Source organism: Amycolatopsis sp. lyj-90 (assembly GCF_046549035.1).
In the GTDB taxonomy this organism is placed as follows: Bacteria; Actinomycetota; Actinomycetes; order Mycobacteriales; family Pseudonocardiaceae; genus Amycolatopsis.
The window spans coordinates 689,336-798,945 of the sequence record NZ_JAJPWP010000004.1; the positions used below are offsets into that span (position 1 = coordinate 689,336).

Genomic DNA, 109,610 nt, shown 5'->3' on the forward strand with positions numbered 1-109,610 from the left:
ACGGCATCGTCACCTTGGGCCCGCCGGGAGCCCCCCACCTCACCCGCATGGATACGCACGCTACCGGTCAGGAAGGCTCGGGGACAGAAAGAAATCACCCTTTGTTGCCGACGTGAAGTAAATCCTTGGTCCATTGTGGTGACGCGGGTACGCGGCTACTGACTGTCTGTCACGAGTTGATCGATCGAGGCCGCCTCGCCGATCACGATCTCCTCGGAGAACGCGGTTTCCCCGAGAGCCGCGACGATGACTCCCGTGATTCTGTCGACGTCGCCGCGTTCGGCCTTCGGCAGGGGAGCACCCACCGATTCCCGGGAGGCCGCGGCGGCGCCCAGCAAGCGTGCGGCACGGTGATACGAGCCGGCTGCCGCTTCCGCGCCGGCAAGGCCTTCGAGGCCGAGGGCGATCGCGCGAGGATCGCCGCTGGGGCGGGCGACGGCCAGGCCGTCCAACTGGAGCTTCTTCGCCTTCGCGGCGTCTCCGCGCTGCTCGGCGATGAACCCGAGCTCGGCGAGGATCAGGGTGCTGCCCGCCGCGGACTCCACCCGGCGATGCCAGTCCAAAATGGACAGCAGTCGCCGCTCGGCCTCCTCGAACAGCCCTTGGCGTCGCGCGCCGAGCGCGAGCCCTGTCTCGGCGTAGACCTCGCCGGGGGTGAAGCTGTGTTCGATGGCCAGCGCTTTGGCCCGCTCGTGGAAGTCCTTGGCCTCCTGGAAGTCTCCGGTGAGCAGCGCTGTCCGCCCGAGCCAGGACAGTTTGTAGGCGACCTCCGGCCACAGCTCCAGCTCCTCCGCGCGGCGAAGGCTCTCCCGGTGGACGCGGGCGGCGTGGTCGTAGTCCCCGGCGATCGAGGCCAGCATGCCGAGGACGAACGATGCCTGCAGCCAGCCCCAGCGTTCGCCGAGGCCGTCGAAGATCCCGGCGCTCTGGGCGGCCATGCGGCCGCCGCCGGTGAGATCGCCCCCGGCGATCAGGTGTCCCGCCCTCTCGCTCAGCGCGGCCGCGGCACCCCAGTCGTCGCCGGCGTCACGGGCGGTTTCCAGCGCGCCGAGCGTGAGCTTCTCCGCGCGGCACAGGTCGCCGATCGTGGACCACGCGTAGCCGAGGAACCACAGTGACCGGGCGCGCGCGACGGGATCGGCGATGCCCCACACGGCTTCCTCCGCCGCGCCCTCGGTGCAGGTGCCGTCGAGGACGGCGATGCCGGTGCGCCAGCCGAGTGCCTGCGCGTGGTCGTCGCCGGTGGCGGTCTCCGGGGCGAGCACGAGGTCCAACGAGCGCCGGGCTTCGGTCAGCCTGCCGCGGAGGAACCAGAACCACGTCGTCGCGTTCACCAGCCGCGATGCGAGCCGTTGTTCGCCTTGTCGCAGCAGGGTTTCCAGCGCGCGGCGGGTGTTGGCGCCTTCGGTGTCGAGCCTGTCGAGCCAGCGTCGTTGTTCCTTGCCGCGCAATCCCGCGTCGCCGCGTTCGGCCAGCTCGACGTGGAAACGGGCATGCCGCAAGTACAGGTCGTCGAGTTCGCCCGCCTGCCCGGCATGTTCCAGTGCGTACGCCGAGACCGACTCCAGCAGCCGGAACCGCGGTTCGCCCGACCTGCCCGGCCTGCTGACCACCAGAGACCGGTCTACGAGCCTGGCCAGCAAGTCCAGGACGTCGGCGGAGGCGATCTCTCCGCCCGCGCAAACCGACTCGGCCGCGTCGAGACCGCACCCTTCGGCATGGACTGCGAGCCTGCGCAGCACGATCTGTTCGGGCTCGCTCAGCAGGCTCCAGCTCCAGTCGATCATCGCGCGGAGGGTCTGCTGACGGCGCGGTCCGCCCCGTCTGCCCGAGGACAGCAGGCCGAACCGGTCGTCGAGGCGGGCGAGGAGTTCGTGCACGCCGAGCGTCCGCACCCGGGTGGCGGCGAGTTCGAGCGCCAGCGGGATCCCGTCGAGCGTGCGGCAGATCCGGGCGACCACGGCCGCGTTCTCCGCGTCGAGCGCGAAACCCGGGGCAGCGGCCGTTGCCCGGGCGGAGAACAGCCGGACGGCACTCGATTCCCGCACGGTGGCGAAATCGGCCTGCTCGGGCAGATCGAGCGGCGGGACCGCCCAGACGGTCTCCCCGGGCAGCCCGAGCGGCTCCTGACTGGTCGTGAGCACGCGCAGCCGGGGTGCCGCCGCCAGCAGCCGCTCCACCAGCGCCGCGACCGGTTCGACGACCTGTTCGCAGTTGTCCAGGACGACCAGGATCTCTTTGTCGCGCAACGCATCGGCCAGCGAGTGCGTCAGCGTCTTCGCGGAAGTGGCCTCCTCCCGGACGTCGAGCACGGCCGTCAGGACGACTGCGACCAGGTCTTCCGGCGGGCACGTGGGGCACTCGACGTTGTCCAGGCCCGCCAGTTCCACCAGCCAGGTGCCGTCGGCCATCGCCAGTTTCGACGCGGCCTCGATGGCGAGCCTGGTCTTGCCCACCCCTCCCGGGCCGGTGAGGGTGACCAGCCGTGAGTCGGTGACGAGCGCTCCGACCTCCTTGACCGCCGTCGTGCGGCCGACCAGTTCGGTCAGCGCCTCCGGCAGGTTCCCGCGCACCGGCGCGGGGGCACGGACGGGTTCGAGATCAGGGCTCCGGGTGAGGACGGCCTGGTGCAGGGCCGCGAGCTCCGGCCCCGGTTCGAGGCCGGACTCGTCACGCAGACGGGTGCGCAGCTCGGCGTAGGTTTCGAGCGCCTCACTGTGCCGCCCGGCCGCGTACAACGCGCGCATCAGCAGGCCTCGGAGCCGTTCCCGCAACGGATGCCGTGAGACCAGACCGGCCAGTTCTCCGGTGAGGACCCCGTGCTCGCCGAGAGCCAGCCGGGCTTCGGCTCGCTCCTCCTCGGCGAGCAGCCGTTCCTCCTCCAGCCGCTGGGCCGCGGCCACGGCGAAGGTCTCGTCCTCGAATCCGGCATACGCGGGCCCGCGCCACAACGCCAGCGCGTCCGCCAGCAGCGCGGCCCGGGCACGTGGATCGACGGCCTCACGGGCCCGGGCGGTGAGCATGCGGAACCGGTGGACGTCCAGGTCACCGGGTTCGACGGCGAGGACGTATCCGCCGGGGTGATGCGTCACGATCTCCCGGGCACCCGGCTCGGCTTTGCCAAGGGTGCGGCGCAGCTGGGAGACCTTGGTCTGCAGGGTGTTGCCGGGGTTGCCCGGCGGATGCTCGCCCCAGAGATCGTCGGTCAGCGACGACACCGGCGCCGCCCTGCCCTCCCTGCTCAACAGCCCGGCGAGCAGGAGGCGGACCTTCGCCTCGGGCACGACGACGGGCTCGCCGGCGGTCGTCCACACGGCGAGCGGTCCCAGCACTCCGAAACGCACGAAACCGACGTTAGCGCGGACCACCGACAATCTCGTGCGGGCGGCCGTGCGCGAACCCGCAGCGATCCGTGCGCGGGCGGCGGCACGGTGGTCCCATGACCGAACACGGCAAGACCCCGGTGACGGTACTGGGGCTGGGCGCGATGGGAACCGCGCTCGTAGAGGCACTGCTGGCCGCAGGGCATCCGGTCACCGCGTGGAACCGGACCGCGAGCCGCGCCGAGGGCGTGGCGGCGAAGGGAGCCACTGTCGCTTCGACGGTGTCCGAGGCTCTCGCGGCGAACAAGATCGTGATCGCCTGCCTGCTCGACTACGACTCGGTGCACGAGGTCCTGGACCCGGTCGCGGCCGGACTCGAAGGACGGCAGCTGATCAACCTGACCAACGGCACCCCCGGCCAGGCACGCGAGATGAGCGCGTGGGCCGGGGAACTGGGCGCGGACTACCTGGACGGCGGGATCATGGCCGTCCCGCCGATGATCGGCTCGCCCGCGGCGTTCGTCTTCTACAGCGGATCGGGCACCGTCTTCGGCCGGGCCCGCACCGCGCTCGACACCTTCGGCGGCACCAACTACCTCGGGGCCGATCCCGGACTGGCGCCCCTGTACGACATCGCACTGCTCAGCGGGATGTACGGGCACTTCATCGGCGTCATCCAGGCCTTCGCCCTCGTCGGCTCCACCGGAGCCAAAGCGAGGGAGTTCGCTCCGCTGCTTCGCGGCTGGATGGACGCGATGAGCGGCTTCCTGGAGCGCGCGGCCGAGCAGATCGACGACGGCGACTACGTGACCGACGTCGTGTCGAACCTCGCGATGCAGGCCGCGGCCTTCCCGAACCTGGCGAAGGCCGCCGAAGAACAGGGTGTCAGCGCCGAGTTGCTCGCGCCGCTCCAGCCCCTGATGGACAAACGGGTCGCCGACGGACATGGCGCCGAAGACCTGATCGGCGTCATCGAACTCCTGAAAAAGTAAGGAAAGAACAATGATCACACTGATCGGGCTCGGCCCGATGGGACAGGCCATGGTCCGGGTGTTCCTGGAGAACGGCCACGGAGTGACCGTCTGGAACCGCACCGCCGCCCGCGCGGACGGCGTCGTCGCCGCGGGTGCGGTGCGCGCCGAGACACCGGCGGACGCAGTGTCGGCATCGGAGCTGGTGCTGCTGAGCCTCACCGACTACGCGGCGATGTACGACATCCTCGGCAAGGCGGAGGAAGCGTTGGCGGGCAAGGTGATCGTCAACCTCAGCTCGGACACCCCGGAGAAGACCCGCGAAGCCGCGGACTGGGTCGAGGCCCGCGGCGGGAAGTTCCTCGCGGGTGGCCTGATGGTCCCGGCGCCGTTGGTGGGCAAGGAGGAGGCCTACGTCTTCTACAGCGGCCCGGCCGAGGTGTTCGAGAAGTACCGCGAGACCCTGGCGCTCATCGGGCGAGCGGACTTCCTCGGCGAGGACGTCCGGCTGGCGCAGCTGTTCTACCAGGCACAGCTGGACATCTTCCTGAACTCGCTCTCGGTGTTCATGCACGCGAGCGCGCTGGTGCGTTCGGCCGGGACGTCCGTGGAGAAGTTCGTCCCGTACGCCAAGGACCTGTTCGCGACGATGGACTTCTACCTGGACGCCGCGGCCGAGCAGATCGAGAAGGGCGACCACCCCGGCGACGAGGCCGACGTGACCATGATGGGCGCGACCGCCGACCACATCGTGCAGGCGAGCCGGGACGCGGGAATCGACGTGCTCCTGCCGGAGGCGGTCAAGTCGCACTACGACCGGGCGATCGCCGCGGGACACGGGCGCAGCTCGTGGACCAGCCTGTTCGAGGTCATCAAGGAAGGCTGACCCGGCTGATGGTCCGTAAAGGACTCCTTCCCTACTTTCAGGGTAGGGAAGGAGTCCTTCACGGACCGACGCCCAGCACTTCCAGGAACGCCTTCGCCGCCGGAGTGACCGTGAAGCGGTTCCAGACCAGATGCTCGATCCGCGCGGGCGCGTCCGTCACCGGCACGGTGACCACACCGCTCAGGTTCGGCACGTACTTCGACGGCAGCAACGCCACTCCCAGCCCTTGATGGATGAGCCGCGCCATGAAGTCGGCGGCCGTCACCTCGAAGGCCACCTCACGGGTCACTCCGGCCGCGGCGAACGCCTGATCCGTCTGGGCCCGCCCCGCCGATCCGGCGGGGAAGTCGGCGAACACTTCGGACGAGAGCCGCTTCAAGTCCACTTCGGACTCGTCGGCGAGCGGATGACCGGGTGCCACCACGGCGACCAGGTCGTCACGCCCCAGCTCGCAGGTACCGACGCCTTCCGGCCGATCCGACACCGGAAGCCCGAGGAACGCGACCTCGATCGCGCCGTCCTTGATCTGCTGCACCAGGTGCCCGCTCGCACCGACCCGCAGTCCGATCCGGACATGCGGATACCGCCGGTGGAACGTCTGCAGCGCGGCGGGAACGTCGAGCGCCGCGACGGTCGGGATGACGCCGACGGTCAGCCGTCCGCGAATCTCGCCGACCGCGGCGGCCACCTCCGAGCCCGCCCTCTCGGCGGCTTCGAGACATTGGCGGGCGGCAGGCAGGAACGCCTCACCCGCGGCCGTGAGCCGGACCCGGCGGCTCGTGCGCTCGAACAGCCGCGCGCCGAGTTCCCGTTCCAGCCGCGCGATCTGGTGACTCAACGCCGACTGCACGACGAGGCATCGTTCCGCGGCGCGCGTGAAGCTGTTCGTCTCCGCCACCGCCACGACGTACCGCATCTGCTGAAGCTCCATGGATCTATCTTGAATCAAGATTGATCAGGTGACAAACATGTGTTGGACTCATTGATCGGGAGCGTCGAAGCTGAGAAGCGTGAAAACGCTGACGACCACACCGCGCACCGCCGGGCTCACCGGCACCGCGCTGACCGCCTTCGCCCCGATGGTCTGGGGTACGACCTACGTCGTCACCACCGAACTGCTCCCGCCGGGACATCCCCTGTTCGCCGGGCTCATGCGCGCCCTTCCCGCGGGCCTGATCGCGCTGGCCATCACCCGCACCCTCCCGCGTGGCGGCTGGTGGCTGAAGGCCGCCGTGCTCGGCGTCCTCAACATCGGGATGTTCTTTCCCCTGCTCTTCGTCGCGGCGGAACGGCTGCCCGGCGGAGTCGCGGCCACCCTCGGCGCCGCCCAGCCGCTCCTCGTCGCGATCCTTGCCGTGGCCGTGCTGCGGCAGAGCCCGTCCGCGTGGCGGTTCGCCTGGGGAATCGTCGGGATGGTGGGCGTCGGGCTGGTCGTGATCGGACCGGCGGCCGGTTTCGACGTCATCGGGGTCCTCGCCGGACTCGGCGGCGCCGCGACCATGGCGCTCGGCGTCACCCTCACCAAACGGTGGGGGCGTCCGGCGGACGTCGGACCGACGGCGTTCGCCTCCTGGCAGCTCACCGCGGGCGGACTGTTCCTCGTGCCGGTGACCTTCCTGTTCGAAGGCTCGCCGCCCGCCATCGACCTGAACGCGGCCCTCGGCTACCTCTGGCTCGGCCTGATCGGCGGCCTGCTCGCGTACGTCCTGTGGTTCCGCGGCATCACGTCCCTGCCGGTCACCTCGGTCGCCGTCCTCGGCCTGCTCTCGCCGATGGTCGCCGCGTTGCTCGGCGCCGCGCTGCTCGGCCAGTCGCTCGGCTTCGTCCAGCTCGTCGGTTTCGCACTCGCCCTGGCCTCGATCGTCGCGGGCCAGATCACCCCGAAGACCAAGCAGGAAGGCGTCGTCCGATGAAGATCGCCGTTGTCGGAGCGTCGGGCATGACCGGCTCCCGTGTCGTCACCGAGGCCGTCGCCCGCGGGCATCACGTCACCGCCGTCTTCCGCGGTGACCCGGCTGAGCCCCCGCACCCGGACGTCGACGTCGTGCGAGGCGACGCCACCGACGTCGACCACATGACCGCGGTCCTCGCCGGAGCCGACGCCATCGTGGGCGCCACGAGACCCGCGCCCGGCGCGGAAGACACCGTCGCCGCCACCATCACGGCCTTGCTCGACGCCGCGGCGGGTACGCGCGTCCTGGTGGTCGGCGGTGCCGGACCGCTGCGCTCGCCTTCCGGCGGTCTCGTCATCGACGACCCGGCGTTCGTGCCGGTGGCCTGGCGGACCATCGCCTCGGCGAGCACGACGCAGCTCCAAGCCTGCGAAGCGCACGCGGGGGACTGGGTGTACCTCAGCCCGCCCGCGATGCTGGAACCCGGGATCCGGACCGGGGGCTACCGGCGAGGAGCGACCACCATCCTCACCGCGGCTGACGGCTCGTCCCGGATCTCGGCGGAGGATTTCGCCATCGCGATCGTGGACGAACTCGAGAATCCGGGACGGGATCGGCATTTCACCGTCGGATATTGAACCGGCTGAGCATCTCGGGTGGGTCACCGGGCGACGGCGTCTCAGGACTCCGTTCGGCCTCGATCTGGATCTCGATGTTGGTCTTGTGCGCGATCGGGTCCCAAATCTCCTCGATCGGCGCCAGCAAGGACTGGCTCACGCCGCATCGGCGGGCACGCACGGCGTACCACGCGAACCCGGCCAGGAAGAGCGGAAGGCTGAGAAACGCGGCCACAGGGGCCAGGAACTCCATGCACCGGACGATACAGTAACATCGTGTTTCTAGAAACGTACTGTTACCGAAAGAGAGACGATGACCAGGCTGACGCGGGCCGAGCAGCAGCAACGCACGCACGGACACCTGCTGGAAGCCGGGCGAGAGGTCTTCCTGCGGCGTGGATTCCTGGCGGCGACGGTCGAGGAGATCGCGGCCGACGCCGGTTACACCCGCGGCGCCGTCTACAAGCATTTCGGTGGCAAGGAAGGGTTGTGGCTGGCGATCATCGAAGCCGGTGCCGACGGCCATCTCCGAGGACTGCGGGAAGCTCTCGCCGGCGCCACCACGCGCGACGAGGTGATCGCCGCACTGAACCCCGTCGACGTGGCGGACAAGGACGCGGCGAAATGGAGCGCGGCGGCCGCGGAAGTGCTCGCCGCGACGGCGCAGCAACCGGAAACCGCCGCCCTGATCGCCGCCATCCAGCGGCGTCACGACGAGGAGGTGGTCGCCCTGCTGACCGAGCACTCCCGCCGCCTGCGACTCGAACCCGCGATGCCGCTGGACCAGGCCGTCGTCATGCTCGGTGCACTGGGGATCGGTCTCGCTCTGCGCCAGACCGTCGCCCCGGCCGCCGACCCCGGCGCGATCCTAGCCCACGTGCTGGGCACCTTGTTTCGGTCCGAGGCAACGTGACGGACGGTTCGGACGTACTCCCGGTGACAACCTGGGGAGGGTTCGATGCAGCCGTATCCGTTGCAAGAAGGCGAAGAAGTGCTGTGGGCAGGATCGCCGCGGCGTCCGCGAAAATGGCTTCCCGAGTTCACGCAGATGATCGCGGTCGCCCCGGCACGGAATTCCGCTGGGTCTGGCTGGCGCGTCTCCAGATGCCGCACCAGGTCAAGGTCGATGAGGCAGGCCTCGGCACGATCACCTTCGGAAGCCGATGGAACCGGTGGCAGGCCCGGGAGAACGGACATCGCGGCGCTTGGGCGACGCCGGTGCTGGAACTACGGGCGATCCCGGAAGCCCGGCGTGTGGCGGATCTCATCGTGCAGGCGCGAAACCGGTTGAACGGCACCTACACTCTGTCGCCGTGATCGATTCCTTCACCACCGCCGACCTCGTCGACGAACACGGCGACCGGCTGCGCGTCTGCGACACCCAGTTCCGCCAGTTCGGCGGGCACCGGAAGTTCTCCGGCCCGATCCGGACCGTCTCCTGTCACGAGGACAACGGCCTGGTCAAGAAGCTGCTGAACACCCCAGGCGAGGGCAACGTCCTGGTCGTCGACGGCGGCGGCTCCCTGCACAGCGCGCTCACCGGCGACATGATCGCGAAATCCGCCGTGGACAACGGCTGGGCGGGCGTGGTCGTCAACGGCGCGGTCCGCGACAGCGCCGAACTCGCCGGGCTCCCGCTCGGCGTGAAGGCGCTCGGCACCAACCCGCGCAAGAGTTCCAAGGCGGGAGTCGGCGCCGTCGACGTCCCTATCGGCTTCGGGGGAGTGACCTTCACTCCCGGCGACACGCTTTACTCCGACGACGACGGCGTCGTGATCCTTCCCGCCTGAAACAGGCTCAGATGACGATGACCCGGCGTCCGCGGGTGTGACCGGCATGGCTGTCGACATGCGCGGCCGCGGCGTCGGCGAGCGTGTACGACTTCTGGACCGGGATATGGAGCTTGCCCCGTGAAATGAGGTCCGCGGCCTCGGCGAGCGCGTCCGGCACGCTGCCGGCCACGCCGGAGAACCGGACACCGAACTCCGGTGCACCGAGATCGGCGATGGAGAGCACCTTCAGCGGATCCCCGGTGAGCTCGACGAGTTCGGGGATCACGCCCGATCCCGCCAGGTCGAGAGCCGCGTCGACCCGACCGAGCTCTCGAACCCGCCCTGCCCAGCCCTCGCCGTATGTCGTGGCGATGGCGCCCAGGCCGCGCAAGTAATCCTGGTTCGCGGCCCCGGCCGTGCCGATCACCGTGATGCCGCGTTCACGGGCGATCTGCACTACCGCCGATCCGACCCCGCCGGAAGCGCCGCTGACCAGCAGCGTCTCGCCGGAACGCACCCCCGCTTCGCGGATGAGGCGCAGCGCGGTCTCCACCACAGAGGGATATCCGGCCGCTTCTTCGAAGGTCAGGCCTTCGGGCATCCTCGCCCAGGCCGACATCACGGCGAACTCGGCATAGGTGCTGAAACCCTCGCCGAACACCCGGTCGCCGACCTCGAGGTCCGTGACACCCTCGCCGACCTCGTCCACCACTCCGGCGGCGTCCAGCCCGACCCCGGAGGGCAGCGCTGTCGGATGAGCGCCCAGGACCTGCCCCTCGCGAATCCTCCAGTCGACGGGGTTCACTCCCGCCGCCCGCACCGCGATGCGTACCTGGCCGGGGCCCGCGTGCGGGTCCTCGGCATCGACGAGCTGCAGGACTTCCGGACCACCGAACTCGGTAAAGATCACTTTCTTCATGAGTCGGACCGTAGCACTAACGGGTAGTGTTTTGGAACTGGTGGTGTTTCGTATCTGATAGCTTTGCAGCATGACCGAGGTTCTCGGACGTCGTGAGCGCAAGAAGGCCGCGACCCGACAGAAGATCGCCGACACCGCCCTGCGGCTCTTTCTGGAGCGCGGATACGACGCGGTGGGCATCCGCGAGGTGGCCGCGGAGGCCGACGTCGCCGTCACCACGCTCTTCTCCCACTTCGCCTCGAAGGAGGCATTGGTGTTCGAGCGGGACGCGAATTTCGAGCAGAGTCTCGCGCGGGCGGTGACCGGTCGCGCCCCGCACGAGCCGCTCATTTCCGCGCTGCGCCGGGAGATGCACGCGATGGTGCGGCATTGCACGGCGGACGGTGCCGCGCCGATCTGGCGCATGATCGACGGATCGCCCGCGTTGCGGGAGTACGAGGAGTCGATGAGGCTGCGGCACGCGGAATCACTGGCCGCGGCGATCGCGGCCGATCCCGGTCTCTCGCACTCCGCGACGGCCTGCCGGACGATCGCGCGGTTCGTGGTCGACGCCCACTCGCTCGGCCGTGAGGCGGCGGATCCGGAAGCCGCGGTGGACGAGATCTTCCGCATGATCGAGGCGGCCTGGGAGGTTGTGAGTCCCTCGGGTCAACCGGCGAGCTGAGGTCGCGGTGGTCGTGAGTGGCGATTCGGGTTCCGGTGGACCCGTGTTTGCCCACCCACGGGATGCAGATGCGGGCGACTGGGGAGGATTTGAGACGTTGAGCGTCCGGAACCTTCCCCGCTTGACGGGTGCTAGGTATCCCGGCTTGATCAACGGAGGATCGGGGACGTTGAGTGTCCCCGATCCTCCGTTGATCAAGCTCCGGGATAGGAACGGCCCGCGACGATGAAGGAATCGGGACACTCAACGTCCCGATTCCTTCACGCTCGGCCGTGCCGCCGCTGACACGTCACGATCGCGCTGGTCAGTGCGAGCGGGCAAACGCCGGGCAGTTATTGAGGGGAAGGTCAAACGTAGCGTGTTCGCGGTCGGGTCGCGCCGAGCCTTCAACGTCGCGGATCTGGTTTGCCAACGAGAGCCAACCCCATCCTGACCGTCCACAAAGGGCACCTCTGGGCGAGCAAATGTCTGCTTGATGACTATTTGCACGCTTTGCGAGCGGGGTCGTGAGTGGCAAAGCGCGTTCTAACCCTCTTTACCACTCACGACCCCCTCGAAAACCGCACATATAGCCATTAACCGGACATTCAGCCGCCAGAGAGTGTCCCCTGTGAACACTCGGGGAACGACTCGCGCCCGCCGACCGGTCCAGAACCACGCCACAAAAACCACTCTCAGCCTTGAAGCCAGCGAAGGGGTCCTTCATCGCGCAGGCTCGGTCACGCCACCTTTGACTTACCCCTCAATAGAACCCGAATCCCCACTAGCGACCGAGAAGTTACTGATCCAGACCGGCAAGCGGCCATGCCAGCCGTTCCTGTGTCGCGAAAGCCACTTTCGCGACACAGCCGTTGGGCATCACCGAGTCCGTGAAGGCACCCAGAACCCAGCAGGTATCACCGCGGCTGAACGAGACCGACCGCAGCCCGGATCGCGCCGACGAACCGCTCCGGCCGGTACCGACCGGGGTCGGTGAGCACGAGCCTCGCGGCCATCTCGAACAGCGCGGTGACGGTGTGCGCGACGATTTCCGGATCGAGTTCCGCCGGGGCGTCGACGGCTTCCAGGAGCCATCGCGTCAGCGATTCCGCCCGGTCGAGGGCGATGGCGCGTGCGGCCTCGCGGGCGGCGTGGAACTCGGCGGGCATGTCCGCCATCGGCATGACGACGCAGTACCACCGGTCCGGCGTTTCCTGGACGGCGTTGAGGAAGTCGGCGAGCGTCCGCGCGATGAACTCGGGGGCCTCCTCGGTGAGGAACCGGCCCGGGTCACCCGGCAGTACTTCGAGCAACTGCCGGAGCGCGGCTTCCTGCTCGCGCCGCAAGAGTGCGGCGAGTAGTTCGTTCCGGCTGCGGAACTGGCCGTAGACCACCGGTTTCGTGACTCCGGCCTGCTCGGCGACCGCGTCCATGGTCGTGGCGTTGTGACCTCGGGTGACCACCAGGTGCAGGGCCGCGTCGAGCACCTGCGTGCGGCGCAGTTCGGCAGGCACGCGCGCGGCGTAGACGCGGCGTTTCCGCGGTGTCGTGCTGGTCAACGGCCCTCCTCAAGCGCCCCTCTGGACAAAGCTACTCTAGCGTAGGATATTGCTACGCGTCAGTATTAATTGCGGGAACGGGAGGCCGACGTGGCGACGAAACCGGTGGAACCGATGCTGGACCACGGCTTCTTCGGACCCGGATCGGTCACTTGGAAGGTGTGGGGGCATGTGACGGCCGCCGTCACCGGGCTGCAGCGATCCGTCGTGGTGGAGGAGCTCGACCCGGCGCTGATCGCCGCCGTCGACAAGACCGGGGCGAACTACGCGCGGCCTCGCACTCGCTACGACCGCACGGTCCGCTACTTCGCCATGGTCGCGTTCGCCGACAGCCGGAAGGTTTCCCAGGCCGCGGACGTACTGGTGAAGGTGCATGCCAAGGCGATCGGCGTCGAGCCCGTCAGCGGCAACCACTACGACGCCAACGATCCGCACTCGCAGTTGTGGATCCTGCTCACCGGCTGGCATTCGGTGCTCAAGGCCTACGAGCTGTACGGCGGGGGCCGGCTCACGCCAGCCGAGGAGAACCGGTACTGGGAGGAGTGCGCGATCGCCGCCGAGTTCCAGACCTGCGACCCCGCGGACGTTCCCCGCACCCGCGATGGCGTGCGGGAGTACTTCGAGCGGATGCGTCCCCGGCTCGCGGTCAGTGAAGCGGCCCGGAGGATGATGGACCACCTGTTGACGGCGAAGGTGGTCTTGCCGCCGGCGCCGCGGGTGCTGGCTCCGGCCCTCTGGATCGTGAACTGGTTCCTGCGAGCCGGAACGATCGCGACCATGCCGCGCTGGATGCGGAAGCTGAGCGGGTTCACCCAACCGCGGATCGTCGATCTGCTGGTCCGGCCGGTCCTGCGGCTCGGTTACGGCGTCGTCGATCGCAACCCGCGGCTGAAGCTGGCGGTCGCCCGACTGCTGGCGCCCTCCGCGGTGCCGGTCGTCGCTCCGTACGTTCTCGGCGTCCCGCCGCTGTCCGAAGAGGTCTTGACCCCGGCCGAAGCGCGACGGCGTTACGGCTACGACAGGCCGGCCGACGCCCACCGTGACATCCGGGCGAAGCAGCACCAGCGGGTGTTCGGCGCCGGGCAAGCACCCAGTGAGGACGGTCTCCTCGAGTCCCAGGCCGTTCTGGGCTCGCTGTCTTGAGCCGTCAGTTCCTCGGCATGACGCAGAGTTCCCGGGACGCTCCCGACTTGAAGTCGTAGACGACGGGGTTGCCGTACTCGTAGCCGGGCACCTCCCTGCAGTCCGAGCCGGTACCGGACGCCAGCTGCGCGATCACCGTGTAGTTGGCCGAATCGTCCGTGCAGTGGACCCGGACCGCGCTGGCGCTGAACTTGCCGTTCGTCCCGGCGTCTTCGTCGGCCGAGATGCAGTCTCCGGCCTGTGCGGAGAACGGGTCGGGATCGACCTCGGGGGCGCTGCCGCTGAGGGGAGTGCCACTGATGGAGTTGTCACTGGTCGCGAGCGCCACGGTCACCGCGATTCCTCCGACGGCGACGACGAGAGCGGCTGCCGCGGCTCCGAAGACCAGCCCCGTTTTCGGGGACTTCTTCGTCGGCGGAGCGGGGTACTGCTGCCAGACGGGCGGCTGCTGGGGGTAGGTCACGTCACCAGGATCGACGGCGTCGATGAAATTCCGATGACAGAGTTCACTTGCGAGCGACGAGCCGTTCCACCAGACCGAGCTTGAACCGGTCCCGGTGCTCCACCGTCAGGCCGAGGTCGCCGATCTTGTCGAACGGGCGCCGCAGGAAGTGCTCGCCCGCCATCGGCACGGTGACCTTTTCGGTGAGCCATTGCAGGCCGCGGACGGCACGCGACGAACTCGCGATGTGATCGAGCAGGATGAGCAGGCCGCCGGGCCGCAGGACCCTGGCCATTTCCCGCAACGCCTTGCCGTCGTCCGGGATGGCGCAAAGTCCCAGGGTGCAGACCACGGTGTCGAACGAACCGGCGTCGAACGGCAGGTCGTGCGCGTCGGCACGCCGCAGCGTCACCGGGTGGCCGAGGCGTTCGGCGCGGTCACGGGCAATGGCGAGCATGCCGTCGCTGAGGTCGATGCCGGTGAGCGTGACGTCGCCGGGATAGAGCCGCAGATTCAGGCCGGTCCCGACGGCGACCTCGAGGACGTCGCCGGTCGCCTGGCCGCAGGCCCACGCTCGCGAATCGCCGAAGAGCTTCCGGTCGAAAAACTGCATCTCCCGGTCGTAGTTCCGGGATTTGCCGTCCCAGTAACGGTTCCAGCGCGCGGGCGGGGTCATGGCGTTCCTTTCAGCAGCAGTGCTCACCGCGCCAGGCTTCGCGGCCTTCCTTGATCGCGACGGCGGCGATGACGAGGGCGACCAGCGGATCGGCCCAGTACCAGCCGAAGAGGCTGTTGAGCAGCAACCCGACGAGCAGCACACCGGAAAGATAGGTGCAGAGCAAGGTCTGCTTCGAATCGGCGACGGCGCTCGCGGAGCCGAGTTCGCGCCCGGCCCGGCGCTGGGCGTGGGACAGGAAGGGCATCACGAGCAGCGAGACCGCCGCGAGCACGATCCCGACGGTGGAGTGCTCGGCGGGGTCGGCGCCGAACAGGGTGCGTACGGATTCGACGGTCACATAGGCGGCCAGCGCGAAGAAGGACACCGCGATGACCTTGAGCGCGGTGCGTTCGCGGGCTTCGGGGTCCTTGCCGGAGAACTGCCACGCGACGGCGGTGGCGGAGGCGACTTCGATGACTGAGTCCAGGCCGAAGCCGATCAGCGCGGTCGAGGAGGCGATGGTGCCCGCGGAGAGGGCGATGACCGCTTCGATGACGTTGTAGGTGATCGTCGCGGCGACGAGGAGCCGGACCCGGCGCGACAACACGACGCGGCGATCCTCGTCCACTGTGGATGTCGTGGCGCAGCAGCCGTCCGCGCAGGATCCGCTCTCCACGCTCATCGGAGCACCTCTATACCGGCGTCGTCCACACAGGGCTCCGCGGTGTCGACGGCGAGCACGACCTGCACCAGTTCCCGCAGCGCGCGGGCGAGGTGGGCGTCCGCCAGCGCATAGCGGACCTGCCTGCCTTCGTAAGTCGCCACGACCAGCCCGCATCCTCGCAGGCAGGCGAGGTGGTTGGACACATTGGAGCGGCTCAGGCCGAGTTGCCCGGCCAGCCGGCCGGGATAGCTCACGCCTTCGAGCAGGGCGACCAGGATCCTGCACCGGTTCGGGTCGGCGAGGGCGCGACCGAGCCGGGCGAGCGCGGCGCCCTGGGTTTCACACGTCAGCACGGGGAGAACAGTACAGCGCTCGCTGACATATCAGCAACGGGTGAGCAGGGCCGGGTGGGCAGGGGTGGAACGGCTGCTTGACACGACGGAGTGTCCGGACGCGACCCTCTGTTTCGTCGCTGTCTGTCAAGCCATCGCCGAACACGGGCGCGCGGGTGACCCGAAAGGACTCGGCGCACCCCTCCAACGGCCGCATCGCGCGTACGCCCGGGAGTCCCGGGGCGGCGGCGCATAACACCTCAGAACAATCGCTGGACCGATTGTGTGGGTGCGTTAAAGCGCCGAGTAATGGTGATGGAAGCCTTCTCGCATAATGGGGAAATCGGCATTCGGGTGGCCTTTTCTCACTACCCGAAAGTGCGCTTGTGCGGGCAAAAGGCCTTGCTATGTTGATCCCTGCGGGGGCCGCACCTCGGGGCACAGTCGGCACACCGTGGTTGGTGGATCTTGTTTTCTCACGCGACTATTGAAGGGTGGACCTTGCTGTGACCGTGACCGAATCGGACACTTCCGCCGAAGGTGTCCAGGGGCCGGGAAATCCGCAGCTGAGTTTGGGCCGGGCCGCCGCGCGAAACCTGGCGACAACGACCAAATCCGTTCCGCAGATGCAGGGAATTTCGTCCCGGTGGCTGCTGAAGATGCTCGAATGGGTTCAGGTCAACGGTGGCGCCTACCGGGTCAACCGGCGGCTCAATTACGCGGTCGGCGACGGCCGGGTGACGTTCTCGAAGGCCGGCACCGAAGTGAGCGTGATCCCGGCGGAGCTGGGAGAACTCAAGCCGCTCAAGGGGTACGACGACGAAGAGGTGCTCGACGAACTCGCCCGCCGCTTCGAGCAGCAGGAGGTATCGGCCGGCGACGTGCTCGTCGAGTTCGGGCACCGGGCCGACCGGGTCTACCTCATCGCCCACGGCAAGATCACCAAGACCGGCCCCGGTCACTACGGTGACGAGACCGCGCTCGGTGTGGTCAAGGACGGTGACTACTTCGGTGCGCAGGCCCTCGTCGCCGACGACGGGATCTGGGAGTTCACCGCGAAGGCGGCCACGGCCTGCACCGTGCTGACCCTGACCCGCCAGGCCTTCGAGCGCGTGCTGGAGCAGTCCGAATCGCTGCAGGCGCAGATCGAGCAGGCGTCGCAGGATTCCGGTCGTGCCAACGACTTCGGTGAAGCCGAGATCGACATCTCCTCCGGCCACGACGGCGAGCCGCTGCTGCCGGGCACCTTCGTCGACTACGAAACTTCGCCGCGGGAATACGAACTGAGCGTCGCCCAGACCGTGCTGCGAGTTCACAGCCGCGTCTCCGACCTCTACAACCAGCCGATGGACCAGACCGAGCAGCAGCTCCGTTTGACCATCGAGGCGCTGCGCGAGCGCCAAGAGCACGAAATGATCAACAACGCGGACTTCGGCCTGCTCAACAACGCCGACTTCACCCAGCGCATCCCGACGCGCACCGGTCCGCCCACTCCGGACGACTTCGACGACCTGCTCGCCTTGGTGTGGAAGGACCCCGGCTTCTTCCTCGCGCATCCGCGCACCATCGCCGCATTCAGCCGCGAGTGCAGCAAACGCGGTATCTACCCGACCGGCGCCGACCTCGGCGGACACAAGGTGCCCTCCTGGCGCGGGGTCCCGATCCTGCCGTGCAACAAGATCCCGGTGAGCCAGACCAGCACCAGTTCCGTGCTGCTGATGCGAACCGGAGAGAAGAACCAGGGCGTGATCGGCCTGCGTCAGATCGGCCTGCCCGACGAGTACGAGCCCGGCCTGAACGTCCGCTTCATGGGGATCTCCGAGCAGGCCATCATCTCCTACCTCGTCAGCACGTACTACTCCGCCGCCGTGCTCGTGCCGGACGCGCTCGCCGTGCTCGAAGCCGCCGAACTCGGCCGCGAAGGATGACCGCCACGACGCCGGAGGCCGACCGGCGGCTCAGTCTCGGCCCCGCCGCCGCGCGCAACCTGGCGACGACCACCAAGACGCGGCCGCAGATGCAGAGCATCACGCCGCGCTGGCTGCTGAAGATGCTGCCCTGGGTCGAGGCGTCCGGTGGCACCTTCCGGGTCAACCGGCGCCTGACCTACGCCATCGGCGACGGCCGGGTGAGCTTCACCAACGTCGGCACCGAGATCAGGGTCGTCCCGCAGGAACTCGCGGAACTGGCACTGCTGCGCGGTTTCGACGACGAGGACACGCTCACCGCGCTAGCCGACCGGTTCGTGCAGCACGAGTACCGGCCCGGCGAGACGATCGTCAGCCACGGCACCCCGCTCGACGAGGTCGTGCTGGTTGCGCACGGCAAGGTCGCCAAGGTGGCGCCGGGCGAGTACGGCACCGAAGCCGCCATCGGCAGCATGGCCGACGGCGATCACTTCGGTGACGAAATGCTCGCCGGCATCGATCGCAACTGGCCGTTCACGGTCAAGGCCGTCACCCCGGTGACAGTGCTGACCCTGCGCGCCGACGACTTCGCCGACCTCAACGGACGGTCGGAGGCGATGCGCCGTCACGTGCAGGACATGCTGGCGCACAAGGGAAAGCCGCAGAACGCCAAGGGCGAGTCCGAGATCGGGATGTCGTCGGGGCATGACGGTGAGCCGCTGCTGCCGGGCACCTTCGTCGACTACGAGATTTCGCCGCGCGAGTACGACCTTGCCGTCGCCCAGACGGCGCTGCGGGTGCACACCCGCGTGACCGATCTCTACAACGGGCCGATGAATCAGTTCGACGAGCAGCTCCGGCTGACCGTGGTGGCACTGCGGGAGCGGCAGGAACACGACCTGATCAACAACCGCGAATTCGGGCTGCTGCACAACGCGGACCTCAAATCGCGGTTCCAGACCCGGTCCGGTCCGCCGACGCCCGACGACATGGACGAACTCGTCAGCCGCCGCCGCAAGACGAAGTTCTTCCTCGCCCACCCGCGCGCGATCGCCGCGTTCGGCAGGGAATGCACGCGCCGCAGCCTCTACCCGGAAGGCACCACGGTCGACGGCAAGGTGGTCGCCGCGTGGCGCGGGGTGCCGATCCTGCCCTGCGACAAGATCCCGGTCACCGAGGCGGGCACGTCCTCGATCCTCGCCATGCGGACCGGGTTGGAGGACAACGGCGTGATCGGCCTGCACCAGACCGGTCTGCCCGACGAACACGAGCCGGGCCTGAACGTCCGTTTCGAAGGCATCACCGAGCAGGCTGTCGCCACCTACCTGGTCAGCACCTACTACTCGGCCGCCGTTCTCGTACCCGACGCGCTCGGCGTTCTGGAGAACGTCGAGGTCGCGCGGTGACCACCAGTCCTGTCACGACAACGAACACCAATGCTCCAGAAAGGACCACCCACGTGACCATCGCCCGCACCCCCGTTCCCGCCAAGGTGCTGCGCACCGAATACCAGAAGTCGGTGGCGTCGTACTGGAACAAGGAGAAGGACCCGGTCAACCTGCGGCTGGGTGACGTGGACGGGCTGTACCACCACCACTACGGGGTGGGCGAGGTCGACTGGTCGGTGCTGGAAGGGCCCGAGAGCACCCGCGACGAGCGGATCATCGCCGAAATGCACCGTTTGGAGACCGCGCAGGCGGACGTCCTGCTCGATCACCTCGGCGACGTCAAACCGGAGGACCGGCTCCTCGACGCCGGCTGCGGGCGCGGCGGCTCCAGCATCATGGCGAACGCGCGGTTCGGCTGTCACGTCGACGGGATCTCGATCTCGGAGAAGCAGGTCGAGTTCGCCAATCACCAAGCGGAGATCAGGGGCGTCGCCGACCGGGTGCGCTACCACTTCCGCAACATGCTCGACACCGGCTTCGAAACCGGCTCGCGCAAGGGCATCTGGAACAACGAAAGCACCATGTACGTGGACCTCCACGAGCTCTTCGCCGAGCACGCGCGGCAGCTGGAGTTCGGCGGCCGCTACGTCACCATCACCGGGTGCTACAACGACGTGACCGGTGGCCGGTCCAAGGCCGTCGCGCAGATCGACCAGCACTACACCTGCAACATCCATCCGCGCAGCCAGTACTTCAAGGCGATGACGGCGAACGATCTGGTGCCGATCTCGGTGGTGGACCTGACGGCGGACACGATCCCGTACTGGGAGCTGCGGGCGAAGTCCTCGGTGGCGACCGGGATCGAAGGACCGTTCCTCGACGCCTACCGGGAAGGCAGCTTCCACTACCTGCTCATCGCCGCGGACCGCGTCTGATCCCGCGAGACCACCGGAGTGAAGTGATGACGGAACACGGTGCGCTGGCCACGTTGCTGGCCGGTCCGAGCGGACTGGGCACATCCGCCGCCCGGCTGGCGGCCAGGCTGGCTCGACCGGCCGCGATTTCTCCGGCGGTGGAGGAGGCTCCGCCGCCGGAGGGACCCGGCCTCGATCCGGCGTACGCGTTCCGGCCGTGGGGTGACGGGTCGGCACCGCCGCTGTACTGCCCCGTCACCGAACGGATCAACGAACCGCTCGCCGAAGAGGTCGACCGGCGGCTGGCCTTGTGGGCGGGGGAGTGCGGGTTCGACGAGGAGGAATGCGAGCAGATCGGGACGGCGGGCTTCGGCAGGCTCGTCATGCTCGCCCACCCGGACTGCGAGGATCCCGACAGACTGCTGATCTCGGCGAAGCTCAACGCCGCCTGGTGGGCGGCCGACGACCTCTACGCCGACGACACCTCGCTCGGCGCCGTCCCGGCGGAGCTGCCGCCGAAGCTCGCGCTGGCGATGGCCGCCATGGACCCGGTGCCGTCGTTGGGGGAGTTCAGCCGCGATCTCGACGAAACCCTGCGGAGCGACCGGGTTCTGATCGCGCTGAATTCGGGTATCGAGTATCTGCGGGCGTCCGGGACGGCCGCGCAGGTGCAGCGAGTCTGCTATTCGACGTTCGCGATGTTCGTGAGCTGGACCGCCTACGCGGCTTGGCGCCACAGCGGGAAGTACCCGCCGGCTTGGGAGTATCTCGCGGCCAGGCAGCACGACAGCTTCTACACGTCGATGACGTTGATCGACGTCCTCGGCGGCTATGAACTGACGTCGAACCTCTACTACGACCCGCGGGTCCGTGAGGCGGCCATCCAGGCGGGTACGGCGGCCGTGCTCGTCAACGACGTGCATTCGGTCACCAAGGATCTGGAGGACGAGTCGCCGCCGTGCAACGCGGTCCTGTTGATCGCCGACGACCGGAAGTGCTCGATCGCGGAGGCCACGGCGATCACCGTCGAGCTGCACAACGACGTCGTCCGGGACTTCCAGGCGGCGCACGAAAAGCTGAGCGCGGTGCCTTCTCTCGAACTGCAACGGTTCATGCGCGGGTTGCGGGGGTGGATGGGCGGCGGTTTCGAATGGCACTCGACGAGTCCGCGGTACCGGACGTGATGGCCCCCTTCCTTGCGCTAGACGCAAGGAAGGGGGCCATCACGTACTTCAAGCGACGCTTTCGCGACACTGCTCACGAGATCTACGCCTAGACGACGCCCGCGGCGATCAGCTGCTGCCAGATCACACCCTGGTCCACGACCTCGACTTCGAGCTTCTCGGCCTTGGCGATCTTGCTCGCCCCGACGTCGGCACCGGTGATGAGCATGTCGGTGTTCGCCGAGACCGACGTCGCGGTGGTCGCGCCCGCCTTCTCGCACAACCGCTGGAAGGTCGGGCGCGGCACCTTTTCACCGGAACGGGGGTCGCTGATCGACCCGGTGACCACGACCGTCTTGCCTTCGAGCGGCGCACCGGCCACGACGACCGGCGGGAGGTCCTCCTCGCGCACGTCCAGTGAGACACCGACCTCCCGCAGCCGCTCGAGTTCGGGGCGCAGCCGCGTGAGGTGCTCGATCAGGGACGCGGCGACCTTCGGGCCGATGTCGTCCACGGCGACGAGACCCTCTTCGCCCGCGGCGGCGACGTCCTCCAACGAACCGAACCCCGCCCGGCACAGTCGCGCGGCGGTGCCCTCGGAAGCCATCGGAATCGCCAGCCCGATCAGCGCCCGGCGCAGGCCGACGGCGCGGCTCGCGTCGATCGATTCGATCATGCGGGTGGCGGAGATGTCACCGATACGGTCGAATTCCAGCAGCGTTTCCTTGGTGAGCCGGTAGAAGTCCGACGGGTGTTCGAGAATCCCGGCTTCGGCGAGCCGCTCGATCCAGACCCCGCCGATCGCGTCGATGTCCGCGGCCGCTCGCGAAGCCCAGTGGATCAGACGGCGGACGGTCTGCGCGGGGCAGGCGACGTTGGTGCAGAACAGCTCCCGGCTTTTGCCCTGTTCGGTCAACGGTTCTTCGCACGACGGGCACACCGACGGCGGCACGATTTCGCGTTCCTCACCGGTGCGCTTGGAGGCGTCCAGGACGCCCGCCACGAACGGGATCACGTCACCGGCGCGGCGCACCAGCACGGTGTCGCCGATCTTGATGCCGCGGGCGCGGATGACTTCCTGGTTGGCCAGTGTCGCCCTGGTGACGGTGGTCCCGCCGACGAACACCGGCTCCAGCCACGCCACGGGAGCGATCTTGCCGGTCTTGCCGACATCCCAGACCACATCGGCGAGCACGGTGGTCTTCTCCTCGGCGGCGAACTTGAACGCCAGTGCGCCGCGGGGTGAGCTGGACCGGGTCCCGGCGGCCGCGTACGCGTCGCGATCCGCCAGGCGCAGCACGGCGCCGTCGAGGTCGTAGTCGAGGTCGTTGCGCTGCTCCTCGATGGTCGTGATGACGGCTTGTGCCGCTTCCGCGTCTTCGCAGTGCCGCATGTCGGCGGCGGTGAAGCCGAGCGTCCGCAGCGCGCCGTCCAGATCAGTTTCCGCGCTGTCGGGTTCGGTCGACAGGTCGAACGCGAAGAACCGCAGGCGCCGCTCGGAGACGGTGGCCGCGTCCTTGGCGCGCAGCGTTCCCGCGGCGGCGTTGCGCGGGTTGATCAGCGGCTTGTCCGGATGCACCTTGTTGTACGCGGCGAAGGTGGACCGCAGCATGACGGCCTCGCCGCGCACCTCGACCCGCCCGGGGGCGTCGACCTTCTCCGGGACGCCGTCGGTCAGCGCCCGCACCAGCGGGGTCACGTCGTCACCGGTGGTGCCGTCGCCCCGGGTGATCGCCCGCGCGAGCCGCCCGTTCTCGTAGACCAGGGCCAGCGACAGGCCGTCCAGCTTCGGCATGACGACCACCGATTGACCGGGAAAACGGGTGAAGAACGCCGCGACCTGCTCGGGTTTGGTCGCCTTCTCCAGCGACAACATCGGCCGCGAGTGCCGGATGGGCGCGTGCAGCACGGCGGGCGCGCCGACCTGATCGAGCGGATTCGGATCGGGGGCCAGCTCGGGGTTGGCCTCGATGAGCCCCCGCAGCTCGTCCTCGACCGCGTCGTAGTCGGCATCGGCCACCTTCGGCGAGCCCCGGTAGTAGGCGTCGCGAAGGACGACGATCTGATCGGCGAGTTCTTGGATGCGGTCCCGAGCGTTCACGGGGCAGAGATTACCCGTGACCACCGACAGAACACCGTCCGAAGAGGACTCGCGTCACGGGTTGACGGCGAGGACCAGGAACGAGGCCAGCAGCACCAGGTGCACACCGCCCTGCAGCCGGGTCGCGCGGCCGGGGACGACGGTGAGGACGCTGACCGCGATCGTCAGCGCGAGCAGCACGATGTGGGTCGCGCCGAGGCCCAGCAGCAGCGGCCCGTCCAGCCAGATCGACGCCAGCGCGATGGTCGGGATGGTGAGCCCGATGCTCGCGATCGCCGAACCGTAAGCGAGGTTGAGGCTGGTCTGCATCCGATCGCGCCGGGCGGCCCGCGTCGCGGCCAGGGTTTCCGGCAGCAGCACCAGCAGCGCGATGACGACACCGACGAACGACTGCGGGAAACCGGCCGCGCTGACCCCGGCCTCGATGGCGGGCGACTCGACCTTCGCGAGACCGACGACGGCGACCAGCGCGACCAGCAGCAGTCCGAGGCTGGTCAGCGCGGCCTTGTTGGTCGGCGGCTCGGCGTGCTCTTCCTCCTTGACGGCGCCGTCGGTGTCGACCGGCAGGAAGAAGTCACGGTGGCGCACGGTTTGGGTGAGCACGAAGAGGCCGTAGAGAAGCAGCGACGCGACGGCGGCGAACGTGAGCTGTGTGCTGCTGAAAGCAGGCCCTGGGGTGCTGAAGGTGAACGTCGGCAGCACGAGGGTCACGGCGGCGAGGGTGGCCACGGTGGCGAGGGCGCCGCCACTGCCCTCCGGGTTGAAGTGCGTCTCGCCGTAGCGGCGGGCACCCACCATGACCGAGATGCCGACGATGCCGTTCGTGGTGATCATCACCGCGGCGAACACCGTGTCGCGGGCCAGCGTCCCCGCCTCGGGGCCGCCCGAGGACATCATCGTGACGATCAGCGCGACCTCGATGACCGTGACCGCGATCGCCAGCACCAGTGAACCGAAGGGTTCGCCGACGCGGTGCGCGACCACTTCGGCGTGGTGCACCGCGGCCAGCACCGTCGCGCCCAGGGCGAGCGCGACGATGGCCACCGGCACCGGGCCCAGATCTCGGCCCCAGCTCAGAGCCAAGACGACGATGGCGAGGACCGGTGTGACGGTGGTCCAGGACACGGGGAATCGTCTGCGCGTGGCGGCCATGACGTCACTTTCGCACACCCTGCGTGACGTCGCCGCTCCATGCGGGGCACAGGGTGACGAAGTTCTTAGTGGATGCCGACACCGTCCAGAAAGGTCCCGACGAGAAGGTCGGCGGCGCGCGGGGCGTCCAGGTCCTCGCGGGAGGCGAGATGGAGGAGCTGGATCAGCAGACGGCTCGCCCAACCGTCCGGGACGTCCGCCCGGAGGAACCCCTCGTCGGTGGCGCGCCGGAGGAAGGAGTCCACGTCGGCGGTGAGCCGGCTTCGACGTTCCTGGATGGACGGTTCGGTGCGCATCCGGGTCAGCTCGACCGGCCAGGCGCGGTTGACCTCGATGATGCCTTCGACGTAGCGGTGCAGTGCCACGGGGACCGCCGACTCGGTGAGCCGGGCGCCGCGGACCACCTCTTCGACCGCGGTCAGCCGGGAGTCGTAGATGGCCGCCAAAAGGTCCTCACGGGAGGCGAAGCGCCGATAGACGGTGCGCCGGTCCACGCCGGCTTCTGCGGCGATCGCGCCGATGCTCGCCGATGGGTCGCTCGCCAGCATCCGCGCGCCCGTGGTCAGGACTGCTTCGAGATTGCGCGCCGCATCAGCTCTCACGTTCGGGAATGTATCACACGCCTGTGTCGTTAACTGCCATAAGTGCTACGTTGATGTGACATTTAAGAAAGGCGGAACGGTGATCACGAACGACAAGCTCTTCATCGGAGGCGAATGGACGACGCCGAGCAATCCGGCGTCGCTGGACATCGTGTCCCCGCACGACCAGTCCGTGCTGGGCCGTGTCGTCCAGGCCCTTCCCGCCGACATCGACCGTGCCGTCGCCGCGGCCAGGACCGCTTTCGACGAAGGACCGTGGCCGCGGACCCCGCCGGAAGAACGGATCGCGGTTCTTCAGCGGCTGAACGCCTTGAGGGAGGCCCGCGCGGACGAGATCGCCGAGCTGATCTCGGCCGAGAACGGCTCGGCCCTGTGGTTCACGCGGGCCGGTCAGCCCGGAGTGGGACGGCTGGCCGTCTCGTACCTGAAGGCTGCCGAGGAGTTCGGCTGGGAGGAGACGCTCACGCCGTCGGACCCGTCCGCGCCGTTCCGTTCGATCGTGCGCCGGGAGCCGATCGGCGTGGTGGCCGCGATCATCCCGTGGAACTCACCGTTCTCGGCGTCGATGGCCAAGATCGTCCCGGCGCTGCTCGCGGGGAACGCGGTCGTCCTCAAGGTCTCGCCGGAAAACTCGCTCAGCATGAGCCTGCTCGCGGACCTGCTGGCCGAGGCCGGGCTGCCGTCCGGGGTGATCAGCGTGCTGCCTGCGGACCGGGAGACCAGCGAGTACCTGGTGAAACACCCCGGCGTCGACAAGATCGCGTTCACCGGCTCGACCGCCGCGGGCCGCCGGATCGCCTCGCTGGCGGGTGCGCAACTCAAGCGGGTCAGCCTGGAACTGGGCGGCAAGTCCGCGGCCGTGATCCTGCCCGACGCCGTGCTGGAGGACGCGATCGCCGGACTGAAGTTCGGGTCGCTGCTCAACAACGGCGAGGCGTGCATCGCGCAGACGCGGATCCTCGCGCCCCGTAGCCGGTACGACGAGATCGTCGACGGCCTCAAGGAGATGATGGAGTCCCTCGTCGTCGGCGACCCGGCCGACGAAAAGACCTTCATCGGCCCGATGGTGCGACCCGGTCAGCAGCAACGGGTGCGCGACTACATCGAGATCGGCGTCGCCGAGGGCGCGCGGCTGGTCACCGGAGGTCCCGAGATCCCGGACGGCCTCGAGAAGGGCAACTACGTCACGCCGACGTTGTTCGCCGACGTCGACAGTGCGATGCGGATCGCCCAGGAGGAGATCTTCGGGCCGGTGCTGGTCGTCCTGCCTTACGACGACGAGGACGACGCGATCCGCATCGCGAACGACTCCGAGTACGGGCTTTCCGGCGGTGTCTGGTCGGCCGACGAAGAGCACGCGCTCGCGGTCGCCCGGCGGATGCGCACCGGGACGGTCACCGTCAACGGGGCACCGATCGGCTTCGATGGCCCGTTCGGCGGGTTCAAGGCCAGCGGCGTCGGCCGTGAATACGGTGCCGCCGGCCTTGCCCAGTACGTGGAGCTCAAGACCGTCACCGTGCCGAACTCGTGAGTGGTAAGGACGGTTCTAACCGTCCTTACCACTCACGAGACGCAGGCGCGGGGATCTTGATCGTGATCCGCTGGTCCGACGCCAAGATCCGCTGAAGCCGGAACCGGCAGAGGGTATGGAACATCTCGCCCAGTTCCTCAGGGTCGATGCGGCCCTCGAGGTCGCGCCTGCTCGCGTTGAGCACGCGGCTGATCACGGCAGCGGGCACGCGGCCGCCGAACTCGCCCATCAGCCAGACACCGATTTCGCCGATCTCGTCCGTGATCGTGCGCTGCGCGGTCATCAGCCTTACCCCTCTGCGTCGGAGTGCCGCCGGGTTTGTCCCGGCGACACTCCGACGTGCGATGGGAAACCCCATGACGGCGAATCCGCGAGATTGCTCTACTCGGCGCAATCGGCTGTTCCCCAAGGCTCCGGACGCCCACGTTCTGTGCCCGCTCGATGGCGTCAGCGTGAGCACCGGGCGGTTCGCCTTCGGTTGCACGGAACCGTGCAGCGGCCCCGGGTGATCTCCGGGGAAACCCCGATGCGATCGGCATCTGCGTATGTCAGCCTCGGTAATGACCATTGTGGACAGTCAGAGAGGAGGGCGCACGCGTAGTGGCCCCACCAAGGGATGAAGTAGTCGCGGAGTGGATCGAGGAACTGACGGCCTTCACCGAGCTTTACCGGGCGGCGGAGACCGAGGGGTCGGCTGAGGCGGTGTCACACGCGGGGTGGCACGCCGGGGCCCGGCTCGGGCCGGACACCGCGAGCGGGCGGTTGCTGGCCTACAACGAGTCGGGTGTCGAGGCGGAGTGCGTCTTCCGTGAGGGAGAGCGCACGCTGTTCAACATCATGAGCACCGGGTACGGGAACGACACCACCGAGCGAGGGTTCGCGGTGTGGAGTTCGCGGCCGGGTGTGCTCGGCGCGATCGATGCCGGGGTGACCCGGCTGGAGGTGGCCGACACGGACGGCGTGATCGTCCCGGCCGACATCGTGGCCCACACCTTCGCCGTCGATGTGGACCTGGGGCCGGCACCCCAGACCGTGGACGAGGTGTTCGCGCCGTGGGAGCCGCCGGAACTGACGGTCCGGGTGTACGGCGAGGGCGACACGTTGCGGTACGAAGGTCCGCTGCTGATCAGGTGACCGACCGGGTGTGAATACGTGAAGGCCCCCTTCGCTGCGCTAGACGCAGTGAAGGGGGCCTTCACGTACTTGGAGATCAGCCGTTCGAGGTCGTGATGACCGCGAACTTCGAGCCCTGGCCGGCGATCCGCTCGCTGAGATCGGTGGTGATCGTCTCGATCGGCGCGTAGTTGTTCAGTTCGCCCGCCTGACAGGGGCCGGACCGGGACTGCTGGTTGCCGATCAGGATGCCCAGTGCCGCGTGATCGGCCTGGCTGAACAGCGGTCCGCCGCTGTCGCCCGGCCGGGCGCAGAGGTCGGTGTTGATGCCGACGTCCGTGGAGAGGACACGGCCGCAGCGGGTTCCGACGAGGTAGCCGGCGCCCGCGCCACTGTCGACGGAATCCGGGTAGTTCACCGCACTGGACGCCGTCCCGCTGGCGCAGACGACCCACCCGGCCTTGATCTCGGCGAGCTTGCGGGCACCGGTGATGTACTCGTCCACCGAGGTGGCCTGCGCACCGCACGGGGTGTCACCGTTGCTGTCCATGCCACCGTTGCGGCAGTACTTGAGCACCCGGTTACGGCCGGTCTGGCCCTCGAGCCACTTCGTGGCGGCCGCGTCGTTGACGTACGGCAGAGCCGCGTAGTCGTACGGGTACGAGCTCTTCTCGATGCCGTGCTGCTGCAGCACGGCGTTGCCGTTGTGCTGGGTCGGCGTGTTGTTGGTCTTCGTCCTCATGCAGTGCCCCGCGGTGAGAACCCAGCCCTTGCCGGGGAAACCGCCGCCGGTGGAGCGCAGGTTGAAGCCGCTCGTGCAGCCGCCCCAGGTGCCGTCGTCCCGCTTCATGTCCAACCGGATACCGCCACGCATGGGGCCGTAGTTGGTGCAGTAGAGCGGATGACAGAAACCCAGGTCCACGTTCGGCGTGGCCAGCGCGTTCGGGTTCGCCAGGACGCGGGAAACGACCACGCCGGGTTCCGCCGCCGCGGCCTGGCGGGCGGTGTTCACTTCGGCGGTCACGACGTCGCCGGCGGCACGCATGGCCACCTTCTCCTGAGCCACCCAAGAGCGTTCCCACAGCACGACGCGGTTCTCGGACTCACTCACCGACGGCAGGTAGACCGCTTCCGGTCCCGCGCCGACCTTGGCCGCGACACGTTCCTTCGCCGCCGTGAGCTGCTGCAACGAGTGCTGGACCCGCTGTGTGCGGACATCGGCCCTGGCGGGCATCGCCTTGAGATACGGCTCGGCCCTGGCGGGTTCGGTCATGGCCACGACCAGCTGGCCCTTGCCCTGGTCGAGCCACATGCCCCCGTATTCGGCGCCGCGATCACGTCGCAACAACTCGTCCAGTTTGACGCCGTCGGTCTGCAACTCCAGACGGCGCAACGCCTCCTGCTCGTTCACCTGGTAGGTCTCGACCAGGTAGCGCACCGACTCCCGCACCGTGGCGGGGTCGAGCGAGGTGTGGAACGACTGCACGGTGTCGGCCAACGCCGGGCTGCCCAGTGCCGTGGTCGCTGCCAGCACCGAAACGGCCAGGGCCCCCAGTCTTCTAGCTCTCCGCACGAGATCTCCTCACATGTCAGGGACTTCGCGATCATTTAACCGGAGGACGCCGGGCAGGCGGGGAGATTTTCCAACAATGCGGCGGAATCACAGGTTTTGTGCGAGCTGCGCCGGGCCCCGTGCCGACAATCCGGCCGACACGGGGCGAATCGGGCTACAGACTCGGTTCCCGGCGCTGCTTACCTTGGCGGGCTTTGACAATCCAGGCGCCGAAGAGAGTCAGGAGACCGACACAGGTACCTGCCGACGCACCGATCTCCGGTGTGCTGATCTTGACGAGTCCGACGACGATTCCGCCGCCGATCGTCAGGAGGAGACACATCCTCAGTGTCGGAGCCCAGCCGGCGAGGACCGCCATCGCCAGGCAGAGCCAGTTGTCGCGGGTCTGCACTTTGCGGTGGCGCCCCGGGCTCTTCAGGAGAGGTCGCGCCGCGCGGATCATTTCCGCCGAGGTGGCGATCCGAGGCGGCGGCTTTTCGATGTGCTCTATGACAACTTTGACCCGTTGGGGCGGGTCGCTGTCTGGTGCCTTCGCGTTATCAGGCTGTAGGGTCACGGCTGTCCTGTCCTTGTTCTAGCGAGCGGGCGATTTGGACATCCGCGTGGCCTCCTGTGACAGCAGGGGGCCACGCGCGCGTTACCGGGTCTTCACTCGGTGCAGCTGAAGACATCTTGTCGAAAGCAGTCTGTGACCGTTCAGTAGTACAGCGTGTGTCGCGCTGAACGGTATGCACGCGTCGCTCAGCGGTCCGAGTGACTCTTGAAGCTACTCAAAGTAGTCGGCGGCATCGAATGGACCAGAGGCGTCAACCGGACTCGGCGGCCCGGCGGTCTGCCTTCCCGGCGCCGTGCCTGGTCACCGCGACTTGCGCCGACGCAGTGATCTCCGCAGGTGGGGAACCATGCCGACGACGTTGCGCGCATCGGTTCCGCAAGCATGAAAGATGCTGATCGCAACTGGCGGGTACGGCCAACTTCGGCCAAAACCGACGGGATTCGAGCATTCGCGCTCACGGTGAGTTCACTCGAACAGGTAGCTGGCCGCCTTTGTCGCCTCGCCTGGCTCACGAACAGCGAGTGACTGCTCTGATCGGGTGGTCACACTCCGGACAGGTCGTCGTCGGTAGTCCTTGCGCGGCGTTCCGTGGCGTGAAGGCTGCTCAGCAGCGCGAGAGCCCGGGCGCTGGGGGTGGCGGGTTCGGCGTGGTAGATGATCAATTGCTGGCCGGGAACACTGCGGACGTCGAAAGCCTGGTAGGTGAGGGTCAGCGGGCCGACGTCGGGGTGCACGAGATGTTTGGGTTCGCGTGTTTTGCCGCGCACCTGATGGGTCTCCCACAATTCGCGGAAGAGCGCGCTGCGTTCGGCGAGTTCGGCCACCAGATCTCGCAGACCGGAGTCCTGCGCGTCGAAGCCCGCTGCCACCCGCAGGTTCGCCACGGTGGCCTGCGCGGTCCAGTCCCACCGCGCGTAGAACCGTCGTGCCGCGGGGTCGAGGAAGGTCATCCTGGCGAGGTTGTCCACCGCGCGGAACGGTGAGAACAGCGCGTCGGCGAGGGTGTTGGTGGCCAGGACGTCCAGGACGCGGTCGAGCACGAAGGCGGGGGTGTTCGAGTAGCCGTCCATGAGCTGCCGCAGCTCGGGGCTGACGGTCCGACGCACCGGCGCGGGTACGCCGTCCGGTGTCGCCCCGGCCAGCCGGTAGAGATGCTCGCGGGAGTCGGGGTCGAGATCCAAGGCTCGGCAAGAGCATCGAGCACTTGCGGCGACGGACGGGTTTCACGGCCCTGCTCGAGGCGGGTGTAGTAGTCGGCGTTCACCCCGGCGAGCACGGCGACTTCTTCGCGGCGCAGTCCGGGCACCCGGCGCCTGCCGGAATAGCGCACGCCCGCGTCTTCGGGGGTCCGCCCCGCGCGGCGTGCACGCAGGAACGTTCCCAGTTCGCCAGTGCCCATGGGGCCAGGGTAGGTCGCCGCTTGTCGTGGTGCCTGGGTGTGGCACACCCAGGCACCACGTGTCCTGCCATCGGCTTTCGCCGTCGTCGACGTTGATCGGTATGACTAGCGATACTGACGTGGTCGGCATGTGGGTCACCGCGGACGGGCACATCCGGCAAGAGCTGCGTGCCGACGGGCGCTACGACGAAGCGCGCGGAGACCGGCGCAGCGCCTACACCGGGCGCTACACGGTGACCGGCAACCATCTCGACTACGTGGACGACACCGGCTTCACCGCGACGGGCGACATCCGCGACGGCGTGCTCTATCACGAGCATCTCGTCCTTTATCGAGAGTCCGCCGGAAGAGAAGACCCGCCTGGACGGCTGGACGGCAAGGTCGCGTTGATCACCGGCGCGACCGGCGGTATCGGACAAGCCACCGCTGAACTGTTCGCCCGCGAAGGCGCCCGTCTGATCGTCACCGACCTCGTCAAGGACGCCACGGAAGAGCTTGCCGAACGCCTGATCGCGGAAGGCGCGGAGGTGCTGGTGGCCTGTTTGGACGTCTCGTCGCCCGAGAACTGGAGCGAGGTCGTCCAGCTGACCGGACAGCGTTTCGGCAGGCTCGACATCCTGGTCAACCTCGCCGGCGTCGTGGACTGGCCCGGCATCGAGGACACCACGCAGGATTCCTGGGAACGGGTGATCGCGGTCAACCAGACCGGCACCTGGCTCGGGATGAAGACCGCCATGCCGCTGCTGCGCGCTTCCGGCAACGCCTCGATCATCAACACCTCCTCGGTGCTCGGGCTGGTGGGCAGCGGCGCCGCCGCCGCGTACCAGGCGTCTAAAGGAGCGGTGCGGCTGCTGAGCAAGACCGCCGCCGTCGAATACGCGACCCGTGGCGTCCGGATCAACTCGGTGCACCCCGGGGTCATCGCCACCCCGATGATCCAGGACCTCCTCGACGAGCAGGGCGACCGGCAACCGGACATCGTGCGCACACCCATGCGCCGCGCGGGTTTCCCCGCCGAGGTCGCTTCCGTGATGCTCTTCCTGGCCGGTGACGAATCCTCGTTCGTCACCGGGACCGAGCTCGTCGTCGACGGCGGTCTCACCGCCTACTGAACGCCTCGGGATCCTCGATCTGCTCGCGCAGGATGTCGCCGTGCCCGGCGTGGCGCGCGAAGTCCTCGATCAAGAGCAGGTAGATGAACCGCAAGCTGACGTCGCCGGCGCGGGGATGCGTCTTGACGACGTCGAGGTCGAAATCGGCGGCGATCGCCCGGGAGCGCTCACTGGCGCGCTCGAACTCGGTGATCACCTCGTCCAGTGTCTCGTTGTCGGCGACGACGAAACTGGCGTCGCCCGGCGTCGTGCCGCCGTCGCATTCGTCCTCGGGCAGGCCGGCGAGGACGTGCTGGAACCAGATTCGTTCGGCGACCGCGGCGTGTTTGAGCAAGCCGATCGGCGTGGTCATGGAGGTGACGAGACGGCGGCGGGCGTCGGCTTCGGACAGGCCTCGCACCACGCCGACGACCTCGGCCCGGTTGCGGTCGAGCATGTACTCGAGCAGACGACGTTCGGCGCCGGTGGTGGTTTTCGCCATCGACCAGGTCATTGTCGGCTCGATTCGCTCAGCTGAGCAGGAGAAGTGCGTAGTAGGCAAGGAAGTGCTCGACCATGTACGACCCGCCGGTGGTCTGCGGGAGCGACGCCTGTGTGTGGTCGCGTGCGGCGTCCACCATGGCGGTGATCCTGGCGTCGCCGTCGGGCAGGGCCTGGGCGAGGCGGTGCCAGCACCAGGCGCGATGCAGGTTGAGGCCGTGCAGGTGGGCGATCTGCCCGTCAGAGGGATCGGACACGGTCGCCGGGGTGAAGAGCGTCGCGGGTACCCGGTCGGCGAGGCCGGGAAGGAAACCGTGCAGCCACCCGGCGAACTCGGGCGCGGGGAGCAGACGGGAGAGGAGTTCGGCTTCGGCCAGGGCGGGAGACAGGAAGTCGGCTCCGGACGGTTCCCAGGCGCCGGGATAGTCGCGGTCGGATCCGAACCACCGCCAGGCGGTCTCGGTGATGGCCTGGTGCAGCCGGGAGTCACCGTCGTCCGCGAGATGGCGGGCGTAAGGCAGGGCGCGGGACAGCCCGAACGCACCGTTTTCGTGAATGCCGTACCGGATGGGATAGGCGGCTCGCGGCAACCAGTCGAGGTAGCGGGTGACGAAAACCTCGCTCAACTCTTTCAGGGCTGTCGACCAGCGTGTGGCATCCGGGTCTTCCCAGGTGGCGATCTCGAAGGTGAGTTCCAGCAGCGCGGACCAGCCGTACGGGCGCTGGGTGGTGCGGTGTTCCTCGGGGGAGAAGAAGGCGACCTCGCCGGCGAGTGCCTGGGTGGTCAGATGCTCGTCGAGCGTGGCGCGGATCTCCGCGGCCGGTACGAGCTCGGGGTGATGACGCAGCAGGCGAACCAGCACCCAGAACATCTCCACACAGGAATGCCAGTCGAAACTGCCGTAGAAACACGGGTGCGACAGTCGCGGGGCAGGGATGGTCACGCCTTCGAAGTGCCAGTGACTTTCGTGGTGCGGATACTCGCGTACGACGTTCGTCAACGCCGTCCTGGCCAGATCGCCGGCATTCGCCCTCAGCAAGCGGTCTCTTTCGGTGTCCCACCCGGTCATCCGCTGCCCCCTGGATTCGCCTTGGCTCCCGGAACAACCCTAGCGATCTATGATGAGAGGCGTGGACGAACGGCCGATCACCACTGCGCAGCGCAACTACCGGCGAGTCGCCGAAGAGCTCGAAAGCATGGAGAACCAGGACCGCTTCACCTACATCTTCCGATCCAGGCTGTGGAGTTCCGGCTCGGTCTCCGGACCTGGTTCCGAGGAGGTTCAGACCAGGGAGCTGCGCGATCGGCTACCGGGCCTGCTCGACCGGTTCGGAGTGCGCACGATGCTCGATCTGCCGTGCGGAGACTTCGGCTGGCTCAGTGAGGTGGGTCTCGATCTCGAGCGCTACATCGGTGCCGACATCGTCGCGGAACTGGTCGAGCTGAACGCCGCGCGGTTCCGGGACGATCCGGTGCGGGAGTTCCGGGTGCTCGATCTGACCGGTGATCCGCTGCCCTCGACGGATCTGGTGCTGTGCCGGGATTGTCTGGTCCACCTGAGTTTCGCCGACATCGAGCGCGCACTGCGCAACCTTCGGCGGAGCGGCTCCCGGTACCTCCTCACCACTACTTTCACCGAACTGGGCACCAACACCGACATCGCGACCGGCGACTGGCGGCCGTTGAACCTGTGCCGGGAACCGTTCGGATTCCCCGAGCCGCTGGCGGTGCTGGTCGAGGGATGCACCGAGGAGAACGGCGCCTACGCCGACAAGTCCTTGGGGTTGTGGGAGATCGCCGCGATCGTGGACTGAGCGCACCGGACGGTCGCGCTCCCAGCATGCGGAACCCCTACTGCGTCTGCCGCACCCTGCCTTAAGTTCCCCGGCATGTCCTCGTCGCGCCGGGCCGCCGCGCTCACCAGGCCCGCTCTGGCGCTCGCCGCCATCGTCGTCCTGGTGGTGCTCTGGCAGCTGGTCACCCTCGCCAAGCTGTGGCCGGAACAGATCGTCCCCGCCCCGGCACGGGTCTGGGATCAGCTTCTGTCCACTTCGGACTCCGCGAACGGTCAGGGCGGCTATGCCGGTTCCACGCTGTGGGAGCGGCTCGGCGTCAGCCTGCGGCGCGTCGGCTACGGGGCGGGGTACGGAATCCTGATCGGCATCGGGCTCGGGCTGGTGATGGGGCTGGTACCGGTCATCCGCGTGACGCTCGAGCCACTGGTCACCTTCCTGCGCGCCCTTCCGCCGCTGGCGTACCTGAGCCTGCTGGTCATCTGGCTCGGCATCGACGAGGAACCGAAGGTGTACCTGCTGATGGTCGCGGCGTTCCCGCCGGTGGCGGTGGCGACCGCCGCGGCCGTCCTCGGGGTCAACCGGCAGTACGTCGAAGCGGCGCAAGCACTGGGCGCCCGGCGGGCACACGTGCTCGCTTCGGTGATCCTGCCCGCGTCCGCCCCCGAGATCCTGACCGGGATCCGGCTCGCCGTCGGTGTCGCCTACAGCTCCGTCGTCGCCGCGGAGACGGTCAACGGTGCCGACGGTATCGGCGGGATGGTGCTCAACGCCCAGCGCTACAACCAGACGGCGGTCGTCATCCTCGGCCTGTTCGTCATCGGGATCACCGGTCTGCTCATCGACTCGGTGATCGTCGCCCTCGCCCGCCTGCTGTCCCCGTGGCGGGGACGGGTCTGAAACCAGGAGAAACCCTTGCCTCAGTTCACCCGGCGATCCGCGCTGTCCTTGTTCGGCGGGCTCGCCGCCGGCCCGCTGCTCGCGTCCTGCGGAGTCGGCGGGTCCTCGCCGAGCGCCGACGGGAAGACCGTCCGCATCGCCTACCAGAAGTTCGCCGACAGCACCCTGCTGGTGAAAGACCAGGGAACACTGGAAAAAGCCTTGCCGGGCTACCGGATCCAGTGGACCGCCTTCGATTCCGGCGCCAGTATCAACACCGCGTTCCTGGGCCGCTCGCTCGATCTCGCGGTGATCGGCAGCAGTCCCACCGCGCAGGCGTTGTGCCCGCCGCTGGCCATCCCGTACCGGATCATCGAGCTGCTGAACGTGATCGGCGACAGCGAGGCTTTGGTGGCGCGCAAGGAAATCACCAAGGTCGCCGACCTCGTGGGCCGCAAGGTCGCCGCTCCGTTCAGCTCGACCGCGCACTACAGCCTGCTCGCCGCCTTGCAGCAGGCCGGGGTCGATCCCGCGAAGGTCACCATCGTCGATCTGGAACCGCAGAACATCCTCGCGGCCTGGCAGCGCGGTGACATCGACGCGGCCTACGTGTGGACGCCGACGCTGTCCAGCATCCAGAAGGACGGCACGACCCTCATCGACAGCGCCCAGCTGGCCAAGGCGGGCAAGCCGACGTTGACCTTCACCGTCGCCAGTAACGAGTTCATCGACGCGAATCCGCAGGTGATCACCGAGTGGCTGAAGGCGACCAACGCGGCACTCGGGCAGATCGCCAAGGACCCGGGCACGGTCGCCGACGCGGTCGCCCGTCAGATCGGCAGCACCCGTGAAGACGCGCTCGCGCAACTGAAACAGAACATCTATCTCGACCACGCCCAGCAGCGCGCGCCCGAGTACTTCGGCTCGGCGTCGGCGCCGGGCGCGCTCGCCGATCGGCTGCGCGACACCGCCGAATTCCTGCGAGCACAGAAGAAGGTCGACGCCGTCCCGGCGCTCGAGACCTTCCGATCCGCTCTCCGTGTCCCGGAGACGGCATGAGCCCGCTCCTGGACATCGACGAGGTCGAGCACCGCTACCGCGACGTCGTCGCACTGGGCCCGGTGGACCTCCAGGTCGACGCGGGGGAGTTCCTGGTCATCGTCGGTCCGTCCGGATCGGGCAAGAGCACGCTGTTGCGGCTCGTCGCCGGGTTCGAGCGGCCGACGACGGGGTCGGTGACGCTCGCCGGGCGGCCGCCCCGGCCGGGACGCGACGTCGGCCTGGTCTTCCAGCAGCCGCGGTTGTTCCCCTGGCACACGGTGAACGGCAACATCACCGCGGCGCTGAGGTGGGCGGGTGTCCCGCGTGCCGAGCGCCCCGCCGCCGCAGCGTCGTTGCTGGCGAAAGTGGGGCTCGGGGACCTCGGCAAGCGGCGGGTGTGGGAGATCTCCGGCGGACAGCAGCAGCGGGTGGCGATCGCCCGCGCGCTGGCCGCCCGGCCGCGGCTGCTCCTGCTGGACGAACCGTTCGCCGCGCTCGACGCCCTCACCAGGGAGCGGTTGCAGGAGGACGTGCGAGGGCTGACCGACACGGAGGGGCAGGCCGCGGTGTTCGTGACGCACAGCGTCGACGAGGCGGTCTTCCTCGCCACCCGGATCATCGTGCTCAGTGACAGGCCGGGTCGGATCCTCCTGGACCTGCCCGTCGACCTGCCGCGAACCGGTGTCCCAGCGGCCGAACTGCGGGGTTGGGCGGAGTACGCGGCTCTTCGCGGCGAGGTCGCCACCGCGGTCCGGGCGATCCAGCCGAGCTGACCTACCGGAGCGGGAACTCGGCCCCGTGCTCGTCCGCGGGCCGGGGACCGTGGATGCGCCGCTCGCCGAGAGAAATGGCGACGTCGTTGATGCTCGCCTCGCGACGGCTCATGAGACCGCGCTCGTCGAACTCCCACAGTTCGTTGCCGTAGCTGCGCCACCCTTGCCCGGACTGGTCGTGCCACTCGTACTGGAAGCGAACGGCGATCCGGTTGTCGTGGAACGTCCAGAGGTTTTTGCGCAGCGCGTAGTCCAGTTCGCGCTCCCACTTCCGGGTCAGGAAGGTGAAGATCTCCTCGCGGCCCTGGACGAAGGTGTCCCGGTTACGCCACACCGAATCCGGCGTGTACGCCGATGCCACCCGGCGGGGATCACGGGTGTTCCAGGCGTCCTCGGCGGCTTGGACCTTCCGCAGGGCCGTTTCCTGGGTGAACGGCGGGAAGGGCGGGCGATCTTCGGACATTGTCGGCCTCCTCTGGTTGAGAACGTGCGTTCTCCACGTCTGACGCCTAGAGTAGGGAACGACCGTTCTCAACGTCAAGGAGTTTCGATGCCGGCCGCTGTCACCGACGAGCAGAACCGTTTGGACCGCGAAGCCCTCCTCGACGCGGCCGAGAAGCTGTTCTACGAAAACGGCATCCAGGCTGTCGGCATGGATCAGGTCCGCGCGGCGTCCGGCCTTTCGTTGAAGCGGATCTACCGGTTCTTCGAAGCCAAGGAGGACCTGGTGGTGGCGATGCTCAAACGGCGTGATCAGCGGTGGAGGGGCAGCCTGGCCGCCCATGTCGAGGAAGTCGAGGATCCCCGGGAGCGGGTGCTCTCGATCTTCGACTGGCTCGCCGAATGGTTCGCCGAACCCGGCTTCCGCGGCTGCGCCTGGATCAACGCACACGGCGAAGTCGGCCCCTCGTCGACGGCGGTGCTGGCCGAGGTGCGAGCGCACAAGCGGGCGTTCCACGAGCAGGTCGAGACCTGGGTGCTGGCTACGGGACTCGCGGTGGCGGAGCCGGTGTTCCTGCTCGCCGAAGGAGCCATCGTGACGGCCGGAATCAGCGGGGATCCGGCTCCGGCCCGTCAGGCGCGCGAGGCCGTCGCTGCGCTGTTCGGCGCCCCGTGACCTCGTGAGTGGTAAGGACGGTTAGAACCGTCCTTACCACTCACGAGGTGATCAGCGGCGGATGAGACCGAGGTCGGTCGCGGTGGCGACGGCGGCGGTCCGCGAGTCGACGCCGAGTTTGGTGTAGCTGCGCGCCAGATGGGACTTCACGGTGCCTTCGGTCAGGTGGAGCCGTTCGGCGATCGCCCGGTTGGACAGACCGTCGGCGACCAGGCCCAGGACCTCGATCTCGCGCAGGGTCAAGGCGATGGTGGGCATCCGCATGCGGTTCATCAGCCTGTCGGCGACCGTCGGGGCCAGGGTGGTGCGCCCGGCCGCGGCGGTGCGGACGGCGGCGGCCAGGTCTTCGGGCGGGGCGTCTTTGAGGAGGTAGCCGGTGGCGCCCGCTTCGATGGCGGGCAAGGTGTCGGCGTCGGTGTCATAGGTGGTCACGATCAGGACGCGGGGTGCGCCAGGCCGTGCGGTGATCGCGGCGGTGGCTTCGGCACCGGTCATTCCGGCGCCGAAGCGCAGGTCCATCAGCACGACGTCGACGTTGCCCTCGGCGGCGCGGGCGACCGCGGCCTCCGCGGTCGCGGCTTCGGCGACCACGACCAGACCGGGTTCGGTTTCGAGCACGGCACGGAGTCCCGCCCGGACGATGGGGTGGTCGTCGGCCAGGAGGAGGCGGATCGGAGCGTCGGTCACGAGCGGTCCTCCGGTTCGACGGGCAACCGCACGGATAAGGTCGTGCCGTGGCCGGGGGAGGACTCGACGGCGAAGGTTCCGCCCAGCGTCTCGATTCGGGTCCGCATCGCGGTCAAACCGAAGCCACTGGCGCCGGGGTCGAAGCCGATGCCGTCATCGACGACGTCGAGAGTGACCTGCTCGCCCAGGTAGCTCAGGGTGACGTCGGCGGTGGCCGCGTCGGCGTGCCGGACGGTGTTCGCGAGGGCGGCCTGGCCGATGCGCAGCAACGCGACCTCGTGCGTGGTCGGCAGCGGAACGGGGGCGCCGGTGAGGTGGAAGCGCGTGGTGATCCCGTGCCGGGCGCCGGTGGTGGCGCACAACCGTTCCAGCGCGTCGGCCAGCGTGGTGCCGTCGAGCGCGGGAGGGCTCAGCGCGACGACGAAGCGGCGAGCCTCGGCGAGATTGTCCGCGGCCGCTTGGCGCGCTTGTTCGACGTAGCGGGCCGCGTTCCCGGCGGTGCCGGGCAGCGTCCTTTCGGCCGCACGCAACAGAAGTTGAATACTCGACAGCCCCTGGGCGAGAGTGTCGTGGATCTCGTGGGCCAGCCGCTCCCGCTCGGCGAGCATTCCGGCCGTGTGCTGGGCCTCGGCGAGGTCGGCGCGGGTGGCGGTGAGTTCCTCGATCAGGCTCCGGCGGCTCTCGCTCTCGCGGTAAAGCGCCTGATATCCCCAAACGACGGCGACCGCGACGGCCGCACCGAGTGCCGGGCCGATCGCCGCAGCCGGGGTGAAGGAGCCCTGATGGGCGGCGAACGCGGTGATCGCGGCCACCGCTGTCACGATCACCGCGAGCAGGCCTTGGCGGCGCGGCAGCAGGTGCAATTGCAGGAAGTACAGCGGGAAGGCGACCCACACGCCGTCGGCGGTCAGCACCAGCAGTGCCAGCCACACGACGCCCACCGCGGTCAGCCACCACGTGGCGGCTCGTCGTGACGTCCGGACGCGGGGCAGGAGCGGTCCGGCCGCGTACACCACGGCGCAGAGCACCACCGTCACGGCGACCGCTCCCGCCCGGGGAGAGTCGTCGGCCACCGCCCGCGCGGCCGCCAGAGCGAGCAGGGCGAGGAGCAGCAGGTGCAGACACCAGGTCAGCACCCGGCTGGTCGGGGTCAGGACGGGCGCGGCGTTCACAGTATGTCCAGGTTACGGAGCCGGATCGGCAATCGCCTCTATCGAAAGGTGGAAGCGGCGCGCCGCCTTCCGGCCGGTGAAGTGCCATCTCCGGCGAGATGTCCATTCGGGACTCGACGGCGATCGTGGAGAGGTACCCAGCCCACCCGCCGGAAAGGACAGCCCGGAGCCGTGTTCGTCGCCTGGAGAGACCTGAGATTCGCCAAAGGGCGGTTCGCCCTGATGGGCGCCGTCGTCGTGCTCATCACCCTGCTGGTCGGTCTGTTGTCGGGGCTCACCGCCGGGCTGGGGGAGCAGAACGTCTCCGCCGTCACCGGCCTGCCCGCAGACAAGATCGTCTTCGCCGCTCCTGGTGACGGACAGAGCCTCTCCTTCGCCAACTCCGCGGTCAGCGAGACACAGCTGCGGCAGTGGACCGCGACACCGGGCGTCACCGGAGCCGAGCCGCTGGGCGTCGCCACCACCAAGGCCACCGCGGGGAACCGCAGCGCCGGGATCTCCGTGTTCGGAGTCCGTCCCGGCTCCGCGCTCGCCCCGGACAGCGGAGCGCTCACCGGCGACTCGGTGACACTTTCGTCCTCCGCCGCCGAAGACCTGGGCGTCCGGAGCGGGGACACCATCTCCGTGGCCGGGCGTCCGCTGACGGTCGCCGCCGTGTCGGGCGACGCCTGGTTCAGCCACACCCCGGTGGTGTGGGCGGGCCTCGACGTCTGGGCGAGGACGGCGCCGCCCACCGGCGGTGAGCCGAGCGCGACCGTGCTCGCGTTGACCACTGCCGGCGACGTCGATTCCGCGGCCGTCGACCGTGCCACGGGAACGAAGACGGTGTCGAAGGACGAATCGTTGTCCGCCATCGGCTCCTACACCTCGGAAAACGGTTCCCTGCAACTGATGCGAGGCTTTCTGTTCGCCATCTCCGCACTCGTGATCGGCGCCTTCTTCACCGTCTGGACCATCCAGCGCAGCGGGGACATCGCCGTTCTCAAGGCATTGGGGGCCAGCACGGCCTTCCTGCTGAAGGACGCGCTCGGCCAGGCCGTCGTGCTTCTCGTCGGCGGCACCGCCGCCGGAACCGGACTGGCCGCCTTGCTCGGCGCCGTCGTCGCGGGCTCCGCCGTGCCGTTCCTGCTGACTCCGGCCACAGTGCTCGTTCCCGCCGCCGTGATGATCCTGCTCGGTGCACTGGGGGCCGCGCTGTCCGTCCGCCGCATCACCTCCGTCGACCCGCTGACCGCATTGGGGAGTGCCCGATGAGCCTGAACCTGACCGGTGTCACCCTCACCTATCCCGACGGCGACTCCCGCCTCACCGCCCTCGACGACGTCACGCTGGACGTTCCGCCGGGTTCGCTCACCGCCGTCGCCGGACCCTCCGGTTCCGGCAAGTCAAGCCTGCTCGCCGTCGCCGCCACCCTCATTAGCCCGGACGACGGGATCGTCACCGTCGACGGCGTCGTGACCACCGGCCTGAACCGCGGCGAACTCACCGAACTGCGCCGCCGGAAGATCGGGATCGTCTTCCAGCAGCCCAATCTGCTCCCGTCCCTCACCGCCGCCGAGCAGCTCCAGGTCATGGCACGGATCGACGGCCGCTCCCCGGCGAAAGCCCGTGGCGCGGCGATGGAACTGCTCGACGCCGTCGGGCTCGCGCCCCTGGCGGGTCGCCGACCGCATCAGCTCTCCGGCGGCCAACGGCAGCGGGTGAACATCGCCCGCGCGCTGATGAACGAGCCCACCGTGCTGCTGATCGACGAACCGACGAGCGCACTGGACCACGAGCGCGGCGCCGCGGTCATCGAGCTGATCACCCGGCTCACCCACGAACGCGGCACCGCCACGGTTCTGGTCACCCACGACCGCGTCCACCTCGCCGCCGTGGACCGGATCACGGAAGTCCACGATGGCAGGCTGAGCACTCCCTCACCGGTGGGCTAGGGACGCGCGCCTTGTCCGGCGGTACCGGAGGGCGGATAGTGATGTCATGGCGTGTCTCGATGCGGCCGGGACCAGGCTGCCGGTGGACACCGACAGCCTGCTGACGCGACTACGCGACCGCGCGACGCTGGAGCACGCCGCCGGTGTGCTGATGGCGAGGTACGGCCTCTCCGACGCCACGGCCGCGATGCGCGCGCTGGGAACCGCCGCTCGCCGTCACCACGTCGCCCCGGACACGCTGGCCAGGGCGTTGCTCGTCGCACCTCGGCCCTGGCGGAACGGGCGCTGGTTCTCGCCTCGTGTCTGGCGGAGCGCGCCCGAGCTCGATTTCCTGCCGGCCTCGCCCGCGATCCGGCCGTCGGGGCTCCTGCGGGCGACCCTGGACACCGTGACCGATCGTGCTCAGACCGCCCAAGGTGACATCCAAACGGTGACGACGGGCAATACCGGCCTGAAACTGGAACGGGCCGAGGGATTCTCCTCGGAGTTCTTCCAGCACTTCGCCCACGTCGAGGGGGACGCCACCGCGTGCGGCATCGCCCTGAGGGTACGTGAACCGGTCACCGTCGCCGACGTCACCACGTGCGGCATCTTCGACCGACCTGCGCTCGAAGCCCTTGTCGCCGAAGAAGTCCGGGCCGTGCACAGCATCCCGATCTCCGGTCCGAACGGGTGCGCCGGCGTCGTTTCCGTGCACTATCGCCGTTCCAGCCACACCCCGTCGGAAGCCACCCGCACCGAGCTGACCAGAATCGCTTCCCAGGCGGCGGATTGGCTGCACTGGTATCGCCGGACGGCCACCCTCGACGCTCTCGAAGATCTCCACCAGCACAGCGCCCGATTCTCCTGCTGAATCGCGGTGGTTCCGGGCTTCTCTGCGATGCCGGTGAATGGGATTCTCGGAATTCCATTCACCGGGTCGCAATTGCTTTGATGTCGCGATCGCCGATTTCCGGCAAGCCCTGTCTCGTCGCGTTCGGGCCTGACCAGGCCACCCGCCCGTTCCGGTCCTCTGAGGACGCGGCGTGGCGTCCACCAGGGCATTTTTATGATCGAGTCGCTGTTGTTGCCGGAATGATATAAACACTCCGTCGATGACTCGGCTTGTCGAATTCGCCCAAGTGGCGGTTACTTCCGACTTGTGCGTGAGGGCATTGTGATCCGCGGACGACGAGGCGTCGCCTCGCGTCGAAACTGGGTGAGGGGTCATTCGGGGGATACGCGCGAATCGCTTTGTGTCGCGAATTCGATACACGGTCAGTGGGACACTCGCCGTCACCGCAGGGGGTGATCGGTGAAGCGTCGTGTTGCCCGATGCCCGTCACCCGCTACTGGATCAGGATGGGGAGTCATCATGATGGGGATTCGTATGGCCGGTGGCCGAAGACCGCTGTGGTCGCTGACGGCGGCTCTTGTCGTGTTCACCTGCGCGATGGCCGGGACGGCGCAGGCCACCCAGGCCGGGCCGGTCGACCTCGGTACGTTGCCCGGCGACGACGCCAGCACCGTTCTGGCGGTCAATGACGCGGGGGTGATGGTCGGACTGTCGTTCGCGGGACCCGCGCGGCGCAGCCTTCCGGTTCGCTGGAACGCCGATGGCCAGATCATGGCCCTGCCCACGCCAGGCGGCACCGAGGGGCAGGTTCGTGACATCAACAACCAGGGGGTTTCCGCAGGCTATGTGCTGACCCCGACCGCCGCCGTGCCGACCCGATGGGACGCCGACGGCGTGCCGACCACGTTGCAGGTCCCACCCGGCTATCGCAACGGCACGGCCGCGGCGATCAGCGACACCGGTGTCGTCGTCGGGAACTGGACGACACCGGACAACCAGTATCACGCCGTCCGCTGGGATCCGAACGGCCAGGCCACCGATCTGGGCGCGCTGCCCGGTGAGACCTGGAGCATGGCCGACGGCATCTCCGCGGACGGCAGCATCATCGTGGGCAGCGGTTTCCGCACGGGGGCGAACCAAGCCGTGCGGTGGGTGAACGGCGGTCCGATCACCGAGCTGGAGCCCCTGGGCTACAGCAGCGGAGCCAGCAGGATCAGCAAACCCGGGGTGGCCGCCGGGGTACTGAGCGAGACCAAGACCGGGCCCCGGATCCCGGCGACCTGGGATCAAAACGGCACGAGGCACAACCTGGACTGGCCCAGCCCGCACTCGGTCTGGGTCTACCAGATCAGCCCCACCGGTTACGCGGTCGGTACCGGCTACGCCTACCCGCCCAAGCGGCAGGCGGTGCTCTGGAATCCCGCCGGCGACCTCACCATCCTGCCTGACGACGGCCTCGGCGCCGACGTCGAAGCGGTCGACTCGGTCGGAACCGCGGTGGGTACCTTCAAGAATCAGGCGACCGCCTGGTTCCGGAACGGGGAGCGCAGGCAGCTGGGGTTGCTCCCCGGTGGTAACCGCAGCCAGGCCTACCGGATCACCGACAGCGGCCGCGTCGTGGGAACCGCCACCGTCGGCAACGGAAAAGATCACGCGGTGTACTGGACACTCGGCTAGCGTCTCGAGGTAGGACACGTGTGCGCTGGTCGAGCTGCTGCTCGACCAGCGCATGCTCTATTCAGCCAGGGAAATCCCGTGTTCTCGCCGGACATCCGGCCCGAAATCCTCGGGCCAGATCGTCCTGCGAAGATCGACACGGGACAGGTAGAGCCGGGGCGCGTCGCGTGAATGCGGTCTTCGAGCGAGGATGATCATCGCGGCCTGGATGTCCGGGGAATGGATCCGCAGCCATGGCCGGTTTTCGTCGACGACAGGAGTGGGATACTCCGGGCCGTCGGGTGCTCCGGCCTGCCACGGTGCCCGATTGCGGACGTAGCTGCTGATGACCACCTGAATCGTCCTGCGGTCCTCGGGTGAGTTGTGGGCGATGCGTTCCAACGCGTAGATGCCGCCGACCCGGACGTCGACGTTCTCGCTGCCGAGCTGCTCGACGCCGCGGGTGAACCGGTCGGCGAACTGCCCGTCGCGGTTGACTCTGACCTGGCGCCAGGTCGCGGCGCCGCCGACGACCAGCAGCCCGGCGAAGGCCTGCAGCAAGGTGGAGCGGGCGCGTCATGACCCACGACCTTCCTTCACCCGGCCAGGCCGGACAGCGTCCCACGCGGAGTCCCGGCCGATGTCCGGAAATCGTCGGTGGGACCCGCTACCGTGCCTCGCGTCGTCGAAGTGGGAGGGCTGGGGTGGAGAAGTACACGGAGGTACCGGCGAGGCTGGCGGGGGAGGAACTGCTGGAGCACGCGAGGCAGGCGGCCCTTGAGTGCTGAGGACGGCTCGGCCCGCCCAGCCTCGATTCACCTTCTGGTCGGCGTCGCGGGCGTCGTTTCCGGCGCGTTCGCGGCCGTCGCCTACTACACGGACCTGCGGGTGTTGGCGCACAGTTTCGTCATCTGGATCGTCTTGGTGAGCCTCGTGACCACACGGCGCTCGTCTCGGCAGGCAGTGGTGCGGGCGATCATCGCGCTCCTGTCCGCCGTGCTCGCCTTCTATCTGGGCAAGAATGTCGTGTACGGCATCAAGTACCCCGATGCTCCGCCTTATGGGATCGATCTGCCGACCGTCGGCACCTGGTGTGTTCTCGCCGTCGTCGCGGGTGTCTTACTGGGAATGGGTTTCCGTCACATCGGGGACCCCGGCTGGCCGGGAGCGCTCGCCACGGCAGGCGCTGCCGGACTGGTGCTCGCCGATGCCTACCGCAAGGGTGGCTTCGTCGTCTGGGACAGGCCGCTCTTGCCGGTCGTGAGTGCGCTCGCTGCCGCGGGCCTCCTGCTTCTCGGCGGCAGGACTCGCCGTCAACTCGGCAAAGCACTGGCACTGCTCGTTCCGCTGACCTTGCTCGGCTTCGGCATCGTTTCCGCACCGGACCTGATCGAAGAGATCCTGCTGTAAGTGACCGTCGTCACTGTCGACCAAGTCGTGGCAACCTCCGGTACTTCGGAACGCCTTCATGCTCAGGAAGGACCGATTCCGAAAACTGGGGAACACATGAAGAGATTTTCCGTAATCCTGACCGCGATGCTGGCGGTGGTCGCGTTGACCTCCGCCGCACCCGCCGGCGCGACCACCCGCTTCGACAGGGAGCTCCAGACGCGCATCGCCAAGGCCCAGGCCTATGCCGACAGCAGGCCCGGTGACACCGGGATCGTCCTCCGGGACCGGTGGACCGGCGCCGTCTATCGGAGCGCGGCCGCCGGGACCCTGATCTGGGCCTGTTCCACGCCGAAGCTCGCCATGGTCGTCGATCTGTTGCTGCGCAACGACTCCGGGGCAGTCCAGCTGACCCCCGAAGACCGGGACCTGATGCACCGGATGCTCAACTCCAGCGATGACGCCGCCGCGCACACGCTGTGGACCCGGTACGGCGGGGAGGCCGAGTTCGCGAAGCGGTTCCCGTCCTACGGCATGACCGACATGCGGTTCACCGACCAGCATCCGCATCACTGGGGCTGGATCCTCACCACCGCGAACGACCTCGACAGGCTGGTCAACTACGTCCTGACGAAGCTGCCCCGGCAGCACCGCGACTACATCGTCCGCGAGATGCGCACCGTCGATGTCAACCAGCAGTGGGGAGTCTGGGGTGCGGGCCCGGCCGCGCGGCCGGGGAACAAGGACGGTTGGTCCGACGACAACGACGACGGCTCCTGGATCATGAACTCGGTCGGCTTCGTCGGACCGCACGAGCGATACACCCTCGCCCTGATGAACAACACCAAGGTCATCCAGAACGGCTTCGAAACCGGCATGGAGACCACCACCAAGATCAGCGAGATCCTGTTCAAGGGGTACTTCAGGAACTGATCGCGTCCACGCCGGACCCGGACCGTGCTCAGCGGTCCGGGTCCGCGCGATCGGCCGGACTCACATCTCGCCGGGCTGTGTCGTCGGTTGGGCAGAACACCACCACGACACAAGGAGATCGCCATGAACGCCCGGCTCGACTACTTCGGCAACCCCGTCGGCGGAAAGTTCCTGAAGGGCATCATCTCGGCCGGAAAGGGACTGCTCGACTCGTCTCTGCCGGTCACCCTCCAAGAGCTGGTCCGGATGCGTGCGAGCCAGATCAACGGTTGCGCCGTCTGCCTGGACATGCACACCAAGGAGGCCGCCGCCGCGGGCGAATCGGCCGTGCGGATCAACCTGGTCGCGGCGTGGCGGGAGGCGACGGTCTTCACCGACGCCGAGCGCGCCGCGCTGGAGCTGACCGAGCAGGCCTGCCGGATGGCCGACGGCGGCGAGGTCACCGACGAGGCGTGGGCGAACGTCGCCAAGCACTTCGACGATGACCAGCTCGCCGCGCTGGTGGGGGTGATCGCGCTGATCAACGCCTTCAACAGGGTGAACGCGATCGTGCGGAACCCCGCGGGTGACTACCGGGCCGGACAGTTCGCCTGACCGGACGAGAGCCTGGGGAGACACCATGACCATCACCGAGACAGCACGCAATCGGGCGGCGTTCGCGCGCTTGCACGATGCGACCGGCAGCGGTCGCCTCGAGGCCATCGAGGCGGCGATCGACGAGGTCGTCGAGCCGGACGTGGTGTTCCACGCGCCGGTGCCGATGGAAACGACGGGAGCGCAGGCGCTCAAGCAAGTGTGGGCGGTGCTGCTTCGCGCGTTCCCGGATCTGCGGGTCACGCTCGAGGATGTCCTCGAGGACGGGGACAAGCTCGTCTGCCGGAACACCGTGACCGGTACCCATCAAGGCGAGTACAGGGGCCTTCCGGCCACCGGAAAAACGGTCTCCTACAACGAGATCTTCATCTTCCGGTTCGCCGGAGGGCGGATCGCCGAGATCTGGGGAGTCGTCGACGTCCTCACCCAGCTGCGGCAACTCGGCGCCCTCGCGGCGTAGCGGTCACTCGCCGGTCCACGACCGGAGTTTCTCGGGGTTCCGCACACCCCAGATGTGCCGGATGCGGTCGCCGTCGATCTGGAACGCGAACACCGCGACGGTCAGCTCGGCCTGAAGCAACACAAGGCCGGGCTGACCGTTGACGGTCCGCTCCACGAGTTCGAGGCCGGACGCCCGGCGCGCCACTTCCATGATGTAGGTGGCGACCTGGTCGCGGCCTTCGAAGGGGTGCAGTGCGGCGCTCACGAGGCCGCCGCCGTCGCCGACGGCCTTGACGTTCGGGTCGAGAAGGCCGATGAGCGTCTCGATGTCCTTGGCCTCCCAAGCTTTCTTGAATTCCTTGACGATGTCGGCCTGCCGGGCGATCGGGGCCGGTGAGGCCTGTGCCTCACGGATGCGGCGACGTGCGGAGGAGGCCAGCTGACGGCAGGCCGCCGGAGTTCGGCCGACGATCTCCGCCACCTCGGCGAAGGCGTAGCGGAAGACGTCGTGCAGGACGAACGCGACACGCTCGGCCGGGGTCAACGACTCCAGTACGACGAGGAACGCCATGGTGATCGACTCGTCGAGGGTGATCCGGTCGGCGGGGTCGACGGCGGGCGGCCGTCCGGTGGTCCACGCGAACGGCAGCGGTTCGGGAATCCATTCGCCGACGTAGCGTTCCCGCCTCGCGCGTGCCGAGCCGAGGAGGTCGAGGCAGATTCGGCCGGCGACCGTCGTCAGCCAGGCGCCGGGGGAGTCGATCGCTTCCCGCTGGGCGGGGGACAAGGCGTACCAGCGGGTGTAGGTCTCCTGCACCACGTCCTCGGCCTCGGAGAGGGAACCGATCAGGCGATACGCGAGCCCGATCAGCTGGCGCCGCTCGCTCACGATCGCGCTCAGGCCCGGGTCGAGTGTCTCGTTCATCGGATTTCGCCTCCTGGTCGCGAGTGTTTGTCCCGGGTACGACGAGAGACCGCCGCCGAATGTGAGGTCCCCTTTGGCTCTCTTGAACTCTACCTAGCCCTAGGTAGAGTTAGAGTATGGCTGGAAATCGGTCCGGGCCCCGGATGACACTCCCGACGCAGTTGGTGCTCCGCGTGCTGCTGGACGACCCGTCGCAGGAGCGTTACGGCCTGGAGATCTCGTCGGCGGCAGGCCTGGCGAGCGGGACGATCCATCCGATTCTGGCGCGGCTGGAAAGCCTCGGCTGGCTGGAGAGCCGCTGGGAAGAGGTCGATCCGAAGACGGAAGGACGACCGCGTCGCCGGTATTACCGGCTCAGTCCTGACGGTGTCGCGCTCGCGGGGGCCGCGCTCGCCAGGACTTCGGCGACCGCGCTCGGCCGCCTCCGGCCCGGCCTGGCGGGAGGTGCTTCATGACCTCCGCCAGTCGATCCGCCCGGCGCGTCGCCAACGCGCTCTTGAAGCTGAAGAACCAGTACCCGTGGTGGTACCCGGAGCGCGACTACCTTCGAGAGAACCTGGTTTCTCAAGCCAACTCGATCAGCCGGTATGGCTTCGCCGCCGACATCGAGCGCGCCGATGCGCTGATGTTCACCGAAGCGGCGACCTCATACCTCGACAGCGAGATCGAGACGATGTCCGGCAGAGAGGTCTTTTCGGACTGCATACGGGCCCTTCACCGGGTCCGGACCCTCGTGCAAGATCTGGAGGCCGCGCTGGGGCGTGCCCCGACGCTCGACTACCGGACCTGGTCCGCCGGAGAACTCACGGCCAAGCACGTGGCCAGCGGCGGCGCCGAAGTGGCGATGGTCAGCGCGGAACTCTCCGGCGACCGGCCGAGTCCCCTTGCCTGGCGCGCCGATCCCGCGGCCGCCGGCCCGACATGCCAGCGGCTGGTGGCGTTGGCCGCGCGCATACTGCCGGAAAGCCATCGCCTGCGGTACGCCGAGGAGTTCCGTGCCGATCTCCGGGAGGTGCCTCGCCGCGAGAGGCTCGGCCACGCGCTTCGCCTTGTCGCCTGCGCCTGGGAACTGCGACGAAGCCTCACTCTCTCCGGCGCGCGGGCCGAGGAGCGCCGATGAGCGGAAAACGTCCGCCCGAGCCCGCCACTCCGGGAACGGCGCTGCTCCGGCACATCGTGGACGACGGCGAACGCACTCGCAGAATGGCGATCCTGCTCATCGTCGGCGCCGTCGCCTTGGCCATGAGCATCGGTGCCCTCGCCCTGATGATCTGGTTCGCGGGAATGCCGGCGACCGTCGCCATGGGCGCGGCCGCGCTGGTGGGCGGTTCGGTCAGACGACTGCGATCCGGCGGCGAGGCCAAGCGTTCAGCGGAACAGCGCGATGAGGCCAATCCCACCTGAGACACCGAGTTCGTCGTAAGCGGCGCCGGAAAACCTTTGCTTTGGTGCGAAACCGGTTCCCGGTAAGCTCGAATTCGGGTGGTACGGGTTCGCTGCGCCTTATCCCTCGATAAGTCCCATTGACGCCATTTGTTATCGCCGGACCGAATTTCGTCATGGTTTGCGAGACGCTGACCGGGCGGCCGGGAACAAAATTGCGGCCCGGTTCGGCGGCGTTCACGGGTGGAACGCCGGTGGCGAGCGCAACTCGACCCGCATTATGGGATTCTGCGGCCTGGCTGGCGATGTGAGCTGGTCGGCGAGATCGGCCGCCCAGCGGACAACGGTCACCTTGACAGATTCTTCTCGCTCGACGGAAGCCTGGTGGATCTCGTACGTTCCGGCGGGTGGTGAAATCAGTTTCGTCCTGTCGATCTGCCGTTCACCCGAATTTCGAAGTCGGTCGGACTGCTTCATTCATTTGACCTAACTCCATCGAACTGGGCTGTTTGTAGGCATGTCCTTGCACAATGTCGGCACGTTATGTCCTGCGAACGGGGAAATTCGACCTTTCGTACGGATGGAGGTACCCGGCGAAAGTTTCTCGCACTACTTTCCAAACCTGTCATCCCGGCCCGCGGTGCTGAATCCTGGACTTCGGGGAGTGTCGTCCGGCAGGTACTTCTGCGGCAGTCGTTGCAGTACCCCCACTTCGGATACCTGTATTCGTGGTGGGCTGGTCCGGTCACCGCGAGTCGTCCGAATGCAAGTCGCTGTCACAGTGACGATCCATTAAAGGAAAATGGTGAATTCTTCCCAAGATCTCGACGTTGGCTTGACCCCACCGTTACCGCAGGCGCGAAGCGAGGGACTGGTCGTCCGAAAATACGGTGGCTCGTCGCTGGCCACACCCGGAATGGTGAGCGAGGTGGCCGCCGAGGTGGCCGCACTCGTCGAAGAGGGGGATCGGGTGGTCCTGGTCGTGTCGGCCATGGGAGACACCACCGACCGGCTGATCGCCTTGGCCGGGGAGTTCGCGGAGCCACCGGCTCCACGGGAACTCGACCAGCTGATGGCGACAGGCGAACAGGTCTCCGCGGCGGTGCTCGCCTTGGCGCTGGCCGAACGCGGGGTCGAGGCCGTGTCGCTGTCCGGTGACCAGGCGGGGATCGAGGTGAGCGGCGAACCGGGAGCGGGAACGATCGTGCGGGTCGATCCCGGCAAGATCACCGCACGGCTGCGGGACGCGCAGGTCGTCGTGGTCGCCGGCTTCCAGGGACGTGACGAGAACGGGGAGCTGCTGACTCTCGGCAGAGGCGGTTCCGACACCACCGCGGTCGCGCTCGCGGCCGCGCTCGGCGGTTCCGAATGCGAGATCTGCACCGATGTCCACGGTGTCCGCACGGCCGACCCCCGGATCGTGCCGGACACCCGGCCGGTCAGGACGATCTCCTACGACGCCATGGTCGAACTCGCCGGAGTCGGTGCCCGGGTGCTGCATCCCAGATCCGTCGAGCTCGCACGCCGGCACGGGGTGGCGGTGCGCGTGACGCATTCTTCGGATCCCGGCCCCTCGACCGTGGTCACGGCGGGGGAATCGTCGCTGGAAGGCACTCCCCGGGTCATCGGCATCGCGCACGAGCGCGACGTGCGGCTGGTCCGGGTCCAGGTTTCGGCCTCCAGCCCGGACCACTACGCCAGGGTGCTCTCGATGCTCGCCCGGTGCGGGGTGAAACCGGACAACCTGAGCTGGCCCGATCCGGGGGAGCTGCGGTTCACCGTCCGGGGGACGGAGCCGCTCGGACCGCCGATCACCGAACTCGCGATGGAGCTCGACGCCCGTTCCACGGTCTTCGAGGAACTCGGCTCGGTTTCCGTGGTCGGCACGGCGCTGCTGGACCCACCCGGCTGTCTGCCCGAACTGCTGCGGGTCCTCGCCGACCACCGTGTCACCGTCCCGGCGATGACGACCTCGCAATCGCGGCTCACCGCCGTGATCCCCGCCGACGCCGTCGACGCGACCGTCCGCGCTCTGCACGACTCGTTCGGCCTCGCGGAGGACCGGACATGAGCCCGTACGGACAGCCGTCGGGTCTGTTCACGACCGACGGCCTGGTCCTGACGTGCGACGGCCACGAGCAGCACGTCCGCTGGCGCGCGGGCGAGCGGCTCGAGCAGTTGTACGAGGGACTCTGCGACCGGTTGCACGCCGACGGACTCGGTGATCGCCTGGCGGTGGACGCCGGAAGTACGAAGCTCACCTTCGCCGGGTTGGACGAGCGGGCCAACCGTCTCGCCCGCCATCTGCGAGCGCGGGGGGTGCGGCCCGGCGACCGGATCGGGCTCCTGTTCGACGAACCGGTCCATCCTTACGTCGCGATGCTGGCCGTGCTCAAGATCAACGCGGCGTATGTGCCACTGGACGTGGGGTTTCCGGACGACCGGCTGGCCTACATCGTCCGGGACGCCGATGTCCGGCTGGTGTTGTCGATCTCCGGGCTGCGTAGCCGCTTCGAGCCGGACAACGTCGATCTGCTCTGCCTCGACGAGGACTCGGACCGGATCGCCGCACTGCCGGGTGACCGGCTCAGCGCGGAGGAGAAGGGCGTTCCGACGGACGAACTCTGTTACGTCGTCTACACGTCCGGCTCGACAGGGCGCCCCAAAGGCGTGACGATCGACCACGCCGCGATCTGCAACTTCGTCCGCGTCGCCGCCGACGTCTACGGCATCCAGGGCACCGATCGGGTGTACCAGGGCATGACGATCGCGTTCGACTTCTCGGTCGAGGAGATCTGGGTGCCGTTGCTGTGCGGCGCGACGCTCGTGCCGAAGCCCGGCGGCACCGGCCTCGTCGGCCACGAACTCCACGAATTCCTGCGGGACAACGAGGTCACCGCGCTGTGCTGTGTCCCGACGCTGCTGGCAAGCCTCGACGAAGACCTGCCGCGGCTGCGTTTTCTCCTCGTTTCCGGTGAGGCCTGTCCCGAAGACCTCGTCCGCCGCTGGTACCGCCCGGACCGGCGGTTCCTCAACGTCTACGGTCCGACCGAGGCCACGGTCACCGCGACCTGGGCGGTGCTGCGACCGGACCGGCCGGTGACCATCGGGGTGCCCCTGCCGACCTACTCGGTCGTCATCCTCGACCCGGACGAGCCGGAGGCGCTGGCGGCGGGCGAACTGGGCGAGATCGGTATCGCCGGGATCGGCCTCGCCGGCGGTTACCTGAACCGCCCCGACCTGACCGAACGCGCGTTCATCCCGGACTTCCTCGGCATCGGGCACAACCCGTCCGGCCGCATCTACCGCACCGGCGACCTGGGCCGGGTCACCCCGGAAGGAGAGATCGAGTACCACGGCCGCGCCGACACGCAGGTGAAGATCCGCGGCTACCGCGTCGAGCTCACGGAGATCGAATCGGTTCTGCTGCAGATCCCCGGAATCGCCCAGGCGGTGGTCGAGACCCACCATCCGGAAGCCGGCAGGACCGAACTGGTCGCCTACTACAGCCTGCGACGCGACAGAGCGGACGTGGACGCCGGAGAGCTGCGTCGGCGGCTGGGGGAACTGCTGCCGGGGTACATGGTGCCCGCCTATCTCGAACGGCTCGACCACATTCCCCTGACCCCGGCGGGGAAGGCCGACCGCAAGAACCTCCCGGCACCGAGCAACCCGCGGAGCGCACCGAGCGCCGCGGACTACGTGGCACCGGCAACCGAGACCGAACAGCATCTGGCGGAGGCCTTGGGCCGGGTCCTCGGCGTGGAGCGGATCTCGGTGACGGGGCACTTCTTCGACGACTATGGCGCGGATTCGCTGTTGTTGGCCAAGTTCTGCGCGCTGATCCGGGAACGGGGTGACGTCGCGCCGTTGTCGGCGAGGGACGTGTACCTGAACCCCACTGTCCGCGGCCTCGCGGAGTTGGTTCCCTCTTCGGTCCGGACCACGGTCGCCCACGCCGAGGAGCCGCGCCGGGCGTCGACCGGGGCCTATGTCCTTTGCGGACTCTTTCAGCTGGTGGCCTTCCTCGCCTACGCCGCCGGTTCGGGCTGGATCCTGGACACGGGATTCGGCTGGGTCAGCGCGGCGACCGGGCTCGTCGACGCGTACACGCGCGCGGTCGGGCTCGGGCTCGTCGTGTTCACCGTCCTCTCCGTGGTGCCGATCCTGGCGAAATGGGCGATCGTCGGCCGCTGGAAGCAGGGGGAGATCCCGCTGTGGAGCCCCGGCTATCTGCGTTTCTGGACAGTGAAGACACTGGTCCGGTTCAGCCCGCTGATGCTGTTCACCGGCACGCCGTTGTATTCGTGGTACCTGCGGGCGCTCGGCGCGGACATCGGCAAAGGCGCCGTGATCCTGTCCCGGAATCCGCCGGTCTGCACCGATCTGCTCAGCATCGGCGCCGGGGCCGTCATCCGGAAAGACGCCTTCTTCTCGTGCTACCGAGCGAGGGCGGGCTGGATCCAGACCGGCCGCGTCACCCTCGGCGAGAACGCCTTCGTCGGTGAGATGACCGTGCTCGACATCGGAACCACGATCGGCGACGACGCGCAGCTCGGCCACTCGTCGTCCCTGAACGCCGGGCAGTCCGTACCCGACGGCGAATCGTGGCACGGCTCGCCCGCCCGCCACTCCACAGTGGACTACCGGGCGCTCGGCACGGTCGCGCGCGGCGGCTTCAGGCCGTTCGTCTTCTGCGTTTCCAGCCTTCTGCTCCTGCTTCTGGTGACGCTTCCCGCGACACTGGGCGGCACGGATCTGCTCGTCGACCGGTTGTTCACGGTGACGGCGGACTTCACCAGCTGGTCCTTCTACCGCGACCAGATCGCCGGTTCGGCGCTGCTGTACTTCGGGGGGCTGCTCGCCGGGCTGGCGGTCATTCTCACGATCCCGCGCCTGCTCAACCGGTTTCTCCGGCCGGACCGGGTCTACCCGATGTACGGCGCGCATTTCGGGATCCAACGGCTGATCGCACGGTTGACGAATCTGCGCGCGTACACCTACCTGTTCGGCGACAGCAGCTACATCGTGTACTACCTGCGGGCACTGGGATACGACCTGACGAAGATCCAGCAGACCGGGTCCAACTTCGGGGTCGAGGTCAAGCACGAGTCGCCGTTCCTCAGCACGGTCGGCACCGGCACGATGGTCTCGGACGGCCTTTCGCAGCTCAACGCGGACTTCTCCGCCTCGTCGTTCCGGCTGCGGCGGACTTCCATCGCGCCACAGGCGTTCCTGGGCAACGAGATCGCCTTCCCGCCGGACGCGCGGGTCGGCCGCAACGTCCTTCTGGCCACCAAGGTCCTCGTCCCCCTGGACGGGCCCGTCCGCGAGAACGTCGGCCTGCTCGGGTCACCCGCTTTCGAGATCCCCCGGAACGTTCGCCGTGACACCGGGTTCGAGCACCTCAGTACGGGAGAGGGCCTGCGCCGGAGCCTGCTGGCGAAGAACCGGCACAACGTCGCCACCATTTTCGTCTACCTGCTGGTGCACTGGCTCCACCTGCTCGGTATCACGCTCATCGGGACCGCGGCCAGCGTCGCGCACGACCGGTTCGGCTCGCTCGCGGTCGGCGGCGGCATCGTGGCCTCGCTGGTGTTCTCGGTCGGGTTCCTCATGCTGGCCGAGCTGGCCGTGCAGGGCTTCCGGGCGTTGAGACCGCGATTCTGCTCGATCTACGATCCGGTCTTCTGGCGGCACGAGCGGTACTGGAAGCTCAGCCCCGCCCGCTACCTCGCGTTGTTCAACGGGACTCCGTTCAAGAACTTCCTTTGGCGCTGTCTCGGCGTCCGGATCGGCCGCCGCGTCTTCGACGACGGATGCGCGATCCCGGAACGGTCCCTGGTGAGCATCGGCGACGACTGCGTGCTGAACCTGCACACCGTCCTGCAAGGACATTCGCTGGAGGACGGCACGTTCAAATCCGACCACATCGCCATCGGTGCGGGATGCACGATCGGAACCGGGGCCTTTGTCCACTATGGAGTGACGATGGCCGAAGGGGCGATCGTCGAGGCGGACGCGTTCCTGATGAAGGGCACCACGACCCCGGCACGAACCCGCTGGCACGCCAATCCGGCGGTCGAACTCGACACGGCGGAAGAGATCACCGCGGCAAGGAGGCTGCCATGACCCACACCCCGACGACGAGACCGGCGCTGGCGCCGCGAGTCGACTGTGACCTGCCAGGACCTCGCTCGGCCGAGTTCCTCGAACATCAACGGCAATGGGAATCCAGCGCACGGGCCTATCCGCGCAACCTGCCGATCGCGATCGCCGGCGGGGAGGGCGACTACCTGTGGGACATGGACGGGAACGTCTTCATCGACTTCCTGGCCGGTGCGGGAGTGCTCTCCCTGGGGCACAACCATCCCGAGCTGGTGCACGCGGCCACCGAACAGCTGCACGTGCTCACCCACGGCCTGGACTTCCCGACACCCGCCAAACGTGAGTTCGTCGACGCCCAGCTGTCCATGCTGCCGCCGGACCTGCGGTCGCGGATGCGGATGCACTTCTGCGGCCCCGGCGGGGCCAACGCCGTGGACGCCGCGATCAAGCTCTGCAAGACCGTGACCGGACGTGGCGACCTGGTGTCCTTCCAGGGTGGGTTCCACGGCTCGAGTCATGCCGCGATGGCGTTGACCGGTCTCGTCGCCCAGAAGCGGCCGATCGCCAACGGCGTGCCAGGTGTGCACTTCTTCCCGTACTCCTACTGCGCCCGCTGTCCGGTGGGGCTCTCGCCGGACAGCTGCGAAACCAACTGCGTGGGCCTGCTGGAGCGGTCCCTGCGCGATCCCAACGGTGGCATTCCCCTCCCCGCCGCGGTGATCCTGGAACTCGTGCAGGGTGAAGGCGGGGTCATCCCGGCCGACCGCGACTTCGTGCGGCGTGTCCGCGCGCTGACCGCGGAGCTGGACATCCCGCTCGTGGTCGACGAGGTGCAGACCGGCTGCGGGCGCACGGGAACGTGGTTCGCGTTCGAGCACTACGACATCGAGCCCGACGTCATCATCGCCTCGAAGGCCCTGAGCGGGATGGGTCTGCCGGTGGCGGTCATCTTCTACGACCAGCGGCTGGACGGCTGGGCGCCCGGTGCGCACACGGGCACCTTCCGGGGGAACCAGGCCGCGTTCGCGGCGGGGACCGCGGCCGTCCACGTCGTCCGGCGCGATGACGTACTGGGCAACGTCCGGCACCGTGGACGACAACTCGAAGGACGGCTCGGTGTGCTGCGCGGTCATCCGTGGGTCCGCGAGGTTCGCGGCCTGGGCCTGATGTGGGGGATCGAGCTGGCCGACCCCCGCGACGGCCGCCCGGCGAGCGGCTACGCCCGCGCCGTCCAGGCGTACGCGCTGCGTCGGGGGCTGATCATCGAGCTCGGCGGCCGCGACGACAGCGTGATCCGGCTGATGCCCCCGCTCACCGTGACCGCCGAGGTGATCGACCTCGCCGCCACGATCCTGCTCGACGCCATCGGGCACTGTGAGGCGGCCGTGCGCTGAGGTGAGTGTCCGTGAAGGCCTCCTTGCCTACCCTCAAGGTAGGCAAGGAGGCCTTCACAGACAGTCGTGGCCTGCGACACCGCGACTGGTATTATTATACCGCCAGCTGCTACGGTGGCGGTATAATAATACCAACCCTGTGACGCGAGGTTTCCGTGATCGAACTGAAGACGCCCGCTGAGATCCAGCGCATGCACGTGACCGGGCGTTTCGTCGCCGAGGTGCTCACCGAGGTCGGCGAGCTCGCCGCCGTGGGCGTCAACCTCATGGACCTGGAGCACCACGCGCGCGGCATGATCAAACGGCGTGGCGCGGAGTCGTGCTACTGGGACTACGAGCCGTCCTTCGGCAAGGGCCCGTTCCGGAACGTCATCTGCCTGGCGGTCAACGACGCCGTCCTGCACGGCCTGCCCCACGACTACACGCTGCGCGACGGCGACGTGCTCACGGCGGACCTCGCGGTCAAGATCGACGGCTGGGCGGCGGACTCGGCGCGCACGGTCATCGTCGGGACCGCCGCCGATGAGGATCTGCGGATCATCCGCGCCACCGAGGAAGCGCTGGAGGCGGCGATCGAGCAGGCCCGCCCCGGCAACCGCCTGGGCGACATCTCCGCGGCCATCTGGGCGGTCGCCCGCGACTACGGCTATCCCGTCAACACCGAGTTCGGCGGGCACGCCATCGGCCGCGAGATGCACGAGGAGCTCCACGTTCCGAACAAGGGCAAAGCCGGCCGCGGATTGGTGCTCAAGCCGGGACTGACCCTCGCGCTCGAACCGTGGTTCGCCCGCACGACCGACAAGATCGTCTTCGATGACGACGGCTGGACCATCCGCTCGGCAGACGGTTCGCGCACGGCCCACTCCGAGCACACCGTGGCCATCACCGAAGGCGATCCCTTGGTGCTCACCCGGCGAGACCGGGAAGTTCGACCGTCTACAAAGGATTCTTGAGCCCTTTGCCTTTTCGGGTAGCGTCATTTCACGAAACAGGCAGCGTCGCGGTCTTTCCGTTCTCTGCCGCAGGCGCGTCGATAGGCTTCCTCGTGAACTCGTTCTCCCAGAAGTTCTTCTGAGGAAGGAAATCCAGTCACCATGCGAAAGAGTCTCAAGAGGCTTGCGGTCGTCGGCGCGGCCGCCCTTGGCCTGGTAGTCGCGGTTCCGGCGAGCCCCGCCTTCGCCATCAGCGAGGTCGGCTGTGGCAACAGGGATGACTTCGTGAAGCTGGACATCTCGTTCGGCAACGGGATGGGCACCAACAAGTGCTTCGCCAACGGCGGCGTCACGGGCACGAACATCGGTGGCGTCTACAACATCTACTCGGGCAACAACAAGGCGACGGTCAACTACGAACGCAACGGCCGGTACGAGTCGACGACCCTCGGGTACTGGCAGGGCGTCGGCTTCCCCGGCACCGTCAGGGTGTACGAAGTGCGCATTTGGTGACGACGGGCCATGTCACGGAAGACCCTCCTCGGGAAAAATCGGCGAAAAATCCGAATACGGCCCGTCACTGACGGTGCGGCCGTTAGAGTGAGCAGTCGCTGTAGTCGTCACCCTTGAGGAGTAGTAGTCCATGATCGCCGAGAGCGCGCATCAGCAGAGCGTGACCTTCCCCCAGGAAGCGACGCCGATCTTCGATCTGGTCGCGAAGATGGTGTTGCGGAAGCAGGCCGAAGGTGAGCGTGACCTGGAGCTCGAAGCCGGTCTCGCGACCTCGGCTTAGTCTCCGCTGAGGTCAATCGGCCGTCGTGTCCGCGGCATCGAGGTGGGCGCGGAGTTCGGCGGCGGTACGGCGGGCGTGGGCGAGACCGTCGAGGATCCACTCCGGGGGTTGTCTTTCGTTGGTCGCGATCCGCTCGTAGGCGGCGACCAGCCTTTCCGCGATCTTCAGCCGGGTGTCCGCACCTGCCGATTCGTGCCCGGTCTCGTCCTGCTCTGAAGGCATCGTGACGAGGGCGAGGTGCCCGGACGGCGGGGGAGTCGTGTCTGCCGCGGCTTCGGCGGCCGGGTCCGGATCGTCGGGCTGCTGCTCCGGGATCGGGTCCGCCCGGAACCGTGCGACCGTGGGCCAGTACCGGGCCCGTGCGGACTGCGGCGTCGCTCCGTCGAGCGTGCCCGCGATCTCCGGCCAGGTCTTCCCGTCGAGCCTGGCCGCCACCACAGCCGCGTCGAGAATCTGCTGAGCCATCCCGATCAGGCTGGAGTGGTCCCGCGTGTCCTGGCCGGGGCGGGCGGCGCTCGCGGCGAGGTCCGCCAGCTCGGCGGCCTGGGCCGCGAGCACCAGATGAGCCCTGGCGGCCGGGGTGGAGCCGGAGCGATGCTTGGTCACCGACCGCTCCTCGCGCCGGTGCCGTGCCGTCGGGACGTCGACGAGAGGCTCGCGGGATCCCGCATGCCGTGACTCACAGGTGGTCTCACCTTCTCTGAATTGTGCAGACTTGCATAAGTATGCAATTTATGGATGTCATGCCCTGATCGGGTGTGGTCAGGGCGGTTCGGCGCGGGGTGTTGTTCGGCCGGCGGCGTGGTCGGGCACGATCGGTGTCATGCGGACGGCCGGATCGACCCTTCTCCGTGCGGCGGAGGGATACCGATGAGCAAACCCCTGTATCAGGTCAAGGCGGAATTCTTCAAAACGCTGGGCCATCCCGTTCGGATCCGGGTGCTCGAACTACTCAGCGAGCGGGACCACCACGTCTCCGAGCTGCTCGCCGACCTCGGCATCGAACCCGCCAACCTGTCCCAGCAGCTCGCGGTGCTGCGCCGGGCCAGACTGGTGGTGCCGCACAAGGACGGCACGACCGTGTCCTACTCCCTGACCAGTCCGTCGGTGGCGGAACTCCTCGCCGTCGCACGCGGAATCCTGACCAATGTCATCACCGGCCAAATGGAATTGCTCGACGATCTGCAGAATTCCACCGGCCTTCCCGGCGATCCGAATTCAGTCGAAACGGGATAAGGAATCACGCGGGCCGACCTTGCGGGTAATCGCCATTGTCAGCTTCGGCGTGCTGCTCATTCCGTTCGGAATTGTTCTCGCTGCTGGGGAGGAGCGCACTGTTCCCGGAGGTCGCCCTTCTCGTCTCGTCGACCACCGAGTCGAAGATGGGGGTACCGCACAGCTCCACATGGTCCTCCGTGATGGCGCAGTCGTCGTGCTCGGTCATCTTGCCCCGGAGTGGTTCTCCGATCCAGCTCCGCCGGACAATGCACTCGATAGAGCTCACCCTGGTGGGTGAGCTATTCGTTCAAGTGAAATCAAGCGCGGGACAGGTCGTTTCCGGCGACTCGGTTTGTGGAAACAATAATTCCGTTTCCGTCCGGCGCGGGAAAAGGATTTCACCCGCCGCCGGCGAACTCGACGCGGTAGCGGGTCGGTGTGGTACCCAGCGCCGCGGCGAAGTGCTCCCGGAGGCGGGCTGACGTGCCGAAACCGGACTGCGCGGCGACGGCGTCGACGCCGAGCGCGGTCGTTTCCAGCAGGTGCCGGGCTCGCCCGAGGCGTTGCGCGACAAGCCAGTTGTGGACGGTGGTCCCGGTCCTGGCACGGAAGGCGCGGGTGAAGGTGCTCCGGCTCATATGCGCCTGTGCGGCGAGCCGGTCGATACTCTGCGGTGTGTCCAGATGGGCCTGTGCCCAGCTCATCACCTGGGTGAGAGGGTCTTCGTCCGGCGCGGGCACGGGAAGCTCGATGAACTGGGCCTGACCGCCGGGACGGTGCGGCGCGGCGACGATGCGGCGCGCGACGCGGTTGGCGACGACCTGGCCTGCCGTGCGGGCGAGCAGGTGGAGGCAGGTGTCGATTCCGGCGGTCGCACCCGCGCCGGTCACGACGTCACCTTCGTCCACGTACAGCTCTTCGGGGCGCAGTTCGACCGACGGGAAGCGCCGCCGGAATGTTTCGACCCATTTCCAGTGGGTGGTCGCGGCACGCCCGTCGAGGATGCCGGCGTCCGCGAGCGCGAAGACTCCCAGGCAGAGCCCGACGACGAGCGCTCCACGTTCGTGCGCGGTGCGCAGTGCGGCGGACACGGGCGAGGGCGTCGGGGTTTCCGGGGCGGACCACCACGGCACGACGACGATGTCGGCTTCGGCGAGCGCATCGAGACCGGCGGGGACTTCGATCGCGTAGCCGGCGTTCGTCGTGAGGCTGCCCGGCCGTACTGCGACGACCGTGAGCGGCCACGGCTCCATGTCGCCCGCCGGGGATTCCGGCCCCCAGACCAGTGACGGCACGGCGAGATGGAACGGGCTGATCCCCTCGAACGCGAGGACGGCCACCTTCGGAGCGCTCATCGATCCCTTCCTCGCGAACGTCGGCCGATCCCGACCAGAGCTGACCCGAATCCGTATCTCGATACCCGATCGGGTCAGCGATCATGGTAGCCGTACCCACAGAAAGCGAAGGAAGCACGATGACCAGCACCACTCTCCGCGAAATCAGCACCCTGCCGACGACCCCCGCGGCGCTTTCGGACGCGACGGTGATCCTCGTCGACTACCAGAACACCTACACGCGCGGCGTGATGGAGCTCGACGGCTGGGAGGCCGCGCTCGACGAGGCCGCCACTTTGCTGGCCCGCGCACGGGCCGAGGGCGCGACGGTCGTTCACGTCATGCACGACGGCGGCGAAGGCAGCCCGTACGACCTCAACCAGGAGATCGGCCGGATCCACGAACGCGTCGCCCCCGCACCGGGCGAGGAGGTCGTGGTGAAGACCGCGCCGAACTCGTTCGTCGGTACCCTGCTGGGTGAGCTGGTCGACGCCGCCGGGCATCAGGACGTCGTCGTGGCCGGATTCATGACCCACATGTGCGTGACGTTCACGGCGGAGGGCGCGTTCCTGCGCGGCAACACCCCGACCGTGGTCGCCGCCGCCTGCGCGACGCGCGCACTCCCGTCCGTCGCCGGACCGGTGACCGCCGCGGAGCAGCATCGTGCCGCTCTCGCCACGATCGGTGATCTCTACGCCGTCGTCGTTCCGACTTCTGCGGAGCTCAGCGGAAGTAAGTGATTCCTGTCGCTCGGGCCAGAACCTGCGAAACGGGTCCGTCGCGTGGATCATGAACGTAGTCCCACCGCCGGAGTATCGAAGGGGTCGTGATGGCCAAGCCCAACGTCGCCGAGCAGTTCGTCCAAGTCCTGGTCCAGGCCGGGGTGGAACGGATCTACGGCGTGGTCGGGGACAGCCTGAACCCTGTCGTCGACGCCATCCGCCGCACGCCGGGCATCGAGTGGGTCCACGTGCGCAACGAGGAGGCGGGCGCGTTCGCCGCGGCCGCCGAGGCCCAGCTGACCGGACGGCTCGCGGTGTGCGCCGGCAGCTGTGGCCCCGGCAACACCCATCTGGTGCAGGGGCTCTACGACGCGCACCGCACCGGCGCGCCGGTGCTCGCGCTCGCTTCGCACATCCCGTCCGGTCAGATCGGCACCGGGTTCTTCCAGGAGACCCACCCCGAACGGCTGTTCGTCGATTGCAGCGGCTACTGCGAGCAGATCAGCCAGCCCGGTCAGATGCCCAGGTTGCTGCGCATCGCGATGCAGCACGCACTGGCCCGCGGCGAGGTGTCGGTGCTGGTGCTGCCCGGCGACGTCGCGCAGCTCGAGGCCGCTTCGCCCACCGGGACCGGCGCGCCGGTCACCGAGCGCGGGACCGTCATGCCGCCCGAGTCCCAGGTGACGCGGCTGGCCGAGCTGATCAACGAGGCCGGAACCGTCACCGTGTTCGCGGGTGCCGGGGTGCGCGGCGCGCACGCGGAGGTGATGGAGTTCGCGGAGACGGTCCAGGCCCCGGTCGGCCACAGTCTGCGCGGCAAGGAATGGATCCAGTACGACAATCCGTACGACGTCGGAATGAGCGGTCTGCTCGGCTACGGCGCCTGCTACCGGGCCATGCAGGACGCGGATCTGCTGCTCCTGCTGGGCACCGATTTTCCTTACGACTCCTTCCTTCCCCAGGCCCGGACGGTGCAGGTCGACCACGACGCGACCCGGCTGGGCAGGCGTACCCCGCTGGAGCTGGCCGTGCACGGCGACGTGCGGGAGACCCTGCGCGCGGTACTGCCGCTCCTGCGGCGCAAAACCGACCGGGCGTTCCTGGACCGCATGCTGCGCGACCACTGCAAATCACTGGAAAACGTCGTCGACGCCTACACCCGCAACGTGGAACGGCACGTGCCCATCCACCCGGAGTTCGCCGCCGACCTCCTGGACGAGCTGGCCGCGGACGACGCGATCTTCACCGTCGACACCGGCATGTGCAATGTGTGGGCCGCCCGGTATCTCACTCCCAACGGCCGCCGCCGGGTCATCGGGTCGTTCCTGCACGGCACCATGGCCAACGCGCTGCCGCACGCCATCGGGGCACAGTTCGCCTACCCGGGACGGCAGGTCGTGTCGATGTCCGGCGACGGGGGACTGGGCATGTTGCTCGGCGAACTGCTCACCGTCGCCTTGCACGACCTGCCGGTCAAGATCATCACGTTCAACAACTCTTCGCTGGGCATGGTCAAACTGGAGATGCTGGTCGACGGCCTGCCCGACTATCAGACCGATCACCGCCAGGTCGACTTCGCCGCCATCGCCCGCGGTGCCGGTATCCGCTCCGAGCGGGTGACGGATCCGACCCGGCTGCGTGCCGCCCTCAAGGAGGCGCTGAGCCACGACGGTCCCGCGCTGGTCGACGTCGTGACCGACGCGAACGCCCTGTCCGTCCCGCCGCACATCACCGCCGGTCAGCTCGGCGGATTCGCTTTGGCCGCGAGCAAAGTCGTCCTCGAGGGCGGCGTCGGCCGGATGATCGACCTCGCCCGAGCCAACCTCCGCAACATCCCCCGTCCCTGATCGCCGTCCTCAGCGCAGCGGCCGGAACGTGGCGCGGAGGTCGCCGATCCACGCTTCCGGGTTCTCCCACGGTCCGAAGTGTCCACCTTTCTCGTGGACGTTCACCGCGCGAACGTCGGCATAGAAGTGGCCTGCCCCCTTCTTGAACGCGGCGACGCGCTGATCACGGTCGTGGGCTCCGGGCGGAGCGGCGTCACCGAGGTGGAAGGTGAACCCGGTCGGTGCCTCGACCGCCGGGGTCCGGTCGTGAGACGGCTGCCAAGGGTGGCGGTTGACGTTTTTGTAAGCACGGATCGACGAACCGATGGCCTGGTTGACCCAATAGATCGTCGCGTTGGTGAGGATGTGGTCCATCGGGTAGGAGTCCTCGAACACCCCGTTCTGGTCGCTCCACTTCTTCCAGCGCTTCAGGATCCAGGCGAGCATCCCGACCGGGGAGTCGTTCAGGCCGTGCGTGATCGTCTGCGCGTCGAGCATGTGCGTCGCGACGTGGGACACATAGGTGTCGACGAAGTTGACCATGTCGGCCCGCGGCCCCGGGGGCAGCTGGTCGATCGGCGCGCCACCGGTGAGGTCCCAGTGCCGGTCGCCTTGGAAGATCGACAGCAGCATCTCGTTGCCGAGGTGCAGACCATGGAGCGAGCCGGCGTACTTGTGGCCGAGCTGCGCCCCGACCAGCGCGCCGTAGTCGGCCGCGCCGACCCCGAATCGCCGGTGGCCGAGCACGTCGGTCATGAGCGTGTGGAACCGGTCGGCCATGCTGACGAAGTTCTCCTTGCCGTTGGTCAGCGGGGTGGAGAACGCGAATCCGGGCAGCGACGGGACGATGACGTCGAAGGCGTCGGCCGGATCGCCGCCGTGGGCCGCCGGGTCGGCGAGCGGGCGGATGACCTTGCTCCAGTCCCAGAAGGTCCACGGCCAGCCGTGCATGAGCAGCAGCGGAATCGGCGCGGGCCCCTTGCCCGGCTCGCGGATGAAGTGCACCGGCGTGCCGCCGACGTCGACGCGATGGTGGGTATAGCCGTTCAGCCGGGCTTCGGCGGCCCGCCAGTCGAAACCGTCGGCCCAGTACTCCACGATCGGCTTGAGGTAGGCGGTACTCAGCCCGAAGGCCTCGTCTTCGTTGTCGAGATCGGGCGCGAACCGGGTCGCCTTGAGCCGCGACCGGAGGTCGTCGAGGACGTCCTGCTCCACGTGGATGACGAACGGTTCGAGGGAGTCGGTCATGGTCTTTTCTCCTGAGGTCAGTAGGTCCAGTCCAGGCGGAGCCTGGTGATGCGGAGCTCGGCGACGAGCCAGCTCCCCGCAGACCGGGTGAAGCGCACCCGGTAGTGGCCGTAGCCGTGCATTCCGGTGGGTTCGCCGTCGGAACGCGCGCTCGGCGAGGTGGTGATGACGTCCTCCATGGCCCAGACGCCGGTGGCCGAATCTTCCGACTCGACGTCGACCTCGCTGGAGAAGAGGTGATGCACCAGCACGGAATCCGGGTGGTTGCGCGCTTTGAGACCGGCGGCGATTTCGTCGCGGCCCGTCATCCGCGCCTGAGGTGATCCGTCCACTGTGGAGGCGGCAAAGGGGGCGTCGGGCGTGAACAGCGCCGCGAGTTCGTCCCATCGATGGTGGTCGGCGTTGTAGACGTAGCGGGCCATCACGCGCCGTATGTCCTCCACCGCCACCAATCGGGCGAGGTCGTCCATCGATTCCCTTTCAGTCGGCCGAATTTGCCTGGCTCAGCCGAGAATGCAGAAGAGAAAATGTACCGGCAAGTACACTCCTTGCCGGGGAAGTTTGTACTTGCCAGTACATTTTTCCGGACTTACGTTGGCGCCGAGACCCGAGTTCCGACCCGAAAGAAGTCCCTGATGCACGCGATCCACATCCGTGAGTACGGCGGCCCGGAAGTCATGACCTGGACCGAGTTCCCGGATCCGGTGCCTGCCGCCGGTGAGGTGGGCGTGCGACTGGGGGTGGCCGGGGTGAACTTCATGGACACCGGTGCCCGCAAGATGCCGCTGCCCACCTGGTCGGTGCCCACGGTGCTGGGTGTCGAGGGAATGGGCGTCGTCACAGAGCTGGGGGCGGGTGTCGAAGACCTCGCCGTCGGCGACCGGGTCGCCTGGCGCTATCACAAGGGCAGCTACGCCGAGCGGCTCGCCATCCCGGCCGAGGCCCTGGTGCGCGTGCCGGACGACATCGACGACGAGACCGCCGCCGCCGTGCTGATGCAGGGGTTGACCGCGAACCACTTCACGACGGAGACGTACGCGATCAAACCCGGGGACGTCGCCGTGGTGCACTCCGCGGCGGGCGGTGTGGGCTTGATGCTGACCCAGCTGATCAAGGCGCGGGGTGGCACCGTCATCGGCCTGGTGTCACGCGAGGAGAAGGTTTCGGTGGCGAAGAACGCCGGCGCGGACCGGGTTCTCGTGTCCGCCGGTGGCGGCTTCGAGGACCGGATCCTCGAGCTCACCGGCGGCGAAGGGGCGCAGGTGGTTTACGACGGCGGCGGTGCGGCGACGTTCCGCTCGTCGCAACTGGCGCTACGCCGCCACGGGGTGCACGCCTACTTCGGTGTGGTGAACGGCAATCCCACTTTCCGTCCCGCCGAGCTGCCGAACAGCATCCTCCTGTCCTATCCGTCGGTCGTCGATCACGTACCCACCCGCGAGGCGCTGGTGCGACGGGCGGGCGAGCTCTTCGGGTTCATCCGGAGCGGACAGGTGACGCCGAGGATCGGCGGCCGCTACGCCCTCGCCGATGCCGCCCAGGCCCACCGCGACCTCGAGTCCCGCCGCACCTCGGGAAAGCTGCTGCTCGCGTCCGCGACAATGGATCGATAGGAGGTCCTGGTGCTCACGAAGAAAGGTGCCGCGACGCGGCAGCGGATCATCGAGGCCGCGGCGGACGAGATCCGCGAGAGCGGCGTGGGGGCGGCGACCCTCGACGACATCTGCCGTCGCAGCGGCACGGGCAAGAGCCAGCTCTTCCACTACTTCCCGGAGGGCAAGGAACAACTGCTGATGGCCGTGGCCGAGTGGGAGGCCGGTCAGGTGATCGAGGACCAGCAGCCCTACCTGGGGCAGTTGACCTCGTGGGAGGCGTGGCGCCAGTGGCGTGACGTGGTGGTCGAGCGCTACCGGCGGCAAGGGGTGCACTGCCCGCTCGGCGTGCTGATCACCGAAATCGGCAGGCATACACCCGCCGCGCAGGCGGTCACCCGGCAGTTGCTCGAACAGTGGCAGCGCCAGGTCGAGGTGGGTATCGAGAACATGCGGGAGAGCGGCTCGATCAGCCGTGACATCGACCCGGTCCGCGCGTCGGCCGCGTTGATCGCCGCGATCCAGGGCGGGGTGACGATCCTGATGTCCACCGGAACCGCGGACCATCTCGAAGCGGCGCTCGATCTGTACCTGGACTATCTGCGTATCGGTGCACCCGTTTACAGCTGAGCAGGGAGCCGCGTCCTTGCCGGTTGTGGTCTGTGCAGCCGGATCCGTGAAGGACTCCTTGAGGGACCCAGGGTCCCTCAAAGTTCCCCTCACCTCAGTCCTCGCCTCAGCTCACTCCCGGCCGGTACCCATCCCTCGCCACAGCAGGTCGACGAGACTCGCGACGTCGCGCCGCCACTCGCCGTTCGGGTCGAGGTACAGCAGGCCGCCCAGGCTCCGGAGCACCGTCTCGGGCTTCAGGTCCGGCCGGACGGTACCGGCGGCGACGTTGGCCTCCAGCAGTGTGGCAACCGCGCCGACCATGGACTCGTAGGCGCCCGCCGGCAGTTCCCCTCGGGAGGCCGTCGCGGAGCGCAGGGCATCGGCCAGGCCGCGCTTGGTCATCATGTAGTGGGCCAGGTGGTCGGTCGTCCACACGCGGAAGGCATCCTTCGGCGCGTACTGTTCGAGCAGGCTCGGCACGACGTCGACGAGCTGGCGCACCTCGCGCTGATAGACCGCCAAAATGAGGGCCTCGGGGGTCGGGAAGTGCCGGTACACGGTGCCGACGCCGACTTCCGCCTCTCTCGCGATGGCGTTGAACGAGACCTCGCCCGACCCGGCCAGTGACTTCGCCGCGGTGACGAGGATGCGTTCGTGGTTGCGCCGGGTGTCCGCGCGCCGGGGGTTGACCGATCCCGTCGTCATCGTCCCTCCCGTCCGCCGATCCCGTTCATCGTGAATGTAGCCGAGGAACCCGGGGGACCTGGAGTGACTCCAGGGGCGAGTACCGACATTGCGAAGCGGATTGTAATCCGCTAGCTTGAAAAGTGAAGCGGATGAATATCCGGTTCACCTCTCGGACGGACTCCCACCACCTCAACCTACGCCGTCGGGCTCTCGGTCCCGACGATCTGCGGAAAGAGATCCAGTGGACATCTCACTCGAAGTCAATGGCAGGACGGAACACCTGAGCGTCGATCCCGGGGTGACACTGCTGGACGCGCTGCGCGAGCGGCTCGCCGTCACGGGGCCGAAGAAGGGCTGCGACCGCGGGCAGTGCGGCGCGTGCACGGTGCACGTCGGCGGACGGCCGGTGCTCTCCTGTCTCACCTTGGCCGCCACCGTGAAACAGCCGGTGGCCACGGTCGAATCACTGTCCACAGTGGATGGACTGCATCCGGTGCAGCAGGCCTTCGTCGACCAGGACGCCCTGCAGTGCGGGTTCTGCACGTCCGGGCAGATCATGTCGGCGGTCGCCGCCGTCGAGCAGGACGTCCAGGACGTCCGCGAGTTCATGTCCGGCAACCTCTGCCGGTGCGCGGCGTACCCGAACATCATCGCGGCGGTCGAGCAGGCGAGGCGGGCCGATGCGTCCCTTTGAGCTGATCGCCCCCGAGACCGTCGAAGCCGCGGTCGCCTCACCCGGCACCTTCCTGGCGGGCGGGACCACGCTCGTCGACCTGATGAAACTCAATGTCCTGACACCGCGGCACGTCCTGGACATCAACGCGGTCCCGCTCCGCGGCATCGACACCGCCGACGGGCTGCGGATCGGCGCGCTGGAGCGGATGAGCGACATCGCCGGGCAGCCCGGCGTGTACCCGGCGATCTCCCGCGCCCTGCTGCTCAGCGCCTCCCAGCAGATCCGGAACATGGCCAGCATCGGCGGAAACCTGATGCAGCGCACCCGCTGCTCGTACTTCCGGGACGTCGCCATGCCGTGCAACCGGCGGGATCCCGGCAGTGGCTGCCCGGCGATCTCGGGTGCCAACCGGATGCACGCGGTGCTGGGCACCAGCGACTCGTGCGTGGCGACCCACGCCAGCGACGTGGCCGTCGCGCTGATCGCCCTCGACGCACGGCTCCGGCTGGTGAGCGCCACCGGTAGCCGCACCGTCGAGCTGAGCTCCTTCTACCGGCAACCCGGGGACACCCCCGAGGTGGAGAACGACCTGCGCCCCGGAGAACTGATCGCCGAGGTCGTGGTCCCCAGGCTGGACTGGGCCTCGAACTCCACGTACGTCAAGGTGCGCGACAGGCAGTCCTACGAGTTCGCGCTGTGCTCCGCCGCGGTCGCGCTGCACATCGAGGACTCGCGCGTCGTCGATGCCAGGGTCGCGGTGGGTGGTGTGGCCACGGTGCCGTGGCGGCTGCCCGAGGTCGAGGCGGCCTTGCGTGGCGCACCGGCGACGGCGAGCGCATTCGAAGACGCCGCGGCGCTGGCCGTCGAGAACGCGCGCCCGCTGGCCGCGAACGGATTCAAAACGTCGTTGCTGCCGCGGACCATCGTCCGCGCGCTGCTCGAACTGACCGAGGGGAGCCGCTGATGACCAGCCGGGTGGACGGGCCGCTGAAGGTCACCGGCCAGGCCGAATACGGGGCGGACCACATCTTCCCCGGAATGGCCTACGGGTATGTCGTGACCAGCTCTATCGCCCATGGCGAGATCGAGTCGATGGACGTCGCGGAGGCACTGGGGGCTCCCGGCGTGGTCGGGGTGTACACGCCGTTCGACCCGCTCGAGCTGCGGACCCCGGTCACGATGGTCATGGGTGAGACCTGGGTTCCTTTGCAGGACAAGGAAGTCGCCTACTACGGCCAGCCGATCGGCTTCGTGGTGGCCGAGACCTACGAACAGGCGCGCGACGCCGCGATGCTCGTCGAGGTCTCGTACCTGGCCCGTCCCGCGTTGACGTCGCTACAGGACGGCCTCGCCACGGCCGAAGACGCACCGGCGGCGAGGGACGGTTCACCACCGTCGCTCGCGGTCCTCGCACCCGGCGTCGAGTCCATCGAGGACGCGCTGGCCGAGAGCCCGGTGGTCGTCGAAGCCACGTACACCACCGCGACCCAGAACCACGCCGCGATGGAACCGCATTCCGCGGTCGCCGCGTGGGGTCCCGACGGCCTGACGATCCACAGTGGGAACCAGGGATCCGATCTCCAGGCCGCGGAACTCGCGGGTGCGCTGGACACGAAACCGTCCGAAGTGCACGCGGTGAACCCGTTCGTGGGCGGGGCGTTCGGCGGCAAGGGCCGCACGTCCACGCCGGCGTTCCTGGCGGCCGCCGCCGCGCGGGTCCTCGGCAGGCCGGTCAAGGCCGCGCTCAGCCGGGAACAGGTCTTCACCGCGACCGCGGGCCGCGCCGCGACCGTGCAGAAGATCGCCCTCGGGGCCGAGCACGACGGCACCCTCAACGCGCTGCGCCACGACTCCTGGTGCAGCACACCGATGGACCGGTCGTTCGTCGAGCCGACGTCGCACGGCACCTCACGCGAGTGGTACGCCACCCGGAACCTGGCCATCAGCCAGAAGATGGTGCCGCTGAACGTTCCGCCGACCACCTTCATGCGGGCGCCCGGCGAGGCGCCCGGGTCTTTCGCGCTGGAGAGCGCGATCGACGAGCTCGCGGTCGCGCTGAAGATGGATCCGATCGAGCTGCGCCAGCGGAACAACTCGACCGCGCCGCCCGGCAAGGATCTCCAATGGTCGAGCAAGCACCTCGACGAATGCTTCCGGGTCGGCGCCGCCCGGTTCGGCTGGTCGGAGCGCTCGCCCCAGGGACGGGCGGACGGAGATTGGCTCGTGGGCGTCGGCACGGCGACAGCCATGTTCCCCGCCCTGCGCTTCCCGGCGACGGTCGGGATCACCCTGCGACCCGACGACACGGCCGTCGTCGCGACCAGCGGGGCGGATCCGGGAACCGGCTTGCTGACCGTGCTCTCCCTGGTCGGCGGGGAATCACTGGACATCTCGCCGGATCGGGTGGTGCCGCGGCTCGGTGACTCCGCGCTGCCGCCCGGCGGCATGTCCGGTGGCTCGACGGCCACCGCGAGCGCGGGAACGGCCATCATGATCGCCGCCGCCAAGGCGATCGACGACCTGCTGGCGGTGGCGTCGGCCCCGGGAGCGCCGTTCGACGGCATGGACGTCTCCTACGCGGATGGCCGGGTGCTGGCCGGAGACCGGTCGATGACCTTCGGAGAGCTCCTGCGGGCCTTGAACCGCCCATCGATCTCCGTGACCGGATCGTCGGCACCCGGCGAGGAGCTGACGAAGCATTCGTTCAGCTCGTTCGGCGCCCAGTTCTGCGAAGTCCGCGTGCACAAATGGACCCGCGAAATCCGGGTGTCCCGCATGCTCGGCGTATTCGACGCCGGCCGGATCATCAACCCGACGGCGGCTCGGAGCCAGATCATGGGAGGCATGATCTGGGGCGTGTCGGCCGCACTGCACGAGGGGCTGGAGATCGAGGCCAACGGGCGATTCGCCAACGGTGACTTCGCGAGCTACCTGATCCCGGTGAACGCGGACATCCCCGAGGTCGACGTCCATTTCGTCGAGTACCCGGACACCCTGCACAACTCGGTCGGCGCGAAGGGAATCGGCGAGATCGGCACCGTCGGGATGGCGGCGGCCGTGGCGAACGCCGTCCACAACGCCACCGGCATCCGGGTCCGGCACATCCCCATCCAGATCGAGGACCTTCTCGAGGAGTAGGGGACACCGGCAGCTCGAGCCGTCGGCTAGATTCCACCATCAGGACCAGCGGGTGGAGAGTAGGTGGCGGCTTGAGCGCCCTCGGCAAGGGGAAACCCGGTATCGGTGGCGTCCTGCTCGCCGCGGCCGCCTTGTGCACCGTCGCTGTCGGCGGCTGCGCGGCCTCGGCGAGCGGCTTCCTGCCGCCACCGGTGAAGGCCGGTTTCGACTACCAGATCGGCGGCGCGTACTCGCCGCCGTCCGGGGTCGGGATCGTCAGCCGCGACCACACGGTCAACCCCGCCGAGGGCCTGTACAACATCTGTTACGTCAACGCCTTCCAGGCCCAGCCCGGCGCGGAGGGGGAGTGGGGCGACCTCCTGCTGCGCGACGCGAACGGCGACGTCGTCATGGACGAAGACTGGGGCGAAGCCCTGCTCGACCTCCGGACCGCGGACAAACGCGGGCGGGTGGCGGCCAAGGCGAACGCGTGGACCGACGAGTGCGCGGCCAAGGGCTACCGGGCGATCGAGCCGGACAACTACGACAGTTTCACCCGCTCCGAAGGTCTTCTGTCCGATGAGGACGCTCAGGCCTACATTCGCTTGCTTTCCGCGTATGCCCACGAAAAGGGCCTCGCCATCGGGCAGAAGAACACCTCTGAACTGGCCCGGAACCGGCAGGCCAACGGGCTCGACTTCGCCGTCGCCGAGGAGTGCGGAGAGCAGGACAACTGTGACGAGTACGTGTCTTCGTTCGGCGACAACGTGATCGTCATCGAGTACACGGAGACCGGCCTCGTGAACGCGTGTGCTCGTTGGGGCGGTTCGCTCAGCATCGTCCGTCGTGACCGCGATGTCGTCCCCGAGGGCGCGTCCGGCTACGTCCGCAAGACCTGCTGACCCCTTCCTGCCCCGGCTCAAAGACCATTTTCCCGGGCAGTTTCACCATTCCTGCGCGACCGAACGGAGGTTGTGCCTTCCGGAGCCGTGGCCAGACTGGAGATCGGCGGGCAGCGTCTTCGTGCCCGGGCAGACGATCCCTTGTTCGGTGCGTGGAGGGCTGATGAGACTCGACCGGAAGGTGGCCACCGCCGTGGCGGCCGTCGTCGTGCTGGTGATGTCGCTGGCCGGCTCGGCTTCCCTGGCCAGCGATCTGACCAGGGCGGAGTTGCCCGCGCCTGCCTGCTCGCCGGGCACCACGGTGGTGACCGACGACGGCCCGGTGTGCGGTGTCGCCGGTCCCGAAGTCCGGTCATGGCAAGGGATCCGCTACGGCGCACCGCCGGTCGGCAACCTGCGCTGGAAGCCGCCGCGGCGGCCCGCCCCGTGGACCGAACCGTTCGCCGCGACCGCGGAAGGCAACCAGTGTGCGCAGCCTTCCGGTGCCGGTCCGGGCTCGGACAACGAGGACTGCCTCAACCTGACCGTACGGGTACCCGCCAAGGCGGGACCCGGGCCGTTCGCGGTGATGGTGCAGATCCACGGCGGCGGTTTCCTGCTGTGGAAGCCGCAGGACGCGAGCCGTCTGGTGACTGCGGGCAACGTCATCAGCGTGGAGGTCAACTACCGGCTGGGGATCTTCGGTTTCCTGGCGCACGAAGCGTTCGGTGCCCATGCCGGGAACTACGGGCTCCAGGACCAGCAGGCCGCGTTGCGCTGGGTGCAGCGCAACATCGCGCGGTTCGGCGGCGACCCGCACAACGTCACGATCTACGGCGCTTCCGCGGGCGGCTCGAGCGTCTGCGCCCACACCACGTCGCCCGCTTCGGCAGGGCTGTTCCACCGCGGTATCAGCGAAAGCGGGGAGTACAACTCGCTGCTCGGCGTGGACACCGTGTGGCAGGCGCAGGACTGCAAGGCGAAACTGCCCACCGAGAAACAGGCCCACCGCGCCGGGGCGCGCTTCGCCACCGCCGTGGGCTGCGGCGTCGCGGCCGAAGCCGCAGCCTGTCTACGCGGGGCACCCGCGGCCACGCTGCTCAAACAGGCGGGTCACGGGAGGGAACCCGACAGCGGAACGATCGCGCCGATCGTGAACGGAACGACTTTGCCGATGTCGCCAGGCGAGGCCTTCGCCACCGGGCGCGTCAACGACGTGTCGCTGATGCACGGCGTGGCCCGCGACGAGACCCAGCTGCCTTCCGCCTCGACCCCGGCCGATTACGACCGGTTGGTGAACCAGCAGTACGGCAAGCACGCGGCCGCGGTCCGCCGGACGTATCCGCTGGCACGTTTCCCCGCACCGGCCCCGTTCCTGGCCTTCCGGACGATCGTGGCCGACTCCAACTCGGTGTGCCCCTCCGCGCTCAACAACGAACGGCTGGCGCGGCACATCCCGGTCTACGCCTATCAGATGGACGCCACGGACGTGCCACCACAGTTCTTCGTCGACCCCACGAAACCGAACGGCGCCTACCACATCGCCGAATGGCTGTTGCTGATTCCGGACGGCGTCAAGCTCAATCCCAATCAGCAAGTGCTGTCCGACCAACTCGTCGCGCAGTGGACGGGATTCGCCCGTACCGGTGACCCGACGGTGGACGGCACGCCGCGCTGGGACCCCTACACCGAGGACAATCCCGTCGTCATGTCGCTCAACGCCGCCGGAGACAGCCAACTCACCACCGAGATCCCTCGTCAGCACAAATGCGAACTCTGGAATCCGCTGACGCCTTTCACCGGACGCAGATAGTCGTCGTCGGATTTCGAGCAGGTGGGAATACGCCGGTTTACGGCTTGAACAACGCCGATTTCGGAAGTTCTCGGGCCACTTCGTCGGGAGAGGGCATTCGGGCGATCTCTTCGGCGATCATGCGTGCGGCGTCGCGATGACTGCTTTTTCCTTGGTGCGGCAGCAGTTTCCGAGTGCTTTCGGTGATGGCGTCCGCACTCAGTTCGCCGGGCAGGAGGCTCAGTCCGGCGCCCGCGGCGCTGAGTGCATCGGCGTTGGCGAACTGGTCGGCGCCTTGGGGGAGGATCAGCTGCGGGAGGCCGACGGCAAGCGCGCCCAGGGTCGTACCGCTGCCGCCGTGATGCACGACGGCGTCGACGTGCGGCAACAACTCCGCTTGCGATACCCAAGCCCGCACTGTGACGTTGTCCGGTATGGCGCCGAGTTCCTCGGGGCGAACCCGGCCGGAGGCGACCACCACCCGCGCGCCGAGCGCTGCCAGCCCTCGGATGGCAGTTGTGAGTACCTCCGGCGTGCCGAAGGCGGTGCCGAGCGTCAGATAGATCAGTGGTCGCGAAATGCTGTCGCTGCGCCACGGGGGAGATGCCGGTTCGGAATAGGGAACGGGGCGCAGCTCGATGCGCTCGGCCGTCGTGAGGAAGTCCTTGTCCTGCAAAGACGGTGGGCAGATGTCGAGGTGCGGCCCGCCGGTGGGCACCTGGAGTCCGATCCCGTCGGGGAACATGCGGCCGAATCCGTGCCAGAGGCTGGGAACTCCGGCGCGTCGCGCGGCGACGGCCGCCCCCGGCAATCCCCATTCGTGCACGACGAGGTCGGGTCGAAGCCGTGCCAGTTCCGGTTCGAGGTCCTCGGCGTAGATCTCGTAGAACGAATCGGCAGGGCGAAAGGGCTGGAGCCCGTTTCTGCGCAATGGCGGGTGAACGCTCTCTCCGGTGGCGAAATGCACCTCGTGCCCGGCCTCCCTGGCGGCGACCGCGAGCGGGATCAGCGGGTAGCTGTGGCCGACCGACGCGAGGGCGGCGAAGAGTACGCGCATGCGGATCAGTTCCACTCGAGGTCGAAGGGATGTTCAGATCAGATGTTCACATCATCTGAGGATGACAGTACCTCATCTGGGTCGTTTGCCATGATGGGCAGGTGAAGCAGGTGGTGATCGGCCTGGACGGGCACGCCCTCGTCCTGAGTGATGTCGTCCGCGGAGCCGGAGGAGAGATCTGGTCTGTCGGCGTCGAGGTCGTCGACACCGGACTGCGTGCGGAAAAGACCGTGGCGTCTCACTACGCCGTGGGCTTTGACGATCTCGTCGGGTTCTTCGCCGGAATGGCGGAAAACTGGCGCGGGTGGGCAGGTGACCGTGTTTACGAGTCTCTCGAGCACGATCTCCGGATTGTGGGACGACATCTCGGTAGCCGAGTCCGCCTGGTCGTCGAATTGGCCGAAGCGTCCGATCCCGATGGCTGGCGCGCCGAAGCGACCTTCACGATGGACGCGGGTGAACAGCTCAGCGCCGTCGCCGATGATCTCGCGGCACTCCTCGGAGTCGACTGACGTGATGGGTCACCAGTCGATCGGCGCCGCGAGGCGGGGTGCGCCCCGTGTCCGCGGTGCGAATGGCGCCCGGCCGGAGTTCACACTTGGCGTACCAAACCGGATTCCCAAGCCCACACGGCGATCTCGGTGCGGTTGCGAGCCGCGATCTTGCGCTGGATCGACGCGAGATGGGTTTTGACGGTGGACAGGGAGATCGTCAGCTCCGTAGCGATCTCGGCATTCGTCCGACCGCGTGCGATGGCCCGGGTGACGTCGAGTTCACGTTGGCTCAGGGCCGGGTCGGCGCGGCGGGCGCGACGCCTGATCGGGGAGCCGGTGAAGTGGGCGAGCAGCCGGGTGGTGATCGACGGCGACACCAGGGCTTCGCCGTTCGCGGCCGCGTGCACGGCTTCCACCAGCAGGCCGGGACCGGCGTCCTTGAGGAGGAAACCGCAGGCGCCGGAGCAGAGCGCCTCGTGCACCAGTTCGTCGAGGTCGAAGGTGGTGACGACCAGAACGCGTAACGGGTCCTTCACGTCGGGGCCCGCCAGTTGCCGGGTGGCGGTGAGGCCGTCGATCACCGGCATCCGGATGTCCATCAGCGTGACGTCCGGGCGGAGTTCGCGGGCCAGCGCCACCGCCTGCTCGCCGTTTTCCGCTTCGCCGACGACTTCGACTCCGGGCACGCGCTCCAGGATGAGCCGGAACCCCGTGCGCACCATGGCCTGGTCGTCGGCCAGCAGGACTCGCAGCGTCACTTGGCCGAGCCTCCTTCTCTGGGCCGGGCCGCCGCCGCTCCACCCGGGAGAGGCAGTTCGGCGAGGACCCGCCAGCCGCGCTCGCCGTGTTCACCGGCGGACAGCCTGCCATCGAGTGCCGCGATCCGCTCACCCATCCCGATCAGCCCGTAGCCGCCGGCCGATCGGCGTGCACGGCTCGGCCGCAGCCCGTCGTCGACGACCTCGACCCGGAGGTAGCGCTGGTCGTCGGCGGGCTCGACCGTGACGGTGATGACGCGGGCGTCCGCCGCGTGCTTGCGCACGTTCGTCAGTGACTCGAGCACCACACGGTGGACGGTCGACACCGTTTCCGGCGCGATCGCGAAGTCTGCCAACCCCGGTGCCAGTCGCAGGGTGACGCCTTCTTGTTCGCCTGCCGCGGCTTCGACGGTCTTCACCAGGTCCCTCGCGACGACGGGCGACGTGTGCCCGGGGTCGCGCAACATCATGACCAGGCGCCGCACCGCGGCGAGGGCTTCCGCGCCGGCGTGCTCGATCTCCTTGATCAGGTCATGTTCGGGACCGTCGGCCAGGACCACGCCGGCGGCTTGCGTCCGCACCACGACCCCGGTGATGTGATGGGCGACCAAGTCGTGCAGCTCTCTCGCCAATTCGAGCCGCTCCCGTTCCCGGGCGGCCACCAGCGCGGCCTCGCGACGGGCCTCGCCGTCGCGCAGGATCAGGCCGATCATGATGCTTCCGCCCCACAGCAACGCCCATAGAATCGCGACGGTCAGCGTTGTGGAGGAGTCGCCGTAGCGCAGGACCGGGGCGGCTGCCATCGCCAGGCCGCTGAGCACCGCGAGCACGCCGGCGAGACCGCGGGACACCCGGTGGCAGGCCGCTCCGGTCAGCAGCATCAACGCCAGGATCTCGGGATCACCGTCGATCTGCGCGGCGGGTTTCCCGAAGAAGCCCACGGCACTGCAGACCAGTGAAAGCCCGATCGCCGCGCCGGCCAGCGCCGCGGTCCGCTCCGGGAAACGGCGACGCAGCAGCGCGAGCACGACGATCACCACGCCCGCCGCGAAATAGAAGATCTCTCCCGGAGGAGCCGGGCCGCGCGGGATCAGCCGCCGGAGCAGCTGTTCGAGGTTCAACCCGACCAAGACCACGAACTCGGCGATCACCAGGCCACGGACCGGCCGCGCGGTGGTGGTCGGGAGCACCGGCTGTCCTTCCTGCTTCGTCGGGCGTTCAGGTGATCATCATGCCCTGGAACCACGGGTGGTGACGGACGACTGTCCGCCACCACCCGGCGATCAACGAGGCTCGGCCGCGCAAGCGAGATCGCGCTCCGGGCGCTGTCCCGTGGTCAGGAACGTGGTCGCCGCGGTGTCGGCGCAGTGATTCCCGATGTAGGGATAGACGCCGTGCCCGCCCGCGTCGACGGTGATCATCCGGGCCCGGTCCCCGAACGCCCGACGCAGGCGCTCGGCGCCGACCAGCGGCGTCGCGGGGTCTCGCTGGTTCTGCAGCATGAGGACGTTCGACGGGCCTCGGTCACCGATCCTCACCGGCGGTTCGGTGGGCGACGGCCAGAACGCGCAGGGCTGGACGTTGGCCCCGGCGGCGCCGAACATCGGGTGGCGGAGCCTGTCGAGTGCGACGGTGGCCTGATAGGTGCCCACCGACCGCGGCCAGCGTGAGTCGGCGCAGATCACGTGGTAGCGACCGGAGATCAGATTGTCCACATTGGACCCGTTGCCGCCGCCGAGCGGTGGGAGCGGCTGGCCGGTGTCGATGGCCTGCCAGATCTTGGCCACCAGTGGCTTTCCCGCGTCGCTGAACAGGAAGCCGTAGGTGAGCATCCGGAAGGTTGCGCCGTCGACGTCCTGCACGGGTTTCTTGTCCAGCCGCCCGGCGAGCTCGAAGTACTTGGCGGTGATCTGTTCGGGAGTGGAACCCAAGTGGTAGGTCCCGTCCTGCGCGGCGGCGAACTTCGCGAAGTCCGGGAAGCGGTCGTCGAAGCCCTGCGCGTAGAGCCTGTCGTTGGCGTAGTCCCAGCCGCCCGGATGGACGTTGCTGTCGAGGATGATCCTGTCGCCACGCTGCGGGAACAGCGTCGTGTACACGGCACCGAGGTAGGTGCCCCACGAGTAGCCGGCGAACGAAATCTTCTCCTCGCCGAGCGCCGCCCGGATCCGGTCCATGTCGCGCGCGATGTCGGCGGTACTGATGTGCGGCAGCATCCAGGAGGTCTTCGAGGCGACGCACTGCTGTGCGATGGCCTTCGACTGCTCGGCCCGCTTCGCCACGTCGGCGGCGTTGCGCGCGTACGGCGGGACGTTGCCCACCGCCTGCTGCTCCGGTGTCAGATCGCAGGTCACCGGGGTGCTGTGCCCGAGGCCGCGCGGATCGAAGCCGATCAGGTCGTAACTGTCCAGCACGCTCTGCGGAAGTTTCGCCGCGGCCAGCTCGGCCGGGAACTTCAGCCCCGGCGACGGTCCGCCCGGGTTGGTCAGCAGGACACCTCGGCGCTTCTCGGGGCTCTTGCTGGCCAGCCGAGAGATGGCGACGTCGATCTGACGGCCGCCGGGGTCCTTGTGGTCCAGTGGGACCTTGATCGTCGAGCATTCGAGGCCGGGTGCGGCGGAGTCGGCCGGACACGGCCCCCACCGCACCCCGCCCGGCGACGCTCCCGCCGGTACCCCGGCGAGCACCCCCGTCCCCAGGACGCCGATCGCGAGCGCGATGGACCACGTCTTTCCCATCCGATACCCCTCCTTCGAACGTCGCCCGATGACCGGTGACCGGCCACGAGCTGTGAGTGAATCCCATTCTGTTGGTCGGAGGGGTGGGCGCACATCGAGCCTGAGAACGGTTCCGGGCCGCTTCCGTACCGGTCAAAAGGACTAGGTCTGGTCCAAGGCCCGTTCGATCGCGCGGCGGGCCCGGCCGGCGGCCGCTCGGTCGTGTTGGAGTTGCATGGCCGCGTTCAGGGCGAGTCCGGCGGCGATGATCTCGAACAGCGCCTGGTCGATGTCGAATCCGGCGGGGAGCTCGCCGTTCTCCACCGCTGCGGCGAGGTCCGCCCTCAGTTGTCCTTGCCAGCGTGACCACACTTCGGCCACCGCGTCGCGGACGCGGCCGGGGCGGCCGTCGTACTCGGTGAGCGCCGCGGTCATCAGGCAGCCGCCGGGCAGCAGGGGTTCCTCCAGGTAGCCGACGGAGCCGGCGCAGACCACGCGCAGCCGCCGCAGACCGGGCGGCTCGGCGAGCGCGGGCTCGACCACTCGGTGCCAGAAGTCCACGAACGCCTTGTCCAGCGTGGAGATCTGCAGTGTCTCCTTCGTGCCGAAGTGCTTGTGCACGCCGGACTTGCTCATCTCCAGCTCCTCGGCGAGACGGCCGATGGTGATGCCGTCCAGCCCTTCCTCGGAGGCGATCTCGGCGGCCCGGACAAGGATCCGGCTCTTGGTGGCCTGCGCGTCGGCCGCTGAGCGTCGGGGTGACATGTCTTGAGGATAGCGTACGTGCGTACGCTAAATTCGACGGTGACCCGAAGGCGAAGGAGCGCGAGATGCGGGTGCGAAGGCTGGGCTGGGCCGGACTGGAGATCGAGGCGGGTGGTGAGCGGCTGGACCTGACCGCCTGACCGCGACGGTCACGCTGTCGCAGTTCTCGCCAATACCGCGCGGGCGTTGGCGAAGGCCGTGCGAAGCGCCTGCTCCGGTGCGGGATCCCAAGATCGGGTGGTCACGACCATGTCGTCCGGGTCGGGTGAGCCGAGGCAGTACGGTGCCAACGCGGAGAAGAAATCCGCTGGGGCGAGCGAACTCTCGGGAGTGTGCACGCCGGGTTCGGCGCTCGAGAGCAGTCCGAGCGCGACACCCAGGGGAATCCCGGTCACTTCCCCCATGGTGGTACCGGGTAGTTGCGCCAGCGCGCACCCGGCCGCGGCGGGCCGCCCGTGACGGGTTCCGTTGGCCAGCGCGAAGATCGGGGGCAGCCGCCCGGGCCCCAAGGTCCGTTCGAAGGTGCTCGGCAGCAAGCGTTCTGCCCGCTCGATGATCGCGGCGGCCCGGTGTGGTGACAGGATGCCCCGGTTCACGGCGGCACCGATCGCGGCCACCGCCGTCATCACGCCAGGCCCGGCGAAGGTGACATTGACGCTCGTCGTGCCGGGAAACGCGCGCGGGAGCGTGAGCGCCTCGGGATGGCCGAAGGTCCGCACGGTTCGCCGACCGACGCCGGGATAGTCGATCCGGACCGGTCGCAGCGGGCGTTCGTCGACGGCCCGGCCGTGCCGGGTGACGCGGATCGTCCCGGTGACCTGCTGGATGCCGTGCACCACCGCGGCGCTGGGTTTGCCGTCGGGAGTCGCTTCAGGCGGCGCTGCCTCAAGGCTCCACCCGGTGATGATCTCCTCGACGGTGTCCAATTGCGACGCGGCGAGAACGGCGAGCAGATTGGTGATCCCCGGGCTCGCGCCGATGCCGACCACCGCGGTGACCCCCGCCGAACGGGCGAGAGCGTCGAGTTCGAGCATCGGGGCGATCGGCTCCCAGTCGTCGCAGATGTCGAGGTAGGAGCACCCGGCGTCGATCGCGGCGCGCAGGATCGGTTCCCCGAAACGGAAGAACGGCCCGACGGTGTTGAGCACCACGTCGGTGTCGGCGAGAGCCGCCCGCAGCGCCGGCGTGTCGGTCACGTCCAAGGCCAGGCTGCGCACGCCGGGCCCCACGGCGGCCGCGGCGCGTTCGGCGCGGCCGCCGTCCAGGTCGGTCACGGTCAAATCGGTGACCTGCTCAAGGCCGGCCGCGACACGACAGGCGTACCTGCCCATGCCTCCGGCGCCGCCCAGTGCCAGTACTCGCATGCCTCGGCTCCCTGCTGATATATTTACTGTCGTGTCAGTCAATAAAGTAGGGCGGCCGAGCAAGGCCCGTCAACGCATGGGGGAGATCCTGCGGGCCATGACGGCGGTCGTGGCCCGTGACGGACTGGCGGGCATCACCATCGCCAACGTCGCCGCGGCGGCCGGGCTGCAGCGCACCCTTGTGCTGCACTACTTCGGCAGCCGCGACGAGCTGATGGCCTCCTTCATCACCACTGCCGTCGCCGAGTACGGCGATCGCATGGTCGGCGGCGACGGGCCCGAGCGCGAGCCGATCGAAGCGCGGCTGGACCGGCTGTTCGAACCCGGCACCTACCGCAGCCGCGAGGACTTGGTGATCTGGGCCGAACTGGTCGCCAAGGCGGCCAGGGACCAGACCGTCCGGCAGCGCCTGCACGAGTTGTGGACCGGCCGATGGCTACCCGAGATCGAGCGACAGCTCGGCCTCGCGTACCCGGACGCCGACGCCGAGCGTGTCGAGCAGGTCGCCTACGCCCTGGCCTGCCTGGTGGAAGCGCACTGGTACTTCCAGTTGCAGGGAGTCGACGACGACCGCAGGCGACGGCAGGCACAGCAAGCCGCCCGGACTCTGCTCACCACCCTCGGCGCCTAGTGTCTCGACGGTGAAGATCTGGACGGAGCCGCCTGCGAAGGCCGACGTCGAAGCCGTTGTCCGTCGCTACTTCGGCCTCTTGCGGGAGGGAAAGATCCCTGAAGCCGAACAACTCGTCGATCACACGTCGGTCAAGCACGTGCTCAAATCGCTCTGGACAGGTTCCGTCGGTGCGAGCCGTGATGCGGAGCCCGCTGCCGGCGAGTGGGAACGCGACTTGTCCTGGCTCGGCGATCTCGACCTGGGGAGCTTCGCCTGGGGTGACTCCGGCGGCAATCTGTACGTCGAGATCTCCTTTCGCGGGCAGAGGATCGAGGTGGCCTTGGGTTTCTGGGTCAAACCGGTCGATGACGGTTGGGTCGTCTCGGGACCGTCCACGCTCTGGTAGTCGTGAGTGGGGTTTCGAGTTCTGGTGGTGCCGTATTTGCCAGCCCACGGGATCCTGATGTCGTCTTGGTGAGCTTGTTCCGGTTGCCGATGTGGGCGAGTGTGGAGGATTCCGCACTACACCTTCACCCTGATCACGCGTAGGTAAGCGAACACCGGTCCGCTCCAGCCCGAAACGCCACTCACGACCGAAAGCCGCTGATCCCGGCCACCGTGAAAGGCCACACCAGCCTTTCCGGGGTGGCGCGAAAGCCACTTTCGCGACGTCTGGTGTCCCGAAAGTGGCTTTCGCGACACGACCGCTCGGCCCCGCCCGCGAACTCGCCACCTTCGCCTTACCTCGCGAAATAAGCGATGGTCCGGGTCGAACTCGGTGTGCCAGAGTGACGAAATGTCCACCAGGTTCACCGATCGCGATGAACCCCTGAGCTATCCGCTCACGGGGTCGGTTCTGGTGCGCTGCCCGCGATGTACCGGGCAGGCGGCGGCGACTCACTCGCGGGTGAGCTGCACGGGATGCGGCTATGCCAAAGTGGACGGACACCCCGGCGCCTCGATCGGCCAGGTGGAGTTCCGTGCTCACGGCCGCTGCCGGAACTGCGGGCGGTCGGTGACGCAGTGGCGAAAGCGATGGCGGCGTGCCGAGCCGCGCACCCTGCCGGTGTCCTGCCCCGGCTGCCGGACCGCGACCGAGCTACCCGTGTCGTCGACGTGGTCCCGCTCCGTTCCGGCGGTTCCCCGGTATCGCGGTCTGGAGCTGTGGCTGCAAACCCCGTGCAAGGGAGAGACCCTCTGGGCTTATCACGAACGCCACCTGGACTACTTGGAAAGGTATGTCGCGGCGGGACTTCGCGAGCAGGTGCCGAACCGGAACAGCAGTCTGGCCAGCCGCCTTCCGGCCTGGATCAAGTCGGCGAAAAACCGCGACGACGTCCTGCGTGCCTTGAGCCGAATGCGTGCTTCCTTGCCCGCCGGGGATACCTCAGCCGGCCTCGCGTAGTTGCGCGGCCGCCTGCTCGACCAAGGGTGGCGCGGTGGCGATGACCTGGTCAAGGGTGCTGCGGGCGGTGGTCAACTCGGTGATCGCGGCACTGAGTCTGGCGCGTTCGCGGTGCAGGTCCAGCAGGAGTTCAGGACAGTCGGCGATGAGTTGCCCGCCCTCGGAACCCATACAGGGCAACAGATCCGCGATCGTGGTGGTGGAAAGGCCCGCGGCGAGCAGATTGCGGATGTGTTCGACGGTGGTCACGTCCCCGTCGGTGTACACGCGGTAGCCGCTGGGGAGTCGCTCCGGCCGCAGCAGGCCTTGCTCCTCGTAGTAGCGCAGCAGACGCTGACTGACGCCGGTCCTGCGTTCCAGTTCGCTGATGCGCACGCCGCCTCCGAAATTCGCGCTTGACTTTCACATCTATGTGAGACTTTAGCGTCGCGGTATGTCCGACCGACAACTCCGAATCTCCGCCGGGCCCCGTGAATGGCTCGGCCTCGCCGTGCTCGTACTGCCGACCGCGTTGCTGTCCATGGACGCCACGGTCCTGTACCTGGCGCTTCCCAGTCTCGCCGCCGAACTGGACCCGAGCCCGGGCCAGCTGTTGTGGATCTCCGATGCCTACGGCTTCCTGGTCGCGGGTTTCCTCGTCACCATGGGCACACTGGGCGACCGCGTCGGAAGGCGCCGCCTGCTGCTGATCGGCGCCGCGGTCTTCCTGGTCATTTCGGTACTGGCGGCCTACGCGCCGTCTGCCGAGCTGCTCATCGTCGCCCGCGGGCTGCTCGGGATCGCCGGTGCGACTCTCATGCCGTCCACTCTCGCGCTGATCGGGAGCACGTTCCGTGATCCGCGCCAGCGGGGCGCCGCGATCGGGCTCTGGTCCGCCGGTCTGTCGGCGGGAGTGGCGCTCGGCCCGGTGGCCGGCGGGCTGCTGCTCGAATGGTTCTGGTGGGGTTCGGTGTTCCTGCTCGCCGTCCCGGTGATGATCCTGCTCCTGATCACCGGCCCGCTCCTGCTGCCGGAACAGCGTGACACCGAACTCGGGAAACTGGACCTGGCGAGTGTGGCCTTGTCCCTGGCGGCGGTGTTGCCGATCGTCTACGGCATCAAGCATCTCGCCGAAGGCGGATCGGCACTGCCGGGTGCGATCGCACTGCTGCTCGGTGGTGGTGCCGGGATCGTGTTCCTGCGACGGCAGCGGCAGCTGAGCCTCCCGCTGATCGACCTCCGGCTGTTCGCCGCGCGGCCGTTCCGCAACGCGCTGTTGATCCTGCTCGCCGCGCTTGCCTGCGTCGCCGGGGTCTATCTTTTCGCCGCGCTCTATCTCCAGCAGGTGACCGGGCTGTCACCCCTCGAGGCCGGTTTGTGGCTGGTGCCCTCCGCGGTGGCGATGGTGCTCACCTCGGTCGCGGCACCCGCAGTGGTTCGCCGGATGCCGGTTCACCGGTTGCTCGCTTGGTCACTGGCGGTGTCAGCGGCCGGCTTCTTCGTCTTGGCCTGGACTCCGGACGAGCAGGGGGTCGCGCCACTGGTCGCCGGACTCGTGCTGATCTACCTCGGTCTGGGGCCGGTGATGGCGCTGAGCACGGACATCGTGGTCAGCGCGGCGCCGCCCGAGCGGGCCGGTGCGGCGTCGGCGTTGTCGGAGACCAGTGTGGAATTCGGGCTGGCGCTCGGAGTGGCGGTGCTCGGCAGCATCGGCACCTTCGTGCAGCGCGGGCACGGCTTCACGCCGGGACTGGTCGTGGTCGCGGTGATCGGGGCGGTGGTGTTCCTCGGTCTCGCGGTCCTCGCCGGCCGGCGAGCTTGAGTGCCCGGCTCGGCCCGGAGTGCTCTCCGGGCCGAGCCGTCTCGCGAGCTACTTCGTGCAGTGGATCCCGGCTTCACCGCGGTACATCACGAAACTGATCTTCACCGAGTACAGGTGGATGGTCACGCACTGATCCGGCGTGTACCCGTAGACCGACGCGTGGTCGTAGGCCTGCTGCAGCGCCGTTCGCTTGGCCGACGCCGAGGTCTTCTCGACGGTCGTCCCAAGGAACGCACGGGTCTCCTGGACGCTCTCCGAGGCGCTCGCCACCGTCGGCGCGAGCGTCATGAGTCCTGCGAGGACCGCGGCCCCCGCGCCACGGGCGATCATTCTGGTCATACTTCCCTCTCCCTAGGTTCTTCGGCGAGTAGTGCGTCAGCGCTGGCAGTAGAGCCAGACGGTCGCGCTGTAGTAGCTCGTGTGAGACCGGACGTCGGCACTGCGCCGGTAACACTGCGAGTCCAGCCAGCCCGTGTTGCGCGCGAAGGTGCGGGCGACGCGTTCCGCCGACGTGATGGCGTCCGACGGGTACGGGCCGATGCCGGTGGCGTAGAAGTCCCCGGTCTCCACGGCGAGAGCCGGCGGCGCCGACACGGTCACCGCGGCCACCGCCAGGGCTGCTGCGGTCAGCAATTTCTTCATGAGAACTCCCCCTCCAGGTCGTCAGCCAACATTGACCGACATCCCTCAGTCATTCATCTCAGCTAACGTGGGAGACGTTATGGGAGCTTCTTGACGGTTGTCAATCCCAGATGAACAGAGAACCGGGTAGCGTTCATCTCAGCTAATGGAGGTGATGATGACCGAACCACGGGCGACCACGCTCACCGACCGGATCGACCGCCTCTTCCAGGTGGTCCGACGGCCCAACGGTGAGCAGTACAGTCACGAGGAGGTGGCGCGGGCCTGCCGGGAGAGCACCGGCGAGTCGTTCTCCGCCGCTTATCTCTGGCAACTGCGGACAGGCCGCAGGGACAACCCGACCAAACGGCACCTCGAAGCGCTCGCGGGGTTCTTCCAGGTGCCGCCCGCGTACTTCTTCGACGACGAGCAGGGGAGAGCTCTTGCCGAAGAGGTCGAGTTGCTGGGAGCTTTGCGCAACGTCGCCGTGCGGAACCTGGCGTTGCGTGCGGTGACGTTGTCCGAGGAGGGGCTCGGCACCGTGGCCGATATCGTCGAGGCGATCAAGCTGCGGGAGTCCAGGCGTAACCAGGGGGAGTAGCCAATGTTCGGCAGGAAGAGCGCGCTGTGGCGCAGATGTGAGCGGATCGCGTCCGCTGTGCGACTACCGGATCCGTTCGAGGTCACCACGTTGTTCGGTGAGGTCGCCGCGATGCGGGGGCGGCCCATCGAACTGGTGGCGCTCCAGGCTCGGCCGGGAGCGCCGTGCGGGGTGCTCGCGGCCACCGATCGAGCGGACTACGTGTTCTACACACAGGACACGTCCCCCTTGCACCAGGTGCACATCCTGCTGCACGAACTCGGTCATCTGCTGTGCGGGCACGTCGAGGGCGAGGTACTGCCGGAGACGGTGGCCGCGCTGATCACGCCCAGTCTGTCGGTGGATTTGGTCCGCAGGGTGCTCGGCCGCACGACGTACGCGCAGGAGCAGGAGAAAGAGGCCGAACTCGTCGCGTCGTTGCTCATGCGCCGCGCCGTGGGCGCCGGGCCCGGATCCGATCGGCTGCGCCACGCTCTCGGCTCGTGATCAGCTATCTGTCCGCCGGGCTGCTGGCGCTGATCGGCCTCACCCGGCTGATCACCGTCCGCACCGGGCCGAAGCATCTGGTCACGTTCTTCCTCAGCATGGCGGCAGGACTCGCCGTCTCCGCCGAGACCACGGTCCGGTTGCTCGGCGACGAGCTGCTCCCGCGGCTGGTCACCAACGCGCTGCAACTGCTCGCGATGCGCGCGCTGGTGCAACTGGTCCGCAGTACCCGGTCGCCGGAGAAGCCGACACCGTTCTGGCCGATCGTGCTGTGCTGGGCCGTGATGGTCCTGTGCTACCTGGACATCGCGCCACATCGGCTCGAGGTGGGCACACCCGAATTCCAATGGCGCTTGAGCGTCGTGGTCTATCAGGTGGTCCTCACGACGTACGGGGTCACGTGCCTGGCGATGTTCACCCGCACCCTGGCCCGCAGCGCCGCGGGCCGTCCACGAGGGACGTTCCGGACAGGGCTGCGGATCCTCGTCTGCGCTGCGGTCGCGACCATCGGATGGGTGCTGTTCTCCGGGCTTCCGTCGCTGTGGCTGGAGATCACCGACCTCGCGGACCTGGACTTCATGCCGCGCGCCCGCCTGCTCGGACTCTGCGCGATGGTGCTGTGGGTTCTCGGCGGACTGTTCACCACCTGGGACGGTGCTCTCCGCCTGGTGCGTGCGTGGCAAGGGATCCGGGCGGTCACACCGCTGTGGAAGGAGCTCGTCGCCGCTCACCCGCAGATCGCCTTGCCCGTGCGCCACGACATCGAGTTCAAGCTGTACCGCAGGCTGATCGAAATCCGTGATGGCGTCCTGGCGTTGCGGGCACACGTCCCGCCGCACCTCGGGGACTGGCTGCGCACCCCGGTCGACGAACCCACGCGCGCCGCCGCCGAAGTCGCGGCGGCGCTGGTGATGCGTGAGGCCGGCCGGAGCTGGCCACACCATCCGGCGGGCGCGGGCGAGGCGCAGCCCAGCATGCGGGAGGAAAGCGCCTGGCTGAGCGCGGTGTCGTCCGCGTTCACGCACTCCCTCGTCGTGAGGGAGGTGCGGGAACGCGCGGTGGCGTCCGCCGCGGGGCGTAGAGACGATGCATGAGCAGTTCAAGGGGACCACGGTCGAAACGCCGAAGCCACAAGAGAGCGAACGCGACGTTCACCAATCCGACGAAGGTCCAGAGGCCGACGATCCACCACGGACGGGCATCCGCGAAACGCTCGGCGAGCCCGAGACCCCAGCCGTAGCAGAGGAAACCGGCAAGCAGGTTCTGGAGTACGTAACAGGAGAGAGCGGTCCGGCCGACCGCGATCAGTCCACTTCGGACGGCTCCGGGCTTCTCGCGCATCCGTAGTGAGAGATGGGTGACCAAGGCGAGCAGGCCCAGGGCGACGAGTGGCGGCAACAGGTACCTGTCGACGAGCAACCAGTCCGGCCCGCCGAAACCGGTCAGCACGTTCAGCGGTAGGCCGACGGCGAAGCCCAGCACGAGCAGGCGCGCACGAAGCTGTGCGCCCTTCTCCGTGTCCTCGAAGACACCGGCCCTCCGCAGGCGGGAACCGAGCAGGAACAGGACGACCGCGGAGGGCACGATCAGGATGGTCTCCGCCCGCAACATCAGGAACTCGTTGAAGCGGACGGCGACCTGCGCGGGCCAGCTGGCCGTCGTGGCGGGGTCGACCGGGGCCGGCTCGCCGGAAACGCCCGGTCCGGCCACGAGCAACGCTGTCGCGGCGAGGATCAGCGTGGTGTACACGCCACCCACCACGACGACGACGTTGCGGACGACCCGATCGCTCCGGCCGACGAGGTACGCGACGAGCAGCGACGTGAGCCCGTAGGCCATGAGCACGTCGCCTTCGAAAACGAGCAGGTAGTGCGCGACCCCTTCCATGAACAGAATTCCCGCCCGGAGTGGATACCTGCCAGGCCAGGAGACACCGCGCCTCCGCGCGGACTGATACTGCAACTCGAGGCCCACGCCGAACAGGATCGTGAGCAGCGCGAGGAACTTGCCGTTGCTGAGCGTACGAAGTCCGATCTCGACGTGCTCCGCGACGCTGTTCGCGGTGCCGACGAAATCCTGGAAGAAGCCCGCGGGCCCGCCGGGATGCGCGAAAAGGAACACGTTCGTCCCGAAGGTGCCGAGAATCGCCACCCCCCGGAGCAAGTCGAGAGAAGAAATCCGCCCACTACGGGATTGCTGCGCGGCGGTGGCCGCTGTCCGGTGGATCATGTCGTCGAGCGTGCCACCGCCCGCATCGGGCATCGTCCCTCGTTGGGACGATCTTGCCCTGGTCACTTGGTAGCAGTCCGGTCGTTCGTCGCCTTCGCTGACGGGTTCGGCCGAGTGATCCTTCGTGTGGAGACCGAAACCCGTTTGAGGGAAAGGCTATTCTGTCGCGCGCTCGCGTCCTGGCTTTCGGGGCCGCGGGGGAGTGATCCGGTCACGAACCGTAAATCGTGTGCGGCCGACTAGTCCGACCGACTGTCATCCTTTCGATGCTCGGTCGTGTCGATCCAAGGAACGACAGGAAAAACGGAGCGGCGTGGAGCCGAAGTCACCTCCACGCCGCCGGAAAGAGTCGCATCCGGTTCACCTATTGCGAGCGCAACACCCAGACGTCGTTGGCGTTCACCGAGACGAGGTCCGCGTCGCCGTCTCCGTCCACGTCGGCCGTGAGGGTTTCCTTCGTGCCGAAGAAGGAACCCGCGTACCACGGTTCCGGAGAGGAGTAGCCGGTACCGGTGGAGCGCATCACCTGGACGTCGTTGTCGTTGATCGCGATGAGGTCCGCGTCGCCGTCGGCGTCGATGTCCGCGGTGAGGGTCTTCTTGCTGCCGTGGAAGGAAGTCGTCGACCACGACACCGGGGTGTCGAACCACCGGTTCGCGGTGCCGGGCACCACTCTCGTGCCGGCGAGGTCGACGAGGATGAGGTCGGCCTTGCCGTCACCGGTCGCGTCCGCCGCCAGTGTCGCCTTCTCGCCGCGGATGGGCGGTCCCCACGCCGTGAGCGGCAGTGTCGTGGTGCCGTCCGACCTCGCCGCCAGAGTGGCCACGTCGAACAGGCCGATCACGTCGGTGTCCCCGTCGCCGTCCAGGTCCGCTGCCAGGTTCCCGTAGTCTCCCGCGATGGTGTTGTTCAACCACTGCGAGGGTGTTCCGAAGCGTTCCACGCCGTAGTAGTCGACGATCGACCTCGCCACGAAGATGCCGCGGGGTGTCGAGGCCGTGGGCCGCCGGACCGCGATGGCGTCGGCGCGGCCGTCGTTGTCCATGTCGCCGACGAAGTTGGCGTTGCCGTTGAAGCCGCTGCTCAGGAAGTTGCCCGCACCCCAGTTCTGCTGCGGCTGGAAGCCGGAACCGTTCGAGCGCAGCACGTAACACCCGTACAGGTAGGTGTTGTAGCTGACCAGGTCGTCCTTGCCATCTCCGTTGACGTCCCCCGCCATGACCGCGACCTGCGCCGTGAACGGTCCGGCCGACCACTGTTCCGGTACGGCGGAGGTCGCCGCCGCCGGCGGAGCGAGGGTCAGGGTAAGCAGACCGGCCACACCGGCCATCACCAAAGCACGCATCACGTCCCCTTCGTGTCGGCTTGCAGTACTCAAGTCGCGATGAACCGGGAACCGTTACGAGCGGGGGTTGACCTCGATCAAACTCGAGATTTTATCGTGCTTTCATGACAGTGCAGCTGAACCACACCATCATCAACGCCACCGACCGGGCCGCGACGGCGGGTTTCCTGGTTTCTATCCTCGGGCTGCCCGAGCCCATCGAGTTCGGCCCGTTCCTGGTCGTCCAGACCGACAACGGGGTCTCGCTCGACGTCATGCACAGCACCGAGGAGTTCTCCAGGCAGCATTACGCGTTCTTGGTCGAGGAGGCCGAGTTCGACACGATCTTCGGGCGGATCCGCGACGGAGGCCTGCCGTACTGGGCGGGGCCGGGGCACCGCGGCGCCGGAGAGATCAACACCAATGACGGCGGCCGGGGCGTGTACTTCGACGACCCCGACGGTCACGCGCTGGAGATTCTCACCCGGCCGTACGGATCCGATGAACACTGAATGAACAGCGCGTGGGTTCGATCTCACCCCGCGTCGCTGAACTCGGGCTTTGCCAGTCGGAGCAACACCGGAGGCGCCACCGGTGGTACCTCCGCGACCGCATGATCCACTACCTTCGGTCGCACCTGGAGCCTGACAGCTGGAGCCGCCATGCCGACTCTGACCACCGTGGCCTGCTGGACGATCACCGCGTCGGACGACCTCGCGTGCGTCACCCACGCCGCGGACGGCGAATACCGGGCGCCGCGGGTGTGGAGCGGGCGCGGGCTCGCGATCGCCGGGACCGATCTCGCCGGTTTCGAGAAGGTGCTCGGCGAGGTGATGAAGCTGCCGGTCTACTGGCTGGCGCGGACCAGGTGCGGGAACCTCGGGGCAGGGGACGCCGCGATCTGGTCGGAGCCGAGATACGACCCGGACGACGAGTTCGTCTACCTCTCGGGTCCCTGCCGGGCCGATGGGCCGACGACGGGGTATCGGCCGGTCTCGACGTTCACCATCGACCTGGTCCACCTACGTGGCCTGCGGATCAGGATCGCCGCCTACCGGGCGGCGTCGGCCACCCGCTGACGCCGGTGTCGAACCTGGCCGGGGAGGGGCGCTCGCAGGCGACACCCCTCCCCGGATCACCGGGTCAGTGGTCCCAGCGAATACCGATCCGCCAGTTCACCGGGTACTGCAGCTCGCCGACGGTCAGCGTGTAGTAGCTGGCAGGCAGCACGCAGGATTCCGTCTTCGCCGGCGCGTGGATGTAACCGCCGCCCGAGCATTTGCCGATCGTCCACTTGAACCAGTGGTCAGGCGAGCCGGGTGCGGCGGTCGCTTCGAGGTCCACGTGGATGGTCCCGCCGGGGAAGAATCCCGACGCGAGCGAGCAGCTTGTCGCCGTAAAACACTCTTTCGGGCCCGCCCCGCCGGCGGCGCTGGCCACACCGGCCCCGGCGATCGTGGTGCCCAGTACCGTACCGGCCACGATCGCGGCCGCTCCGATCTTCTTCACTATGACTCCCCAGTCAGATGTTCCGTTCGCTCGTCGGCGAACTGCCGGGGACCCTACTGGACGGGATGAGCCGGCGTGACCCAGTTCGAGAATTCGCAGGCGAGATGCATGTGGTATGACTCCCGGCGGCCTGGACCTCGAGGTGGCCGCCACGGGACCCGTAGTGTTCGTGTCAGCGCCATCGACACCTTCGTCCTCGCCCGTCCGCACCACATCGACGGCAAGATCCTCGTCTTTCTCGTTGACACATCTCGGAAAAGCGGTTCGACCGATCGTCCATTTTGGATCAATCGACGATGACGTCGGTCACACTCGCGGAGGGAACCCCTATGAGCAAAGGAAAACCGGCCCCGTCGCGACCTCGGTCCGCTAGGTAGCCTGCGATCCATTCAGCGGGTGGTGTCACTCTCCAGGTACGGTTGGTCGGTTCATGCTTTCCGAGGAGTTGACGACGCCGACACGGAGGAACGGTCCTATGACACGACCCGAACCGGCCACGAAGAATCCAGACAAAGGGTACGTGGCTCTTTTAGGTTGGAGCCTGAACGCCGTTGAGGCGCTCGACCGGTTCGATCGGCGGTACGTCGTCGTGGCGCCGGACTGGGCCGAGAAGTACTGCGTGGAACACGACATTCCCTACCTGTCATGGAATTTCGAGCGGCTCAACGACCGTTCGCTCGAGATCGCCGAGACGCTGCAGCGTGAAGGCGTCGACGTCGCGATCCCGCTGTTCGAGGAAACCGTGGAGTGGGCCGGGGCGATCAACTCCGTGCTGATGGACAACCCGCGCCTGTTCGGCCAGGCCATGCTGCTGCGGGACAAGTCCCTGATGAAGCGCAGGGCACAGCTCGGCGGGATCCGGGTCGGGATCTTCGAGGAGGCCCACGACCGCGACGACGTGATCCGCTTCCTCAAGCGCGTCAACCAGACGCTGCTCAAGCTCGACGGCGATCCGAACGACCCGATCCACCTCAAGGCCTTCGACAAGGCCGGCTGTCTCGGGCACCGCATCGTCCGCACTCCCGACGACGTCGACGCGATCCCGGAGGAGGAGTTCCCGGTACTGATGGAGTCGCACCTCGACGGCTGGGAGTTCGCCGTCGAGGCGTGGATCCACAACGGGAAGATCAAGTTCCTGAACATCTCCGAGTACGTGACCCTGGGTTACTCGGTGTTCGTGCCCGCGACTCCCGAGCTGGAGCGCTACCGGCCGCAGATCACCGCGCAGATCGAGAAGCTGATCAAGACCTTCGACATCGAGTTCGGCTTCGTGCACCCGGAGTACTTCGTCACGAACGACGGTGAGATGTACTTCGGCGAGGTCGCCTACCGGCCGCCGGGCTTCAAGGTGTTCGAGCTGCTCGAACGCGCCTACGGTTTCAACGCCTACCAGGGACTCGCGCTGGCTTTCGACCCGAAGACGACCGAGGAAGAGATCGATGCCTTCTTCCCGAAGGAGGTCGAAGACGCCGCCGGGGTGGCGGGCTGCTTCGGGGTCTACCCGCGTCGCCGGGTGGTCAGCGAGCTGCGGATCCCGCCGGAGACCGAGGACCACGACTACTACGAGTCACACGACCTGTCGGCTCCGCTGGAGGAAACGGTGACCAAGCGGACCGCGTTCGGTACCCACTGGGGCCTGTTGTACTTCTTCGGCGAAGATTCCTATCAGATGCGCGAGCTGCTGAAGCAACAGGAAGAGTTCGACTTCTACGTCTGAGGGCGACCCCGGACCAGGAGACCGACCCGAGGGAAGCCTTTGAAACCGAACGGCGATGTTCCCGGCGCGGCCACCACGCTGGACAAGCGTGTGGCCTCGCTGGACGACGCGATCAGGACGATGGCCGAGACCCGCGACTTCGGCAAGCACACCAAGCTGCGGCGGATGCTGGAGGCGCTGCGGCGGGTGCTGGTGCAGCCTGGCGGTGCCGCGGCGGTCCAGGTCAGAGCGCGGGAGCTGGAGGAGGCGGGCCTGTTCCTGGGGACGGACTGGGCCACTCCGGAGATCCTGATCCCGGCGCTGGTCGGGCCGGGCCTGCACGCCGGGGACGCGGACACCGTGGTGATGGAGGCCTGCAGCGAGCTGCGCACGCTCGCCGTGGCCAGCGGTGACTACGCGCATCCGACGTTGTCCGCCGAGGACGCCCGGGAGTTCCTGTCCCAGGTGCTCGCGATGAACCTGGAACTGCTGTTCACCCCGCCCACCGAGGCCGAGCGGACCAGGCAGGGCCGGACCGCGCAGCTGATCAGGGATCTGTTCCGGCACGTCGCCGACGAGATCGGCTACGAAAGCGTGCTGGACAAGCTGGTCGAGGAGATCTGGCGGATCCTGCGCCAGCGCCCGATCCAGGTCGACCAGGTGCAGTCGCTGATCACCCGGATCGCGGTCTACCGGGGGGATCCGGAGGTCGACCTCGGCAACGCCTCCGGACAGGGCGTCGATCGGCTGATCAGCGCTCTGTTCGGCACCACGGAGGCGTGCCGGGAGGACCCGGGCATCGCGGTCTTCCGGTCCCGGCTGGAGGCGATGGACGACGGTGGCCTGCAGTACGAGGCCACCGGGTTCGCCAGGGCGATGCACGACACCGGGCTGGTCTCGCCGTACCACGCCGAGCTGCTGCGGTTCCTGCGGCACAAGAGCGACTATCTGCTCGGGGAGGCGCTCGGCCTGTCCGACGTCGGCCGCAACAGCCTGCTGCGGCACCGCGACCTGATCCACCGCCTGATCGAGGTGGCGGTGCACACCCAGACCGCGCAGTGCGTCTACGGGCTGGCGCTGCTGCTCGACCGCGGCATCCTCTACCTGCCGCCGATGGTGCCCGCGCTGTGGCGTCAGCTCGGGCTCGAGCTGTCCGAGCCCGCGCGCGAGCGGCTGACGACGGTGTTCGGCGACGAGCCAGGGCCCGAGGCGCGGCTGCTCGCGGGCGTGCTGTCGATGCTCGGGCTGCCGCTGGGCGTCGGCCAGGGCGACAACCCGACCTGCCAATCGGCCCGCGCGCTGTCGATGTGGGCGTACAACGACCCGGACTACCTGCTGCAGATCGTGGTCTGGGCGGCGCGGGACGACGAGGTCGTCATGCACTTCGAAGGCCAGCGGATCTCCTCGAACGACAGCGCCGGGGGCCTCGCGAGCACCCCGCCGTCGGACTTGGACCCGGTTTCGCTGCTCGTGGTGCCGCACCTGGACCGGATCTACGCCGAGATGGGGCGCCGCTGCCTCGGCAGGCCCGGCGATCCGCACCGCTGGGTCAATCCCGAGTTCCACGGCTGGTGGACCGCGCGCGGGTTCCGGATCAACGTCGACGTCGAGACCGGGAACCTGATCGAGCTCGACACCTTCCTGCGGCAGTTCCACGCGAGCTACCATCCGGCCTACAACGGGGGGCAGCCGCTGATCCACCCGCAGCCCGCCGGGGTCGCCGTCACCGACAGCGCCGCTCGCTACGTCGGGTGGCACGCGATCACCATCCTGCGGGTCGCCGCCGATCCGCACGAGGTCACCCGGGTGTACTTCTACAACCCGAACAACGACAGCGGGCAGGACTGGGGCGACGGTGTCGTGGTCTCGACCGCGGGCAACGGTGAGCGGTTCGGTGAAGCCTCGCTGCCGTTCGACCAGTTCGCGTCGCGGCTCTACATCTTCCACACCGACCCGCTCGAACACGGGGAGCAGGAGAAGGTGCCTCCCGAGGACATCACGCGGATCGTCGACTACATCGAACGAAGCTGGGGAGCGAACCGGTTGCCCGCACGCGGACTCCAGGCGGCGAAGGCGCCCCAGGAGCAAAGCCCGCCAACGGAGTGAACCGTTGGCGGGCTTCGGAGGTGCGCCGGACGTCAGCCGGTGACGTCGAGATGCGCGGAAACCGGAGTGGGCTTGGGTGCCTTCCCACCAGGCCGGGGCTTTTCCGCGGGCTTCGTCGGTTTCGGGGTGGCGCCCGGGGCCTTGGCACAGGTGGACGACGCGATGTCGAGAGTCTGTGTCTTGCCGAGGATCCTGGCCGACACGGCGGTCACGGTGAGCGTGCCGTCCGCGTTCTCGGTCTGCTTGTTCACCACCAGTTCGAGCAGCGACGCCAGCGGGACGGTGGTGTTCGGCGGGACCTGGTCGAGTTGGATCGCCTTGCCACCGGCCTTCAGGTTCGCGATCGACACCGAACCCTTGCCGTCACGGCATTCGGACTTGATCACCTCGGCGCTGAGCCCGGGAAGGGCGACGCCGGCGGGCAGCACCCCGAGGTTCAGCGAGAGACCGGCGACACTCGATTTCGCGTGCCCCGGCGTCACTTCGGCGTTCAGTGCCCGCGCGCTGATCAGTGCCGGGCCGGGGTTCGGCAGCGCCACCGAGGCGAGTGATTCCTTGCCCGGCCCGGAAACGGCGGGTGTGCGGGGAATCTTGACGAGACCGGACGCGGCGAGGGCGTACGCGGACTCGGCGGGGGCGGCCGTGGCGGGCGTGGCGGCGAAGACCAGACAGGCCGCCGCCGTGCAGGCGAGCACGCCGGTTGTACGTGGGGACAAGGAAATTACCTCCATGGTTTCGGGTTCAGGCGATCTGCACGACGGTGCCGAGCGGCAACTCCACAAGGCGGTCCAGCGCCTCGCGGGTGACCCGGATGCAGCCGTCGCTGGTTGCTTTGCCGACGAAGCTCTCGTCCGGCCAGGTGTGCAGGCCGACCGTGCCGGGCCCGCCACCGAAGGTCTCGTGTGAATCGGAATGGTTGCTCAGCGGCAGCACGATCGGGCTGTAGGTGTTCACACTCTCCTTGATGGAGGCGAGGATGAACGCGCGACCGGTGGGCGTGGGGTGCTCGGCCCTGCCGGTACCGATGGTCCACGAGCCGGTCGGCTTGCCCGCTTCGAGGATTTCCAGGCGGAATTTGCTGAGATCGACCGTGACCTGGAAGTCGTTGTGCGCCGATTCGACGGTCTCGGGCGTGGCGTGCAGCCAGCCTGTCGCACCGTTGGGCCGCACGGGAAGCAGTACTTGCGCCCAGTCGCCCTGGCGGGCGATCACCGGAACCCAGGTCGGCGAGCCGATCTGAGTCTCCGGCAGCCGGGCGATCGGTTCCGCGCCCGGGGCGCGGTAGACCGCCACGTCCGTGGTCGGGTGCAGCACTTCACCCCCGGCGGGGAGTGCGGCGGCCTGGTCGGCGGGTGCCGAGTCCAGCTCGCCGAAGGTGTTCGCTTCGGGCAGTGCGGCCAGTGCCTCGGGCGACGGCGACAGCGTGGCGACGGGGGCCGCGGCCGCACCGTCTGTCGTGGTACCGCAGCCGGACAGCGGCAGCACCACCAGCACCAAGGCGAAGAGCGCATGAACCACACGAGGGCGTGCGCCACCGCAAGAGGTCTGCTGTTGGGTCATTCAGTGCCTGTCCTTGCGCAGAGTTATCCGCAACGGGATGTGAATCCGGAATGGACATCTCTAACAGCAAGGCACTGCGTGAATCAATGAACACGATAAGTGATCAGATCGGATCTGCCTGGTGTTTTGCAGAGTTTCCGCAGGTCAGGCGCCTCTGGATAGTTCACTCGATCAGGGCGGGAATGCGAATTCGGTAACGCTGAGCTAAACCTACTCTGCGTGGCTTTCGCTGCGTCCTTCCGGAGGGTGACGCTGAAATGCTCGGCCTCGATGATCACGCGGAGTGTTCGTAATCGAATTTGTTGGTTCGATAGTGGTAGATGCCGGATCATGCCACGGCCGCGCCGCGTGGTCAGGCGGCCATGCGTTCGCCGAGGCGTCGGGCGAGTTCGGCGATCTCGTCCTCCGGGATGTCGAGGTGGCCTCGCTCCGGGGCGAAGACGACGGCGTGGTCGTCGCGGTGGGCGATGTGGTGCGGGTAGTCGGGGTTACCAGCGAGCAGTTCGCAGACGAAGCAAGCGCGGCGGGCGAGGTCGAGGTAGGCGTCGGGCTGCCAGGGCATACGTGTGGTCATCGGGGATGGATCGCCGGTGGCTCGGCGACGAACTCGAACCGGGGCGGCAGCGCCTTCCTGATGTCGTCGGCCGTCGCGTCGAGGAGATGCACCGGCAGTGGGCCGGTCATCCGGCCATCGCGGTCGAACGCGTCCTGTTCGGCGGGCCACGTCCAGAACCAGCCGAGCGGGATGTCCAGCGTGGTCGCGAGCTCGCGGGTACGGTCCGGGTCGGTGCGCAGCGTCGTGGGCTGGCTGCCGAGCTGCCAGTGGTCCGCCACGAGCTCCCGCAGCCGTGCACGATCACCGGCGATCACCGGCGCGTCCCCGTCGGCAGGCCAGTAGGCGCTGAACGGCCGAGGTCCGAGCTCGCGAACGGCGTCGAGCCGGTCCTCGAGATGCTCGTAGCCGCCGAGCGAGTCGACGACGGAAACCGCCAGCCCGCGCCAGAAGACCGGAATTCGCTCGTCGCCCGCGAGGTCCAGCAGCCGGGCCGGAGCGACGTCGCGGTGGACACCGCCGTGCACCCGCGCCGCGAGCAGCCCGGCCACCTCCTTCAAGGTGGACTGGAGGTGTTCCCGCCCGAGCCATGGCGCCACCGCGGCGACCGCCTCCTCGGTGTCCTGCGCCCGCCACAGTCGTGCCGCGGTGACCGCGAGCGCGTCGTCCGCGTCGGTGTCCAGGTCCGCGACGGGCTTCCCGAGAGCGGCGGCGACCAGCGGATGGGTGGCGTGCGGTGCCAGGAGCCCTGCCATCGCCTCGGGGGCGGCTTGTCTCACCGAGGTGATCCACAGCCACGTGTCCGCCGGATCCTCGTCGTCGGGCCCCGCCCAGTCCGCGAGGCGCCCGGTCACCAGGTCGCGGGTGAGCACACCCAGGTCGCACGCCAACGCGAACGCGTCGTCGGCGACGTCACCACTTCCGTCCGCGACCGCGAGCAGCCAGTCCCGCTCGTCGCCGGTGACGTCCTGGCCGGCGGCGACGGCGCGCACCAGCCGCCGGACCGCGGGGCCGGTGGCGCGCCGGTCGTCGGCCGCCGGGAGCGGGAAGGGCTTGGTCACCACGAACGCCTGCTCCGCGCCCATGTCCAGCAAAGTGAAAGGCTCCGGCGCGGTGGCCAGCCGTCGTGCCACGTCCTCGTGCGCTCCGTGCCAGTGCACCAGGAGGTCGTCCACCAGTTCACCTTTGCTCGTGAACGCCCGCTGGTGGGACTGCCAGTGCCAGAACGCGTACGGGGTCGTCGCGGACATGGCCCGGTCCGCCAGTTCCGCGACCGCGTCATCCCGGCCGTCGGACTGCGTGAACCGGCCCCGCGAAGGCGGGGCGAGCGTGAGGAAGCACGCGTCGTCGAGGGTGGCGAACCACTTCTTCAGTACCGTGAGGTCGCTCGCGGGGCGTTTGGCCATGACCCAGTATTTCCCGGAGCTCAGTCGTCCCAGGTGACCACTCCGTATTTGTGCGCCCGGATCACCGCCTGCACCCGGGTCGCAACCCCGAGCTTCGCCAGGAGCCGCTCGACGTGGATCTTCACCGTGCCCACGGCGATGCCGAATTCCGAGGCGATCTCGGCGTTGGCCAGTCCGCGTGCGAGACCGCGCAGCACCTCGGTCTCGCGCGGGGTCAGCAGTGCCAGTTCCGGTGGTGCGGGGCGCGGTGAGGTGCGGGCGAAGTTGCGGTATTTCGGCAATTCCTACGGCACCACTTATGGTCAGGCCTACGCCGAACTGTTCGGTGACCGGCTGGAGCGGCTCTACCTCGACGGCGTCGCCGACCACACCCGGCCCCGGCTGGCTGACTGGCTGGCCGACTACGCGCTCACCCAGGAACGGCAGCTCTTGCGCTTCCGGGACTGGTGCGCCCGTGCGGCGTCCTGTGCCCTGCATGGCAGGGACGCCGCGAACGCGTGGGACGAACTCGTCGCGACGGCCCAGCCACGACTTCATGCCCCAGGTGCCCGACTACCGCGAGTTCCTCCGCATCGAGCGCAGACTCAAGGCCCACGCGCCGCGCTTCGGCTGGATCGAAGGTCGCTTCGAACTCGGCCGCTGCGCGGGCGTTCCCGGTGATCCGGCGTATCCGCTGTCGGCGCCCATGGCACCTGCCGCGCTGGTGACGATCGGCGAACTGGACAACAACACCGCCAATCTCGGAGCGGCGCACGTCGCCGGGCAGCTTCCCCGGGCGGGCCGGGTCTGGCACGGGGAGGGGCACGCCGCCTACCTGCTGGGCAACGCATATCTTTTCGATGGCACGCTACCGGCGCCCGGTATGTTCTGCCCCGGCGAACTGGCTCCGCCGGTCGACCGAATCTCGTTATCGGGTTTCGTCGAATAGCCCGACACAGGATTTCGCACAGTGCGACACGCGCCGCCCGCCCGGTGCGAGAGGCAACGCCGTCGCCGATTGTCTTGCCGCTCAGCGGATCCGCACTATCGGCGTCCCCTGTGGTCGCGCGTAAGTGATCGCTTCGGCGACCTCCGGAAAGTTAGCGTCGACTTCCGGTCTTTCGCGATCGGCAGGAATTCGACCACCACCGGAGAGAGACATCATGATGACAAAAAAGCGTCGCATGGCGACCATTTTGACAATTCTCGTACTGGGGATCGGCAGTGTCTTCGCCGCACCCGCGTCGGCCGGAACCGCGTCGTCGACCACCGCGCAGGCCACGTGCACCGGGTCCAGCTCGTGCTGGTTCACCTGGGGCCGCATCACGGCGGGGGACTGCACGCTGGACGGCGCGAAATGGACGCTGTTCCCGAACGGCAGTGCCTCGTTCGAGGCGAGGCTCGTCAGCAGCGACAGCAACGACGCCTGGCTGATGTGGGTGAACCTGCTGGACAGTGCCGGTGTCGTGCTGGGACCCATCCACCACGGCGGTGACCCGAAGTTCGTCAAGGGCACGGTCAAGAACCAATGGCACTGGTGGTTCGACGCCGGGTCGTTCGACGCCCGGTTCTACGACCGGATCAACGGTATGCGGATGACCAGTCACTGCTAGCCGCCCGGGCGCGTGTGGTCTGCCGGACCACACACGCCCGGTGCCGTGCGGTGACTCAGATGGGTTCGGGGGCGCGACTGGGATCCCGTTCGGGCACATTCGCTTCGACACGCTCCATCAGCAGCGCGAACGACATGACCAGCAGCGGGATCACCAGCACCATCCACATGATCCTTCAGGTACCCGGATCAGTCGTCGGGCAATCGCTCCCATCGGTTGTTTCGCTCCGGCGGGCGTCGGGAGGACGGGAATCGCCCGATCGACTGACGTCCACGCCAGACTCGACGCCAGCACTACGGCGCCATCACGCAGCGCTGAGCACGACTCCATCTTCCGGCGGGATTCTCGTCGAGTCACTCGCAGGGAAATCACACTGCGTCGCCAAAACAGCGTCTGCCAGCCACGCGCTGTGAGCATCGGCACTTTGACGTGGTCCTCTCCGGCCCAGTTCACTTTGTCTTCGCTCCGGGAACACATCCGGACTGCCGGGGGAGGATGAGCACGACGGTGGGTACGCCGGATCTGGTCAGGGAGTCCGCGCTGGGCGGGCGGTTGGTGTTGTGGGAGGAGTCGGCCCGCGACGGTGCCCAGGGCAAAACCCTGATGAGCGCGGACTTTCGCGTGCGGCTGGCTCGAGAGCAGGGCTTGGTGTTCGGTGGTGACGGGCCGAGGCACGTGGTGTTCGCGGCCGGCTTCCCCGCGGTGTGCGCGGAAGAGTTCGCCGCCACTCGCCGAGTCGCGCTGGAAGCGGCCGGATCCGTGAGCCCCGCCGCGGTCTGCCGCGCCACCCTCGATGATGTCCGGCAGGCCTGCGACGCGGTACGGGGTGCGCCGAACGCGCGGGTGATGATCGTGGTGCCCGCGTCCGACGAGATGGCCGACGCGATGGTGCACCGCCCCGCGATCGAAGCACTGACCGACGCCGTCGCGCTGGTGCGCGCCGTGCGCGACGGCGATAGCGGCGTCATCCCGGACGTGTGTTTCGCCGATGCGCCCCGCGCCGATCTCGACGTGATGGCCGAAGCGGCGAACACCTTGTCCGCAGCGGGCGCCGGGGTGATCGTCGTCGCCGACACCACCGGCGATCTGCTCACCGAGCGCTGCGGCGCACTGTTCCAGGGCCTGCTCGAGCGGGTAGGCGAGGACGTCGTCCTGGCGTCACACCTGCACAACGACCTGGGTCTCGGCCTGGCGAACACCCTGGCAGCGGTCCGGGCCGGGGTCCGGGTCGTGTCGAGCTCGTGGCTGGGCGTCGCAGAGCGCAGTGGCATGGTCGCCACCGAACAGATCTTGTTCCTGCTCGCCCAGCGCACCGCCGAACTGCTGGGCGAGGCCGACCTCTGGCACACCGCGCCCGACCTGACCAGGATTCCCGCGATCGCCCGCTCGGTGTCGGCGGAGACCGGCCTGCCGCTGACCGTGACCACGCCGATCGTCGGCACCGGGGTCGGCACGATCTCCACCGGCACGCCGTTCGTGCGGCCGGAAACGTTCCAGCCCTACGACCCCGCGATTCTGGGCATCGAGCCGGCCGTCGTGCTGACCCACCTCGCCAGCGCCCGGGTCCTGCGCGCGGTCGGCGAACTCGCGGGGCTGGTACTCGACCGCGCGGAGACGGCGGCCGCCTTGGCATGGGTGAAGGCGGAAGCGTTCCGCCGCAACGAAGCCGTCATCCCGGTCGAGAGCCTGGTCGGGTTCGTGGACGCGTTCCGCGCGACCGCGCCGGTGGCGGCGACGTGACGCCGTCGATCGCGGAGTCGGCTGCGGCCGCCGACGCGCTGCGAGCGGGCTCGGCCGTCGTGTTTCCCAACCCGTACCCGTTGACCTCCGTGGTCGCCGCGACCTCGCCCGATGTCGTCAATACCGCCAAAGGCCGCCCGGCGGACCAGGCCGTCGCGCTGTGGCTGGTCGACGACGAGCCTTGGACCGAGTTCGCCGACGCACTCCACCTCGACAACGCCACCCGTGACCTCGCCCGTGCCCTCCTGGTGAAGGAGCGGCTGACGCTGTTGCTGCCCTTGATGGCCGACCGGGTGCCGGACTGGGCGTCGCCGGCCACCCGCGACGGCCATGCCCTCGTATTCGGCTCCTGCTGGGATCCGCTGCGCCCGATCCTCACCGGCATCGGGCACCTGCACGTCAGCAGCGCCAACCGGACCGGGCACCCGCCTGCGGCGTCTCCCGCCGAGGCGCGCGCGATGTTCCCGCCGGAAGTCCACGTTCTCGATGCCACCGACGACTCGTCCGTCGCCGGGCGCGCGGCGACCACCACTCTGCGCGTGAGCCGGAACCACGGGCTGGCGCATACCCGTCCTGGTGCTCAGGACCGCACATACAGCGGGCCAGAGGCGTACCTCGCACGCTTGCGTGCCGTCTACGGCGCGACCTGAAACCTCGACGGCCTCAAGAAGAGGGCAGAGCGCGCTCGAGGAGGATCTCCGCCGCCGCCCGTCCATGCCTGCCGTAGTCGGCGTCGTTCAGCACCATGGCTCGGCTGGCGGCCCCGTCCGCGAGGATCACCAACTGCTCGGCGAGTCCGCCGGGGTCGCGGCAGCCCAGCTCCGTCACCAGCGCGGTGACGAGCTGCACCATCCGCAGTTTCTGCTCGCGGGCGTAGGAGTGAACCGCGCTCTCCACGTCGGGGAACTCCGCGGCGGCATCGATGAACGGGCATCCGCGTACCGGAGACCTGGTCGCCGAGGGCTGGCTGAACAGCCCGAGGATCCGCTCCCGTGCGGGAACGTCTTCGCGGGTCAAGCCGCTTTCCAGGGTCGCACCCGACGACGCGAGGTCCTGCAGGTGTGCGATGACCAGGTCGCTCTTGGTTCGAAAGTGCACGTAAAGCGTGCGCTTGGAGACCGGCGCTTCTTCGGCGACCTGTTCCATGCCGGTCGCGTTGATTCCCTGAGTCGCGAACAACCGGGCGGCCGCGGCCAGGATGCGCTCCCGGCCGCCACGTCCCTGTCGTCGGGCTGCCGTAGGTGTTGTTCCCATCGGGTAAGTATACGCCTGTGTTTACTTAGGCGGACCGGGTTGCTAGGGTCGGCTCATAAGTAAACACAAACGTTTACCTAAGTTGTCGTTGAGGAGTGTTCCATGAGCGTGTCGGTCCCTGTCGAGCTGAAGGACAGCGCGGAGAAGCTGATCGGCGGTCGTCACGCGACGCGCGCTTTCCGTCCTGAAGCCGTGCCAGAGGACACCTTGCGTGCGATCTTCTCGCTGGCCGGTGCCGCGCCGTCCAATTCCAACGCGCAGCCATGGCAGGTGGAGGTGGTGAGCGGCGCGGCGCGTGAGCGGCTGGCGAATGCCTTGCAGGCGGCCCACGCCGAGAAGCGCATCTCGGTGGACTTCCCGTACTCCGAGGACATGTATTCGGAAGTGCATCACGCGCGTCGGGCCGTGTTCGGCGCGGAGCTGTACGGGGCGTTGGGCATAGCCTCGGACGACTCGGCGGCGCGTGCGGCCTATGACGCGGAGAGTCTGCGTTTCTACGGCTCGCCGCATGCCGCGTTCCTGTTCGTCACCGGTGACGGCGGGCCGCGACTGGCGGCGGACGTCGGTGCCTACATGCAGACGTTGCTCCTGGCGATGACCGCGTACGGCGTGGCCAGCTGTCCGCAGGGCTTGCTGAGCTTCTACGCCGACACTGTCCGCGGGGAACTCGGTGTCACTGCGGGAAAGCTGCTCCTGGGCATCTCCTTCGGCTACGCCGACGAGACCGCGCCGGTGAACCAGGTGACGACCGGGCGGGCTGCGCTCGAGGCGACCACGGCATTTCACGCCTAGTGACCGGGTCGTGGGTGGCAAAGAGAGTTCTAACCCTCTTTGCCACCCACGATCCCCGTTGCAAAGCGTACTCAGCGCCGGTAGTGGACCTCACCACGCAGGGCAGGTGACGTCGGGCTGCCGCAGCGCTGTTCGAACGTCGCGTCGAGGGCGACGAGTCCCTCCGCGCCGCGTTCGATGTGGTCGATCGTGAACGTCGAATAGTCGTCGACGCAGCCCAGGCCGTTGGAGACGGCCAGGATATGCGCGCCGCCGACGTGGTCGTAGGTGCCGGCCTGGAGGTTTCCGGACGGCGCGGTGAAGTCGAGCGCGATGTAGTCGAATCCATGGTCGGTCTCGGCGGCCATCCGCAGGGTCGCGCCGCTCTCCCAGAACCGCACCTCGTTCTCCGGCGAGGCGGTCCAATGACCGCTTCTGCCGTCGACCGGATGTGCACCCTGTTCGGCGGTGAAGTCGAGACTCGCGACGGGCTCGGCGGCCGCGGCCGGCGCGAACGCGGTGGCCAGGCCGGCGGTGACGGCGAGCGTGGTGAAGGCATGACTGAACTTCATGGAACCCCCAAGGTCAGCCGCTCTCCGCGGAGCGGTCCTCACCGATACTGGCGGGATTTTCGGTGCCTGCCACGAGTAGAACTACTCAACACGGGCCGGATAACATGCTCCGAACCGGGTTCGCCCCGGAGAGCAGGCAGGCGGGAGCTTCGAGGTGATCCGCAGTTCGGTGACGATGGCACTTCCCGCCCTTCCTGCGCTGGTCTACGAAGTGTTGTGGGAACGGCTCCGCCTCGGGCCCATGCCGTCGCCACTCGTGGTGCGCCGCCACGGCGGTGACGAGTCGGAGCGAGAAGAATGCCGTGCCCGCGCACATCGATGGCTGACCTCCAACAGCCTCGGAGACGCGGACAATCTCGACGGCGATCTGCTGCAGGCCTTGCGGGCGATGGACGACCGCGATCTCGCGCTGTCCGTGCGCTACAGCGACTCCGCCGGTCAGGTGTCGATCGGCTGTTTTCCTCAGCCCACCGGCCGGGCGCTGCGCGTGGTTCTGCGGGACGAGACCGTGGAACTGGGATGGATGAACGCGAAGAAGATGGCGGAAGGCATGCTGGAAGCCGTGCCCGATGCCCAGCCGGGAACCGGGCGGCCTCTCCGGGTGAGCGAACTCGCTCTCACCCGGTCGCGCCGGGCGTGGCGGCGATCAGGGCTGCTCAGCGCCGGCAAGCGATCTTTGATCGAGCACGGGGTGGCCCCTGACGGCGCCGAGTGGTTCCTGCGTGTTCTGGCGAGGGCGAGGGCGACCGGTCAGGTGAGTGCGGCGCGACCGGGAGTCGCCGGGAAAGCACTGACGGCCGTCCGCCCATTGTCCTTTGTGGATAGTTCCGATGGCCGGTACGTCGTCATGCGCAGCTACGGATCGGTCACGCTGATGCCTGCCGACGATGCGACGTTGACGGCCCGGATCAAAGGGCTCGCAGACGACGACTTCATCGAGAGCCGGTATGCGCGCGAAACAGGTGCGTTCAGCCACCCATGGTGAGCCAGTATCCGTCTGCCGCACGCTGACCGATCGTCGTTCCGAGGAGAGCGAAAATGCCCGACCTGCCCACCCCGGACGAGGTGACCGTTGCCAAGCCGGCGGGGGTGAGCCGTTCGGCGTTCCGGCGTGTGCTGGCGGGCAGCACCGCCGGGGCCGTACTGGAGTGGTACGACTTCGCCCTCTACGGCATCCTCGCCGCGACCGTGCTCGGGCCGCTGTTCTTCCCCGGTGGTAACGCCGTCGCGCAGCTACTGCTGGCTCTGGCCACCCAGGGGCTGGGGTTCGTCGCGCGGCCGATCGGAGGCATCGTCTTCGGCCATCTCGGCGACCGCCTCGGCCGTAAACCCATGCTGGTCGTGACGTTCCTGCTGCTCGGCCTGTCCACGTCGGCCATCGGGCTGCTGCCCACGTACGCGCAGGCGGGGATCGGGGCGACGATCTCGCTCGTCGTCCTGCGCCTGATCCAGGGCTTCGCGCTCGGTGGCGAGTTCGGTGCCGCCGTGCTGATGGTGAGTGAGTACGGAAGCCCCCGCCGCCGGGGGTTCTGGTCCGCCTGGCCACAGGCGGGCGCACCGCTCGGCACGGTACTGGCGACCGGGGTCGTGGGGTTGCTGACGATCGCGCTGCCCAGCGGGCAGTTCGAGCACTGGGGCTGGCGCATCGGGTTCCTGCTCGCCGTTCCCTTGCTGGTCATCGGCTTCTGGATCCGCCGTCGCATCGACGAATCGCCCGTGTTCCGGCAGGCGCGGTCACGCGCCGACTCCGCCGCGGCCGAACGGTCGCGGTCGAGCATCCTGGAAACGCTCGCTCACCCGGGACCGGTCCTGCGCGGCCTCGGCGTGCGACTGGGCGAGAACGTCGCATTCTACGTCTACACCGTCTTCGTGGTGGCTTATGCCACGACTTCGTTCGGGTACACCAAATCCGACGTCCTTCTCGCGGTGACCGTCGGATCCCTGCTGCAGTTCGCGGGAATGCTGGCGGGCGGCCACTGGTCGGATGTGGTCGGACGGCGAATCGCGATGCTGGTTCCCGCCGCGGGACTGGCGATCTGGGCGCCGTTGTTCTTCCTGATGGTCCAATCGGACAGCCTGCCGCTGCTCTATGTCGGCGTTGGCGTCGGCGCGGCGCTGCACGGGCTCCTCGCCGGTCCGGAGGCCGCCTGGATCGCGGAACTCTTCCCGACCGAGCGCCGCTTCGCCGGAGCCTCCCTGGTCTTCCAGGGCTCGTCGATCATCGCCGGCGCGCCGGCGCCCTTCATCGCGGTCTGGCTCGTCGAGAACCACGGCACCACCGCCGTCGTGCTGTATCTGGTCGCCACCATCGCGGTCACCCTGGTCGCCCTGCTTTTCAGTGCCGAGACCAAGGGGACCGACTTCGGCGCCGAGCCGGTCTAGCTCCAGAACCGCCTCATGACACCGGCCCCACGCGCCTGGCCACGCGACCATTTAGGTGTTACCTTAGGTAACAGTGAATCGCGGTAACATGTAGCCGCGCGCAGCTGTCGACGTCGTCAGGGAGGTCCGAATGACCAGCACCGATGTGCCGCGCACGGCCGAGGCCGGTCGCCGCGAGACCGCGCAGCGGCTTCTCGATTCGGCCGCGATGCTGTCCTACGACCCGGCCACCGAGGTGGACTGGGAGACGCCGCTGGACAAGGACTTCCACGGCGCGAGCCCGGAGTGGAGCACCCTCTACGGTACTAGCTACTGGGCCGAGATGAGCCCGGAGCAGCAGAAGGAACTCACGCGGCAGGAAGCCGCTTCGGTCGCGAGCACCGGTATCTGGTTCGAGATGATTCTCCAGCAGATGGTGCTGCGCGATTTCTATGCCAAGGACCCGACCGACCCGGCCTTCCAGTGGGCGCTGACCGAGATCGCCGACGAATGCCGCCACTCGATCATGTTCGCCCGCGGCGCCGCGAAACTCGGCGCGCCCCCGTATCGACCGCGCCGGCTCGCCGTCGAGCTCGGCCGGGTCTTCAAGGCGACGGCGACCGGTGAAGCCGCGTACGCGGCGATCCTCGTCGCCGAAGAAGTCCTCGACGTGATGCAGCGCGACTGGATGCGCGACGAGCGCGTGGTTCCGTTCGTGCGCACCATCAACAACATCCACGTGGTCGAAGAGTCCCGGCACATGAAGTTCGCCAGGGACGAGACCCGTGAGCAGCTGGAGGGCGCGGGCCCCGTGCGCCGCCGGATCAACGCGCTGGTCATCGCGATCGCGTCGTACTTCATCGTCAGCAGCATGGTCAACCGCGACGTCTACAAGAACGCGGGACTCGACACCGCGCGCGCGTTGCGCGAGGCGAAGGCCAACGAGCACCACAAGTCGATG

General features: G+C 68.2%; 117 protein-coding genes and 2 pseudogenes (2 of these 119 running past the window's edge). 69 read left to right on the plus strand and 50 right to left on the minus strand.

What is annotated here, in order from left to right; genetic code table 11:
* Both ACLJPX_RS18610 and ACLJPX_RS18615 read right to left on the minus strand, forming a co-directional pair.
* On the minus strand, nt 1–7 hold the 5' end (the start) of the coding sequence (locus ACLJPX_RS18610) for an ABC transporter permease (protein ID WP_410601334.1). 2,573 nt of this gene lie to the left of the window's left edge; 7 of the gene's 2,580 nt are visible here — the first part of the coding sequence; it begins with the start codon at nt 5–7; its stop codon lies beyond the left edge, outside the window.
* 148 nt (nt 8–155) lie between these two features.
* Nucleotides 156–3,344, minus strand: coding sequence for a BTAD domain-containing putative transcriptional regulator (locus ACLJPX_RS18615; protein WP_410601202.1), 3,189 nt, complete (start codon nt 3,342–3,344; stop codon nt 156–158).
* Nucleotides 3,345–3,439: 95 nt separating this feature from the next.
* Here ACLJPX_RS18615 and ACLJPX_RS18620 point away from each other — a divergent pair, with 95 nt between their 5' ends.
* Both ACLJPX_RS18620 and ACLJPX_RS18625 read left to right on the plus strand, forming a co-directional pair.
* Entirely contained in the window at nt 3,440–4,315 is an 876-nt protein-coding gene (locus tag ACLJPX_RS18620) for an NAD(P)-dependent oxidoreductase (protein WP_410601203.1), read from the plus strand.
* 10 nt (nt 4,316–4,325) lie between these two features.
* A complete protein-coding gene (locus ACLJPX_RS18625; protein WP_410601204.1) occupies nt 4,326–5,180 on the plus strand; it encodes an NAD(P)-dependent oxidoreductase in 855 nt (284 codons plus the stop codon).
* 58 nt (nt 5,181–5,238) lie between these two features.
* Here the strand turns inward: ACLJPX_RS18625 and ACLJPX_RS18630 are convergent, their stop codons facing one another.
* Nucleotides 5,239–6,111 (minus strand): LysR family transcriptional regulator, encoded by an 873-nt coding sequence (locus ACLJPX_RS18630; RefSeq protein ID WP_410601205.1) that lies wholly within the window; start codon nt 6,109–6,111, stop codon nt 5,239–5,241.
* A 79-nt stretch (nt 6,112–6,190) separates the two neighbouring features.
* Here ACLJPX_RS18630 and ACLJPX_RS18635 point away from each other — a divergent pair, with 79 nt between their 5' ends.
* Complete coding sequence (locus tag ACLJPX_RS18635) at nt 6,191–7,093, plus strand: EamA family transporter (protein ID WP_410601207.1); 903 nt, start codon at nt 6,191–6,193, stop codon at nt 7,091–7,093.
* Nucleotides 7,090–7,710: an NAD(P)-dependent oxidoreductase gene (locus tag ACLJPX_RS18640; RefSeq protein ID WP_410601208.1), complete on the plus strand. Its 621-nt coding sequence runs from the start codon at nt 7,090–7,092 to the stop codon at nt 7,708–7,710. The genes ACLJPX_RS18635 and ACLJPX_RS18640 overlap by 4 nt, the downstream gene beginning before the upstream one ends.
* Here the strand turns inward: ACLJPX_RS18640 and ACLJPX_RS18645 are convergent.
* Nucleotides 7,694–7,942, minus strand: a complete 249-nt coding sequence (locus ACLJPX_RS18645; RefSeq protein WP_101607976.1) for a hypothetical protein — start codon at nt 7,940–7,942, stop codon at nt 7,694–7,696. The two genes, ACLJPX_RS18640 and ACLJPX_RS18645, sit on opposite strands and share 17 nt — an antisense overlap.
* A 60-nt stretch (nt 7,943–8,002) precedes the next feature.
* Here ACLJPX_RS18645 and ACLJPX_RS18650 point away from each other — a divergent pair, with 60 nt between their 5' ends.
* From ACLJPX_RS18650 to rraA, 3 genes are all read left to right on the plus strand, one after another.
* Nucleotides 8,003–8,602 (plus strand): TetR/AcrR family transcriptional regulator, encoded by a 600-nt coding sequence (locus tag ACLJPX_RS18650; RefSeq protein ID WP_410601209.1) that lies wholly within the window; start codon nt 8,003–8,005, stop codon nt 8,600–8,602.
* An 83-nt stretch (nt 8,603–8,685) separates the two neighbouring features.
* Nucleotides 8,686–9,006: a hypothetical protein gene (locus ACLJPX_RS18655; RefSeq protein WP_410601210.1), complete on the plus strand. Its 321-nt coding sequence runs from the start codon at nt 8,686–8,688 to the stop codon at nt 9,004–9,006.
* Nucleotides 9,003–9,479, plus strand: coding sequence for a ribonuclease E activity regulator RraA (gene rraA, locus ACLJPX_RS18660; protein WP_410601211.1), 477 nt, complete (start codon nt 9,003–9,005; stop codon nt 9,477–9,479). The genes ACLJPX_RS18655 and rraA overlap by 4 nt, the downstream gene beginning before the upstream one ends.
* A gap of 7 nt (nt 9,480–9,486) precedes the next feature.
* Here the strand turns inward: rraA and ACLJPX_RS18665 are convergent, their stop codons facing one another.
* On the minus strand, nt 9,487–10,380 hold the full coding sequence (locus ACLJPX_RS18665) for an NADP-dependent oxidoreductase (RefSeq protein ID WP_410601212.1): 894 nt from the start codon (nt 10,378–10,380) through the stop codon (nt 9,487–9,489).
* 70 nt (nt 10,381–10,450) lie between these two features.
* On the opposite strand from ACLJPX_RS18665, the gene ACLJPX_RS18670 reads away from it, so the two are divergent.
* A complete protein-coding gene (locus ACLJPX_RS18670; RefSeq protein ID WP_410601213.1) occupies nt 10,451–11,044 on the plus strand; it encodes a TetR/AcrR family transcriptional regulator in 594 nt (197 codons plus the stop codon).
* A gap of 896 nt (nt 11,045–11,940) precedes the next feature.
* Here the strand turns inward: ACLJPX_RS18670 and ACLJPX_RS18675 are convergent.
* Nucleotides 11,941–12,582 carry a TetR/AcrR family transcriptional regulator gene (locus tag ACLJPX_RS18675; protein WP_410601214.1) on the minus strand — a complete coding sequence of 214 codons (642 nt, stop codon included), beginning with the start codon at nt 12,580–12,582 and terminating at the stop codon, nt 11,941–11,943.
* A 90-nt stretch (nt 12,583–12,672) separates the two neighbouring features.
* On the opposite strand from ACLJPX_RS18675, the gene ACLJPX_RS18680 reads away from it, so the two are divergent.
* Nucleotides 12,673–13,725, plus strand: coding sequence for an oxygenase MpaB family protein (locus ACLJPX_RS18680; RefSeq protein ID WP_410601215.1), 1,053 nt, complete (start codon nt 12,673–12,675; stop codon nt 13,723–13,725).
* Between the two features lie 4 nt (nt 13,726–13,729).
* On the opposite strand, the gene ACLJPX_RS18685 is transcribed toward ACLJPX_RS18680, so the two are convergent.
* The 4 genes from ACLJPX_RS18685 to ACLJPX_RS18700 are packed head-to-tail and all read right to left on the minus strand — an operon-like array spanning nt 13,730 to nt 15,842.
* On the minus strand, nt 13,730–14,188 hold the full coding sequence (locus tag ACLJPX_RS18685) for a hypothetical protein (RefSeq protein WP_410601216.1): 459 nt from the start codon (nt 14,186–14,188) through the stop codon (nt 13,730–13,732).
* A gap of 43 nt (nt 14,189–14,231) precedes the next feature.
* Nucleotides 14,232–14,843 carry a class I SAM-dependent methyltransferase gene (locus tag ACLJPX_RS18690; RefSeq protein ID WP_410601217.1) on the minus strand — a complete coding sequence of 204 codons (612 nt, stop codon included), beginning with the start codon at nt 14,841–14,843 and terminating at the stop codon, nt 14,232–14,234.
* A 10-nt stretch (nt 14,844–14,853) separates the two neighbouring features.
* Nucleotides 14,854–15,507 (minus strand): cation transporter, encoded by a 654-nt coding sequence (locus tag ACLJPX_RS18695; protein WP_410601218.1) that lies wholly within the window; start codon nt 15,505–15,507, stop codon nt 14,854–14,856.
* The gene (locus tag ACLJPX_RS18700; RefSeq protein WP_410601219.1) at nt 15,504–15,842 is read right to left on the minus strand and encodes an ArsR/SmtB family transcription factor; all 339 of its coding nucleotides are present in this window, start codon (nt 15,840–15,842) and stop codon (nt 15,504–15,506) included. The genes ACLJPX_RS18695 and ACLJPX_RS18700 overlap by 4 nt, the downstream gene beginning before the upstream one ends.
* 485 nt (nt 15,843–16,327) lie before the next feature.
* Between ACLJPX_RS18700 and ACLJPX_RS18705 the strand changes: the two genes are divergently transcribed.
* From ACLJPX_RS18705 to ACLJPX_RS18720, 4 genes are read left to right on the plus strand one after another with little or no spacing between them, the layout of a single operon-like run.
* Nucleotides 16,328–17,749 (plus strand): family 2B encapsulin nanocompartment shell protein, encoded by a 1,422-nt coding sequence (locus ACLJPX_RS18705; protein ID WP_410601220.1) that lies wholly within the window; start codon nt 16,328–16,330, stop codon nt 17,747–17,749.
* On the plus strand, nt 17,746–19,134 hold the full coding sequence (locus ACLJPX_RS18710; RefSeq protein ID WP_410601221.1) for a family 2B encapsulin nanocompartment shell protein: 1,389 nt from the start codon (nt 17,746–17,748) through the stop codon (nt 19,132–19,134). The genes ACLJPX_RS18705 and ACLJPX_RS18710 overlap by 4 nt, the downstream gene beginning before the upstream one ends.
* A 53-nt stretch (nt 19,135–19,187) precedes the next feature.
* The gene (locus ACLJPX_RS18715) at nt 19,188–20,051 is read left to right on the plus strand and encodes a geranyl diphosphate 2-C-methyltransferase (protein WP_101607964.1); all 864 of its coding nucleotides are present in this window, start codon (nt 19,188–19,190) and stop codon (nt 20,049–20,051) included.
* Between the two features lie 26 nt (nt 20,052–20,077).
* Nucleotides 20,078–21,214 carry a family 2 encapsulin nanocompartment cargo protein terpene cyclase gene (locus tag ACLJPX_RS18720; RefSeq protein ID WP_410601222.1) on the plus strand — a complete coding sequence of 379 codons (1,137 nt, stop codon included), beginning with the start codon at nt 20,078–20,080 and terminating at the stop codon, nt 21,212–21,214.
* 88 nt (nt 21,215–21,302) lie between these two features.
* Here the strand turns inward: ACLJPX_RS18720 and ligA are convergent, their stop codons facing one another.
* The 3 genes from ligA to ACLJPX_RS18735 all read right to left on the minus strand — a co-directional run bounded on the left by ligA (nt 21,303) and on the right by ACLJPX_RS18735 (nt 25,048).
* Nucleotides 21,303–23,294, minus strand: coding sequence for an NAD-dependent DNA ligase LigA (ligA, locus tag ACLJPX_RS18725; RefSeq protein WP_410601223.1), 1,992 nt, complete (start codon nt 23,292–23,294; stop codon nt 21,303–21,305).
* 54 nt (nt 23,295–23,348) lie between these two features.
* Nucleotides 23,349–24,446 (minus strand): calcium:proton antiporter, encoded by a 1,098-nt coding sequence (locus tag ACLJPX_RS18730; RefSeq protein WP_410601224.1) that lies wholly within the window; start codon nt 24,444–24,446, stop codon nt 23,349–23,351.
* Between the two features lie 65 nt (nt 24,447–24,511).
* Complete coding sequence (locus tag ACLJPX_RS18735) at nt 24,512–25,048, minus strand: TetR/AcrR family transcriptional regulator (RefSeq protein ID WP_410601225.1); 537 nt, start codon at nt 25,046–25,048, stop codon at nt 24,512–24,514.
* Nucleotides 25,049–25,127: 79 nt separating this feature from the next.
* Between ACLJPX_RS18735 and ACLJPX_RS18740 the strand changes: the two genes are divergently transcribed.
* Nucleotides 25,128–26,579, plus strand: coding sequence for an aldehyde dehydrogenase (locus tag ACLJPX_RS18740; protein WP_410601226.1), 1,452 nt, complete (start codon nt 25,128–25,130; stop codon nt 26,577–26,579).
* A 25-nt stretch (nt 26,580–26,604) separates the two neighbouring features.
* Here the strand turns inward: ACLJPX_RS18740 and ACLJPX_RS18745 are convergent, their stop codons facing one another.
* Nucleotides 26,605–26,862 (minus strand): hypothetical protein, encoded by a 258-nt coding sequence (locus ACLJPX_RS18745; RefSeq protein WP_101607958.1) that lies wholly within the window; start codon nt 26,860–26,862, stop codon nt 26,605–26,607.
* Nucleotides 26,863–27,179: 317 nt separating this feature from the next.
* Between ACLJPX_RS18745 and ACLJPX_RS18750 the strand changes: the two genes are divergently transcribed.
* A complete protein-coding gene (locus ACLJPX_RS18750; protein ID WP_410601227.1) occupies nt 27,180–27,713 on the plus strand; it encodes a hypothetical protein in 534 nt (177 codons plus the stop codon).
* Nucleotides 27,714–27,789: 76 nt separating this feature from the next.
* Here ACLJPX_RS18750 and ACLJPX_RS18755 read toward each other — a convergent pair whose 3' ends face one another.
* The 3 genes and pseudogenes from ACLJPX_RS18755 to ACLJPX_RS18765 form a co-directional block, all read right to left on the minus strand.
* Nucleotides 27,790–29,265 carry a trypsin-like serine protease gene (locus ACLJPX_RS18755; protein ID WP_410601228.1) on the minus strand — a complete coding sequence of 492 codons (1,476 nt, stop codon included), beginning with the start codon at nt 29,263–29,265 and terminating at the stop codon, nt 27,790–27,792.
* Between the two features lie 154 nt (nt 29,266–29,419).
* Nucleotides 29,420–29,821 carry a hypothetical protein gene (locus ACLJPX_RS18760; RefSeq protein WP_410601229.1) on the minus strand — a complete coding sequence of 134 codons (402 nt, stop codon included), beginning with the start codon at nt 29,819–29,821 and terminating at the stop codon, nt 29,420–29,422.
* Nucleotides 29,822–30,363: 542 nt separating this feature from the next.
* A pseudogene (locus ACLJPX_RS18765) lies at nt 30,364–31,220 on the minus strand (helix-turn-helix transcriptional regulator).
* Between the two features lie 101 nt (nt 31,221–31,321).
* On the opposite strand from ACLJPX_RS18765, the pseudogene ACLJPX_RS18770 reads away from it, so the two are divergent.
* Nucleotides 31,322–31,543 (plus strand): annotated as a pseudogene (locus tag ACLJPX_RS18770) (Atu4866 domain-containing protein); the annotation flags it as partial.
* A 45-nt stretch (nt 31,544–31,588) separates the two neighbouring features.
* A complete protein-coding gene (locus tag ACLJPX_RS18775) occupies nt 31,589–32,332 on the plus strand; it encodes an SDR family NAD(P)-dependent oxidoreductase (RefSeq protein WP_410601335.1) in 744 nt (247 codons plus the stop codon).
* On the opposite strand, the gene ACLJPX_RS18780 is transcribed toward ACLJPX_RS18775, so the two are convergent.
* Nucleotides 32,319–32,813 (minus strand): DinB family protein, encoded by a 495-nt coding sequence (locus ACLJPX_RS18780; RefSeq protein ID WP_410601230.1) that lies wholly within the window; start codon nt 32,811–32,813, stop codon nt 32,319–32,321. The two genes, ACLJPX_RS18775 and ACLJPX_RS18780, sit on opposite strands and share 14 nt — an antisense overlap.
* 28 nt (nt 32,814–32,841) lie before the next feature.
* The gene (locus tag ACLJPX_RS18785) at nt 32,842–33,852 is read right to left on the minus strand and encodes a DUF2891 domain-containing protein (protein ID WP_410601231.1); all 1,011 of its coding nucleotides are present in this window, start codon (nt 33,850–33,852) and stop codon (nt 32,842–32,844) included.
* Between the two features lie 82 nt (nt 33,853–33,934).
* Between ACLJPX_RS18785 and ACLJPX_RS18790 the strand changes: the two genes are divergently transcribed.
* From ACLJPX_RS18790 to ACLJPX_RS18805, 4 genes are all read left to right on the plus strand, one after another.
* Nucleotides 33,935–34,627 (plus strand): class I SAM-dependent methyltransferase, encoded by a 693-nt coding sequence (locus ACLJPX_RS18790; RefSeq protein ID WP_410601232.1) that lies wholly within the window; start codon nt 33,935–33,937, stop codon nt 34,625–34,627.
* A gap of 75 nt (nt 34,628–34,702) precedes the next feature.
* Complete coding sequence (locus tag ACLJPX_RS18795) at nt 34,703–35,506, plus strand: ABC transporter permease (RefSeq protein WP_410601233.1); 804 nt, start codon at nt 34,703–34,705, stop codon at nt 35,504–35,506.
* A 15-nt stretch (nt 35,507–35,521) separates the two neighbouring features.
* Nucleotides 35,522–36,544 (plus strand): glycine betaine ABC transporter substrate-binding protein, encoded by a 1,023-nt coding sequence (locus ACLJPX_RS18800; protein WP_410601234.1) that lies wholly within the window; start codon nt 35,522–35,524, stop codon nt 36,542–36,544.
* Nucleotides 36,541–37,299 (plus strand): ABC transporter ATP-binding protein, encoded by a 759-nt coding sequence (locus ACLJPX_RS18805; protein WP_410601236.1) that lies wholly within the window; start codon nt 36,541–36,543, stop codon nt 37,297–37,299. Before ACLJPX_RS18800 ends, ACLJPX_RS18805 begins: the two co-directional genes overlap by 4 nt.
* 1 nt (nt 37,300) lies before the next feature.
* Here ACLJPX_RS18805 and ACLJPX_RS18810 read toward each other — a convergent pair whose 3' ends face one another.
* On the minus strand, nt 37,301–37,762 hold the full coding sequence (locus tag ACLJPX_RS18810; RefSeq protein WP_410601237.1) for a DUF1348 family protein: 462 nt from the start codon (nt 37,760–37,762) through the stop codon (nt 37,301–37,303).
* 87 nt (nt 37,763–37,849) lie between these two features.
* On the opposite strand from ACLJPX_RS18810, the gene ACLJPX_RS18815 reads away from it, so the two are divergent.
* Nucleotides 37,850–38,416, plus strand: a complete 567-nt coding sequence (locus ACLJPX_RS18815) for a TetR/AcrR family transcriptional regulator (protein ID WP_410601238.1) — start codon at nt 37,850–37,852, stop codon at nt 38,414–38,416.
* 51 nt (nt 38,417–38,467) lie between these two features.
* Here ACLJPX_RS18815 and ACLJPX_RS18820 read toward each other — a convergent pair whose 3' ends face one another.
* Together ACLJPX_RS18820 and ACLJPX_RS18825 are read right to left on the minus strand one after the other, a co-directional pair.
* Complete coding sequence (locus ACLJPX_RS18820) at nt 38,468–39,103, minus strand: response regulator (protein WP_410601239.1); 636 nt, start codon at nt 39,101–39,103, stop codon at nt 38,468–38,470.
* Entirely contained in the window at nt 39,100–40,275 is a 1,176-nt protein-coding gene (locus ACLJPX_RS18825) for a sensor histidine kinase (RefSeq protein ID WP_410601240.1), read from the minus strand. Before ACLJPX_RS18825 ends, ACLJPX_RS18820 begins: the two co-directional genes overlap by 4 nt.
* 171 nt (nt 40,276–40,446) lie before the next feature.
* Between ACLJPX_RS18825 and ACLJPX_RS18830 the strand changes: the two genes are divergently transcribed.
* The 4 genes from ACLJPX_RS18830 to ACLJPX_RS18845 all read left to right on the plus strand — a co-directional run bounded on the left by ACLJPX_RS18830 (nt 40,447) and on the right by ACLJPX_RS18845 (nt 44,721).
* A complete protein-coding gene (locus tag ACLJPX_RS18830) occupies nt 40,447–41,529 on the plus strand; it encodes an ABC transporter permease (RefSeq protein ID WP_410601241.1) in 1,083 nt (360 codons plus the stop codon).
* Nucleotides 41,526–42,209 (plus strand): ABC transporter ATP-binding protein, encoded by a 684-nt coding sequence (locus ACLJPX_RS18835; protein WP_410601242.1) that lies wholly within the window; start codon nt 41,526–41,528, stop codon nt 42,207–42,209. The genes ACLJPX_RS18830 and ACLJPX_RS18835 overlap by 4 nt, the downstream gene beginning before the upstream one ends.
* A 46-nt stretch (nt 42,210–42,255) precedes the next feature.
* Nucleotides 42,256–43,062, plus strand: a complete 807-nt coding sequence (locus ACLJPX_RS18840) for an ANTAR domain-containing protein (protein ID WP_410601244.1) — start codon at nt 42,256–42,258, stop codon at nt 43,060–43,062.
* Nucleotides 43,063–43,563: 501 nt separating this feature from the next.
* Nucleotides 43,564–44,721, plus strand: coding sequence for an HAF repeat-containing protein (locus ACLJPX_RS18845; protein ID WP_410601245.1), 1,158 nt, complete (start codon nt 43,564–43,566; stop codon nt 44,719–44,721).
* A gap of 57 nt (nt 44,722–44,778) precedes the next feature.
* Here ACLJPX_RS18845 and ACLJPX_RS18850 read toward each other — a convergent pair whose 3' ends face one another.
* Entirely contained in the window at nt 44,779–45,261 is a 483-nt protein-coding gene (locus ACLJPX_RS18850; RefSeq protein ID WP_410601246.1) for a hypothetical protein, read from the minus strand.
* A gap of 216 nt (nt 45,262–45,477) precedes the next feature.
* Here ACLJPX_RS18850 and ACLJPX_RS18855 point away from each other — a divergent pair, with 216 nt between their 5' ends.
* The 4 genes from ACLJPX_RS18855 to ACLJPX_RS18870 all read left to right on the plus strand — a co-directional run bounded on the left by ACLJPX_RS18855 (nt 45,478) and on the right by ACLJPX_RS18870 (nt 48,076).
* The gene (locus ACLJPX_RS18855; protein WP_410601247.1) at nt 45,478–46,110 is read left to right on the plus strand and encodes a DUF6518 family protein; all 633 of its coding nucleotides are present in this window, start codon (nt 45,478–45,480) and stop codon (nt 46,108–46,110) included.
* 96 nt (nt 46,111–46,206) lie between these two features.
* Nucleotides 46,207–47,022: a serine hydrolase gene (locus ACLJPX_RS18860; RefSeq protein ID WP_410601249.1), complete on the plus strand. Its 816-nt coding sequence runs from the start codon at nt 46,207–46,209 to the stop codon at nt 47,020–47,022.
* Between the two features lie 123 nt (nt 47,023–47,145).
* Nucleotides 47,146–47,616: a carboxymuconolactone decarboxylase family protein gene (locus tag ACLJPX_RS18865; RefSeq protein ID WP_410601250.1), complete on the plus strand. Its 471-nt coding sequence runs from the start codon at nt 47,146–47,148 to the stop codon at nt 47,614–47,616.
* Nucleotides 47,617–47,641: 25 nt separating this feature from the next.
* Entirely contained in the window at nt 47,642–48,076 is a 435-nt protein-coding gene (locus ACLJPX_RS18870; RefSeq protein ID WP_410601251.1) for an ester cyclase, read from the plus strand.
* Between the two features lie 3 nt (nt 48,077–48,079).
* Here ACLJPX_RS18870 and sigJ read toward each other — a convergent pair whose 3' ends face one another.
* Nucleotides 48,080–48,982: an RNA polymerase sigma factor SigJ gene (gene sigJ / locus ACLJPX_RS18875; protein WP_410601253.1), complete on the minus strand. Its 903-nt coding sequence runs from the start codon at nt 48,980–48,982 to the stop codon at nt 48,080–48,082.
* Between the two features lie 116 nt (nt 48,983–49,098).
* On the opposite strand from sigJ, the gene ACLJPX_RS18880 reads away from it, so the two are divergent.
* The 3 genes from ACLJPX_RS18880 to ACLJPX_RS18890 are packed head-to-tail and all read left to right on the plus strand — an operon-like array spanning nt 49,099 to nt 50,386.
* Nucleotides 49,099–49,437 carry a PadR family transcriptional regulator gene (locus tag ACLJPX_RS18880; protein ID WP_410601254.1) on the plus strand — a complete coding sequence of 113 codons (339 nt, stop codon included), beginning with the start codon at nt 49,099–49,101 and terminating at the stop codon, nt 49,435–49,437.
* Nucleotides 49,434–50,102, plus strand: a complete 669-nt coding sequence (locus ACLJPX_RS18885; protein ID WP_410601255.1) for a hypothetical protein — start codon at nt 49,434–49,436, stop codon at nt 50,100–50,102. The genes ACLJPX_RS18880 and ACLJPX_RS18885 overlap by 4 nt, the downstream gene beginning before the upstream one ends.
* Entirely contained in the window at nt 50,099–50,386 is a 288-nt protein-coding gene (locus ACLJPX_RS18890; protein ID WP_410601256.1) for a hypothetical protein, read from the plus strand. The genes ACLJPX_RS18885 and ACLJPX_RS18890 overlap by 4 nt, the downstream gene beginning before the upstream one ends.
* Nucleotides 50,387–50,602: 216 nt before the next feature.
* On the opposite strand, the gene ACLJPX_RS18895 is transcribed toward ACLJPX_RS18890, so the two are convergent.
* A complete protein-coding gene (locus ACLJPX_RS18895) occupies nt 50,603–50,842 on the minus strand; it encodes a hypothetical protein (protein ID WP_410601257.1) in 240 nt (79 codons plus the stop codon).
* A gap of 325 nt (nt 50,843–51,167) precedes the next feature.
* On the opposite strand from ACLJPX_RS18895, the gene ACLJPX_RS18900 reads away from it, so the two are divergent.
* The 6 genes from ACLJPX_RS18900 to ACLJPX_RS18925 all read left to right on the plus strand — a co-directional run bounded on the left by ACLJPX_RS18900 (nt 51,168) and on the right by ACLJPX_RS18925 (nt 59,592).
* Nucleotides 51,168–52,436 (plus strand): aspartate kinase, encoded by a 1,269-nt coding sequence (locus tag ACLJPX_RS18900; RefSeq protein WP_410601259.1) that lies wholly within the window; start codon nt 51,168–51,170, stop codon nt 52,434–52,436.
* Nucleotides 52,433–56,497, plus strand: a complete 4,065-nt coding sequence (locus tag ACLJPX_RS18905) for a Pls/PosA family non-ribosomal peptide synthetase (RefSeq protein ID WP_410601260.1) — start codon at nt 52,433–52,435, stop codon at nt 56,495–56,497. The genes ACLJPX_RS18900 and ACLJPX_RS18905 overlap by 4 nt, the downstream gene beginning before the upstream one ends.
* Nucleotides 56,494–57,867, plus strand: a complete 1,374-nt coding sequence (locus ACLJPX_RS18910) for a diaminobutyrate--2-oxoglutarate transaminase family protein (protein WP_410601261.1) — start codon at nt 56,494–56,496, stop codon at nt 57,865–57,867. The genes ACLJPX_RS18905 and ACLJPX_RS18910 overlap by 4 nt, the downstream gene beginning before the upstream one ends.
* Before the next feature lie 155 nt (nt 57,868–58,022).
* Nucleotides 58,023–58,820 carry a type I methionyl aminopeptidase gene (gene map, locus ACLJPX_RS18915; RefSeq protein WP_410601262.1) on the plus strand — a complete coding sequence of 266 codons (798 nt, stop codon included), beginning with the start codon at nt 58,023–58,025 and terminating at the stop codon, nt 58,818–58,820.
* Between the two features lie 141 nt (nt 58,821–58,961).
* On the plus strand, nt 58,962–59,312 hold the full coding sequence (locus ACLJPX_RS18920; protein ID WP_101607924.1) for a beta/gamma crystallin domain-containing protein: 351 nt from the start codon (nt 58,962–58,964) through the stop codon (nt 59,310–59,312).
* A 130-nt stretch (nt 59,313–59,442) separates the two neighbouring features.
* Nucleotides 59,443–59,592 (plus strand): hypothetical protein, encoded by a 150-nt coding sequence (locus tag ACLJPX_RS18925; protein WP_168214325.1) that lies wholly within the window; start codon nt 59,443–59,445, stop codon nt 59,590–59,592.
* A 12-nt stretch (nt 59,593–59,604) separates the two neighbouring features.
* On the opposite strand, the gene ACLJPX_RS18930 is transcribed toward ACLJPX_RS18925, so the two are convergent.
* Nucleotides 59,605–60,198: a hypothetical protein gene (locus tag ACLJPX_RS18930; RefSeq protein ID WP_410601263.1), complete on the minus strand. Its 594-nt coding sequence runs from the start codon at nt 60,196–60,198 to the stop codon at nt 59,605–59,607.
* A 264-nt stretch (nt 60,199–60,462) separates the two neighbouring features.
* Between ACLJPX_RS18930 and ACLJPX_RS18935 the strand changes: the two genes are divergently transcribed.
* On the plus strand, nt 60,463–60,828 hold the full coding sequence (locus tag ACLJPX_RS18935; protein WP_410601264.1) for an ArsR/SmtB family transcription factor: 366 nt from the start codon (nt 60,463–60,465) through the stop codon (nt 60,826–60,828).
* A 4-nt stretch (nt 60,829–60,832) separates the two neighbouring features.
* Here the strand turns inward: ACLJPX_RS18935 and ACLJPX_RS18940 are convergent, their stop codons facing one another.
* Both ACLJPX_RS18940 and ACLJPX_RS18945 read right to left on the minus strand, forming a co-directional pair.
* Nucleotides 60,833–61,036, minus strand: a complete 204-nt coding sequence (locus ACLJPX_RS18940; RefSeq protein WP_410601265.1) for a hypothetical protein — start codon at nt 61,034–61,036, stop codon at nt 60,833–60,835.
* Between the two features lie 172 nt (nt 61,037–61,208).
* Nucleotides 61,209–62,165, minus strand: a complete 957-nt coding sequence (locus ACLJPX_RS18945) for a GlxA family transcriptional regulator (protein WP_410601266.1) — start codon at nt 62,163–62,165, stop codon at nt 61,209–61,211.
* Between the two features lie 119 nt (nt 62,166–62,284).
* Here ACLJPX_RS18945 and ACLJPX_RS18950 point away from each other — a divergent pair, with 119 nt between their 5' ends.
* The gene (locus tag ACLJPX_RS18950) at nt 62,285–62,884 is read left to right on the plus strand and encodes an isochorismatase family protein (protein ID WP_101607919.1); all 600 of its coding nucleotides are present in this window, start codon (nt 62,285–62,287) and stop codon (nt 62,882–62,884) included.
* An 89-nt stretch (nt 62,885–62,973) separates the two neighbouring features.
* Nucleotides 62,974–64,713, plus strand: coding sequence for a pyruvate dehydrogenase (locus ACLJPX_RS18955; protein ID WP_410601267.1), 1,740 nt, complete (start codon nt 62,974–62,976; stop codon nt 64,711–64,713).
* 9 nt (nt 64,714–64,722) lie between these two features.
* Here ACLJPX_RS18955 and ACLJPX_RS18960 read toward each other — a convergent pair whose 3' ends face one another.
* Both ACLJPX_RS18960 and ACLJPX_RS18965 read right to left on the minus strand, forming a co-directional pair.
* The gene (locus ACLJPX_RS18960) at nt 64,723–65,940 is read right to left on the minus strand and encodes an epoxide hydrolase family protein (protein WP_410601268.1); all 1,218 of its coding nucleotides are present in this window, start codon (nt 65,938–65,940) and stop codon (nt 64,723–64,725) included.
* Between the two features lie 17 nt (nt 65,941–65,957).
* Nucleotides 65,958–66,410, minus strand: coding sequence for a nuclear transport factor 2 family protein (locus ACLJPX_RS18965; RefSeq protein ID WP_410601269.1), 453 nt, complete (start codon nt 66,408–66,410; stop codon nt 65,958–65,960).
* A 165-nt stretch (nt 66,411–66,575) separates the two neighbouring features.
* Here ACLJPX_RS18965 and ACLJPX_RS18970 point away from each other — a divergent pair, with 165 nt between their 5' ends.
* Both ACLJPX_RS18970 and ACLJPX_RS18975 read left to right on the plus strand, forming a co-directional pair.
* Nucleotides 66,576–67,553, plus strand: a complete 978-nt coding sequence (locus ACLJPX_RS18970; RefSeq protein ID WP_410601270.1) for a quinone oxidoreductase family protein — start codon at nt 66,576–66,578, stop codon at nt 67,551–67,553.
* Nucleotides 67,554–67,562: 9 nt separating this feature from the next.
* Nucleotides 67,563–68,162 (plus strand): TetR/AcrR family transcriptional regulator, encoded by a 600-nt coding sequence (locus ACLJPX_RS18975; protein WP_410601272.1) that lies wholly within the window; start codon nt 67,563–67,565, stop codon nt 68,160–68,162.
* Nucleotides 68,163–68,273: 111 nt separating this feature from the next.
* On the opposite strand, the gene ACLJPX_RS18980 is transcribed toward ACLJPX_RS18975, so the two are convergent.
* Nucleotides 68,274–68,849 carry a TetR/AcrR family transcriptional regulator gene (locus ACLJPX_RS18980; protein ID WP_410601273.1) on the minus strand — a complete coding sequence of 192 codons (576 nt, stop codon included), beginning with the start codon at nt 68,847–68,849 and terminating at the stop codon, nt 68,274–68,276.
* Nucleotides 68,850–69,072: 223 nt separating this feature from the next.
* Here ACLJPX_RS18980 and ACLJPX_RS18985 point away from each other — a divergent pair, with 223 nt between their 5' ends.
* The 5 genes from ACLJPX_RS18985 (at nt 69,073) to ACLJPX_RS19005 (ending at nt 75,318) form a co-directional block, all read left to right on the plus strand.
* The gene (locus ACLJPX_RS18985; protein WP_410601274.1) at nt 69,073–69,525 is read left to right on the plus strand and encodes a (2Fe-2S)-binding protein; all 453 of its coding nucleotides are present in this window, start codon (nt 69,073–69,075) and stop codon (nt 69,523–69,525) included.
* Complete coding sequence (locus ACLJPX_RS18990; protein ID WP_410601275.1) at nt 69,512–70,471, plus strand: FAD binding domain-containing protein; 960 nt, start codon at nt 69,512–69,514, stop codon at nt 70,469–70,471. The genes ACLJPX_RS18985 and ACLJPX_RS18990 overlap by 14 nt, the downstream gene beginning before the upstream one ends.
* A complete protein-coding gene (locus ACLJPX_RS18995) occupies nt 70,471–72,645 on the plus strand; it encodes a xanthine dehydrogenase family protein molybdopterin-binding subunit (RefSeq protein ID WP_410601276.1) in 2,175 nt (724 codons plus the stop codon). The genes ACLJPX_RS18990 and ACLJPX_RS18995 overlap by 1 nt, the downstream gene beginning before the upstream one ends.
* 71 nt (nt 72,646–72,716) lie before the next feature.
* A complete protein-coding gene (locus ACLJPX_RS19000) occupies nt 72,717–73,526 on the plus strand; it encodes an endo alpha-1,4 polygalactosaminidase (protein ID WP_410601277.1) in 810 nt (269 codons plus the stop codon).
* A gap of 163 nt (nt 73,527–73,689) precedes the next feature.
* Entirely contained in the window at nt 73,690–75,318 is a 1,629-nt protein-coding gene (locus ACLJPX_RS19005) for a carboxylesterase/lipase family protein (RefSeq protein ID WP_410601278.1), read from the plus strand.
* Between the two features lie 37 nt (nt 75,319–75,355).
* On the opposite strand, the gene ACLJPX_RS19010 is transcribed toward ACLJPX_RS19005, so the two are convergent.
* Nucleotides 75,356–76,354, minus strand: a complete 999-nt coding sequence (locus tag ACLJPX_RS19010) for a glycosyltransferase (protein ID WP_410601336.1) — start codon at nt 76,352–76,354, stop codon at nt 75,356–75,358.
* Between the two features lie 101 nt (nt 76,355–76,455).
* On the opposite strand from ACLJPX_RS19010, the gene ACLJPX_RS19015 reads away from it, so the two are divergent.
* Complete coding sequence (locus ACLJPX_RS19015; protein ID WP_410601279.1) at nt 76,456–76,866, plus strand: DUF6228 family protein; 411 nt, start codon at nt 76,456–76,458, stop codon at nt 76,864–76,866.
* A gap of 80 nt (nt 76,867–76,946) precedes the next feature.
* On the opposite strand, the gene ACLJPX_RS19020 is transcribed toward ACLJPX_RS19015, so the two are convergent.
* The 5 genes from ACLJPX_RS19020 to ACLJPX_RS19040 all read right to left on the minus strand — a co-directional run bounded on the left by ACLJPX_RS19020 (nt 76,947) and on the right by ACLJPX_RS19040 (nt 82,449).
* Entirely contained in the window at nt 76,947–77,606 is a 660-nt protein-coding gene (locus ACLJPX_RS19020; protein WP_410601280.1) for a response regulator, read from the minus strand.
* Complete coding sequence (locus tag ACLJPX_RS19025) at nt 77,603–78,796, minus strand: sensor histidine kinase (RefSeq protein WP_410601281.1); 1,194 nt, start codon at nt 78,794–78,796, stop codon at nt 77,603–77,605. The genes ACLJPX_RS19020 and ACLJPX_RS19025 overlap by 4 nt, the downstream gene beginning before the upstream one ends.
* A 93-nt stretch (nt 78,797–78,889) precedes the next feature.
* Nucleotides 78,890–80,341, minus strand: a complete 1,452-nt coding sequence (locus tag ACLJPX_RS19030; RefSeq protein WP_410601282.1) for an alpha/beta hydrolase — start codon at nt 80,339–80,341, stop codon at nt 78,890–78,892.
* Between the two features lie 141 nt (nt 80,342–80,482).
* Nucleotides 80,483–81,085 (minus strand): TetR/AcrR family transcriptional regulator, encoded by a 603-nt coding sequence (locus ACLJPX_RS19035; RefSeq protein ID WP_410601283.1) that lies wholly within the window; start codon nt 81,083–81,085, stop codon nt 80,483–80,485.
* A 149-nt stretch (nt 81,086–81,234) separates the two neighbouring features.
* Nucleotides 81,235–82,449, minus strand: a complete 1,215-nt coding sequence (locus ACLJPX_RS19040) for a saccharopine dehydrogenase family protein (protein ID WP_410601284.1) — start codon at nt 82,447–82,449, stop codon at nt 81,235–81,237.
* A gap of 97 nt (nt 82,450–82,546) precedes the next feature.
* On the opposite strand from ACLJPX_RS19040, the gene ACLJPX_RS19045 reads away from it, so the two are divergent.
* From ACLJPX_RS19045 to ACLJPX_RS19055, 3 genes are all read left to right on the plus strand, one after another.
* Nucleotides 82,547–83,080 (plus strand): TetR/AcrR family transcriptional regulator, encoded by a 534-nt coding sequence (locus ACLJPX_RS19045; protein ID WP_410601285.1) that lies wholly within the window; start codon nt 82,547–82,549, stop codon nt 83,078–83,080.
* Nucleotides 83,081–83,090: 10 nt separating this feature from the next.
* Nucleotides 83,091–83,468, plus strand: coding sequence for a hypothetical protein (locus tag ACLJPX_RS19050; protein ID WP_410601286.1), 378 nt, complete (start codon nt 83,091–83,093; stop codon nt 83,466–83,468).
* 390 nt (nt 83,469–83,858) lie between these two features.
* Nucleotides 83,859–84,467 carry a hypothetical protein gene (locus tag ACLJPX_RS19055; RefSeq protein WP_410601287.1) on the plus strand — a complete coding sequence of 203 codons (609 nt, stop codon included), beginning with the start codon at nt 83,859–83,861 and terminating at the stop codon, nt 84,465–84,467.
* On the opposite strand, the gene ACLJPX_RS19060 is transcribed toward ACLJPX_RS19055, so the two are convergent.
* The gene (locus tag ACLJPX_RS19060; protein WP_410601288.1) at nt 84,450–84,842 is read right to left on the minus strand and encodes a MerR family transcriptional regulator; all 393 of its coding nucleotides are present in this window, start codon (nt 84,840–84,842) and stop codon (nt 84,450–84,452) included. The two genes, ACLJPX_RS19055 and ACLJPX_RS19060, sit on opposite strands and share 18 nt — an antisense overlap.
* 58 nt (nt 84,843–84,900) lie before the next feature.
* Between ACLJPX_RS19060 and ACLJPX_RS19065 the strand changes: the two genes are divergently transcribed.
* Nucleotides 84,901–86,268 (plus strand): MFS transporter, encoded by a 1,368-nt coding sequence (locus tag ACLJPX_RS19065; protein ID WP_410601289.1) that lies wholly within the window; start codon nt 84,901–84,903, stop codon nt 86,266–86,268.
* 48 nt (nt 86,269–86,316) lie between these two features.
* On the opposite strand, the gene ACLJPX_RS19070 is transcribed toward ACLJPX_RS19065, so the two are convergent.
* Both ACLJPX_RS19070 and ACLJPX_RS19075 read right to left on the minus strand, forming a co-directional pair.
* Nucleotides 86,317–86,607 carry a hypothetical protein gene (locus tag ACLJPX_RS19070; RefSeq protein ID WP_101607798.1) on the minus strand — a complete coding sequence of 97 codons (291 nt, stop codon included), beginning with the start codon at nt 86,605–86,607 and terminating at the stop codon, nt 86,317–86,319.
* Between the two features lie 36 nt (nt 86,608–86,643).
* The gene (locus ACLJPX_RS19075; RefSeq protein ID WP_410601290.1) at nt 86,644–86,910 is read right to left on the minus strand and encodes a hypothetical protein; all 267 of its coding nucleotides are present in this window, start codon (nt 86,908–86,910) and stop codon (nt 86,644–86,646) included.
* Nucleotides 86,911–87,064: 154 nt separating this feature from the next.
* Here ACLJPX_RS19075 and ACLJPX_RS19080 point away from each other — a divergent pair, with 154 nt between their 5' ends.
* From ACLJPX_RS19080 to ACLJPX_RS19090, 3 genes are read left to right on the plus strand one after another with little or no spacing between them, the layout of a single operon-like run.
* A complete protein-coding gene (locus ACLJPX_RS19080) occupies nt 87,065–87,490 on the plus strand; it encodes an XRE family transcriptional regulator (RefSeq protein WP_410601291.1) in 426 nt (141 codons plus the stop codon).
* 3 nt (nt 87,491–87,493) lie between these two features.
* On the plus strand, nt 87,494–87,976 hold the full coding sequence (locus tag ACLJPX_RS19085) for an ImmA/IrrE family metallo-endopeptidase (protein ID WP_101607800.1): 483 nt from the start codon (nt 87,494–87,496) through the stop codon (nt 87,974–87,976).
* On the plus strand, nt 87,973–89,070 hold the full coding sequence (locus ACLJPX_RS19090) for an MAB_1171c family putative transporter (protein WP_410601292.1): 1,098 nt from the start codon (nt 87,973–87,975) through the stop codon (nt 89,068–89,070). The genes ACLJPX_RS19085 and ACLJPX_RS19090 overlap by 4 nt, the downstream gene beginning before the upstream one ends.
* Here ACLJPX_RS19090 and ACLJPX_RS19095 read toward each other — a convergent pair.
* Together ACLJPX_RS19095 and ACLJPX_RS19100 are read right to left on the minus strand one after the other, a co-directional pair.
* Complete coding sequence (locus ACLJPX_RS19095) at nt 88,994–90,205, minus strand: DUF418 domain-containing protein (protein ID WP_410601337.1); 1,212 nt, start codon at nt 90,203–90,205, stop codon at nt 88,994–88,996. The genes ACLJPX_RS19090 and ACLJPX_RS19095 overlap by 77 nt on opposite strands.
* A gap of 364 nt (nt 90,206–90,569) precedes the next feature.
* Complete coding sequence (locus tag ACLJPX_RS19100) at nt 90,570–91,550, minus strand: FG-GAP repeat domain-containing protein (protein WP_410601293.1); 981 nt, start codon at nt 91,548–91,550, stop codon at nt 90,570–90,572.
* Nucleotides 91,551–91,654: 104 nt separating this feature from the next.
* Here ACLJPX_RS19100 and ACLJPX_RS19105 point away from each other — a divergent pair, with 104 nt between their 5' ends.
* Nucleotides 91,655–92,041 carry a VOC family protein gene (locus tag ACLJPX_RS19105; RefSeq protein WP_410601294.1) on the plus strand — a complete coding sequence of 129 codons (387 nt, stop codon included), beginning with the start codon at nt 91,655–91,657 and terminating at the stop codon, nt 92,039–92,041.
* Nucleotides 92,042–92,191: 150 nt separating this feature from the next.
* A complete protein-coding gene (locus ACLJPX_RS19110; protein WP_410601295.1) occupies nt 92,192–92,608 on the plus strand; it encodes a hypothetical protein in 417 nt (138 codons plus the stop codon).
* Between the two features lie 64 nt (nt 92,609–92,672).
* On the opposite strand, the gene ACLJPX_RS19115 is transcribed toward ACLJPX_RS19110, so the two are convergent.
* Nucleotides 92,673–93,038: a hypothetical protein gene (locus tag ACLJPX_RS19115; RefSeq protein ID WP_101607805.1), complete on the minus strand. Its 366-nt coding sequence runs from the start codon at nt 93,036–93,038 to the stop codon at nt 92,673–92,675.
* A 475-nt stretch (nt 93,039–93,513) separates the two neighbouring features.
* Between ACLJPX_RS19115 and ACLJPX_RS19120 the strand changes: the two genes are divergently transcribed.
* Together ACLJPX_RS19120 and ACLJPX_RS19125 are read left to right on the plus strand one after the other, a co-directional pair.
* Nucleotides 93,514–94,755, plus strand: a complete 1,242-nt coding sequence (locus tag ACLJPX_RS19120) for an acetyl-CoA carboxylase biotin carboxylase subunit family protein (protein ID WP_101607806.1) — start codon at nt 93,514–93,516, stop codon at nt 94,753–94,755.
* Between the two features lie 39 nt (nt 94,756–94,794).
* The gene (locus tag ACLJPX_RS19125) at nt 94,795–96,840 is read left to right on the plus strand and encodes a hypothetical protein (protein WP_410601296.1); all 2,046 of its coding nucleotides are present in this window, start codon (nt 94,795–94,797) and stop codon (nt 96,838–96,840) included.
* Between the two features lie 32 nt (nt 96,841–96,872).
* Here ACLJPX_RS19125 and ACLJPX_RS19130 read toward each other — a convergent pair whose 3' ends face one another.
* From ACLJPX_RS19130 to ACLJPX_RS19150, 5 genes are all read right to left on the minus strand, one after another.
* Nucleotides 96,873–97,556 (minus strand): choice-of-anchor P family protein, encoded by a 684-nt coding sequence (locus ACLJPX_RS19130; RefSeq protein ID WP_410601298.1) that lies wholly within the window; start codon nt 97,554–97,556, stop codon nt 96,873–96,875.
* A 25-nt stretch (nt 97,557–97,581) separates the two neighbouring features.
* Nucleotides 97,582–98,400 carry a L,D-transpeptidase family protein gene (locus ACLJPX_RS19135; RefSeq protein WP_410601299.1) on the minus strand — a complete coding sequence of 273 codons (819 nt, stop codon included), beginning with the start codon at nt 98,398–98,400 and terminating at the stop codon, nt 97,582–97,584.
* Between the two features lie 352 nt (nt 98,401–98,752).
* Nucleotides 98,753–98,974, minus strand: a complete 222-nt coding sequence (locus tag ACLJPX_RS19140; RefSeq protein WP_410601300.1) for a hypothetical protein — start codon at nt 98,972–98,974, stop codon at nt 98,753–98,755.
* Nucleotides 98,971–100,359 (minus strand): hypothetical protein, encoded by a 1,389-nt coding sequence (locus ACLJPX_RS19145; protein ID WP_410601301.1) that lies wholly within the window; start codon nt 100,357–100,359, stop codon nt 98,971–98,973. Before ACLJPX_RS19145 ends, ACLJPX_RS19140 begins: the two co-directional genes overlap by 4 nt.
* 20 nt (nt 100,360–100,379) lie before the next feature.
* Complete coding sequence (locus ACLJPX_RS19150) at nt 100,380–100,640, minus strand: response regulator transcription factor (protein WP_410601302.1); 261 nt, start codon at nt 100,638–100,640, stop codon at nt 100,380–100,382.
* A 254-nt stretch (nt 100,641–100,894) separates the two neighbouring features.
* Here ACLJPX_RS19150 and ACLJPX_RS19155 point away from each other — a divergent pair, with 254 nt between their 5' ends.
* The 4 genes from ACLJPX_RS19155 to ACLJPX_RS19170 all read left to right on the plus strand — a co-directional run bounded on the left by ACLJPX_RS19155 (nt 100,895) and on the right by ACLJPX_RS19170 (nt 104,341).
* Nucleotides 100,895–101,287: an alpha/beta hydrolase gene (locus ACLJPX_RS19155; protein WP_410601303.1), complete on the plus strand. Its 393-nt coding sequence runs from the start codon at nt 100,895–100,897 to the stop codon at nt 101,285–101,287.
* A gap of 235 nt (nt 101,288–101,522) precedes the next feature.
* Nucleotides 101,523–101,951 (plus strand): DUF6294 family protein, encoded by a 429-nt coding sequence (locus ACLJPX_RS19160; RefSeq protein WP_410601304.1) that lies wholly within the window; start codon nt 101,523–101,525, stop codon nt 101,949–101,951.
* A 495-nt stretch (nt 101,952–102,446) separates the two neighbouring features.
* Nucleotides 102,447–103,691: a 2-isopropylmalate synthase gene (locus ACLJPX_RS19165; protein ID WP_410601305.1), complete on the plus strand. Its 1,245-nt coding sequence runs from the start codon at nt 102,447–102,449 to the stop codon at nt 103,689–103,691.
* The gene (locus ACLJPX_RS19170) at nt 103,688–104,341 is read left to right on the plus strand and encodes a Sua5/YciO/YrdC/YwlC family protein (RefSeq protein ID WP_410601306.1); all 654 of its coding nucleotides are present in this window, start codon (nt 103,688–103,690) and stop codon (nt 104,339–104,341) included. Before ACLJPX_RS19165 ends, ACLJPX_RS19170 begins: the two co-directional genes overlap by 4 nt.
* A 13-nt stretch (nt 104,342–104,354) precedes the next feature.
* Here the strand turns inward: ACLJPX_RS19170 and ACLJPX_RS19175 are convergent, their stop codons facing one another.
* Entirely contained in the window at nt 104,355–104,945 is a 591-nt protein-coding gene (locus tag ACLJPX_RS19175) for a TetR/AcrR family transcriptional regulator (protein WP_410601307.1), read from the minus strand.
* Nucleotides 104,946–105,047: 102 nt separating this feature from the next.
* Here ACLJPX_RS19175 and ACLJPX_RS19180 point away from each other — a divergent pair, with 102 nt between their 5' ends.
* Nucleotides 105,048–105,737, plus strand: coding sequence for a nitroreductase (locus tag ACLJPX_RS19180; protein ID WP_410601308.1), 690 nt, complete (start codon nt 105,048–105,050; stop codon nt 105,735–105,737).
* Between the two features lie 71 nt (nt 105,738–105,808).
* Here ACLJPX_RS19180 and ACLJPX_RS19185 read toward each other — a convergent pair whose 3' ends face one another.
* Nucleotides 105,809–106,288, minus strand: coding sequence for a hypothetical protein (locus tag ACLJPX_RS19185; protein WP_410601309.1), 480 nt, complete (start codon nt 106,286–106,288; stop codon nt 105,809–105,811).
* 154 nt (nt 106,289–106,442) lie between these two features.
* On the opposite strand from ACLJPX_RS19185, the gene ACLJPX_RS19190 reads away from it, so the two are divergent.
* From ACLJPX_RS19190 to ACLJPX_RS19200, 3 genes are all read left to right on the plus strand, one after another.
* Nucleotides 106,443–107,273 (plus strand): ESX secretion-associated protein EspG, encoded by an 831-nt coding sequence (locus tag ACLJPX_RS19190; RefSeq protein WP_410601310.1) that lies wholly within the window; start codon nt 106,443–106,445, stop codon nt 107,271–107,273.
* A 53-nt stretch (nt 107,274–107,326) separates the two neighbouring features.
* The gene (locus ACLJPX_RS19195; RefSeq protein ID WP_410601311.1) at nt 107,327–108,670 is read left to right on the plus strand and encodes an MFS transporter; all 1,344 of its coding nucleotides are present in this window, start codon (nt 107,327–107,329) and stop codon (nt 108,668–108,670) included.
* 130 nt (nt 108,671–108,800) lie between these two features.
* Nucleotides 108,801–109,610, plus strand: the 5' portion of a protein-coding gene (locus tag ACLJPX_RS19200; RefSeq protein WP_410601312.1) for an AurF N-oxygenase family protein. Its footprint extends 99 nt past the window's final position; 810 of the gene's 909 nt are visible here — the first part of the coding sequence; it begins with the start codon at nt 108,801–108,803; its stop codon lies beyond the right edge, outside the window.

Bases quoted from the DNA above. Each gene is read 5' to 3' on its own strand.
- ACLJPX_RS18620 (WP_410601203.1), top strand. From the start codon at position 3,440: ATGACCGAACACGGCAAGACCCCGGTGACGGTACTGGGGCTGGGCGCG.
- ACLJPX_RS18625 (WP_410601204.1), top strand. From the start codon at position 4,326: ATGATCACACTGATCGGGCTCGGCCCGATGGGACAGGCCATGGTCCGG.
- ACLJPX_RS18630 (WP_410601205.1), bottom strand. From the start codon at position 6,111: ATGGAGCTTCAGCAGATGCGGTACGTCGTGGCGGTGGCGGAGACGAAC.
- ACLJPX_RS18640 (WP_410601208.1), top strand. From the start codon at position 7,090: ATGAAGATCGCCGTTGTCGGAGCGTCGGGCATGACCGGCTCCCGTGTC.
- ACLJPX_RS18645 (WP_101607976.1), bottom strand. From the start codon at position 7,942: ATGGAGTTCCTGGCCCCTGTGGCCGCGTTTCTCAGCCTTCCGCTCTTC.
- ACLJPX_RS18650 (WP_410601209.1), top strand. From the start codon at position 8,003: ATGACCAGGCTGACGCGGGCCGAGCAGCAGCAACGCACGCACGGACAC.
- ACLJPX_RS18665 (WP_410601212.1), bottom strand. From the start codon at position 10,380: ATGAAGAAAGTGATCTTTACCGAGTTCGGTGGTCCGGAAGTCCTGCAG.
- ACLJPX_RS18670 (WP_410601213.1), top strand. From the start codon at position 10,451: ATGACCGAGGTTCTCGGACGTCGTGAGCGCAAGAAGGCCGCGACCCGA.
- ACLJPX_RS18690 (WP_410601217.1), bottom strand. From the start codon at position 14,843: ATGACCCCGCCCGCGCGCTGGAACCGTTACTGGGACGGCAAATCCCGG.
- ACLJPX_RS18695 (WP_410601218.1), bottom strand. From the start codon at position 15,507: ATGAGCGTGGAGAGCGGATCCTGCGCGGACGGCTGCTGCGCCACGACA.
- ACLJPX_RS18710 (WP_410601221.1), top strand. From the start codon at position 17,746: ATGACCGCCACGACGCCGGAGGCCGACCGGCGGCTCAGTCTCGGCCCC.
- ACLJPX_RS18720 (WP_410601222.1), top strand. From the start codon at position 20,078: ATGACGGAACACGGTGCGCTGGCCACGTTGCTGGCCGGTCCGAGCGGA.
- ACLJPX_RS18730 (WP_410601224.1), bottom strand. From the start codon at position 24,446: ATGGCCGCCACGCGCAGACGATTCCCCGTGTCCTGGACCACCGTCACA.
- ACLJPX_RS18745 (WP_101607958.1), bottom strand. From the start codon at position 26,862: ATGACCGCGCAGCGCACGATCACGGACGAGATCGGCGAAATCGGTGTC.
- ACLJPX_RS18780 (WP_410601230.1), bottom strand. From the start codon at position 32,813: ATGGCGAAAACCACCACCGGCGCCGAACGTCGTCTGCTCGAGTACATG.
- ACLJPX_RS18790 (WP_410601232.1), top strand. From the start codon at position 33,935: ATGAGAGGCGTGGACGAACGGCCGATCACCACTGCGCAGCGCAACTAC.
- ACLJPX_RS18795 (WP_410601233.1), top strand. From the start codon at position 34,703: ATGTCCTCGTCGCGCCGGGCCGCCGCGCTCACCAGGCCCGCTCTGGCG.
- ACLJPX_RS18805 (WP_410601236.1), top strand. From the start codon at position 36,541: ATGAGCCCGCTCCTGGACATCGACGAGGTCGAGCACCGCTACCGCGAC.
- ACLJPX_RS18810 (WP_410601237.1), bottom strand. From the start codon at position 37,762: ATGTCCGAAGATCGCCCGCCCTTCCCGCCGTTCACCCAGGAAACGGCC.
- ACLJPX_RS18815 (WP_410601238.1), top strand. From the start codon at position 37,850: ATGCCGGCCGCTGTCACCGACGAGCAGAACCGTTTGGACCGCGAAGCC.
- ACLJPX_RS18835 (WP_410601242.1), top strand. From the start codon at position 41,526: ATGAGCCTGAACCTGACCGGTGTCACCCTCACCTATCCCGACGGCGAC.
- ACLJPX_RS18840 (WP_410601244.1), top strand. From the start codon at position 42,256: ATGGCGTGTCTCGATGCGGCCGGGACCAGGCTGCCGGTGGACACCGAC.
- ACLJPX_RS18845 (WP_410601245.1), top strand. From the start codon at position 43,564: ATGATGGGGATTCGTATGGCCGGTGGCCGAAGACCGCTGTGGTCGCTG.
- ACLJPX_RS18860 (WP_410601249.1), top strand. From the start codon at position 46,207: ATGAAGAGATTTTCCGTAATCCTGACCGCGATGCTGGCGGTGGTCGCG.
- ACLJPX_RS18865 (WP_410601250.1), top strand. From the start codon at position 47,146: ATGAACGCCCGGCTCGACTACTTCGGCAACCCCGTCGGCGGAAAGTTC.
- ACLJPX_RS18870 (WP_410601251.1), top strand. From the start codon at position 47,642: ATGACCATCACCGAGACAGCACGCAATCGGGCGGCGTTCGCGCGCTTG.
- sigJ (WP_410601253.1), bottom strand. From the start codon at position 48,982: ATGAACGAGACACTCGACCCGGGCCTGAGCGCGATCGTGAGCGAGCGG.
- ACLJPX_RS18880 (WP_410601254.1), top strand. From the start codon at position 49,099: ATGGCTGGAAATCGGTCCGGGCCCCGGATGACACTCCCGACGCAGTTG.
- ACLJPX_RS18885 (WP_410601255.1), top strand. From the start codon at position 49,434: ATGACCTCCGCCAGTCGATCCGCCCGGCGCGTCGCCAACGCGCTCTTG.
- ACLJPX_RS18890 (WP_410601256.1), top strand. From the start codon at position 50,099: ATGAGCGGAAAACGTCCGCCCGAGCCCGCCACTCCGGGAACGGCGCTG.
- ACLJPX_RS18895 (WP_410601257.1), bottom strand. From the start codon at position 50,842: ATGAAGCAGTCCGACCGACTTCGAAATTCGGGTGAACGGCAGATCGAC.
- ACLJPX_RS18900 (WP_410601259.1), top strand. From the start codon at position 51,168: ATGGTGAATTCTTCCCAAGATCTCGACGTTGGCTTGACCCCACCGTTA.
- ACLJPX_RS18905 (WP_410601260.1), top strand. From the start codon at position 52,433: ATGAGCCCGTACGGACAGCCGTCGGGTCTGTTCACGACCGACGGCCTG.
- ACLJPX_RS18910 (WP_410601261.1), top strand. From the start codon at position 56,494: ATGACCCACACCCCGACGACGAGACCGGCGCTGGCGCCGCGAGTCGAC.
- ACLJPX_RS18920 (WP_101607924.1), top strand. From the start codon at position 58,962: ATGCGAAAGAGTCTCAAGAGGCTTGCGGTCGTCGGCGCGGCCGCCCTT.
- ACLJPX_RS18925 (WP_168214325.1), top strand. From the start codon at position 59,443: ATGATCGCCGAGAGCGCGCATCAGCAGAGCGTGACCTTCCCCCAGGAA.
- ACLJPX_RS18935 (WP_410601264.1), top strand. From the start codon at position 60,463: ATGAGCAAACCCCTGTATCAGGTCAAGGCGGAATTCTTCAAAACGCTG.
- ACLJPX_RS18940 (WP_410601265.1), bottom strand. From the start codon at position 61,036: ATGACCGAGCACGACGACTGCGCCATCACGGAGGACCATGTGGAGCTG.
- ACLJPX_RS18945 (WP_410601266.1), bottom strand. From the start codon at position 62,165: ATGAGCGCTCCGAAGGTGGCCGTCCTCGCGTTCGAGGGGATCAGCCCG.
- ACLJPX_RS18950 (WP_101607919.1), top strand. From the start codon at position 62,285: ATGACCAGCACCACTCTCCGCGAAATCAGCACCCTGCCGACGACCCCC.
- ACLJPX_RS18955 (WP_410601267.1), top strand. From the start codon at position 62,974: ATGGCCAAGCCCAACGTCGCCGAGCAGTTCGTCCAAGTCCTGGTCCAG.
- ACLJPX_RS18960 (WP_410601268.1), bottom strand. From the start codon at position 65,940: ATGACCGACTCCCTCGAACCGTTCGTCATCCACGTGGAGCAGGACGTC.
- ACLJPX_RS18965 (WP_410601269.1), bottom strand. From the start codon at position 66,410: ATGGACGACCTCGCCCGATTGGTGGCGGTGGAGGACATACGGCGCGTG.
- ACLJPX_RS18970 (WP_410601270.1), top strand. From the start codon at position 66,576: ATGCACGCGATCCACATCCGTGAGTACGGCGGCCCGGAAGTCATGACC.
- ACLJPX_RS18980 (WP_410601273.1), bottom strand. From the start codon at position 68,849: ATGACGACGGGATCGGTCAACCCCCGGCGCGCGGACACCCGGCGCAAC.
- ACLJPX_RS18990 (WP_410601275.1), top strand. From the start codon at position 69,512: ATGCGTCCCTTTGAGCTGATCGCCCCCGAGACCGTCGAAGCCGCGGTC.
- ACLJPX_RS18995 (WP_410601276.1), top strand. From the start codon at position 70,471: ATGACCAGCCGGGTGGACGGGCCGCTGAAGGTCACCGGCCAGGCCGAA.
- ACLJPX_RS19005 (WP_410601278.1), top strand. From the start codon at position 73,690: ATGAGACTCGACCGGAAGGTGGCCACCGCCGTGGCGGCCGTCGTCGTG.
- ACLJPX_RS19010 (WP_410601336.1), bottom strand. From the start codon at position 76,354: ATGCGCGTACTCTTCGCCGCCCTCGCGTCGGTCGGCCACAGCTACCCG.
- ACLJPX_RS19030 (WP_410601282.1), bottom strand. From the start codon at position 80,341: ATGGGAAAGACGTGGTCCATCGCGCTCGCGATCGGCGTCCTGGGGACG.
- ACLJPX_RS19035 (WP_410601283.1), bottom strand. From the start codon at position 81,085: ATGTCACCCCGACGCTCAGCGGCCGACGCGCAGGCCACCAAGAGCCGG.
- ACLJPX_RS19040 (WP_410601284.1), bottom strand. From the start codon at position 82,449: ATGCGAGTACTGGCACTGGGCGGCGCCGGAGGCATGGGCAGGTACGCC.
- ACLJPX_RS19045 (WP_410601285.1), top strand. From the start codon at position 82,547: ATGACGGCGGTCGTGGCCCGTGACGGACTGGCGGGCATCACCATCGCC.
- ACLJPX_RS19055 (WP_410601287.1), top strand. From the start codon at position 83,859: ATGTCCACCAGGTTCACCGATCGCGATGAACCCCTGAGCTATCCGCTC.
- ACLJPX_RS19065 (WP_410601289.1), top strand. From the start codon at position 84,901: ATGTCCGACCGACAACTCCGAATCTCCGCCGGGCCCCGTGAATGGCTC.
- ACLJPX_RS19070 (WP_101607798.1), bottom strand. From the start codon at position 86,607: ATGACCAGAATGATCGCCCGTGGCGCGGGGGCCGCGGTCCTCGCAGGA.
- ACLJPX_RS19075 (WP_410601290.1), bottom strand. From the start codon at position 86,910: ATGAAGAAATTGCTGACCGCAGCAGCCCTGGCGGTGGCCGCGGTGACC.
- ACLJPX_RS19080 (WP_410601291.1), top strand. From the start codon at position 87,065: ATGATGACCGAACCACGGGCGACCACGCTCACCGACCGGATCGACCGC.
- ACLJPX_RS19085 (WP_101607800.1), top strand. From the start codon at position 87,494: ATGTTCGGCAGGAAGAGCGCGCTGTGGCGCAGATGTGAGCGGATCGCG.
- ACLJPX_RS19095 (WP_410601337.1), bottom strand. From the start codon at position 90,205: ATGATCCACCGGACAGCGGCCACCGCCGCGCAGCAATCCCGTAGTGGG.
- ACLJPX_RS19100 (WP_410601293.1), bottom strand. From the start codon at position 91,550: ATGCGTGCTTTGGTGATGGCCGGTGTGGCCGGTCTGCTTACCCTGACC.
- ACLJPX_RS19105 (WP_410601294.1), top strand. From the start codon at position 91,655: ATGACAGTGCAGCTGAACCACACCATCATCAACGCCACCGACCGGGCC.
- ACLJPX_RS19110 (WP_410601295.1), top strand. From the start codon at position 92,192: ATGCCGACTCTGACCACCGTGGCCTGCTGGACGATCACCGCGTCGGAC.
- ACLJPX_RS19120 (WP_101607806.1), top strand. From the start codon at position 93,514: ATGACACGACCCGAACCGGCCACGAAGAATCCAGACAAAGGGTACGTG.
- ACLJPX_RS19135 (WP_410601299.1), bottom strand. From the start codon at position 98,400: ATGACCCAACAGCAGACCTCTTGCGGTGGCGCACGCCCTCGTGTGGTT.
- ACLJPX_RS19140 (WP_410601300.1), bottom strand. From the start codon at position 98,974: ATGACCACACGTATGCCCTGGCAGCCCGACGCCTACCTCGACCTCGCC.
- ACLJPX_RS19145 (WP_410601301.1), bottom strand. From the start codon at position 100,359: ATGGCCAAACGCCCCGCGAGCGACCTCACGGTACTGAAGAAGTGGTTC.
- ACLJPX_RS19155 (WP_410601303.1), top strand. From the start codon at position 100,895: ATGCCCCAGGTGCCCGACTACCGCGAGTTCCTCCGCATCGAGCGCAGA.
- ACLJPX_RS19160 (WP_410601304.1), top strand. From the start codon at position 101,523: ATGGCGACCATTTTGACAATTCTCGTACTGGGGATCGGCAGTGTCTTC.
- ACLJPX_RS19165 (WP_410601305.1), top strand. From the start codon at position 102,447: ATGAGCACGACGGTGGGTACGCCGGATCTGGTCAGGGAGTCCGCGCTG.
- ACLJPX_RS19175 (WP_410601307.1), bottom strand. From the start codon at position 104,945: ATGGGAACAACACCTACGGCAGCCCGACGACAGGGACGTGGCGGCCGG.
- ACLJPX_RS19180 (WP_410601308.1), top strand. From the start codon at position 105,048: ATGAGCGTGTCGGTCCCTGTCGAGCTGAAGGACAGCGCGGAGAAGCTG.
- ACLJPX_RS19185 (WP_410601309.1), bottom strand. From the start codon at position 106,288: ATGAAGTTCAGTCATGCCTTCACCACGCTCGCCGTCACCGCCGGCCTG.
- ACLJPX_RS19195 (WP_410601311.1), top strand. From the start codon at position 107,327: ATGCCCGACCTGCCCACCCCGGACGAGGTGACCGTTGCCAAGCCGGCG.